The organism is Bifidobacterium pullorum subsp. gallinarum (genome assembly GCF_000741215.1).
GTDB lineage: Bacteria > Actinomycetota > Actinomycetes > Actinomycetales > Bifidobacteriaceae > Bifidobacterium > Bifidobacterium pullorum_B.
The window spans coordinates 227,922-343,264 of the sequence record NZ_JGYX01000005.1 but is presented as its reverse complement, the minus strand read 5'-3'; the positions used below and the strand labels follow the sequence as shown (position 1 = coordinate 343,264).

Below are 115,343 nucleotides of genomic sequence, written 5' to 3'. Positions count from 1 at the left end.
TGGGATACGCTCGTCATCGACATCGACTGGTACGACCCGACCGCCCGCGCCCACGGCTACAACGAGAACGCGCCGCTCATCCTCGACGAATACGGCCGGCAGCTGCCCGACCCGCAGCGGTTCCCGTCATCGGTCAACGGCCGCGGTTTCGGGCCGATCGCCGAACAGGTGCACGCGCTCGGCCTGAAACTCGGCGTGCACATGATGCGCGGCATCCCACGCATCGCCGTCGAGAACAACCTGCCGGTGCTCGGTACCACGTACACGGCCCGCGACATCGCCGACCTCGACCACGTATGCGTCTGGAACCCCGACAACTACGGCCTGAACCAGAACCATCCCGGCGCACAGGCCTGGTACGACGCGCAGATCGACCAGTTCGCCGCCTGGGGACTCGACTTCCTCAAGGTCGACGACATGCAGACCCCGTTCCATGCCGACGAAATCGCCGCCTACCATCGCGCCATCGCCAAAGCCGAAGCCAAATACGGGCGTGAGATCACGCTGTCGTTGTCGCCCGGCGGCTGGGTATCCACCGGCTACGTGGACTTCCTGCGCGGCAACGCCGAGATGTGGCGCATCTCCGACGACCTGTGGGACCGCTGGGAGGACATCTACCAGCAGTTCGCACGCCTGGCCCGCTGGGCGCCGTTCCAGACCACCGGCCACTGGGCCGACGCCGACATGCTCCCGCTCGGCCACATCGGCCTGCGCGCCGAGCGCGGCGACGACCGCGACTGCCGCCTGACCCCCGACGAGCGCCGATCGCTGCTCGCCCTGTGGTGCATGGGCCGCAGCCCGCTCATGGTCGGCGGCGACCTGCCCACCTCCACGTCTCAGACCATCGTCGCGCTCGCCAATCCCGCGCTGCGTGAGGTCACCGCCGGATCCCGCAACAACCACGAGACCGTGCGCGAGCGGATCTTCGCCAGCTGGGACGACGAGAACTCCTACCGCGGCGAACTCATCGTGTGGGCCGCCGACGCCGCTGACTGGGCAGACGGCACGATGTCCGCGCACGACGGCGGCCACTACGCCGCGCTGTTCTGGACCGGCGACGATGCGTACGAGCTCGGCCGGAACATCGAGTTGCAGTCGATTGTGGGACTGGACGAACGCGACGGCCGTTGGACGCTGAGCGACCTGTTCGCCGGCATCGAGGACGGCGCCACGCCCGCCGACGTGCGGATCGAGGGCGAGGGGGCCGACCGCGTGATCCGCGGCACGATTCCGCCCCACGGCGTACTGTGGATCGCCCTCGATCCCAAGTGAATCAGATCATGCCGTTCAGGGCGTGATCGGCGCCGTTGCGGGCGAACAGCGGCAGCACGTCGAGCGGCGCGTCGACCGTGACAGTCCTGCCGCCGGCGTACTCGGCGCCGTCGTGCAGATTCGTCCACGTGGTCGACTCGTCGCCCGGCAGATAGACCTCGCGCGAGCGCGCGCCGAGTTCGGTGACGGGTGCCACGAGTAGGTCCGGGCCGAACAGATACTCGTCGGCCACGTCGGCTGCGGCCTCGTCGTCCGGGAACTCGTAGAACAGGCCGCGGGCGACCGGCTGCCCGTCGGCGTGCGCCTGCGCGAACAGGTCGCGCGTATACGGGCGCATCGCCTCCCGGACGGCGATGTACTTGCACACGATCCGCTCGACGTCCTCGCCGTAGCTCCACGGCTCGTTGTCCGCGCCGGTGTGGATGTGGTCGATCGGGTTGCCCTTGCGATCAAACGTCGGCTTGCCGGGCACCTTGGTGGCGGGCGAACGGTCGCCGTGGTTGCGCATCACCGGCGAGAAGCAGGAGAACTGGCACCAGCGCACGTACAGCTCGCGGAAGTCCGGGTCGTTCGGGTCGCCGCCCGCGAACCCGCCCATGTCGGTGGTGAACCACGGGATGCCGGCCATGCCCATATGCACCTGGCAGGTGATCTGCGCCTTGAGATCGTCGAACGTCGAGTGCACGTCGCCCGACCACACCAGCGAACCGTAGCGCTGCGAGCCGGCCCAGGCGGCGCGCGTCAGGTTCACGATGTCGCCCTCGCGGCCGATCTCCAGCTGCCCGTCGTAGAACGTCTTGTTGTACAGCTGCGGGTACACGTTGCCGACCTTGTTCACCGGGCCGATATGGAACAGGTAGTGGTCGTAGTCGTAGTCGCCGCCCCATTCGGGCTCGGCCTCGTCCAGCCAGAACGCGTCGACGCCCATGTCGGTGTAGTTGCGCTTGGCCAGGCCCCACACGAAGGCGCGCGCCTCCGGATTCGTGGCGTCGAGGAACTGGTTGTCGCGCGGCCACCACATGCCTACATCCTTGCCCGAGGTCACGTGCGCCAGGTAGTTGTGGGCGCGCATCTCGTCGTAGTTCTCGGATTCCAGATCGATCTGCGGCCAGACCGAGACCATGAGCTTGATGCCCATCTCGTGCAGCTCGTCGGTCATGGCCTTCGGGTCGGGCCAGAACTCCTCGTCAAACCGGAAGTCGCCCATCAGCGGCCAGTGGAAGAAGTCGATGACGATCAGGTCGATCGGGATGCCGCGGCGCTTGAACTCGCGCGCGGTCTCGAGCAGTTGCTCCTGGTTCCAGTAGCGCAGCTTGCACTGCCAGAAGCCCAGGCCCCATTCGGGCATGACGGGCGCGTGGCCGGTCGCGTCGGCGTACTGGCGCTCGATCTGCGCCGGGGAGTCGCCGGCGGTGACCCAGTAGTCGATCTGGTCGCAGGCCGCTGCCTGCCACTGCGTGCCGGTCTTGGCGAACGTGGCGCGGCCGACCGCCGGATTGTGCCACAGGAAGCCGTAGCCCTTCGAGGAGACGACGAACGGCACCGACACCTGCGAGTTGCGGTGCGCCAGTTCCAGGGTCGTGTCCTTGAGGTCCATGACGGGCTGCTGGTATTCGCCCATGCCGTACAGGTGTTCATGTGGGTCGGCGTCGAATGTGACGGTGGTGCGGACGCCGCCGCCGGGCAGCGGCTCGTACTTGCGCGACTTGAGCCGCAACGCGCCGCCGTCGTCGGCCTCCTTGAACAGCACGGTGCCGTCGGCGTCGGTGAACGTGAGCTCGCAGCGGCCGTCCCAACGGGGCATGCGCGCGGTCACGGTGATGCCTCCGTTGGTCAGGGAGGCCTGGGAGCCGTCATCGGCGATGACGATGGTCGGTGCGGGGGCGTCGGCGGGCGGCGGCAGCAGCGCCCAGTCGGCGTCGGCGATCGGCTGCATGAAGCGGGCCCGGACGCGGATGCTGTTCGCGCCCCATGGTTCGATGCGGACGGTTTCGCCGTCGCCGACCCAGGTCAGGGCGCCGTCGGCGGCGGTGAATGGCGAGGTGATGGTCATGGAAGCTCCTTCGCTGTGTTGGGTGGAATGCGTCCGCGGGTTTATGCGGTCGGGGCGATGCTGCTCCGCCGGGATGCGCGGGATGCATTCCCTGTTGTCACGTGAATTGTAGCGCTAAAATTTCGGTGCGGCAAGCACGTGTGGCTTGGGCGGCGATATCAAGGGGTGCGCCTGCGAATCACAGGCGTTCACCGCTGCCGCGCGATTCGAGCCGGTACCCGAGGGTGATCGTCCGCGGCGGTGCGGTTCCGTCATCCGTGGGGACGTCCGGCCGCTGTCCGATGCGTTCGATGAGCAGATCCAGGCAGACCTCGGCGGCCTGCCTCGGGTCGATGGCCACGCTCGTCAGACCGGGGGAGAGATATCGGCCGTCCTCCACGCCATCGAACCCGATGACCGCCACATCCTGCGGCACGCGGATCCCGGCGTCGGTCAGCGCCGTGAGCGCGCCGATCGCGATCGGGTCGTTCAGACAGCAGACGCCGTCGAAGTCGCGGCGTTCCTCGAGGATGGCCCGCATGCGGCGGTACCCCGCCTCACGCGTCCAGCCGCAGGGGTAGACGTCGTCGGCGCGGTACGGCAGGCCGTTCGACAGTAGTCCTTCGGCCGCACCCCAGATACGGCGTCGTTCGGAGGTGTCGGCCTCCGCGAACCGTTCCGGCGGCAGATAGCTGCCGCCGAGCATCAGCACCCTGCGGCAGCCATGCTCGATCAGATGCCGCATCGCCGCCGCCATGCCTTCGGCGCAGGGGGTGAACACGCAGTCGCAGCGCCCTTCCAGGCCGAACCCGTCCAGCAGCACCAGCGGGTGGGTGCGGGCGAAGGTCTCCATCTCGGCGGAGGCGGAACTGGGCCAGCAGATGATCGTGCCGTCGCAGATCTGGCTGGTGGCGCTGGACAGCATGCGGCGTTCGAAGTCGTGCGAGAACCGCGTCTGCTGCACGATGACCTGGTATCCGAGCGTCTGGGCCCGGTCGGAGATGGCCGCGGCCAGGGCGGCGGGGAAGATCAGGTCGAAGTCGGCGACGGTCAGACCGATGACGTGGGTGCGTCCCGAACTGAGCTGGCGCGCCGCAAGGTTGGGGTGGTAGCCGAGCTCCTCGGCGGCCGCGATGACCTTGCGAGCCGTTTCCGGGCGCACGATCGTCTTGCCCCGGAGCGCGTTCGACGCCGTCATGCGTGAGACGCCGGCGCGTGCGGCGACATCGTCGAGCGTGACCATGGCATCTCCTTCCAAACGGCTCCGGCTCCATGGTATATCGCGCCGCCCCGCGGTCCGCGGCGGATACGGCATGCCGTACGACAATGATTGAATCGATTAGCGTGTTGTGTCGCCGTGGTCTACACTAGGCCGACGATACAACGTTGTCCCGAACGCCGTCGCCATACCGACGCCGCGTCGCGCCGGCGCCGACCGCAGCCCGACCCGATTCTGCACATCCCCGCAAAGGAGCTCTGATGACCGACACCCTGACCGCAACCGTGGACACCTCCGCCGCCCGCCGAATCAGCACCGACCTGTGGGGCATCTTCTTCGAGGACATCTCATCGTCGGCCGACGGCGGTCTGGCCAGCGAACTCGTCCAGAACGGCGCGTTCGAATACTCTCGCGCCGATCATCCGGATTGGAGTAACTACACGGCGTGGCGCAAGCTGGTGCCATCCGGCTCGTTCGCCACGTTCGGCGTGCGGACCGTGACATCGGTGGCGGAGGAGAACCCCCATCATGCGCGCATCGAGATCCGTTCCGTGGCGGGCGGCCCGGTCGGCCTGGAGAACACCGGGTTCGACGGCATGGTGTTCCGCGCCGGGGAGACCTACCGGTTCTCCATGTGGGCGCGTTCGATGTCCGGCGGCGCGATGCCGGTGCATGTGGCGCTGGCGGGTGACGACGGCGAGTCGGTGGCGGACGCCGAACTGTCCGTGACCGGCGAATCGTGGGCGAAATACGAGACGACGCTGTCCGTTCCCTCCCCGACGACGGCCGCCGATGGGCCGACGGATAGGGGGTCGCGGGGAGTCATCGCGACGCAGGGCACGCTGCGGGTGCTGTTCCGGGATGCCGGCGTGGTGGACGTGGACTTCGTCTCCTGCGAGCCGACGACCACTTACAAGGGGTTGAAGCATTGCCGCCCCGATCTGGTGCAGGCGCTTGACGAGCTGCATCCGCGGTTCATGCGGTTTCCTGGCGGCTGCATCACCCACGGCCTGGGATTGGACAACATGTATCGGTGGGAGCGCACGATCGGCCCAGTCGAACACCGTCCCCACAACTTCAACGTCTGGGGCTATCATCAGAGCTTTCGCATCGGCTTCTACGAGTATTTCCGGCTGTGCGAGACGATCGGCGCGAAGCCGCTGCCGGTGCTGCCCGCCGGCGTGAGCTGCCAGAACACCAGCCAGGGGCCGGTGCCCATCGCCGACGAGGACATGCCCGGCTACATCGACTCCGTCATCGGCCTGATCGACTTCTGCAATGCGGACTCCGAGACCAACGCGTGGGCGGCGAAGCGCGCCGCAATGGGGCATCCGGAGCCGTTCGGGTTGGAATACCTCGGCATCGGCAACGAGGACCGGATCGATCCCGTTTTCGAGGACCGGTTCCGTCGTATTTATGACGCGGTGCGTGCCGCGCATCCCGAGATCACCATCGTCGGCACGGTCGGCCCCGACCCGAGCGGCCGCGATTACGACGAGGGATGGCGCATCGCCCGCGAACTGAGAATCCCGATCGTGGACGAGCACTCCTACCGTTCGCCCAGCTGGTGGTTCCATCACCTCGACCATTACGACCACGCCGACCGGAATGGTTCGAGGATCTACCTGGGCGAATACGGTTCCTGGGACACGCGGCTGATCAACGGTTTGGCCGAGGCCGCGGTCATGGGCCGGATGGAGGCCAACGGCGACGTGGTGGCGATGGCCTCGTACGCGCCGCTGTTCTGTAAGAACGGCCATAACAGCTGGGACCCCGATCTCATCTATTTCGACAACGAGCGTGTGTTCCCTACCTACAACTATTGGGTGCAGCGCATGTTCGCCACCACCACGGCCGACACGGCATGGCCGGTCGTCGTGGACGGCGATGTCCTGTTCCGCCGGGAACTGCCGCGCACGGTGGGCCTGTCCGTCACAGGCGGCGCGAGTGCGGACCTCACGGACATCGTCGTCACCACCGATACCGGGGAACGAGTCGAACTGCCGGACATCGCGTATCGCGGCAACGGGCCGGTCGTGACCGGGTTGGCGCTCGAAGCCGACTCGTACACGGTGGACATGACCGTGACCTACCACGAGGGCATGTGGGGCGTGCAGGTGCACATGGGCGATGTGGACGGTCCGGACCATAACGTTGTCTCGCTCGGACGCAGTTTCGAGCTGCAGCTGGTGCGCGAGGGATGCGGATCCACCCTCGTCGGCACCGAGGTCTCCATGGATATGGTGCGTCCGGGCACCACTTGGCACGTGCAGGTCAAGGTGACCGACCGTGGTGCCGGTATGGAGTTGAGTGTCGATGGCAAGCCGATCGCCTCGGGACAGGAGGAGCTGGACGAACCGCGGCGTACGGTGGCCGTTGCCCGGGATTCAGCGGCCGGCGTGACCTACCTGCGCATCGTCAACGCGATGGCCGAACCTGTGTCGGTAGGCTTGTCGCAGACCCTTGATGCACTGGGCATTCCCGCCGCATCTCGCGCTTCCGCCATGGCAACCGTGTTGACTGCCGACAATCCATATGCGGGTGTTCGCGGTGAGGAGGCGCCGACTCGCCCGGTCGAACGGCCGTGTGATCTGGCATCCGGCATGTACGAGGCGCCGGCGTGGTCGTTCACGGTCATTGCGTTGAAGTGATACCCAACTGAGGTTTGCACTACCTCGACTTTCGGAAACGGAGGCAAGGAAAATCAAGGCCTCCTGATTTGAATCGCGAGGTAGTGCGAACCCCCTCCCGGCTACACTGGGGAACCATGAGCAAGCATCACCGCGACCGCAGCTGGGCACCGGCCCCCGAGCCGCTGCCCGAAGACGCCCGGACCATCGACAACCATACGCATGTCGCCTCCGTCGTCCCCTTCTCCAAGGCGATGAGCCACGAGGCGGAGATGAAGAGGCAGCCGCCGGTTCCCGTCTACAGCGTCAGCGAGCTGCTTGACCAGGCCGCGGCTGTCGGCATCGAAGGCGTCATCGACTCCGGTTGCGAGCTGCCGGATCTGATGACGGCCGTGCAGATGGCCCTGGACCATCCGGGTGTGGTGCACGCGGCTCTGGCCATCCACCCCAACGAGTCGGTGCTGCACGGGCACCGCGGTGTACCCGGGCCGGACGGGTTGGAGCTCAAGTACAAGCCGCATCACGACGTGCCCTTCGACCAGGCGCTCGCCGAGGTGCACCGGCTGGCCGTCGCCTACCCCGAGCAGGTGGTGGCCATCGGCGAGACCGGCATGGACTTCTTCCGCACCGGCGGTTCGGCGCGTGAACTGCAGCGTCAGGCGTTCCGCGACCATATCGCGCTCGCCAAGGAGCTGAACCTGCCGATGCAGATCCACGACCGCGACGCGCACCGCGAGGTCATCGAGACGCTGCTGGCGGACGGCGCCCCGGAATTCACCGTGTTCCACAGTTATTCGGGCGACGCGGAAATGGCCAAGGTGGCTCGCGAGCACGGCTGGTACCTGAGCATGTCCGGCACGGTGAGCTACAAGGGCAACGACGGCATCCGCGAGTCGGCGCGCATTGTGGGCCTCGACCATGTGATGGTGGAGACGGACGCGCCGTACCTGGCACCGATGCCGTACCGCGGCCGGACGAACGCCCCGTACATGATCCCCTACACGCTGGCCGCGCTGGCGGACGTGTTCGATCTGCCGGTGGCCGAGGTCGCACGCGCCACACGCCGCGTGACCCGCACCGTGTACGGGGTGTGAGCGGTTACCGCAACGCGCTGAGGTCTATCTCGAACGGCATACTTGCCGGCTGCTGCTGCGGCTTGATGAACATCGTCATGTACAACGGCAGATATGTCACATTGCCGTCTTGGCTGAGGTTGCCGTTGCATAGCACGAGTGCGCGGTCAAGATTCCACTCGTGCACGGCCATGACGTTGTCCAGCGCCGTATGTTGAGTCCAGTCCCTGCCTGATTTGACTTCGATGGGCAGCACCGCATTCCCGGTTTGCACCACAAAGTCCACCTCTCCCAGGCGTTTGGTGTGGAAATAATGCAGGGCGAATCCGTTCGCCGCCAGTTCCTGCGCCACCACGTTTTCCGCGATCGCCCCCATGTTGATGTCGATCTGACCGTTGAGAATGGCGAACTGCACGTTCTCCATCGACGAGGCGCAGAGCAGGCCCGTATCCGCAAGGAACAGTTTGAACAGGCTGTATTTGCGGTTTGCCTGCAGCGGCACGGTGGGAGCGGTGACGTTGTAGCAGGGCAGGGTCACGCCTGCGTCGGCCAACCAGAGGAAACTGCTGGCGTAGCGGTTTTGGCGTGCGGTCTTGCCAAGGTCCGCGAGGACGAACCGGCGATTGCGGTCGTCGAGCTGTGCGGGCACCGCGTCGAAGATGGCACGTATCTTCGGCATGTCGGTTTTGTCGGCGTATTTCGTGATGTCGATGCGGTAGAGGTCGAGCAGATTGTGCTGCAAATCAACGACCTGGGCTATGTCATGGGTGTCGACGTAGCGTTGCACAATCTCCGGCATGCCTCCGACCACGATATACGACATGAACAGTCGTTGCATGGTGTTGTGTATGGCGTCGCTGACGGGGGTGGCCGTATCGAAATGCTCCCGGAGCATGGTCAGGGTGGACTCGGGTACGCCGTTGGCCAGACAGTATTCGGCAAAGGTCAACGGATACATGCGGAAGGATTCCTCGAAACCCACCGGGTATGAAGGGACCTCCTTCGTTCGCACGCCGAGCAGCGATCCGGTCTCCACGTAATCGAATCGTCCGTCCTCCACGAGGAATTTGATGGCCGTTCGCGCTCGTGGGCATTCTTGTATCTCGTCAAGGAGGACCAGTGTCTCGCCAGGGGGAAGCGTCGTTTTGAGATAGGCGGTGAGATTGGCCGTCACGCTGTCCGCGTCGAGGGCCCCGTCGAAGACGGTGGCGGCTACCGGGTCGGTGAGGAAGTTCAATTCCGCGAGGCGCTTGTAATGTCGGCTTCCGAATTCCCTTACCAGTGTGGTTTTTCCGACCTGGCGTGCGCCGGTGATCATCAGGGCTTTGGTGTGCCGGCCATGTTTTCTGGCCGCGGTATTGCCGGTTCGCCAAGTCTCAAGCTGCTCCCATGCATTGCGGTACAGCATGTCGTCACCTCGCTTGTAACGTTTTTCTGCGTTTGGTGTGTCTCTATTGTAACGTTTTTCCGACAGCGGAGAATGTCTGTTGTAACGCTTTTCGCATACATGGAGGGTGGTTTTGTAACGTTTTTCCGAGGCGAGGCGGATGGGTGTCCGTCTGCCGTCGCGTGGATTCGCGCACGACCAGCTCGTAATCGGCGGTCAGACGCACGGGTGCGTCGTCGGTTTCGACGCCCACGGTGCAGGCGCCGTCGGCGAACGATGGGTTCCCGTCGTCCCGCCGACGGCTTCTTCACATATGGGCGCGGTGTGTTGCCGAAGCTCGGAAGACGTTGCGGGACAACGGTTTTCGGGGTCGTCTTCACAATTCGATTCGCCAATGGTGAAGGAACCGTATAGACTATCCAACAGTGCAGGGAAGCGGCGTCGAAAATCGGCGCCGTTTCTCGTACTAGTGAGAGAAACTCGCGTGCGGGGAAGGTCCCCGGCGATGGAGGATATGTACTATGGCGGAATCACGTCAGCGTGGGTCGTCGCAGAACGGGAAGCAGTCCGGGAAACGTAACGGTGCCTCCCCGGCTAATCGAAATGCCGAGAAACCCGATCAAGCCCTGCTCAGGGCGGATTCATTCACTAACGCGCCGAAGGTCTCGCGCAGCAAGCTGACCAAGGAAGAGCGCGAGGAAATCACCAAGCAGCAGGAGGCCGAACGCAAGGAGGCCGAGAAGCTCGACAAGGTCGCCGCCCGCGGTCCGATCGGTCGCTGGTGGTGCAAACTGCAGTCCAGTCCGGATAAGGTCAGCCTCGGCATGGCCATCGTGGCGCTCGGCGTCGTCTACGGCGACATCGGCACCTCGCCCCTGTACACCGCGCAAACCTTCCTGTCCGGTCAGGGCGGCCTGGCCAACACCGGTCGTGAGGCGGTGCTGGGCATGCTGTCGCTGGTGTTCTGGTCGATCACGCTGATCACCACGGTCAAGTACGTGCTGATCGCCATGCGCATCGACAACAACGGCGAAGGTGGCATCTTTGCCCTGTACTCGTTGATTCGCAAATACGGCGCATGGCTCGTCATACCGGCCATGCTCGGCGGCGCGGCGTTCCTGGCGGACTCGGTGCTGACGCCGGCCGTGTCGATCTCGTCCGCCGTCGAAGGCCTGAAGACGCTGCCGGCGTTGGAGCATCTGTTCACCGAGAATAAGGATTTGACGATGATGATCACCGCGGTGATCATCGTGATCCTGTTCGCCGTGCAGTCGCGCGGCACCGAATCGATCGGCAAGGTCTTCGGTTCGGTGGTGATGGTCTGGTTCGCGTTCCTGGCGATCGTCGGCGTGGTGGCCATCGGCAACGACTGGTCCGTGCTCGCCGCGCTCAACCCGTACTACGGCATCAAGTTCCTGTTCAGCCCGAATAACGCCGCCGGACTGGCACTGATGGGCACCGTGTTCCTTTCGACCACCGGCGCCGAGGCGCTGTACTCGGATATGGGCCACGTGGGCCGCGGCAACATCTACTTCACCTGGCCGTTCATCAAGGTGGCGTTGGTGCTCAACTACTTCGGCCAGGGCGCGTGGATGCTGCGCAACCAGAACAACCCCGAACTGGCCGACGCCGAGGGGATCAACCCGTTCTTCCAGATGATGGATCCGAACGTGCGCTATGTGGCCGTCGTGCTGTCGGTCACCGCCGGCATCATCGCCTCCCAGGCGCTGATTACGGGCGCGTTCACCATGGTCTCCGAGGCCACCGGCCTCAACTGGATGCCGCATCTGCAGGTCCGTTACCCTGCCCGTACCCGCGGCCAGCTGTACATTCCGGTCGTCAACGTGGTGCTGTGCGTGGCCACGCTGGCCGTGTTGCTGCTGTTCCGCGATTCGGAACATATCTCGGCGGCCTACGGCCTGGCGCTGACCATCACGATGATCACCACCACGATCCTGCTGGGCATCTACCTGTGGCACCGCAGCAACAAGTTCGGCGCCGTTGTGTTCACCATCGTGTTCCTGGCGATCCAGGTCCTGTTCTTCGCCGCTTCGATGGCCAAGTTCCTGCATGGCGGCTGGTTCACGCTGCTGCTCACGCTGGCGATTCTCATGGTCATGTACACGTGGAATGAGGGCACCAAGCTGGAGCGCTCGCAGCGTCGGCACATGATGCCGAAGGACTTCCTCCCCGCGCTGGACAAGCTGCACGACGACAGCCGCATCCACCGGTTCGCGGACAACATCGTCTACCTGACCAGCGATCCGGATCTGAAGCGTCTCGATACGGACATCTTCTTCTCGATCTTCGCCGACCACCCCAAGCGCGCCCGCGCATGGTGGGCGGTGGCCGTCGAGACCACCGACGAGCCGTTCACCCGCGAGTATTCGGTCGAGAGCTTCGGTACCGACTACCTGTTCCGTGTGCGCATCCGCCTCGGCTTCAAGGTCTCGCAGTCCATCCCGGCCTACCTGCATCAGATCATGCACGATCTGGAGAAGACCGGCGAACTGCCGAACCAGCAGTCGATCTACCCGAAGCTTGACGCCGATCCGGGCATCGGCACCATCCGCTACGTGGTGATCCACAAGGCGCTGATGCCCGAATCGAAGGTCTCCGGCCGTGGCGCCCTCTCGCTGCAGATCAAGTACGCGATTCGCCGCGTGGCCGGTTCCCCGGTCAAGTGGTTCGGCCTGGCGCCGTACAACCCGCTGGTTGAGGTGCAGCCGCTGTTCGTGTCCACGCGCCGCCCGCCGCGCCTGACCCGCGTGGCCAGCCAGGCGCCCAAGCGCGAGGGCTGAACCGGCAGACCGAACAGCCGGCGCGAGCCGGGCGGCCTAATGGCATGTCAGGGGGCCGCGAACCGTCATCGCACGGTTCGCGGCCCCCTGTCGTATCCCGATGCCATGCCCTGTGGCCTGACGGATGGGACGTTCTGGAGTTCCTTTTGGCGCATGTGGGCGGTGATTCTGCGTGCGATGGGACTAAGACGTGCTGCTGAGTGGTCCGTTTGCTGCATATTCACGGTGATTTTGCGTCAGATGGGACCGTAAAGCGGCTTCTCGGGGTCCTTTTGCGGCAGCTTTATGGTGCCAGTGCGTCATTTGGACCCGTTGATGAGGTCTAAGAGGTCCTTTTGTAGCAGTGGCGCGGTGATGGTGCACCGGAAGGGCCTCAGCCGACTCTGCGACACGTCTTCCGGCAGTCAGTGCAAGGTTGTACTACACTGGTGGCTGTCACGCGGATGTCCCCGGTTGCCCGCGCCTCCGCGGTACATCGTTGTATGGATACGTGTCACGTATGCAGAGCGTATGCAGATATGTAGAAAGGAACCCCATGCCCCAGCAGGACCATCTGACCGCACGTCTCGTCGTCGATGACGATTTTGAGGTCGCCCCGGTCAACAATCGTCTGTTCGGCTCGTTCGTCGAGCACCTTGGCCGTTGCGTGTACACCGGCATCTACGAGCCCGACCACCCGACCGCCGACGAACACGGCTTCCGCAAGGACGTCATCGACCTGGTCAAGGAACTCGGCGCCACCACCATCCGCTACCCGGGCGGCAACTTCGTGTCCGGCTACCGCTGGGAGGACGGCGTCGGCCCCAAGGAGAGCCGCCCGCGCCGTCTGGATCTGGCCTGGCATTCCACCGAAACCAACGAGTTCGGCCTGCACGAGATGGCCGAATGGCTTGAGGCCACCGGTGGCAACGAACTGATGGAGGCCGTGAACCTCGGCACCCGCGGTCTGGAGGAGGCGCTCGACCTGCTGGAGTACGCGAACGTGCCCGGCGGCACCGAGCTCTCCGAACGTCGCCGCGCCAACGGCGCCGACAAGCCGTTCGATATCCGCATGTGGTGCCTGGGCAACGAGATGGACGGCCCGTGGCAGCTCGGCCACAAGTCCGCCGAGGATTACGGCACGCTCGCCGCCTCCGTGGCCGCCGGCATGCGCCAGATCGACCCGAACGTGGAGCTGGTGGTCTGCGGTTCCTCCGCCCACGGCATGCCCACCTTCGGCAAATGGGAGCAGACCGTTCTTGAGAAGACCTACGAGAACGTGAACTTCATCTCCTGCCACGCCTACTACCAGCCGTTCTTCAAGGAGGACGGCACGCGCGACATGGCCAGCTTCCTGGCCTCCGGCGTGGACATGGACGGCTTCATCAAGGACGTCGCCGCCGTCATCGACGCCACGAAGGCCCACCTGAAGAGCACGCACGACGTGTACATCTCCTTCGACGAGTGGAACGTCTGGTATCAGGGCGAGGAGCCGAGCAAGACCCCCGAAGGCATCGGCAACTGGCCCGTGGCCCCGCGCCTGCTCGAAGACATCTATACCGCCGCCGATGCCGTGGTGTTCGGCGACCTGATGATCACCCTGTTGAAGAACGCCGACCGTGTGCATGCCGCCAGTCTGGCGCAGCTGGTCAACGTCATCGCCCCGATCATGACGGAGCCGGGCGGCCCGGCCTGGCGCCAGACCACGTTCCACCCGTTCTCCGTGACCGCGCGCCTGGCCAAGGGCGGCACCGTGCTGGAGCCGAAGCTGTCCGCCGGCACGGTGGATACGCCGCGCTATGGCGAGGTCGACGGCGTGAACGCCGTGGCCGTGCGCTGCGCCGACGGCTCGCTCGCCGTGTTTGCGGTGAACCGTTCGCTCGAGGCGACCGCCGAGTTCGAGATCAGGCTGCAGGACGGCGCGCAGCCGGCATCCGTCGAGGCGCAGACGCTGCACGACGACGATCTGTTCGCCGCGAATACGCTCGACGACCAGAACCGTGTGACCCCGCACGCCAACGGGTCGGCCATGTACGATGCCGAGTCCGGCGTGGTCCGCGTCTCTCTGCCGCCGGTGAGCTGGACCGCCCTGCACGTCAAGTGACGCGATGGGCCGCGCGGTCCGTTCCGGAGAAGGACGGATCGCACGGCCCTGCTCCCCGGGCCGGGCGGAAGGGAACGGGCCGGCTGGGGAAAACGCGTTATGCTGGAATCAGACGGGCGTTCCGCCTGAACCGTGCGGAACATGCCCGATGGTACGACGAGAGGGGTGCTGTGGCGAAACGGGTGACCATCACCGACGTGGCGCGCGAGACGGGCGTCTCCATCAAGACGGTGTCGAATGTGCTGAACAACACCGGCAGTATGCGCCCGGAGACGCGCCAGCGTGTCCAGGATGCCATCGAACGCCTCGGATACCGTGTCAACGTGTCCGCCCGGGCCATGAAAACCGGCGGTACGAAGCTCATCGGACTGGCCATCACCGATTTCTCCCAGCCGTTCATGCCCTATCTCGCCGACAGCATCGTGGCGGCGGCACGTTCCCGCGGGTACGCGGTGATCACTGATACCTACAACAGCGCCGGCGGCTTGGCACAGGCGATTCCGGAGACGAAGAAGCTGGCCGCGGACGGCTGGATCTTCTTCATGGGCTCGCCGATCGTGGACCGCACGATACTGCATCAGCCGTATCCGTTGGTGATTGTGGGCGATTACGATACGCAGGGGCTGGCCAATTGGGTCACGATGCCGAACGTGGAGGCCGTGCGTACCGCGGTGGGGTCGCTGCTGGATTCGGGATGCCGCAGGATCGCGTTGATCGGCGGCACCGCGGAGAACGCGTGCCCGGACGCCGACCGCGAGCCGTTGCCCGAGACCACCAGCACGATGCGTACCCGCGGATATGTGCTGGCCCATGAGGAGCGAGGCCTGCAGGTCGATTGGCGGCTGGTACGTAACGCCACGTGGGTGCAGTCCGGCGGCCGGGACGCCGTGGCTGGACTGCTGGATGATCCGGATGTGCCGCGTCCGGATGCGGTCATGTGCCTGAACGACGCACTCGCCATCGGGGTGATCCATGAGCTGCAGCGGCGTGGTGTGCGCGTGCCGCAGGATATGCAGGTCATCGGGTTCGACAACGTGCCGGATGCCGAGTACTGCATGCCTGGATTGACGACGATCGACCCGCACGTGGACGATTACGCACGCCACGCGGTGGATATGCTGATTGCGCGCATCGAGGGGTCGTCGGAACCGGCGCGCAAATACGTGACCTCGTTCGATTTGGTGCGCCGCGATTCCACGCGATAGAAGATTAGGCGAAGCGCCGAACCGTGAAAGCGCCTGTCGGCGCAAACGCCGCTCGCGGCGGCAACAAATGGAGCCCGGGGCTTAAGCACGGTCCGGCGCGAATCTACATTGTACAGGCTCGCGTCGTATGCCACGCCGGATTATTCGAGCTTGCCGTGGCGCCAGAGCGCGGCGCCGTGATGGAACACCTTGGCGGTGCTCATCAGGTTGGCGGCCGTGTGCATGAGGCGCGCGGCCTTGGTGCGCGCCGCTTTCTCCTCGTCCGATGCGGCGGCGTCGGGGCCGTAACCCGCCACCATCCGGTGCGCCTGGAGCCGCAGCCCGTTGGCCACCACGTCGGTGAACACTGCCGCACGGTCCAACGCCACGGCGAAATCACCCGTGAACGCACCGGCCAGAATCGAATCGGCGGTGGCCGCGATGTCCTCTTCGGTGGGGGCCTGGTTCACGCCCGCAATCACCGAGGCCGAGGTCACGGTCGGCTCGCCCAGCCGCCACAGCTGCGCGATCGCGGTCGTCCGCTTGCGCATCCACGTCCGCAGCAGGTACAGCCGCCACAGCACCCCCGGCAGCGAGTCGGGCTCCGCGTGGCTCCACAGCTCCGCGATGACGTCCACGCCCTCGTGGTCGACCAGCGTCAGCACGCGTGCGACCACTTCCGGGTCCTCGGTGTGATGGACCCGGTCGAGCAGGGCCGCCGCGGAGGTATGGCTGAGCTCGCGAATCGTTTCGGGATCGGCGCCGCCCGCCAGGCCGTCCAGCAGCCCTTGGCTGAGCTGACCGGGGCGCGCCGGCCGCGCGCCGCCCGTGGAGGCGGCGAACCCGGAGCGGCTGGGCAGGATCGAACCGGAACCGTAGTGCAGTGCGCTAGTAGACAATGGGGGCCACCTTCTGGATGTCGATGATGCGGGGACCGTTGGGTGAATCGATGACATACAGTACCACGGCGTTACCGGTGGGCATATACGGGGATTTGGCGATGAGCCGTTTGCCGAGCAGCTTGGTGGCGCACATGCCGCGCAGGTGGTCGAACATGCCCCCGATGACCGGACGATGCATGCAGATGACCGTGTTGCGACGGTTGTTGAGGGTGTCTTGGATCTCCTGCAGGAACCGCCGCCATGTTGCGTCGGGGTCCTCCGCGAAGGCGTCTTCGGTCAGCTCGTCCACGTGGTTCATCGGGCGGTCGGTCTGCCAGGAGAGCACCTGCAGGGTTTCCTGGCAGCGCATCCACGGCGACGTGGCCAGTTGTGTCGGGTTGTAGCAGGCGAGTTCGCGGTTCAGGGCGAAGGCGTAGGCCGCGCCGCGAGGGGTGATCGGGCGGTTCGCGTCGGTGCCTTTCCATACTTTGCGGGCCTCCGCCTTGCCGTGCCGCACGATGATCATCGCGTGCGAGCGAGCGGCGCCTTCCCTGACGCGGTCCACGAAGATCGCCAACAGGTCCTTGTCGGTGGAATGGGTCAGGATGCGCCGCGCCTCGCGTACCGACATCCAGCTGATGCCGTCGATCTCGCCGACGTCGGCGCGGTGCACGGGGCCGAAGGCGTCGATCAGGTGTTCGGCGTCCACGGCCTCGACCGGACGCGCCATCCAGAACATGACGTGCTTGGTGTCGACGGTACGGTCCTTAGACCGCCGGGTTTTCTTGCCCTCTTCGGACAACGGGTATTCGACCTCGCCGAGGTATGGGCCGAGCTCCACGGTGGTGCCGGTTTCCTCGCCGAGTTCGCGGACCGCGGCGTGGCGATGCGACTCGTTGGGATCGAGTTTGCCCTTCGGCCAGCTCCAGTCGTCGTATTTGGGACGGTGGACGATGCAGACCTGGAGGTTGTCGAGGTCATGTTCCGGGGAATCGGATGCGTTCGGCGGCGTTTCGCGCCAACGGTAGAGAATGCCGCCCGCCGCTTCCACGACTCGTCTGACTTTGTTTCCCATTCCTCTCATTGTAGGTCACTCCCGGGTTGCGGCTACGTAGTTTTCTTAAGAAACGACGATGGCCGACCCCGTGGGGCCGGCCATCGTGCGGTATGCGGAATACGGCGTCAGCTGTTGCCGCGCGGACGGCGCTGATGACGCTTGATCAGGTAGTCCTGGCTGTCGACCAGCGGACGGCCCTCCTCGTCGCGGGAGTGGCGGATGTAGGTGCCGTCCGGCTGCATATGCCAGGAGGCGGTGCTGTCCGCCATCTGCAGATCGACGTAGCTGATCAGCTCGTTGATCTGATCCGGGTCGGTGATGCGCACCAGCGCCTCGACGCGGCGGTCCAGGTTGCGGTGCATGAGGTCGGCGGAACCGATCCACACCTCGGGGCCGGAGACCGGACCTTCGCCGATCTGCGGGCCGTCGGAGTTGCAGAAGGCGTAGATGCGGCTGTGCTCCAGGAACCGGCCGAGGATCGAGCGGACGCGGATGTTCTCGCTCAGTCCCGGCACGCCCGGCTTGAGCGCGCAGATGCCGCGTTCCACGATGTCGATCTTGACCCCGGCCTGGCTGGCGCGGTACAGCGCGTCGATGGTCTTCTCGTCCACGATCGCGTTGACCTTGATCTTGATCCACGCCTCCTTGCCGGCGCGTGCGGCGTCCTCCTCGCGGCGGATGCGCTGGATCAGGCCGGTGCGGATGGTGCGCGGCGCCACCAGCAGGCGGTGGAAGCTCGACTTCGGCGCGTAGCCCGACAGCTGGTTGAACAGGCGGGTCAGGTCCTGGCCGACCACCGGGTCGCAGGTCAGCAGGCCCAGATCGGTGTACTGGCGCGCGGTCTTCGGGTTGTAGTTACCGGTGCCCACATGGCAGTACCGCTTGAGACCGTCGGCCTCCTGGCGGACCACCAGCGAGATCTTGCAGTGGGTCTTCAGGCCCACGATGCCGTAGACCACGTGCACGCCGGCACGTTCGAGCTTGCGTGCCCAGGCGATGTTCGCGTCCTCGTCGAATCGCGCCTTGATCTCGACCAGCGCCAGCACCTGCTTGCCGGCGTGGGCGGCGTCGATCAGCGCGTCGATGATCGGGGATTTGCTCGAGGTGCGGTACAGCGTCTGCTTGATGGCCAGCACCTTCGGGTCGGCCGCGGCCTGCGCCAGGAACGCCTGCACGGAGGTCGAGAACGAGTCGTAGGGGTGGTGCAGCAGGATGTCGTGCTGACGGATCGCGGCGAAGATGTCCTGCGCACGGCTGGACTCGACCTCGGCGATCTGGCGGTTCGTGGTCGGCACGAACGGACGGTACTTCAGGTCCGGACGGTCGATGCCACCGAGCTCGAACAGCACGGTCATATCCAGCGGGGCCGGCAGACGGTACACCTCGTCGCTGGTCACGCCGAGCTGGTCGGCGAGCAGCTGGGAGAGGAACGGGCTGGTCGCGTCGGAGATCTCCAGGCGGATCGGCGGTCCGAAGCGGCGGCGCAGCAGCTCCTTCTCCATCGCGTTGAGCAGGTTCTCGGCGTCGTCCTCCTCCACGTCGATGTCCTCGTTACGGGTCACGCGGAAGGAACGGGCCTCCTTGATGATCATGCCCGGGAACAGCGACTCCAGGTGCGCGATGATCAGGTTCTCCATCGTGATGAAGCCGTAGCGCTCCTCGGCGCCCTCCTCGTCGGTGCGGTCGTCGACCGGCACCAGACGGTTGAGGTTGTCCGGAATCTTCACGCGAGCGAAGTGCGACTTGCCGGACGTGGGGTTCTCCACGATGACGGCCAGGTTCAGCGACTTGCCGGAGACGTACGGGAACGGGTGGGCCGGGTCCACGCCCAGCGGGGTCAGGACCGGGAACACCTGCTGACGGTAGTAGCGCGACAGACGCTCCTGTTCGGAGGTGCTCAGCTGGTCCCAGTTGAGCAGCACGATGCGCTCGTCGGCCAGGGCCGGCAGCAACGTATCCACCACGTAGTGGGCGTGCTCGTCCTGCATGACGTGCGCCTGCTCGCTCAGGGAACGGAGCAGCTGGCGTGGGCTCAGTCCGCTGGAGGAGGTTACGGCGATGCCGGTATCGATGCGGCGCTTCAGGCCGGCCACACGGACCATGAAGAATTCGTCCAGGTTGGAGGCGAAGATCGCGGCGAAGCTGGCGCGTTCGATCAGCGGCAAACTTTCGTCCTGGGCGAGCTCCATTACACGCCAGTTGAACTTGAGCCAGCTCAGCTCACGCTCGAAGAAGCGGTCATCGGGCAGCGGGGCCTCGCCGTCGCGAGCCTCGCGCCTGTCGTCCTTATCGGTTTCGGCGATGTGCTCAGCGATTTGGCTGCGCAGGATCGCCTTCGATGATGCGTCGAATATCTGTGCCATAGTCCTCTACTTTAGGATGACAACGATTGCGGCGCACGCGAAAACGCAAGAATTCAACCGCTGTTTACATAAACTGTCTCGTTGGGGGCATGGTTGGGCGATCGGGCCGCAGGACGGCGCTGCGACACGCCGCGCTGCGGCGATGCGAACAGAAATGAACATCGGAACCCGTTCGATAGTCGCAGGACCTCTCATGGAGGGCGTGACGATGTTCGGTTGCAGAACACTTCGGCAAAAAAGAACACATTCGTGGTTTTCGGGTTGCGCCTGGCGCAGCGCCGAGCATAATGGCAAGTACAAGGACAACTGAACAGGTGGAAGCCCACAAAAGTGTATGGTCACAAAGGACTGTTACGTTGAACGGGCATTGGAAAGACTTACCGTTACAACGATGATGTTGTGTTGCGATTCCGCCGTTGTTGGACTTGTCGGAAGACCCGCTTCGGCGGGTCTTTTCGTTATGTGTGCAGGCCGTCGGCCCATGGCCTATAACCCCTGACCGTTAGCCCCATGACCGTTCGAAGGCGTGTTGTCGCACGTTCATGACAACACGGCTTCTGACCGATGCCTAGGATGCCGTGTCGTCATGGTCGTTTGACGACACGGCTTCGAAGACATCGCTTGGATGCCGTGTTGTCGTATGGGACGCCATATGGGGGTGCCGCGGTGGATGACACGCCGGCGGTGTGGATAACCCGGCATCGTTCGACCACATTGGCCCATCGGGCTTGAGTACGAGCCGGGGCAGGGCATTCAATCGTCGTATGCGTATCACACCAGGAACCACATCACCGCCGCGCAGCCGGCGGGACAAGACCACGGACGTCGCCGTGCAGGCGCGGCACCGGACGGTCCCAGCCGTGGCGTTGCCGTCCGCTGGCCGCGGCGGGGGCGTTCGTCCGACGGCGCTGGCCACCGCCACATTGCGCGCCAACCTGGTCGCGGTCACGGCCGTCAGCGGCGGGCTCGGCGCCAGCACGGTGTCGGCCATGATGGCCGCCGAATTGGACCGGCGCGACCGCCGGTGCACCCTGGTCGATGCCGATTTCGACGGCGGCGGCCTCGATGTACTGCTCGGCCTGGAAGGGGAATCCGGGCTTCGCTTCGAAACGGTGGAGGCCCCGCTCGGACGTATCGACGGCGGGGCGCTGGTCCATGAGCTGCCGCAGTGGGGGCGTATCGGTGTGCTGGCATGCAACCCATGGAGCGGCGATGCTCCGGGCTCGTGGGAGGTGGAGGCGGTGTTGCACGCCCTGTGCGAGTCGAGCCAGACGGTGGTGGTGGATGCCGGGCGGGGTCCTCTCGGGCAACGGTTGCCGGGTGTGGCGGCCGGGGTTCAGGTTGTGGCGGTGGAGCTGTCGGTATTGGGATTGGCCAGGGCCAAGGTCTGGCTGGAGCGCGTCCCCGGTACGCTCCGCAAGAGGACGCTGCTGGTTGGAGTCCATCCCCATGGCGCGCGCGGCAAAGGCGTGGTGAGCGGCGTGGAGGCCGAGGACTATCTGGATGCGCCGCTCGAAGCCTGTGTGCGCTATGACAGGCATCTGCACGACGACATGCTCCAGGGGCTGGGGCTGCGCGCGCTCCGAGGCCGCAACCGTCGTGCCATCCGGCGACTGACGGACAGCGTGGAGTCGATGATGGTCCGAGGGGGTGGGGATGGATGACCGATTGATGCTGGGGCCGTTGGAGGATGTGGCGCATGATCCGTATATCACCGATGTGGCGGTGACCTGTGACGGGCGTGTGTGGGTTGATCGCGGCAACGGGATGGACGAGTTTCATCCGCATGCGGCGTTCCGCTCCCCGCAGACCGTGCGCGACTACGCCGTGCAGCTGTGCGCGCAGCTTGGCCGACGGCTGGACGATGCCTGTCCGATCGCCGATGCCTCGACCGCCGGCGGCATACGCGTGCATGCGGTGATCGCGCCGTTGGTGCCACAGGGCGCTGCGATCTCGATCCGTTTCCCCGAATGCGGCGTGCCCAGGTTGGAATCGTTGGCGGTCCGGGGCGCTATGCCGGAGGCGTGGCTGCCGTTGCTCAGAGGGCTGGTATCAAGGCGCGCGACCATCCTGATCACCGGAGGTACGGGCACCGGCAAAACCACATTGATGAAGGCACTGCTCGCCGAGTGCGGCGCGAGCGAACGCATCGTAACGGTGGAGGAGGTGCGTGAGCTCGGCATGCTGGGGCTGGCGAACCATGTGTCGCTGGTCTCGCGCGAGGCCAATGTGGAGGGGGCCGGCGCGGTGGGATTGCCGGAACTGGTGAAGGCCACGTTGCGTATGCGTCCGGACCGTGTGGTGCTGGGCGAATGCCGGGGCGAGGAGATCGCCGATCTGTTGCGTGCGCTGAACTCCGGGCATCACGGCGGTATGACGACCCTGCACGCCGATGGTGTGGCCCGTGTGCCGGCGCGGATGGAAGCCCTGGGACTATTGGCGGGATTGGCTCCCCAGGCGTTGGCGATATTGATGGCCGGTGCCTTCGACGTGGTGCTGCACCTGGAACGGCGCAATGGCCGACGGTATATCGGCCAGATCGGTTGCCTGGTGTATGACCGCGGCAGCCTGTCCGGCGTGCCGATCGCCGCATGGGATGGCCGCCGCGCCGCGTATGCGCCGGAATGGGAGCCGTTCCGGCGTCGATGGATGGCGGCGGGGTCATGACGGGCTGGGCCGTGTGCGCGTCCGTTGCGGTTGCCGCCGCGGTGGCCACCGCATGGCGCCCAAGCGCGGTATGCAGATTGCGGCGGCGGACCTGCGGCGGTGGGGGCAACGCCGGTGCCGGTGTACCGACGGGCGAGGGCATGGGGGAGTTCCTCGCCCAGGTCCGTGGCCGCCTGCGCGGCGGTGGGACGGTGCAGGAGGCATTGGGGAGTCATGGAAGGTATCCGTTCGCCACACGGTCCATTACCGTGGCCAGGATGGTTGCGGTGCTGCGGCGTGCTCGGAATTGTGACGAGACCATGCGGCAGGTGGAGTCGATGGCGTTCGAGTTCACGGCCGCGTGTCGGCTGAGCGAGCGTTCGGGCTGCGAGATGGTGCGTTGCCTCGACGTGGTGGCCGACGACTATCGACGGCTGCGCATGATGGAGGACCTGCGCCGCAACGCCTTCGCCATGCCGTTGGCCACGGTCAGGTTGTTGTCGGCGTTGCCGTTCCTCACGGTGGCGATGGGCATGCTGCTGGGAGGCGACCCGGTGGGGTTCCTGCTCGGTTCGGCTGGCGGGATGGCGTGTCTGGGATTGGGAGGGGTCTGCTATCTGATTGGTCTGGTGTGGTTGCGCGCTTTGTTCGAGGATGAGGGGGATTCATGACGATGGGGTGGTGGATGTGGGGCGCGGCGGTCTCAATGGGTTGCATGACGTGGATGCTGCTGGAGCGACGCCATGGCCGGCTGCCGGACGGCGGATCATCGGAGGGGGTGTGGGAGGACCCCTCCGTGACTGCGGTGATGGGGATGCTGGCCGTGGTGATTCGGCAGGGGTCATCGATCCCTACGGCATTGGACGAGGTGGGGAGGGTGGTTGGCGGGGAGTTCGGCGGCGATCTGTGCGGAGTAGCGGATGGGCTGCGCCGCGGCGTGCCATGGCATGAGGCGTGGGTGGTGCCGTGCGGTCAGGAACGGCGGCATGGGGTGAGCTGCCGGCAGGTCAGGGATGCGTTGGAGGACGCGTGGCTGTACGGTGCTTCGCCGGAGGAGCGATTGACCGCCGCCATCGAACGCGTCGATGGGGCCGCACGGGCCGACATCGAACGGCGCGCGGCGAAGCTGTCCGTCCGTTTGCTGATGCCGACCGGGCTGTGCTTCCTGCCCGCGTTCATCTGTGTCGGGGTGATCCCCTCGGTGGCGTCGTTCCTCTGACCCGCCATTGTGGCGGCTTCCGTGGAACGCGCCACGCGGTTCATCCTGATGATGGCGGATGTCGGAGCCGCCGGTTATTCCCATGGGCCGTGCCTAGTGATTGGCACTACGGCGGCGAATGCGGTTCCTGGGTATGAGCCATCCGTCCACAATATCGGTGGACGACATGCCCGGGGTGTGGATAACCCGGTATCGTTCGACCACATTGCCCGGATGCCATGGCGCCGGAATCCGTTGTGGTCCATAGTGGTGTGCACCCGGTCATCCGATCGGGCGCACTACTACGTAAGGGGACATCATGAGCAAGCAGACGGATGCCATCGGCGCGAGGACCGGCATATCGGTGCCGTTGCGCGAACGCGTGGCGGGATGGCGTGAGCGGGCGGAACGCGGGATCTGCCTGTTGGACGCACGGATGAGAACGTTGACGGCGGAGCCGGAGGAGGGCGCGGCCACCGCCGAATACGCGGTGGTGTTGGTGGCGGCCACCGGATTCGCGGCGCTGCTGGTCGCGATTCTCAAATCCGGAACGGTGAAGAACCTGCTGACGGATATCGTCAAGCAGGCGTTGAACGTGGCATGAGCCAGCGGATGAATCGGCGGCGTGGTGCCTGGCGGATTCGCTTCGGAGTCGCTGGGCAACGTCGGCGCAACCATCGACTGTGGCGGGGCTGGCGTCTGGCGGCGGATGAGGGAGCGGTCACCGCGGAATTCGCGGTGGTGCTCCCCGCCGTCATCTTGGTTGCCGTGGTACTGATCGCGCTCGCCCGTACGGTGACGGTATCGATGAGCTGTCAGGATGCGGCGGCCGTTGCCGTTCGCGAGATCGTCGTCGCCGGTGACGAGTCGGACCCGGTCGGAGCCGCCCAGGCTGTGGCCGGAGCGGACTCGTCGGTGTCGGTGACGTATGGCAGCGAAGCGGTGAGCGTCACGGTGTCCTGCCCGGTCATCCCTGATCCGCTGGGTGTGCTGCCCACTGTGGTGACGGCTGAGGCCACCGGCGTCGCACAGTGACAGCGTTGCCGCTGCCGATCCGGTGGATGATGGAAAGGGGTGTTGATGGTGGACGAATCGAAATACATGGCCGTTGAACGAAAGTGGCGTCGTGGCCGCGGTTGGGGCGATTGCGACGAGGGGTCGGGCACGGTGGCCGGCGTCATGCTGATCCTGGTGGTCGCCCTGCTGATGGGGGCGCTTGCGGCGGGAGGCGCCGTGCTGATCGCCGGGGCGAAGGCGCGTGGCGTGGCCGACACGGCCGCGGTATCCGCGGCGCGGATGCTGTTGGAGGGCGGCGCCGACCCATGCGCGGCGGCGCGGACAATCGCCTCCGCACAGGATACGCAGCTGGAGTCCTGCACCATCGAGGATGAGGATGTGACGGTGACGATCCGATCGCCCACGGGCGTTCCCGTGGCGGCGTGGGTGGAACGGCGATCCCGTGCCGGTCCGCAACGGTGCGACATTCCGTGAAACACTGGCGTGGAACCACCGGTATCGGATAAGGTGACGGTATGGCAGAAACGATCGGAACGGTGGCATGCATCGGCAACCCCATCGCGGATAAGGGTCATGGCGAGGAAGCCTACGAGCGGGCGTTCGACCTGCTGGGCCGGGAGGGCGAACGGTACGGCTTCGCCGTCATGGATCTGACCGGCGGCAGCTTCGAGGAGTCGTTGGCGAACGCGCGGCAGCACGCGGAACTCTATGATGCCTTGGTGGTGGTGGGCGGCGACGGCATGATCGCGCTCGGCGCCAACGCCATCGGAGGCAGCGGCAAGCCGTTGGGCATCGTGGCGGTGGGGTCTGGCAACGACTTCGCCCGTGGACTGGAGCTGCCGGTGAACCGTATCGAGACGGCGGTCGAAGGCATTGTGGGCGCGATCGCATGCGGCACGTCCCTTGATGTGGACATGGGGCATGTGACCGGCATCGGCGAATCCGCGTCCATCGACCGCTACTATGCGGGCATGCTGTCCTGCGGGGTGGACGCCAGCATCAACGATCGGGCGAACCATTCGCATCTGCCGAACGGGTCGTTGCGGTACCTGGCCGCCGTGGCGGTGGAACTGACCCGGCTCAAGGCATACGGATACCATGTCCGTGCCGTGCTGGCCGACGGCCGTGTGGATGAGCGGGACATCGTCTCGCCGCTGCTGACTGTGGCCAACTCGCGGCATATCGGCGGAGGCATCGAGGTCTGCCCGTACGCGAGTTTCGATGACGGGCTGCTGGACCTGGTGTGGCTCGACCACATGCCCAAGCTCGGGGAGCTCGCGCGGATCGTGCCGAACGTCTACAACGGCCGGCTGCTTGCCCACCCGCTGTTCGGATGGCGCCGCGTCCGCGAAGTGGAGATCTCCCACATCGAGGGATACCCGATGCCGCCCATGCTGATGGCGGACGGCGAATACGTGGGTGATCTGCCGGTGAGGGTGACGGCCATGGACCGGGCGCTGCGCGTGCTGGTGCCCCCGGCGGTCGCGGATCAGCAGCTGCGCCGGCTGGATGATCGGTCCTCGGTGGTCATCCGCCGCGACGGCCGTGATTCGCTGACCGGCGAATTCGTCTGCTGACGGCCGCCGTGTTCGGCGGCGAGCCTCCGCATGACAGCGCGTATGGATGAGGGTCTTCGCCGTGGCCCGTTCCCATCGGTGGGGTAATGTGAACACACTACAAGAATCGACAACGGCGGCACGGGGATGTGAAAGGCAGGCGGCCATGGCACTCGCACTGTATCGGCGGTATCGTCCGGACACCTTCGACGGCGTGATCGGCCAGGACCAGGTCACGGTGCCGCTGATGCGCGCCCTCGACCAGGGCAAGCTCACCCACGCCTATCTGTTCTCCGGGCCGCGCGGCTGCGGCAAGACTAGCTCCGCCCGCATCCTGGCGCGTTGCGTGAACTGCGCGCAGGGCCCCACGTCGCATCCGTGCGGCGAATGCGAAAGCTGCAAGGACCTGGCCACCGGCGGCCCGGGGTCGATCGACGTGGTGGAGATCGACGCGGCCAGCCACAACGGTGTGGACGATGCCCGTGAACTGCGCGAACGCGCCGGCTTCGCCCCCGCGCGCGACCGGTACAAGATCTTCATCCTCGACGAGGCGCATATGGTCACGCCGCAGGGCTTCAACGCCTTGCTGAAGATCGTGGAGGAGCCGCCCGAGCATGTGATGTTCATCTTCGCCACCACCGAACCGGAGAAGGTCATCGGCACCATCCGGTCGCGCACCCATCATTATCCGTTCCGGCTGGTGCCGCAGGAGGTCATGGGGCCGTACCTGGAACGCATCTGCGAGCAGGAGGGCATCAGGCCCGAGCCTGGCGTGCTCAAGCTCGCCATGCGTGCGGGCGGCGGTTCCATGCGTGACACGCTGTCGGTGCTCGACCAGCTGATGGTCGGCGCCGTGGACGGTGCGATCCCCTATGATTCGGCCGTGGCGCTGCTGGGGTTCACGCCGGAGGAGCTGATCGGCGAAGCCGTCGACGCGGTGATCGCCAAGGACGGCGAGGCATTGTACGGCGTGGTGCAGAAGGTGGTGATCGGCGGGTTCGATCCACGCCGGTTCGTGGAGGATCTGCTGGCTCGCGTCCGCGATCTGCTGGTGCTCACGTTGGGTGGTGAACGCGCCGAACACGTGCTGGGCGACGACGCCGCCTCGGATATGGATGGTCTGCATCGTCAGGCCGCCGCGCTGAGTCTGCCGGAGCTGACGGCGATGGCCGAGATGATCAACACGACGTTGGGGTCGATGTCCGGCGCCACCTCGCCGCGCATGCGGCTTGAGCTGCTGGCCGCGCGACTGCTGGCCGGCCGTGAGCAGGGATTCGTGCCGGCCGCGTCCGCCGCCCCGCAATCATCCGGTTCCGCGGAGGCCGCCGGTCAGACGGCGTCCCAGCCCGCGCCCCACGTCGGGTTCGTCGGTGCCGCGCGCAATCGGAAGCCTCAGCCGGCGAGTGTCCCGAGCGCATCCACGGCGTCCCCGCAGGAGGGTGCCGCCACGGCGGCGCAGCGTCCCGTCGCGGGCGCGTCGTCCGATGCCGTGGCCGGGCACCAGGGACCGGCCGGCACTTCGCAGCCGGCCGCGCAACCCGCTGCGGAACAACCGCGGCAACCCGACGCGCGCACGCCGGAGCAGAAGTGGGAGGCCGTGCTGGCGGCGCTGCCCGGGGAGATTCGCGAGTACGTGGATCACGGCAAGGTGCCGACCGTCTCCTACGCCGTGGACGCCTCCGGCAAGGGGCGGCTGTCGATGACCTTCGACAGCGCGCTGAGCCAGCACGCGTTCTCGCTGGCTGTGGCCACCGATGCGGAGCACGGCGGCAAGAAGGCCGCCAATGTGGTGTTGGATGAAGTGCGCCGCACCTTCGGCGCGCATACGATGATCGCGCCCACGGGCGTGGCCGCGAACGGCGAACACGTGGTGCCCATCAAGCGTCTGAGCCCCGAACAGGTCAAGCAGGTGAAGACGCAGATCCTCATGGCCAAGGCCGAGGCCGCAGCGGCCAGCACGGCGGCCATGACCGCCGGTCGCGCCGCGGCCGAACCGGGGAGCCACGCGGCTCACGATGGCGAGGAGCCCTCCGAATCCGACGAACCCGGGCACCGAGGAACCCCGTCGCACCCGGTCGCATCGTCGCCCGTCTTCAACGCGGAGTCGCCGGACGATGATGACCCCTGGATGACGCCGATCACGCCCGTACCACCGATGTCGTCCCCGCGTAAGCATGTCGCGGTTCCCGACCTGAGCGATGACGACGATCCCTGGGCGCATCCGCTGCCGGCGCCGCAGGCATCGGAGGCCGTGCTGGACGGGGGCGTATCGCAGACGTCACCGGCCCCACGGCAGGCGTCGCAGCCGGCTGCGGGCCATGAGCGGCATTTCCTTGCGGGCGCGGCCTCGGATGCCACCGCGGACGATCCGTGGTCGGCTGTTCCGGCCGCAGGCGGATTCGATGCGCACGCGGCCGAGACCGCCGGCCCCGGCGAACCATCCGGACCCCAGGTCGATCCGGACGAGGACGAATACTCGCTGAGCGACGAATCGCTGGGCACGGCCGCCGCGCTGAGCGTCGAGGAGCTCTCGAAGATCTTCGAGGTCAAGAAGGTCGAGGAATTCGCCGCGGACGACCCGAAGAACCCGAAGAACGCCCAGCCGTCCAAGCACGGGTCGAACTGAATCGACGCGGTGGTCCCCACGGACGGGAACGGAGAGGAGTGCGACGATGGCACTGGTGTATGACGGCGCGATCCAGCGTCTGATCGACGCGTTCGCCAAACTGCCCGGCATCGGGCCGAAGGGCGCGCAGCGCATCGCCTTCTACCTGCTGTCGGCCTCCGACGAGGAATCGCAGAACCTGATCGACGCGATCGACGAGGTCAAGACCAAGGTGCGGTTCTGCGAGGTGTGCGGCAACGTCTGCGAATCGAGCCCCTGCCCGATCTGCGCGGATCCGCGGCGCGACCGCGGTGTGATCTGCGTGGTCGAGGAGGTCAAGGACGTCATGAGCATCGAGCGCACGCACACGTTCCGCGGCCTGTACCACGTGCTGGGCGGCGCGATCAACCCGATGGCCGGCGTGGGGCCGGAATCGTTGAACATCCCCAAACTGCTGGAACGGCTGAAGGAAGACGGCGGCGTGCACGAGGTCATCCTGGCGCTCAACCCGAATATCGAGGGCGATGCCACCACGCGGTTCCTGTCCGCGCTGCTGCGTCCGTCCGGCATCACCGTCACGCGATTGGCCAGCGGCCTGCCGGTCGGCGGCGATCTGGAATACGCCGACGAGATCACGCTGGGCCGCGCATTGGAGGGTCGCCGGGAGGCGTGAGCCCGCACCGCGGCCGCCGTGTGTTGTCCGATGACCGTCATCCATGGATTGCCGGGCATCCCGGTACTGCCCGGTATACGGGCGCTCGCGGCCCGCATCGTGGTCTTGGTGCGGTCCGCGCCGTCGCGACGTCCATATAATCGTGGCGCTTGCGTAGAATCGTGGGCGGTATTGGAAGAAGAGGATTGGACCAACTGTGGCTCTTATCGTGCAGAAGTACGGCGGCTCCTCGGTGGCCGACACGGATTCGATCAAGCGCGTCGCGCGGCGCATCATCGAAACGAAGAACGCCGGTCATGACGTGGCCGTGGTGGTCTCCGCCATGGGCGACACCACCGACGATCTGATCGACCAGGCGCTCAGCATCGACTCCAACCCGCCGTCGCGCGAGATGGACATGCTGATGACCGCGGGCGAGCGCATCTCGATGAGCCTGCTGGCCATGGCCATCCATGCGGCCGGCTCCCACGCCTATTCGTTCACCGGGTCGCAGGCCGGATTCATGACCGACGCCCAGTTCGGCGCCGCCCACATCAAGGCCGTCAAGCCCGACCGCGTGCAGCGCGCCCTGGACAAGGGCAGCGTGGCGATCGTGGCCGGCTTCCAGGGCGTCAACGAGGGCGGCGACGCCACCACGCTCGGTCGCGGCGGCTCCGACACCTCCGCCGTGGCGCTGGCCGTGGCGTTGGGCGCCGACATCTGCGAGATCTACACCGACGTGGACGGCATCTTCACCGCCGATCCGCGCATCGTGCCGACGGCCCGCCGCATCCCCGTCATCGACTACGACTCGATCACCGAGATGGCGTCCTGCGGGTCCAAGGTGCTGGCCCTGCGCTGCGTGGAATACGCGCAGCGGTTCATGATGCCGCTGCATGTGCGCAGCTCCTTCTCCCACCGGCCCGGCACATTGGTGGTGCCGGACGGCGTGGACCCCCGCACGCTTCCCAACATCGACTGACAACAACCCATCATCGGATAAGGCGGACCAATGAACGAGAATGACAACAAGTCCATGGGCGATCTGTTCCCCGACCTGGGCCCGGAGGCCCCGGTCATCTCCGGCGTGGCGCACGACCGCACCGAGTCGCTGGCCACGCTGCGCGGCGTGCCGAACGAGCCGGGCATGGCGGCCAAGGTGTTCACCCAGCTGGCGGAGGCCGGCGTGAACGTGGACATGATCGTGCAGGCCGGCGCCTCCACCGGCACCGCCGACATCTCCTTCACCGTGCCGGAGACCACGGTGCGCAGCGTGCAGGAGGTGCTGGAGGTCAAGCAGGACGAACTGGGCTATCAGGCGTTCGAGATCAACAACAACGTCGGCAAGGTGGCCGTGGTCGGCGTGGGCATGAAGACACATTCGGGCGTGGCGGCCAAGTTCTTCAACGCGCTGAGCGACCATGGCATCAACGTGCTGATGATCTCTACCTCCGAGATCCGCATCGCCGCCCTGGTGCCGCTGCCGGAGCTCGACGACGCGGTGCGCGCCCTGCACACTGCCTATGGACTGGACGCCGATCAGGTGGAGGCCGTGGTCTACGGCGGCACCGGTCGCTGAACCGGTCGGTTTCCCCGAAACAGAACGGCGGGAGGCAGCCACTGCCTCCCGCCTCAGCATACCGACCTACTTGGCGGAGATATAGCCCAGCGCCTTGAGCATCTCGGCGCTCTCCAACGCGCCGCCCGCAGCGCCGCGCAACGTGTTATGGGCCAGACCCACGAACTTGAAGTCGAACAGCGTATCCTCACGCAGACGGCCGATGGACACGCCCATGCCGCCCTCATAGTCCACGTCAAGGCGGACCTGCGGACGGTCGTCCTCGGTCAGATACTGGATGAACTGCTTGGGCGCATGCGGCAGCCCCAGACGTGACGCCTCGGACGTGTAGTTGACCAGACGGTCGATCAGCTCGTCCTTGGACGGCTTCTTGCCGAAGTTGATGAACACCGTGGCGGTGTGGCCGTTGAGCACGGGTACGCGGATGCACTGCGAGGTGATGCGCAGCGGCCCGTCGAACGGCACGATCTGCCCCCTGGACTCGTCCACATGGCCGAAGACCCGCAGCGGCTCGCGCTCGCTTTTCTCCTCCTCGCCGGAGATGAACGGGATGATGTTGCCCTCCATCTCGGGCCAATCGGCAAAGGTCTTGCCCGCGCCGGAGATGGCCTGATACGTGCTCACCACCACCTCGCGCGGCTCGAACTCGCGCCAGGCCGCCAACGCCGGCGTATACGCCTGGATGGAGCAGTTGGGCTTGACGGCGATGAACCCGCGCGTGGTGCCCAGACGGGCCTTCTGGTACTTGATGACCTCGTAATGCTCCGGATTGATCTCCGGCACCACCATCGGCACATCCGGTGTCCAGCGGTGCGCGGAATTGTTGGAGACCACCGGGGTTTCGGTCTTGGCGTACCGCTCCTCCAGCGCGCGGATCTCGTCCTTCGGCATGTTCACGGCGGAGAATACGAAATCCACGTCGGCGGCCACCGATTCCACATCCTCGGCGTCCCGCACGATCATGTCCTTGACGGCCGCCGGCATCGGCGTCTCCATCTTCCACCGGCCGCCCACGGCCTGCTCGTAGGTCTTGCCTGCGGAATGGGCGGATGCGGCGAGCGTGGTCACCTCGAACCACGGATGATTGTCAAGCAGCGTCGCAAAACGCTGGCCGACCATACCGGTCGCGCCGATGATGCCGACCTTGAGTTTTTCGGACATATCTCACCTCTGGAATCGTGGGGATGACGTGCCCTCATTGTAGGAGACGGCGGGAACTTCGTTTTCGCCCTTTTCCACATGCTGGCCGTGGGAGCGGGCATGTGGAATACTGGAGGCATGTCGAAGGCATCGGAAGAGGCGTCGAGGCAGCTCGACCGTATTGTGGCGTTGGGATATGCGGACGTGGCCGACATGAGCGAGGACGCGTTCCGCGCGCTCGCGCAGCCGCTGATCGCCGCGCTGGAACACAGCGATCTGGGTAGCGACATCCTTCTGATCCCCACACGCGAGCTGGTCTCCCCGGAATCGCTGATCGCCCGGACCAGCATCAACCGCATGGCCGGATTCACCACCATGCCCCCGCGCGACATCGCCAGCTTCCTGCCGCAAGACGGGTTCACCCCACCCGAGGGGCCGTTCTACCTGGTGGTCGAACCACACACCGGCACCTGCTACATCAACCGCGAACCCGACGTGGCGCGCAAACTCATCGACTCCGACGAGCGACTACCGCTCACCCTGGAGGAGGGGCTCGCCATCGCCACCCAACATCCGGAATGGCTGTTGGAGAAGAATGGCTTCAACCTGCTGGGGTCGCGCAGCGCCGACGGCCGCGTGCCCAGCATCTGGATGAGCCAGAACGCCCCGCGTCTGGGCGCGGTCTGGCCCAACTCCCGTCACACCTGGCTGGGCAACGCGTACTGCATGGCCCGCCGAGGCGTGAGCCTCTTCCCGTGATCAGCGTTTGAACAGGCGGGTAATCATCGCAGCGACGCCGACCAACGCGGCGGCGCCAAGCCCCGCCAGCGTGGCCAGCACCGACGGACGGCGCAGCTCGTTGCGCAAGCCGATGGCGTCGGTTATGCAGTGATCCTCAACGAACACACGCAACTCGTTGCGGGAATATCTGCCGATCAGATCGCCCCAGGTCAGCATCCGCGTCTCATAGGCGGCCGGATCGGATTCATGGAACTCGAATAGTCGCACCCCGCGCAGCCGCGACTTCGGGCCATAGCATTCGAATCCGCAGGTCGGCGCATACCCCAGGTCCATGCCGTGCACATGTCCGACGAAGGCGTTCTTGTGGTCGTGCCCGCAGAACAGCGCGAAATAGCCGCCCGCCTGACGCATCGCCTCAACCTGCCCGACGTTCTCGTCCGCGCAGCCGATCGCTTCGCCGAGCCTGGATCCGGGACGGCAGACCGCATCGTTGAGCACGTAGCAGTGGCCGGCGTGCGTGCGTGCACCCTCCACGGCATTCGGGGTCCACGCCGGCACCTCGGTCAGGCAGTCGTAGAACTCCTGCGGGGGAATGTGCTGGAACGCGATCGCCGGCACCGGTTGGCCGTCGCCGTTGCGCGCGCCGAGTTCATGCTGCACGCCGCCCAGCCAGGCGATCGCTTCGGGGGAGGGGGTGCCGTAGCCGTCGGAATCGGCGAGGTCCAGTCCTCGCGAGTTGGCGATATACGCCGGATACTCGGCGTCGTTCTCCTCGGGCTTGCCCGCGTAATCGCCGGAGTTGACCATCATCACCGCCATCGCGATGCGCCCCGAGCCGTTCGCGGATTCGATCGGCAGCGCGAACGTGCCCGGCTCGAATCCCAACGATTCGGCCGGGGACGGTGTGCCCGGCTTGTCCGGGGTTTGGCTTGCCATTCCATCTCGGCTCAGGCCATCCGCCGTGTCCACTGCATCCGCCGTTGGTCGCGCCGAGGGTGCAACCGGGTTCATGCAGCCGGGGAGTTCGCGATACATATCATCCTGTTCATCGGGCAGGATGCCGCATTGGAAGTCGTGGTTGCCGTAGGTCACGGCAAAGGGAACCCCCGCATCCACAACCGGCTGCAGGAACGCCTGGATGGTTCGGCGGACCTTGCCGGCCGATTCGGCCATGAGCTCGTCGATGCTCGGCGGCTCATCGCCGGTGAGCACCGCCGGCGCGGTATGGCCGCGGTCCTCCAGACGGTCGGCCATCCGTTCGGCTAGTTCGGCCGCCTCGGGGTACCTGCGCTTGACGCCGTAGATGCGGGCCTCGATTTCGGTGATGAGCCGCACCCGTGCACCCGGCTTCTCGCCGCGTCGGCGCAGGAACGTGTCGATGTATGCCGGATCGTAGCCGCGGATCTGATCGCCGGTGAGCACCACCAGATCCGGTTTGGTCTCACGGATTGCGGCCTCGATAAGACGGATGGTGTCCCGGTTGACCTCGGGCTTGTCCTGGATGTCGGCCATCTGCAGCACGCGGAACGTGCCGTCCTCGTTGAATCGCAGCGTCATGGTTCCACTGTAGCGGCGTGGCCGCGCGTATGCGTGTGTCGCGGTCCACTGCATAGGATGCGGTCAGGATTCACCATAGAACGATTCCTTGTGGGAGTTGTTGACAATAATCGGCGTGTCCAACTTGTCCGGAATGCCATCGAAATACCATGCTGTGCTCCAGCTGAGCACGTCCTCGTCGATGCGCGACGAATCATATCCTTGCGGGTACACGGTGAACGTCGTGCACGGTGCGATGCCGTAGGGTTCGGAGATGGTGACCAGCGTGCCGTCCTCGATGCGACTGTCACCAATGTTGCCTTCGATGTTCAGTTTGTCGGCATCGCATTGCAGCGTGTAGGTTCCGTCGTCGTTGGCCTTCGCTTTGGAGAACACGCCTTGGAATGTGGACTCGGTGCGGATGCCGTTGGGATGCTCGTCGGAGACATCGCCGAGGTCGGTGTCGCTGTAGTAGCCGGAGAAGGTGCCGTCACGGTTGACCTGCAATGTCGTGGTCCACCCGCCGGATCCGGACGCGAATCCGTAGCTGCCGGCGATGTCGTTGAAGATAGCGCCGCTGGCTGCCGTATTGGCTTTGTTTCCAGACTTGCCGTTGTTGTCCGTGCTGTCGTCGCTTTCGACGTTAAGGTCGGGCAGTGTGTTCCAATCCGGCTCCGACTGCTCCACCAGATAGTAGACGGTGTCGTTGCTGACGGCCGGTTTCATCGGGACCAGCGGGTTGACGCCATGATCATTTCCGGGAACGAACGGATCGCCATGGGGTGCGGTGTCGGTCGATACCGAGGTCTGCTCGTACTGGCTGGGGTCGCGTAACAGGATGAACGGTCGGTCGGTGTCCACCGCATCCTGCTGTCGGGCGACCGCCAGTGCCTCGGCGTCAAAGTAGCCGCTTGCCTCCAACTCGTTGATATCGGAGCCGACGGGGAAATACACGAGGAAATCCTGCATATCGTAGGTCAGTCCAGTGTTTTCGGTCGGGTACCAATCGCCGGCTGGGTCATAGGTTCGCAGAATCCCGTTGTCGCAGTATTCACCGGGACCGTAACTGATCGGCTGCGTACCGCAGCGCATGATGCCCATGCCCGCGTAGACCTCGAACATCCCCCAGTCTTTGAGCAGCAGATGGTTGCGCATCGGCAGATCGTCCGCATCGAACAGATGGTTGGCATCCGGTTCGACCACCATGCCTGAGATATCTTGGCTGAAGTTGTACAGTGTCATCGGCTCGTCGTGCCCGGCGATGCGGATGGCAGTGTCCTCGCCGGCGGAATACTGGGACGAAGTCGCCTCAAGCGTGACGCAGCCCCCTTCTCCGCCATCCGCTGACGCCTTGCAGTACCGGCCGGCGAGCACACTCAGATCGCCAGTGGCGGTCCGGAATCCGTGGTCGTTGACGGTGAGCATGTCGCGGTCGGCTGAGGCATCCACGCCGTAATACAAGGTGACCGCCTGACCAGAATCGAGCGCGCTGCCGGGGCCGGGTGAGCTGCCGGAGATTTTACCGATGTACGTGCGCGATGAGAACCGGGGCTCCAGCGTGACCTGATACCCCTGAGACGTGAGCCGGTCGCTGGCCTGTTGCGCGTCCTCCCCGACGATATCGAAGGGGACGCCGCTGCCTTCCGCGGCCACGCCGACGGTGATACCCTGTGCCATCTGGTCGTCGGGCACGGCCTGACCGTCGGCCGGATCGGTTGCTACAACCTGTCCGGCGGGATACCGGGTGGTATCGGACACCACAACCTGCTTGTACTGCACCGGCACGTGCATCGATTCCAGAGTGTCGATGACGTCGGCGACCTGTTGGCCGACGGTGCCTTCCGGAACCCCGGGGCCGCCCGATACCCGCACGCCCACCGTGGCGCCGGAATGCAGCCGTTGCCCGGCATGGTGATCGGCGTACCCGAGGAACAGTCCGCGCGTCTTGGCTGAGAATTCGCGGATCAGTTCGGGGCGGAACCCTCTGGCGGCGAGCACGCGTTTGACCTGTTCTCCGGTGAGACTGTCCTGATACGCGGAGTCGCCGCCGACGCTGGCTTCCGCGGCGATGGTGGCCGTGTCGGGCAGCGATCTGCCGCCCCACATCTCGGCCCGGTACGTCAGGAATGCGACGCAGAGCGCAATCGCGGTCAGTGCGGCGACGAGGGCGATGATCCATGGCAGCCACCGGCGTCGCGCGGGTGCTGCGGCGGTTGCGACGGGCCGCACCGCCGCAGCGTCTTGCGAAATCGGAGTCGAGGCGGACGTCTGTATCGTATTGTCCTGCGTCGCGGCTGTCCGCGTACCCGATTCCGGCATATCTGTCGCCGCCGTCGGCGGAGTGATCGGCGCGCCGCATTGCGTGCAGAACTGGTCGTCATCATCGTGGCGTGCGCCACACTGCGTACAGAACATGATGTCCCCAATCCCGTGTTCCATGTTCGCGGCCACGCTGCAATCGGAACGACAGGCCGCCGTACCGTCTCCATGATGGCCTCATCTCCACTCTAACGGCAGGTGCTCCCCGCGTTCGTGGTACGAAACGCGTGGGTGCGGCAATGGCGTGAGACGCTAGTATGAGGCATAAGCGTGCATGCACGTGGCTTACCCATGCAACGGTCCGCCATGTCGGCGGCGCTACCAAGCAAAGGAGGAGAGATGGGTCAGGATCAATCATCGGTATTCGATCTTGCGGCGGTGGCCGCCGCATCCAACGGAGGGAACAACGACCCGCTGCTGCCTCCGGCGCGTTTCATCGGCGAACCCCAGAAGCCGAGCAAGATGCCGTACAACAAGTACGTGGCGTATGACAAGCAGGTGCCGTTCGACTATCCGGAGCGCACGTGGCCGGGCAAGCGTCTGCAGCGCGCGCCGCGCTGGTGCTCGGTGGATCTGCGCGACGGCAATCAGGCGCTGGTCAACCCGATGGATTCGGAGCGTAAGCTGCGCTTCTGGAACATGCTGATCTCGATGGGCTTCAAGGAGATCGAGGTGGGCTTCCCCTCGGCCTCCGAAACCGATTACGACTTCATCCGACTGCTCATCGAGCGTGAGCTCATCCCCGACGACGTGACGATCGTGGTGCTCACCCAGGCGCGCGAGCACCTGATCCGCAAGACCTACGAATGCCTGCGCGGCGCCAAGCGCGCGGTGGTGCACTTCTACAACTCGGTGTCCGTGCTGCAGCGCGAGGTGGTGTTCCGCAAGGACAAGGAAGGCATCAAGAAGCTCGCTACCGACGCGGCCGAGCTGTGCAAGGAGCTGGAGGGCGAGGCCGGCGAGACCGAGCTGTACTACGAGTACAGCCCCGAATCGTTCACCGGCACCGAACCGGACTATGCGGTCGAGGTGTGCAACGCGGTGATCGACGTGATCAAGCCGACGCCCGAGCACAAGATGATCATCAACCTGCCGGCCACGGTGGAGATGACCACGCCGAACGTGTTCGCCGATGAGGTCGAGTACGTCTCGAACCATCTGCAGGACCGCGATTCGGTGGTGCTTTCGCTGCACCCGCACAACGATGAGGGCATGGCCGTGGCGGCCGCCGAGCTGGGCATTCTGGCAGGCGCGGACCGCATCGAGGGCTGCCTGCTCGGCAACGGCGAGCGCACCGGCAACGTGGATCTGGTCACGCTGGGTCTGAACATGCTGACCCAGGGCATCGACCCGCAGATCGACTATTCGAACGTGCCGGAGATCCGCAAGACGGTCGAGTACTGCAACCAGATCAAGATCTCCGAGCGTCACCCGTACGCGGGCAGCTTCGTGTTCACCGCGTTCTCCGGTTCGCACCAGGATGCGATCAAGAAGGGCCTGGAGGCCCGTCAGATGGCGGCCGACATGGCCGGCGCCAACCTGGAGAACTTCGTGTGGCTCGTGCCGTACCTGCCGATCGACCCGAAGGACGTCGGCGGCAGCTATGAGGCGATCATCCGCGTGAACTCCCAGTCCGGCAAGGGCGGCATGGCCTACCTGCTCAAGACGAACCACAACCTCGACCTGCCCAAGCGTCTGCAGGTGGAGTTCGACAAGATCGTGCAGAAGTATGCGGACGAGACCAAGAAGGAAGTCAAGGACGCGGACATCTGGCGTCTGTTCAAGGACGAGTACCTGCCGGTCGAGGAGACGGGTGCCACGGCCGCCGGCGCGATCGTGGGCGACAGCCATGACGAGACGCTTGAACAGTGGGGCCGCCTGAAGCTGCTCAAGGTGCAGGTCTCCTCCGGTGAGGATGGCTCCGACACCGTGCTCAAGGCCAGGCTGCTCGACCGCGGCGTGAACGTGGGCGTGGATGAGCCGGTCGAGCGCGAGCTGATGGGCGTGGGCAACGGCCCGATCGCCGCGTTCATCAACGCGATCGCCGCCATCGACATCAACGTGTCGGTGATGGACTACGTGGAGCATACGATGACCGCCAGCACCGACGCCATGGCCGCCTCCTATGTGGAGTGTGAAATCGGTGACGAGGCGGACACCACGGTGATTTGGGGCGTCGGCATCGATTCCTCGATTATCACCAGCTCGCTGAAGGCCATCATCTCCGCCATCAACCGTTCGATGCGCTGAGCGGTTCCGTACGTGCCGCCGTCAACGGCGGCGCGCCAAGACTCCTGAAGGGTCCCGCAGCTCCAATGGCTGCGGGACCCTTCGTTATGTCCCTGTCTGAAAACCGGGGAACGGTAACAGGCGCGATCGTGATGATCCGCCAATGCCGGCTTCGCACATACTTACCACTTACTTACCACATCTGGTAAGTAAGTGGTAAGTCAAGTGGTAAGTTGCCACATGCAACGGGCTATCGCTTGAGTCGGTAGCGTTGTTTGGGGCTTCGCGCGATGTGTGTCGGCTCGATGACGTCGGCCTTGATAAGGCGATTGAGATGATTGACAATGGCCGACCGTGAGAGTCCTGAAAGCTCCACGAGCTCGCGGGTGCTTGCCGAGCTTTGCTCGTGCAGCAATGCGATGATGGCCGTTTCGACATCGTCCGAGGCGATGACTCGGCGTTCGCTTTCGCTGACGCGACGTTTGGCGAACGTCAACGAAAAATACGTCAGCGTATTCAACGGCTCGGGCGGCGGCATGAGGGCTTCCTGCAGCTCCTCTTCGATCACTTGATAGCCTGTTCCGCGGTTCTCTACCACGTATCCGCCCCCGGGGTACGGGGTGGTCTCCAATATGTTGGAGAGAAACTGGTTGCGCGAGGCGGAAATGCCGGCATGCCCCAGAGTCTCTATGGTCACATTGCCGAACAGTCCTCCCGGATTGAGGATTTCCAGACGGTCGAGATACATATTCACCTGCACCTGCGAACCGCGTGCATCGGGGGAGTAGTCGCGGTGCATAAGAGCGTTGGCTATGGCCTCTCTGACCGCTTTATCCGGATAATCGGGCACATCTTTGCGGAATGCTCCGTCGATGATGGCACCGGTGCGCATGTTCTTGACCACTGCATTCGCGGCATCGTCAATCATGAGGGGGATGGGGCCCACCAAGGTCTGTGCGTCGAGGAATCGTCTGCCGTCGGACGTGGTTTCCGCCTTGGTGGTGCCGGGGAACACGGTGAAGGTCACGTTCAGGCGTGGGAAGAATTGTTGGGGGAATATGCCCAGCGACATCAGTCCGCCGAGAGTAGGGCGGAGCATGTCGCCGTCGCGGTGCACAACGTGCATGCTGGTAAGGATGGTTTCATCGTCCCTCGACGCGAACACCCGTGGGTGCAATGCGCGTTGCCGCGCGATGAACGCGGATACCAGATCCCTGTCGAGGTCGTCGAGCGTGGCGCCTGTAACGATTTCGTCGTCATAGGTCGGCTGGGTGTGTTCCTCGATAAGGCGGTCGATTTCATACTGGGTGAGTTTGCGGTCGCCGTCTCCCGTGCGGATGTATGAGCCTTGATACCGCCCGCGTGTGGTCACGTAGCAGGGTTTGTCTTTCTTGGACATGGCCGGTATCTCGGCAACCAGGAGATTGATGCCCTCGAAGGGCAGGATTTCGGTGATGGGCCGAACCGGAGGCGTCATCTTGGCGCAGGCCGCAGCCAGCGATTCCTGCATGGCGGTGGCGTTGAAGTTGCTGACCGGCGTAAAGCCGTTCTTCTCCGACAAGCCCAGAATCAGTGTACCGCCGGTGCCGTTGGAGAATGCGGACAAGGTCTCGACGACGGACTCCGGAAGTTTGGACGACGCTTCCTTGACTTCACACGTTTGGGTGTCGTTGCCGATCTGTCTCATATGTGCGATGAGTTGTTCAAGATCCTCGGTGCCCATGTTGTCTGCTCCGTGTTCGTTGCCTCTTGGTGTTTCAACTTACCACTTAACTTACCACTTACTTACCAGATGTGGTAAGTAAGTGGTAAGTTAAGTGGTAAGCTTGCCGGAATCGTCGGATGCAATGATGCATCGAGAGTCCTCGTATGTTCCGGTTTCTCGACTGTGCGTTGCGAACTCGGGTGCACTGGGGGTGGTGTTGTTGCCTGTCGGCCGAGTTTGTCGTGTGTTTTGCGTTCTGCTTTTGGTTGCGGATCCGCAACCAAAAGCAGAACGCCGCGTTCATCTGCTCGCCATGCCTGAAAACCGGAACGACGACGGGCATAATCGGGAACAAATGCGGGGGATAATGGTGGGCATGGGCAATGTCAGTGTGGTCATCACCAGCTACAACCAGAACGAGATGATTCGCGAGGCCGTCGATTCGGTCCGGCGGCAGAAGCTGCGTCCGGACGCGATCATCGTGGTGGACGACGGGTCGACGGATCCGGCATCCGTACAAGTGCTGGACGAACTGGAACAAGCGGACGACATCACCGTCGTCCGGCAGGGGAACGCCGGACCGTCCGCCGCGCGCAACGTCGGCATCCGAGCGGCGCGGACCGACTGCGTGACCGTGCTGGACGGCGACGACAGGCTGCTGCCGACGTTCCTGGAGACGACGGTCGGTCTGTTGGACGGCGACGCGTCCGCCGTCGCCGCATCCGGCTGGCTGCGGACCTTCGGCGTGCTGGACGCGGTCGTTAAACCGACCGGCGGCACGATCGCCGACTTCCTGCCGCGCAACGCCTGCCCGGCGACGTTCACGTTCCGGCGAACCGTCTGGGAAACATGCGGCGGCTACGACGAGTCGATGCGCTGCGGATTCGAGGACTGGGACTTCTGCCTGTCGTTGCTCGCAGCCGCGGCAACGGCGGCGGACACAACCGCGACCGGGCAGGAGCCTCGCATCGCCATCGCCCCCGAGCCGTTGATTGAATACCGCACCGCGCCGGCAACCCCGAACATCACCAGCATGACCACGCGTCTGGAAACGATGCGCTATCTCATCGACAAGCACCATGCCGCATACGCCGCTCATCTCACGGATGCGCTCCTGGGCATCGAGGCCACGTCGATCGCCCGGCTCAACCTGTGGGAACGTACGGTCCGTGAACATCCCGCGTTGCTGGAGAGCCAGCCGGATTCTCGCGCCTTCATGGCCTCTCCCACATACGGCGACGGCGGCATGGCCGCCGCCGTCCGCTTGCGCTCGTGATAGAACGATGCGGATGCCTTTGACGAGAAGAAGGCATCCGCATCAGGCGTTGAAGGGCGTCGTCACGTCAGACGTGCGCCCCAGATGGTCCGGTTGCCGCCGATCGCGGAGAAGGTCAGCGTCATGCGGCCGTCGGTCTCGCGGGGGAGTTCCGCGAACACGCCGGTGTAGGTCACGCCGTCGAGCGTGATCGCCATGTCCGTGTCGCAGCAGCGCACGCCGGCGGGACCGCAGTCGCCCAGCATCCGCCAGGTGCCGCGCACGGCCGGGCCGTCGGTCGACCGTGGCAGGTTCGCCTCCGGGGTATCGAAGAACGAGACCGCACCGCCGCTGGTCACCCGGCCGTCCGGCTGCAGCGTGATCGTCTCCGGCCGGTTGATGCCGACGAACTCGCCGTCGGCATCGCGCTCGCCGTTGTAGAACGTGTGCGGGTCGTGCCGGACCAGCTCGTAGTCGCCGGACAGCCATGACGGATGCGCGGCCTTCGCCGTCCAAGGGCCGGGCGCGTCGTCCGACGAGCAGGTGTCGGGGCGACCGGTTGGATGCGTCGGCGGCGTGGCCACCTGCCCTTGGTACTCGTACGGCGCGGCGACCAGCCAGCCGTCCTCGGTCGGTAGCAGCTCGCGGATGTGCGTCTCGTAATCCTCGCCCTCGCGTTCGATGAACCGCGTGTGGTAGGTCAGGAACAGCCGTCCGTCGCTACGGCGGTGCAGCACCGAGTTGTGCCCCTGCGAGACCTCGACCGACCCGATCCGGTCGGGGCCGCCGCTCCACAGCACTGACGAGGTCAGCCGCACGCCGGTGTCCTTCGTCAGGTTGTCGGGGATCTCGCCGGCGCAGATCGCCGGGTTGCCGTTCTGGTCCACGTACGGGCCGGTCAGATGCTTCGAGCGGAAGATGCGGATCTGGTAGCCGCCGGTCGTGCCCAGCCAGCCGTAGGAGAGGAACAGGTACCACCAGCCGTTCTTGCGCACGAAGTACGAGCCTTCGCCGGAGTTCCAGTAGCCGCCGGCCACCTTCACGCCGTAGTACGGGTCGCAGGCATCCTTGACATACGGGTACGCGGCGGTGTAGTCGCGCAGGCCGGTGGTCGGGTCCAGCCTGAACATCCAGATGCCGCCGAACCAGGAGCCGACGCTCATCCACATCTCGCCGTGCTCGCACATGATCGGCGCGGCGTCGATGGCGTTGATGCGCGTGTCCTTGAGCGAGAGGTAGCGGTCGGGCAGGTCGCGGGCCGAGTCGTCCCCGAGCACGCGCGGCACGTCGGTGTTCTCCACGTTCGCGCGGTCGAACCCCGAGTAGACGACCGGACCCACGTACGTCCAGTCGCCATCGAGCCGGTCCGCGGTCAGCAGCACGATCACCGACCGGAAGTCGTGGCCGTTGACGGACAGGTACATGCACCATTTGCCCATCACGGGGTTCCAGATCACATCCGGCGCCCAGGTGTTGCCGTTGAGGTCCGGGTTCTCCGGCTGTTTGGGCCACGCCTCCCAGATGCCGCCGAGCACGGATTCGGGGTTGCGGCTCAGGTTGTTCTCGAACCGCTCCCAGTGCACCAGGTCGGTGCTGCGGGCGCAACGGCGGTGGGTGCCGAAGATGTAGTACGTGCCGCGGTCCTCCACAATCGCCGGATCGTGGATGGCCGCGCGGCCGGGGGGCAGGGGGTATTGGGGAATGGTCATGGATGTTCCTTTACTGCTGCGAGCCCCAGATGCACAGGTTGCCGCCCAGGGCGCTGAAGGTCATGACCTCCTTGCCGTCCAGGTCGCGCGGCAGCTTGGCGAAGTCGCCGGTGTAGGTCACGTCGCCGAGCGTGATCGTCATCTGGTTGGAGCCCTCGGACGCCTCCCAGGTGCCGGTCTGGTCGCCGGAGACGGTGCCGTCTTCGTTGAGCGTGATGTCCACCGGCTTGTTGACGCCGCGGTAGTCGGTGCTGTCCTTGTCGGTGACCTTCTTCGGGCCCTTGAAGTAGGTGCTCTTCTCGTGGGTCACCAGCTCGTAGTCGCCGGCCAGGTCGGCGACGTCGTAGCCGGCGGTGTCGGCCTTGGTGCCGGTGTATTCGTACGGCGCGGCCACCAGCCAGCCGTCGGCGGTGGGCATGAGCTCGCGCACGCGCACCTCATGGACCTCGCCGCGGTCGGAGAAGCGGGTGTGGTACACGATGTACGCGGTGCCGTCGTCGTCCACCAGCACCGAGTTGTGGCCCTGGGAGACCTCGATGTCGGCGTTGTCGTTGCCGCTCCACTGGATCGAGCTCATCAGGCGGATGCCGGTGTCTCCCTGCCAGTTGTTGCCTTCGGCGCGGGTGGCGATGGCCGTGTTGCCGGCCTGGTCCACGTAGGGGCCGGTGATTGAGTCGGAGCGGAAGACGCGGACCTGGTAGCCGCCGGTCTGCTGGAGGTGGCCGTAGGACAGGAACAGGTACCAGTGGCCGTTGGCGTGGGCCAGATACGCGCCTTCGCCGGAGTTGCCGAAGCCGCCGGCCACCTTGATGCCGTAGTAGGCGTCGGACTGGTTCTCGACGGTCTCGTAGGTGGCGGTGTAGTCGCGCAGGCCGGTGGTCGGGTCGAGCTTGAACATCCAGACGCCGCCGAACCAGGAGCCGTACACCATCCACATCGTGCCGTCCTCGTCGGTTTTGACGGTCGGGTCGATGGCGTTGATGCCGGTGTCGCTCTGCGACTGGTAGCGAGTCAGGTCCGCGTCCTCGCCCAGCACCTGCTCCACGTCGGTGCGGTTCACGTTGACCTTGGTGAATCCGGAGTAGACGACCGGGCCCACGTAGGTCCAGTCGCCCTCGATGTCGTCGGCGGTCAGCAGCACGATCACGGAGCGGTAGTTGTCGCCGTTGACGGACAGGTACATGCACCACTTGCCCATCGTCTCGTTCCAGAACACGTCCGGCGCCCACATGTTGCCCTCCACGTCCGGGTTCGTGGACTGCTTGGACCACTCCTCCCAGATGTCGCCGAGGATCGTCTCGTAATCCGTGCTCAGGTTGTTCTCGAAGGTCTTCCAGTTGACCAGGTCGGTGCTCTTGGCCCAGGCGCGGTGGGATCCGAAGATGTAGTAGGTGTCGCCGTCCTTGACGATGGAGGGGTCGTGCGAGGAGACGCGTTGGATCTGCGAGGTCTGGGCGTCGCCGTCAGGCTGTTCGGAGGACGACGGGGCGCCGGTGCAGCCGGCGAATGCCGCGACCGCCAGTGCCGCGGCGGCCAGCGCCGCCGTCAGCCGGCGAAGCGTGGTGGATGCTGTCATGGATGTGTTCTCCCTTCCGGGGCGCTGCCGTGCGCCTTGTTCCGCATCGCTGCGTGTCGGATGTACAACGATGTAATACACTATACTGTACAACGATGTAAAACATGCCGCAACCGAAAGGTCCCCACCATGTCCTGCTCCTATTCCCTGCTGTGCTACACGCGCAAACCCACCAAGCGCGAGGAGGCGAACAACGCCGACATCGCCCTGAGCATGCACCTTGCCCTGCGTTCCCGCATCGACAGCGCCTGGACCCCGCTGAACGAGAACTACGGCATCCTGTTCGCCGCCGGCGTGCCCACCGCCTCCGTGCCGTCCGCCGCTCGCCGCGCCTGCACCGCCGCGCGCCGCTTCAAGGCCGACCGGTTCGACGCCCCCCGCCCCGCCAGCGCCGCCGTCGACGTCGACGCGGTCATGCCGGACGTCGACATCGTCCTCAAAAGCCTGAAGGACCCCTACCTGTTCCGCCTCAAGGACGGCCGCTTCGCCGTCGCCGCCACCCGCACCGCCCGCGGCGGCGACCCCGACGGGTCCGAGGCCTCCGCGTTCCTGCTCGTGGTCAGCCGCGACCTGACCTCCTACGACCAGCTCGGCCTGGTCCGTCTGGACACCGTCGCCGGCGTGAACCGGCCGGGCGTGGAATACGACGCGCAGTCCGGGCAGTACGTCATCCGCTGGCGCGACGACGAGGGGCACGCGCTGTATGCGGTCGTCGACGACATCGAATCCGCCGTGGCCCGCACCGTGCCCGTGGCCGGCGCGGACCGCGATGCGGCGACGGTGCGGCACGACGCTGCGTGCTACGGCATCGACGACGTGGTGCCGGGCAACGTCATCACCATCAGCGACGTGGAGGCCGCCCGGCTGATCGAACGCTTCGGCCGCGTCTACAACACCGGGTCCTCGGCGCCCACCTGCAGCCTGATGGCGTCGCTGCGCGGCCCCGAGGCGCGCGAGGCCGTCCGCTGGTTCGCCGACACCCGCGCCGACCTGACCTACTCGGACGGCTCCAAGGCCACCCGCGCCGTCGACTGGGACACGGACGCGCTCGCCCGCTTGGCCGACGACGCCGCGGAAGGCCGCCTGAAGCCGGGCGAGAGCCGCACGATCCGCGGCCGCATCCGCCAGACCACCTACCCGGTGCCGTTCGCCGTCGAGCGCGCCGACCCGTCGGTGTTCGCCTGGAACTTCAACGGCAAGCCGATGTTCCTGTTCATCGCCACCGAGGACGCCGACGGCAACTGCATCGACCCGCGCGAGGGCCGCACCCACATGCCGCTGCGCGTGGCCGACACCATCGAGGGCCTCTCCGACGCCGCCGGCGGACGCGAGCGCGAGATCGACCTGCTCGTCCGCGGCGACCTGAACTCCGAGGGCCGCGCGATGACCGGATGCTTCTGGGCGCCCGAGCTGCACGTCATCGACGGACGGCTGTCCATCCTGTTCATGCCCTGCTTCGACGGCGAGCCCACGCACGCGGACGGCACCCCGAACGACCGCGCCGGCAAGCCCGACATGTGGACCGGACGCTGCCACATCATGCAGCTGAAGAAGGACGAGGCCGGCCTGGACCTCGATCCGCGCGAGCCCGCCAACTGGACGGTTCCCGAGCCGATCCTCGGGCCGGAGGGCGACATCCTCAACCCCGTCCAGCTCATCTCCCTGGACATGACCGTCATCGGCGACTCCGGCAACTGGTACTACGCCTGGCAGCAGGTCGGCAGCGTGTGGATCGCCCGCTTCGACCCGTCGAACCCGGCGCGGCTGACCAGCCGGCCCCGGCAGATCGTGGTCCCCGAATTCGCCTGGGACAACCTCATCGCCGAAGGGCCGAACGCGGTGATCCGCAACGGCCGCATCTTCCTGATCTACTCGGGATCGTCGGTCGGCATCGACTACACCACCGGTCTGGTGACCGCGCCCGCCGGCCGGAACGCGGACCTGACCGATCCGGCATCCTGGACCAAGCTCGACTACCCGCTGCAGAAGTCGGGGCTGTACAACGGCCAGTGGCAGCTCGGCACCGGTCATGGCATGTGGTCGCGCGACGAGGACGGCAACATGATCTACGTCTTCCACAACGCCGAGTACGTCAACGGCCGCTATGGCGGGCGCGACGCCCAGGTGCGGCGCGTGCACTGGTCCGCGGAGGGCATGCCGCTGCTGGACGTGGAGACCTGCGAGGAACTCGACCCGGCGTATGCCGAGGTCGTGATGGAGATCGCCGTGGCGTGACCCACGGGATCGGGATCGCAGCCATCGGCCCGGCGTCCGCGCAACGGCGGCGCCGGGCCGATTGTACTATCGTTGTAGATGAATGAGCGTACGGAACGGAGGGAACCGATGGCGCGCAAGGAGAGCGATCATGCCGTGACGATGCGTGACGTGGCCGAGGACGCGGGGGTGTCCGTCAAAACCGTGTCGAACGTGGTGAACAACTACCAGTTCGTGTCCGCGCGCACGCGGGACAAGGTGATGGCCTCGATCGACAAGCTCGGATACACGCTGAACGTGACGGCGCGCAACCTGCGCACCGGGCATACGGGCATCATCGGCCTGGCCGTGCCGGATCTGGTGATGCCGTACTTCGCGCAGCTGTCGTCGCTGGTCATCGAGGAGGCCAAGAAACTGGGCATGCGCGTGATCGTGGAACCCACGCTGTACTCGCGCGAGGGTGAGCTTGAGGCGTTGCACGGCGCGCAGCAGGCCATGCTCGACGGGCTGATCTTCAGCCCGCTGGAGCTCGGGCAGGATGACGTGGCCGAGCTGGATGTGGACTATCCGCTGGTGCTGATCGGCGAACGGATCTTCACCGACACGGTGGATCATGTGGCCACCGAGAACGTCGAGGGCGCCAAGCGCGCCACCAAGTACCTGCTGCAGACCGGGTGCCGACGGCTGGCCGTGGTCGGCACGCATCCGGGGGAGCAGGTCGGCTCGGCGGCGCTGCGCCTGCAGGGCTACCGTGAGGCGCTGGAGGAGATGGGCGTCCCCTACGACGAGCGGTTGGTGGTGCCCTCGAAGATGTGGCACCGTGATGACGGCCTGCACGCCATGAATATGCTGCTCGACTCCGGCGTGGTGCCGGATGGCGTGGTGGCGTTGAACGACATGCTCGCATCCGGCGTCATGCACTCGATCCAGCTGCACGGGTTCCGGGTTCCCGACGACATCTCGGTGATCGGTTTCGACAATTCCGACGATTCGCAATACCTGACCCCGTCGCTGACCACCATCGCCCCCGGTCTGGAGGCCGTGGCGCGGCTGTCCGTGAGAGTGTTGCGCGACCGGATCGACGGCGTCTCGCCGTTCGGTGCCCCCGAAGGCACCTCGGTGTTCCGCAAGGTATCCTCCACGCTGGTTGTGCGCAACTCCACACGCCCGATCCCCGACGGCGGCCTGCGGCTGTAGTCGGACGGGCGGTGGCTGCGCCTGTGGGGCGTATCCAACCGTGAAAGCGGGCGGCCCATGGGCGTGTTGTCGCAGCCGTGCGACGACACGGACGCGAGGCAAGTGGCTGGAGGGCGTGTTGTCATAGCCGTGCGACGACACGGACGCGAAGCGGATGACTGGGGGCGTGCCGTCGCATGACGGCGGCGTATCTGCAACAAAGGCTCCGGCAATCGTCCCGCGACACTCTGACCGATTTGTTCCAACGATGTAAATCGACTATATTCAACGTTGTAAACAACGAAACCGATGGATTGATGAGGTTGAAACAATGGCTGTTTACAACAATCCGATCGTGCTTCAGCGTGCGGACCCATGGGTGCTCAAGGTCGACGGCGAATACTACTTCACCGCGTCGGACCCGGAGTACAACGTCATCGCGATCCGCCACGCCTCCGCGATCAACGACCTGCAGAAGGCCCCCGAGACCATCGTGTGGCGCAAGCATGAGTCCGGCCCCCAGAGCAAGTACATCTGGGCCCCGGAGCTCCACCGCGTGAATGGCGCGTGGTACATCTACTATGCCGCCGCCGAGCGCGAGTTCGAACCCAACGGCATGCCGACGCACCGCATGTACGTGATCGAGAACACCGACGCCGATCCGACCACCGACAACTGGGTGGAGAAGGGCCAGGTCGTCACCCAGTTCGACACGTTCTCGCTCGATGCCACCACCGAGGTCATCGACGGCGTGCAGTACCTGGTCTGGGCGCAGAAGGATCCCGATATCCCGGGCAACTCCAACCTGTACATCGCCCGGATGGAGAACCCGTGGACGCTCGGCGGCGAGCCGGTCATGCTGACCAAGCCCGAGTACGACTGGGAATGCATCGATTTCCTGGTCAACGAGGGGCCGGCGTTCCTGTTCCACGACGACAAGATCTACATCACCTACTCGGCCTCCGGCACCGGCGTTCCCTATGCCGTGGGCCTGTTGACCGCCGACCGCGGCGCCGATCTGCTCGATCCGAACAGCTGGTCCAAGAGCCCGGTGCCGGTGTTCAAGACCTGCGCCGAGAACGGCCAGTACGGCCCCGGCCACAACTCGTTCACCAAGAGCGAGGACGGCACCGAGGACCTGATGGTCTATCACTGCCGCAACTACACCGAGATCAAGGGCGACCCGCTGTTCGATCCGAACCGTCACGCCCGCGTCGGCGTGGTGCGGTGGACCGAGGACGGTCCCGACTTCGGTGTGCCCGCCCCCGACGACGTGTGGACGCCGACCTCGACCGAGGTGCTGCCTGCGGACGGTGGTCCGCTGGCCGGCACGCCCGTCTCCCGCGACTGATGTCGCCGCCGTCGGTTTCGTCGGCGGCGATCGCAGATGCCCGCGGAGCCGTGGGCTGACTCTCTTTTCGCAAGGTGCCGTTTCGTCCGGGGTCGATTGGTGTCCCCGCGATTCCCGACGGGGCGGCATCCGAGTTGGCGGTTGCCGGTGGTCGTCCGACGCGGTCCATTGCAGTGACGGTGGCGTCGAGATGCGCCGCACCGGACCGGAGATCCGGTCGGTGTCGATTGCCGCAGTGCGATGGCGCCGGGGTGTTCCCCGTGAGCGACGCCAACCCTGCGTCCGCCTTGGTATTACACGGCGTGTCGCATAACTTGTACAACGATGGAAATCGCTGTACAATGCATATTACAACGTTGCAAAAAGCGTTGAGGCTACAGCAGCAGACAACGGTGTTGTAAGGCGCAAAACCGTCCGTTCGGTGGACCGCAAGCCGGTGGGATGGTGATATGGCCTGGCAGCTTCGAGCAGCGTCGATACAGTTCTGGTATCAATCCAGGAGATAAGGAGAAATCCATGAACATGAAGAAAAGCCTCGTCGCCGGCGTGGCGCTGACGATGGTCGCCTCGCTCGGCCTGGCCGGTTGCGGCTCCAACGGCGGTGTCGAGAAGACCGAAGACGGCAAGATCAAGATCACGATGTGGCACGGCTTCTCCGAGGCCGACGGCAAGACCCTCGAAGGCATCGTCGACGACTTCAACAACTCGCAGGACGAGTACTTCATCGATGCCCAGCTGCAGCCGTGGTCGACCATCGGCGAGACCATGGTCACCAAGGTCACCTCGGGCGATGGCCCGGACTTCGTGACCACCGGAGCCGACAACGGCCAGGGCTGGTCGCTGGACGGCACCTTCCAGTGCGTCACCGACTTCTATGACGATCCGGAGAACGAGACCGAGAACTACATCCCGAACGTCGTCGACCAGATCACCTTCGACATCGACGGCTCCGAGGAGAAGTGCGCCGTTCCGATGGGCTACGCGCCGACCGCCGTGTGGTACAACACCGACATGTGGGCCGAGGCCGGCCTGACCGAAGCCGACATCCCGACCACCTGGGACCAGCTGCTTGAGGTCGCCAAGAAGCTGACCAAGTCCGACGGCACGCAGTACGGCATCGCCCTGCCCGATCTGGGCTGGGGCTCCTTCCTCAAGGGCAACGGCAGCGGCGTGTACACCGTGGACGGCGAGGTCTCCATCAACACCCCGGAGAACAAGGCCTTCCTGGAGAAGATGCGTGACTTCTACAAGGGTGGCTACACCATCCCCGGCATGGACGAGACCGCCGCTCGCGAGTCCTTCGAGTCCGGACAGTCCGCGATGGTGATCGTCGGCCCGTGGGAGGACCAGGCCGCCACCGACAAGGGCATCGCCCACGACCTGTTCCCGGTTCCGGCCGGCGATGGCACCTACGTCTACCCGGACGGCACCTCCGGCTCCAACACCGGCTCCACCGGCCTGTACTGGTGGGTCACCTCGCAGGTCGGCGATTCCGAGAAGCTGCCCGGCATCTACGAGTTCTTCAAGTTCTACAACAACCATGACAACCAGGTGACCTGGTCGCTCGGCTCCGCCTACCCGCCGAACAACACCACCGTCACCGAGGAGGAGCTCTCCGAGCGTCCGCTGATCGCGAAGATCGCCCAGTACACCGACCAGTCCTTCATCGCCGTGGCCGGCCTGAAGGGCGGCTTCGGCGACATCATCGCCACGATCGACACCCTGACCTCCAACACCACTCGTACCGACGACGACATCCAGACGATGCTCGACGAGGCCGAGACCAAGATCCAGGGCTACCTCGACGAGTACGCCGAGTAATCGCCCCCGGATACCCCAACATCGCGGTCCGGCCCATCCGGATCGCTCCTGACACGCAACGGCCGCCGACGGCGCTCCGCCAGCCGCGGCCGTTGCCGTGCCTTATCCCGTTCCATCCAGACAAAGTCGTTTACTGGAGGAGTGCATGACCACCGCATCTTCTAAGGCGAACAAGCACACCGCAGTGGCGCATCAGAACAAGAAGGCCATCGCGCGCCGCAACCTGCGCGTCGGCCTGACGTTCACCGCCCCGGCCCTCATCGTGCTCGCCATCTTCGTCTTCTATCCGGCGATCAAGACGTTCATCACGTCGCTGACCACCGACCGCATCAACCGTTCCGGCAAGTTCGTCGGCTTCCAGAACTACATCGACCTGTTCCAGAGCGACGATTTCTGGACCGATGTCATCAACACGCTCGTCTACGCGGTGCTGTACGCGCCGATCGTCGTCATCGTCGCGCTGGCGTTTGCGCTGCTGCTCAACCGCAAGGACCTGAAGTTCGTCGGGTTCTTCCGCACCTGCATGTTCCTGCCGTTCGTCATCTCCCTGACCGTGGCCGCCATCGCCTGGCAGTTCATCCTCTCCCCGTCCCTCGGCCTGGTGCCCTACTGGCTGGACCAGCTGTTCGGCATCGAGGGCCTGAACCTGCTCGGCACCCGCGAGACCGCCATGGCCACCATCGTGTTCATCACGGTGTGGAAGAACTTCGGCTACTTCATGGTCATCTTCCTGGCCGGCCTGCAGGGCATCTCCGCCGAGCTGTACGAAGCCGCCAGCCTCGACGGCGCCAGCGCCTGGCAGAAGTTCCGCTACATCACCCTGCCGGCCCTGCGCCCGACCTTCAACTACGTCGTCATCTTCGGCCTCATCGGTTCGTTCCAGGTCTTCGACCAGGTCTTCATCCTGACCTCCGGCGGCCCGGCCCGCGCCACCGAGACCATCGTGTACCGCATCTACACCGAGGCGTTCGGCAACGGCAAGCTCGGCTACGCGTCCGCGCTGTCGTACGTGCTGCTGATCATGACGCTGATCGTCGGCCTGATCCAGCTGTACACCAACGCCAAGCATGAGAGGGAGGAGATCGCATGAGCTCCGCAACCATTTCCGCTGCGCAGGAGGCCGAGAACAAGCGCATCAACGCCGAGAACGAGCGTCTGCGCCGCAAGGCCACGACCCGCCGCCGCGTCGGTCTGGGCTTCAGCTATCTCGCGCTGATCCTGGTCACCATCCTGATGCTGTTCCCGCTGATCATCGTCGTGCTGGTCTCGTTCACGCCGAACGAGATCACCCAGACCTGGCCGCCGAAGCTGATCCCGAGCGCCTTCACCCTCGACAACTACATCGATCTGTTCGGCCGTCTGCCGATCGGCCGCGAGCTGCTCAACACCATCGTGTTCGCAGGCGCCGTGACCATCATCTCGGTGTTCTTCGACTCGCTGGCCGCCTACGGCCTGTCCCGCGTGGACTTCAAAGGCCGCGGCGTGCTGCTCGGCGTGCTGATCGCCACGATGATGATCCCGGGCATGGCCCTGCTCATCCCCGTCTACAAGCTGCTGGCGGACATGGGCCTGGTCAACAGCTACCTGGGCATCATCATCCCGCGTATGGCCGATGTCGGCGGCATCTTCCTGCTGCGCCAGTTCTTCATCTCGATCCCGAAGGACCTGGATAACGCGGCCCGCATCGACGGCGCCGGCGAGTTCCGCATCTTCGCCCAGATCGTCCTGCCGAACTCGATCCCCGCGATCCTGACGGTCGGCATGTTCAACTTCATGGGCAACTGGAACGACCTGCTCTGGCCGTTGATCATGACCTCCCGTCCGGAGACCCGCACCATCACCGCCGGTCTGGCGATGCTGACGGGCCACGGTTCCTCGGTCACCCCGTACGGCGTCGTGATGGCGGGCGCGCTGATCTCCGCCCTGCCGCTGCTCATCGTGTTCTTCTTCGTCCAGAAGAGGTTCGTCGAGGGCATCGCGATGACCGGTATGAAGTAATCCTCTTCCCTTCCTTTCCTCCTTCCGATACCGTTGGGCCGGTGTCGTCAGCAATGACGGCACCGGCCCAACGGTTTACAGGGTGAGGCAATTCACTGTTTGGACCTTCGCAACACCGTGAATTGGGGCGGTCGCTACGGCAACGAATCGGGCGCGCTGGATTCGCGCTCCACCAGCCTGGACGGCACCACCACTTCGGCGTATCCATTGGGCCCCGCCTCTTCGGGCACCCGTCCCTCGATGCGGTCGCAGAGCAGTTCCAGCGACATCCGTGCCACTTCCCGCAGGTTCGGATCCACGGAACTCAGCGAGGGGGAGAGATACTGCGAATCGGTCGAATCGTCGTAGCCGATGACCTTCACGTCCTGGGGCACGCAGATGCCGCGGCGCGACAGTTCCTGCATCGCGCCCATCGCCAGCAGGTCGTTCATGCAGACGATGCCGTCGGGGCGGATGCCGCCGTCCAGCATCCGGGCCACCGCGTCGGCGCCGTCCGGCTGGTACCAGATGACCGCCGGGATCTCAAGCGCCGGATCGTTGGGCAGCCCCGCGGCGGCCAGCGCCTGCCGGTACCCCTTGAGACGGTACGGCGACGAGCCGTAGTCCTGCTCCCACTCGTGCACGCCGATGATGGCGATGCGCCGGCATCCGAGTTCGATGAGTCGTGCGGTGGCGTTGCGGAAGCCGGTGGTGTTCTCGGTCAGGACGCGGTCGTAGGTGTCGAGCCGCAGGTGCTCGCCGATGATGACGAGTGGGTAGTCGACGTGGATGTCGGCGGCGTCGCTGGTGTTCAGGTGCAGCGGGCTGAAGATCAGACCGTCGGTCAGGGTGCTGAACGAGCCGTGGAGCACGTCGAGCTCGGTCTGGCGGTCCACGCCGGAGGGGTTGAAGATGACGTGCTTGCCCCGGGCCCGCGCCTCCTCCATGACATACGCGGAGAGTTCGGCGAAGTAGGGCATCCGCGGGTCGGGGATGGACAGGCCGATGATGTTGCTGTGCCCCTGACGCAGGTTCTTGGCCGTCATGTTGAGCGAGTAGCCGAGTTCGTCGATGGCGGCGAGGACCTTGGCCCGCGTGGAGTCGCGGACGAACGGGTAGTCGTTGACCACATTCGACACGGTTTTGACCGAGACGCCGGCGCGGCGTGCCACGTCGTGCATGGTGACGTGTCGTTGCTGTGTCATGGACGTCTCCTCGTCGTGACGGTGATGCGTGGTGTGCGATACCGCTACAGTATACGGTGCGCGACTGTGATTATGCTGTAGCTTCGCGTTTTTTCAACGTTTATATCGTTGCAGTGATTCTCGCTGCAACGATGGAGAGACGCGTGTCGCATCGTTGAACATCACGAGTGCGTCGTATAATAGTACAACGTTATATCTATCATCGTCCCACCTCACAGACGGGAGAGCGCCTATGGAAGCACAACCAACCGACCCCTACGGCTACCTGCTCGTTCACTTCCTCGAAGACCCCGACGGCTACGCCGAACGCATCTACATGGATCTGTCGGACGGCGACAATCCGCATCGTTGGATCCCCCTGAACGGCGGCGAACCGCTCCTGACCTCCACCATCGGCACCACCGGCGTGCGCGACCCGCACATCACCCGCAACCCGGAGACCGGCGTGTGGACCATCGTCGCCACCGACCTGCGCGTCTTCGGCGGCGCCGAAGGCCTCAGCGGACGCGAGATGTCGTCTTGGCACCACTGGTCGCGGCACGGCAGCACCGATCTCATGGTCTGGCAGTCGGACGACCTGATCCACTGGACCGGCCCGCATACGCTCGACGTGGCCCGCCGCCCCGACGGTTCGCGGCTGGAACTCGGCATGGCCTGGGCCTGCGAGAGCCTGTGGGTGCCGGACTACTATCCCGAGGGGCATGACGGCGGCCGCGGCGCCTTCGTCATCTACTGGTCGAGCACCGTCTTCCCCGACGACGACCGCGACCACACCACCGCCGACGTGCGCCCGCAGGTGCTGTGGGGCGTGACCCGCGACTTCACGCAGGACACCTACGAGTACGGCGGCGTGTTCATCGACACCGGCGGCGACTCGATCGACACGACGATGATCCAGCGTCCGTTGCCCGACGGCGGACAGCGGACCTACCGCATCACCAAGGACAACGCGTTCGGCAACGGCATCTGGATGGATTCGACCGACGCCCCGCGCTGGTGGGAGCCGGAGACGCCGTGGACGACCGTGCAGACCCGCATCGGCGCGGAGTACGCGGTCGGCGGCGACCCGGGCGGCGTCGAGGGGCCGGCCGCGTTCGCTTCGCACAGTGCCGACGAATGGTACCTGTTCGTCGACGTGATCCCGGAGATCGGATACCGGCCGCTGGTCACGGACGATCTGGACGCCGGTTGGCGACCGTTGCAGGCGGAGGACTACTACCTCTCGCCGCACACCAAGCATGGCGGCGTGATCGGCCTGACCCGCGCCGACTACGAGCGGGTCAGGGAAGCGTTGCTCTGATACCGGACTCTGACACAATGAGGCGGGGCCATCCCGGAGAAGGATGGCCCCGCCTCATCATAGGTCGGTATGGACGCGGGAATTGTGCTGGCACAGCCTCTGATATGCAGGTGCCATATCAGCGTCGGTTACGGTACATGGCGACAACCGGCAGCGGCTACTATGATTGCTCGGAATCGTCGTCCGTCTCGCCACCTTCGACTTCGGACCCGTCTCCGGACTCCTCTCCGGCGCCTTCGTTGCCGCTTGTGTTGCCGCTGCCTCCGCAGGATACATCGTTCGGATTGTTCTGGCAGTATTCCAGACGTTCCTGTTCGGCCTGCTCCTGCTGGCGCCGTGCTTCCTCCTCGGCTTGACGCTGGGCCTCCTCTTCGGCCTGGCGCTGGGCCTCCTCTTTGGCCTTCCGCTGCGCCTCCTGCATCTGCTGCAGGGTCTGGGATCCCAGACCCCACGAGCCGTCGGAGCCGCCAACCTTGCCGTGGTCCACCGCGTTCGGGAAGGTCTCGTTGTCGGTGCCGGCCAGCGCCTGCGTCATGTACTGCGTGAACAGATGCACCGGGTAGTCGCTGCCGCCGCTCCATCCGCCGAATGCGGGGACCTCCTGCGGGTTGCCGTTCGCATCCGGGTACCACATGGCGAATACGCTGACCACGGACGGGGTGAACCCGACAGCGCTGGCCGCGTAGGAGTCGTTGGCGGTACCGGTCTTCATGGCCAGGTTATGCCCGACGGCCAGGGCCTCGGTGGCGGTGCCGTTCTGCACGGTGCCGGTCATCGCCTTGGTGACCAGCGCGGTGTCGTTCGCGTCGAACACCTGCGTGGTGTCGGTCGGCGCCTTGTAGATGTCCTCGCCGTCGGTGTTCTTGACGGAGGACACGATGTGGATGTTCGGACGGTTGCCCTGGTTGGCGATGGTGGCGTACATGCGCGCCACATCCTTGGTGGTGAGCGCGTTGTTGCCCAGAACCGTGAAGGGGTTGGTGCCGTCCAGCGCGTCGCTTTCGGCGCCCGCCTCCTTGGCTATCTCGGCGATGCGCTGGGTGCCGAGCTTGGCCTGCACGTCCATATAGACGGTGTTCAGCGACTGCGCCGTGGCCGTGTACAGGTTCACGTTGCCGTAGCTCATGTTGCCGAAGTTGCCGACCGGGTCGGTGATGCCGTCGAACTTGCGCGGCGAGTTGCCGTTGAACACGGTGTCCAGGTTCACGCCCTCCTGGATGGCCCCCAGCAACGCCATCGGCTTCATGGTGGATCCGATCTCATACACCGACTGGGTGGCCTGGTTGAGCTGCTTGGACAGGTAGTCCTCGCCCGCGTACACGGAGATGATCGACCCGTCCTTGGCGTTGACGGAGATGGCGCCGAATTCCATGCCGTCGGGAATCACGCCCTGCATCCCGTTCTGCGCGGGGCTGACAACCGAGTACATGAGATCCTGTTTGGATTTGTCGATGGTGGTGACGATGGCGTAGCCGCCGGTGTCCAGCTGCTCGGCGCTGAACGTGCCGCTGCCGGTCAGTTCGTCGCGTACCATCTGCAACAGGTAGCCGTTCGCTCCCTGATAGGAGTTCTGCTGCGTGTACTCGATGGTCTGCGGGAACTGGGCCTCCTGCTGTTCCTGGGCGGTGATGTAGCCGTCCTCCTGCATGATGCGCAGCACGCGCGTGAACCGGGCCTGCGCCTGTTCGGGGTCGACGGCCGGGTCCCAGGACGACGGGGAGGGGATGATGCCGGCGAGCATGGCCGCCTCGGCTACGGTCAGGTCCTTGGCTTCCTTGCCGAAGTAGGCCTTGGCCGCGGCCTGGATGCCATAGGTGCCGCGTCCCAGATAGATGGTGTTCATGTAGTTGCACAGGACCTGGTCCTTGTCCTGCGCCTGCGCGATCTTGAGAGCCAGGATGGCCTCGCGCGCCTTGCCGAGGTATGAGGTGGTCTCGCCGAGATAATAGCGCTCGGCGTACTGCTGGGTGATGGTCGAACCGCCCTGCCTGGATCCGGTGGTCAGGTTGTTCCAGAACGCGCGGGCGATGCCGACGAGGTCGATGCCGCGGTTGGTGTAGAACGACCGGTCCTCGGAGGCCACGACGGCCTGCCCCACATAGTCGGGCAGGACCGAGCAGTCGATGATCTCACGGTTCTGCTCCGAGAACGTGCCGATGGGGGTGGTGCCGTCGGCGTAGTACACCGTGGTGTTCTCCGCCACGGCGATCGATTCCGGCTGGGGGATCTCGGTGGTGGCGTACAGATACGCGAACGCGCCGATGCCGAGCGCCAGCAGGGCGCCGGTGATGCCGAGCACCCATTTGAGGATGAGGTGCTTGCTTTTGCCTTTCGGCTTCGGGCCCTTCGAGCCGTGCGAACGGTGGATGCCGCCGCCGAAATGGCGTGCGGCCGGCGTGCGTTTGGCGGTACGAGTCTGTGAAACCATGAAGTCCAAGGTAGTAGCCGCCCCTGAGAATCCGTAGCGCTTGAGGCGAAAAGCGGCTTGCGGACGCGGTTTTTCCGCCGAACCCTCACAAATGGGCGGATGGCTGCGGACTGACCAAAATCTCTGCATGCTGTCTGGGAAAATGGTGGGAATCCGGAATGCTGCGTCATGTCGGTGCAGTGGCTGGGTAGGCTAGGACGGTGATATTGGCAATCACACTATCAAGTGGACAGAGAGGTTTTGATGAGCATTCGTGTGGCTATCGCCGGCGTGGGCAACTGCGCCTCATCGCTGGTGCAGGGCATCGAATACTACAAGGACACGGCCGACGATGAGAAGATCCCCGGTCTGATGCACAACAACTTCGGCGGATACCGTGTGCGCGACATCGAGTTCGTGACCGCGTTCGACGTCGATGCGCTCAAGGTGGGCAAGGACTTGTCCGAGGCCATCTTCGCGTCCCAGAACAACACGATCAAGTTCTCCGACGTGCCGGATCTGGGTGTGGAGGTGCTCCGCGGACCGACCTATGACGGTTTGGGCGAGTACTACCGTCAGATGATCGACGAGTCGGATGCCGAACCGGTCGACGTGGCGGCGGTGCTGCGCGAGAAGCGGGTCGACGTGCTCGTTTCGTACCTGCCGGTCGGCTCCGAGCAGGCCGATAAGGCTTACGCCCAAGCCGCCATGGATGCGGGCTGCGCGTTCGTCAACTGCCTGCCGGTGTTCATCGCCTCCGACCCGGAGTGGGCGCAGAAGTTCCGCGACGCGGGCGTGCCGATCGTCGGCGACGACATCAAGAGCCAGGTCGGCGCCACGATCACCCACCGCGTGATGGCCCGTCTGTTCGAGGACCGCGGCGTGCGCCTGGACCGCACCTACCAGCTCAATGTGGGCGGCAACATGGACTTCATGAACATGCTGCAGCGCTCGCGGCTGGAGTCCAAGAAGATCTCGAAGACCCGCGCCGTCACCTCCGTGGTGCCGCATGAGATGGATGACTACAACGTGCATATCGGCCCGTCGGACTATGTGGCGTGGCTGGACGACCGCAAGTTCGCCTTCGTGCGTCTGGAGGGCACCACCTTCGGCGATGTGCCGCTGAACCTGGAATACAAGCTGGAGGTGTGGGATTCCCCGAACTCCGCGGGCATCGTCATCGACGCCGTGCGCGCCGCCAAGATCGCGCTCGACCGCGGCCTGGCCGGCCCGGTGCTGGCTCCCAGCTCGTACTTCATGAAGTCCCCGGCCGTGCAGCATGAGGATAACGAGGCGCGCGAGCTGGTCGAGCGGTTCATCTCCGGCGAGGTGGAGGCCGACGAGGCCCAGCTGGACGCCGACGTGGCCGCCGCCAAGGCCGCAGGCAAGGACGTCTGGCGCGCCTGAGCCGATAAGGTAACACACGCCCCCGCAGGGATGACCTCTGCGGGGGCGTTTCGTCATGCAGCCATGACGACACACCCTTGAATCGGCGTCTCTGAGGGTGTGTCGTCATACGGATGTGACAACACACCCTCAGACGTAGCCCCTGCAGCGCGTGTCGTCATTCTCAACTGACGACACGCGCTCGTGGCAGCTATGAAATGGGCGTGTTGTCATACCGATATGACAACACGCCCATTACGGATGGCACAGGTGGAATACCCGTACCAGATGTCGGGTACTACTTGGCGAGCATGGGGTGAATCTGCTCCTCGTACGCGGTCAGTGCGGTGTCGATGACCTGGTGCATGTCGTAGTACTTGTAGGTGCCCAAACGGCCTCCGAACACCGTGTTCGGCACGGTCCTCTCGAGCTCCACGTACTTGGCGTACAGATCCTTGTCTGCCTCCGTGTTAATCGGGTAGTACGGCTCGTCGCCGCGCTCTGCGAACCGGCTGTACTCCTCCCAGACCACGGTGCGCTCGTGGTTCTGCGAATCGTGGCGTTCCGGGTTGAAGTTCTTAAACTCGATCGCGCGCGTGTACGGCACATCCGCGTCGGAGAAGTTCATCACCGGGCAGCCGAAATGGTCGTCCTCGTCGTAGCGGACCTCTTTGAAGTCCACCGTGCGCCACTTCAGGTCGCCCAATTCGTAGTCGAAGTAGCGGTCGACCGGACCCGTGTACACCACTGGCACGCCGGCCGCGTTCAGCGCGGCCTTGTTGTACGGCTGGGATGCGTCGAAGAAATCCACGCCCAACTCCATGGTGATGCGCGGATCGTCGATCATCCGCTCGAACCAGGCCGTGTACCCATCCTTCGGCAGGCCCTCCCAGGTGTCCTTGAAATACCGGTTGTCGTAGTTGAATCGTACCGGCAGACGATTGATGATCGACGCGGGCAGCTCGCTGGGGTCGGTCTGCCACTGCTTGGCCGTGTAGTTTTTGATGAACGCCTCATACAACGGGCGTCCAATCAACGAGATGCCCTTGTCGTTCAGGTTCTGCGGATCCTTGCCTGCCAGTTCGCCCGCCTGCTCCTCGATCAGCGCCTTGGCTTCAGCCGGCGTGTAGTGTGCACGGAAGAACTGGTTGATCGTGCCCAGATTCGTCGGCAGCGGATATACCTCGCCGTCATGTGTGGCGTACACGCGATGCACGTAGTCCGTGAATTCGGTGAAACGGTTGACATACTCCCACACGCGCTGATTCGACGTATGGAACAGATGCGCACCGTACTTGTGGATTTCGGCACCGGTCTCTTCGTCGAAGTACGAGTACGCGTTGCCGCCGATATGATCGCGCACGTCGATGATATGCACGCGCGCGCCAGCCTTCTCCACTGCCTGCTGCGCCACCGTCAGACCGAACAGGCCTGCGCCGACCACTACCAAATCCGGATACGTCACATCCTCAGCCATCATTACTCCTTGTCGTCGGGCTGTTATCGGTCGGCCGCGGAACGGCACGGACCTCGTGTACGTTTTCCTCCATGCTACCCACCGCCTTGGCCCAACCGCGGGTGGCACGGTTGGCTGCGCATGGAACGGACAAGCGGAAACGGCCACGGCATCGCGCGGTCGGCGTGCGGAAGGCACGCGGAACGCAGAGTCCTCGTCCCGGCATGGTGTACACTGGTGCAAGCCTCCATGTGGCGTTATGTCACCCAACTCCCCCAGGGCAGGAATGCAGCAAGGGTAAGTGGCCTCTGACGGGTGCGTGGAGGTTTTTCCGTATCCGACCGCGGTTTGTGCGGATTCCGACGCAAGGAACGGTAGATATCTACCCTGTCGGGAGTCATCTCGTAGAGTCGTGGGTATGACAGACGAACAGCAGATGCATTCAGAATCGCCGCAGGCCGAGCAGGCCGCGCCGGCGTTGGATTTTGCGCCGATGAGCACGCCGGAGTCCCCGGTGGTGGTCGATCCCGCGGCGCCGGTGAATATGCTGGCGTCCAATACCGGCGAGCATGGTCCGTCCGCGGTGCCGCTGCCGGGATCCTCGGCCGAGTTGGATGATGTGACGGTGGAACAGGGGCTGGCACGGCTCGACCCGTTGACGGTGCGGCCGCGCATCTCCAGCCGCGTGCTGTGCGTGGTGTTCGCGTTGATGATGGCGGCCATGGCGGCGGGCGTCTGGTGGCTGGGGGTGTGCACCGAGGATGGGCAGGCCTATGACGATATGGTGTGGAGCCATCTGGTGGAGCGGCTGCCGGATTGGCTCAACCCGGTGGTCGGTGTGTTCACCGTCTCCCTGGTGGTCCAAGTCATCAGCGCTGTGTTGGCTGTGGGGGCCGTGATTGTGGCGATCGTGCGGAAACGTTGGTGGTTGCTGGGGCAATCGGCGGTGTTCGCCGTGCTGTGTTTGGCGTCCTCGCTGCTGAAGGAGCATCTGCCGCGTCCGTTCATCATCCATGTGGAGGCGCCGGAGGCGAATTCCGCGCCATCGGGGCATACGATACTCGCCGCGGCGGCGGGCATCGCCCTGCTGTGCGTGGTGCCGCGGGCCTGGCGCGCGCTGACGGGCGTGATCGGCGCCGTGTTCGCGCTGCTGGTCGGAGCCTCGGTGGTGGTCGGGAAGTGGCACCGCCCGACGGATGTGGTGATGGCGTTGTGCATTGCGGGGGCGATGGCGATGCTGACGCTGGCGTTCACCCGGACCTCCGGCATGGATGAACCCGGTAAACGCGCCTCGTCGCCGGCGGTGCAGATCGTCGGCACGGTGATGATCACCGGCGGCGTGCTGCTGTTGGCCTATACCGCGTATGTCATCTGGCAGATCGTGCCGGGGCTGGAACTGAGCGCCGAATGGTGCATCGAGGGGGCCTGCGTGTCCGCGATGACCGGGGTGTCCGGCATGGCGTTGCTGGTGTTCGGCATGACGTTGGCCATGCGGCAGATCACGGCTTCGCCGTTGACCAGACTCGGCCTGGTCGGGGCTCCACCGGCGCCGCCCCGCCGGTGACGCCGTGCCGACGGCGGCCGTTCGCCACACTGGGATTTGCCGATAGTTGTCGGGACATGAGTAAGATGACGTGCAAACGCAAGTCGTAAGGAGAAGACATGGGTAACGGCACCAAGCTCGTCATAGTGGAGTCTCCCACCAAGGCCAGGAAAATCGGGGGATACCTGGGCAACGACTATACCGTGATGGCATCGGTGGGCCATATCCGCGATCTTGCGCAGCCCAGCCAGGTGCCCGCCTCCGCCAAGGCGAAATTCGGCAAGTTCGGCGTCGATGTGGAGGATGGATTCAAGCCGTACTACATTGTGGGCAGCGAGAAGAAGAGGACGGTCGCCGAACTCAAGGCCGCCCTGAAGGACGCCGACGAGCTCTATCTCGCCACTGATGAGGACCGTGAAGGTGAGGCCATCGCCTGGCATCTGGTGGAGACCCTCAAGCCCAAGGTTCCCGTCAAGCGCATGGTGTTCCACGAGATCACGCCCGAGGCCATCAAGGCGTCGTTGAACAAGACCAGGGATGTGGACGCCCATATGGTCGACGCACAGGAGACCCGCCGCGTGCTCGACCGTCTTTACGGCTATGAGCTTTCCCCGGTGCTGTGGCGCAAGGTCGGGCCGGGCCTGTCCGCAGGGCGCGTGCAGTCCGTGGCCACCCGCCTGATCGTGGAGCGTGAGCGCGAACGCATGGCGTTCGTCCGTGCGCCGTACTGGGATGTGAGCGCCACGCTCGCCGCTCCCGATGCCGAAGGCCAGGAGGTGCGCTTCGCCTCGCGCATGGTGTCGTTGGACGGCAGGCGTCTGGCCGGTTCCAAGGACTTCGATACCACCGGCCAGCTGACGCCGGACGGGTTCGCCGGCAACGTGCGCCAGCTGGATGAGGCCCAGGCCACGGCCGTGGCCACAGCGCTTGAACAGGCCGCGTTCACCGTCATGTCGATGGAGACCAAGCCCTACCGCCGTCGTCCGCAGCCGCCGTTCACCACCTCCACGCTGCAGCAGGCGGCCGGCAACCGGCTGGGCATGAGCTCGCGCCAGACCATGCGCGCGGCGCAGGGACTGTACGAGAACGGCTATATCACCTACATGCGTACCGATTCGGTCACGCTCTCGCAGGAGGCCATCGAAGCGGCGCGCAATGCCGTGGAGTTCCATTTCGGCAAGGCCTTCCTGTCCGATGGGCCCAAGCAGTACACCACGCGGACCGCGGGCGCCCAGGAGGCACACGAGTGCATCCGTCCGGCGGGCGCACGGTTCCGTGATCCGCAGGAGCTCGCCACCAAGGTGCCTGCCGACCAGTTGAAGCTGTACACGCTGATCTGGCAGCGCACACTGGCCTCCCAGATGGCCGACGCCACCGGTTCGACCGCCACCGTCCGGCTGTCGGCGCCCGCCGGAACCTACGGCGAGGCCGTGTTCCAGGCCTCCGGCACGGTCATCGAATTCCCGGGCTTCATGAAGGCCACCGGGGAGGGCCGTCGCGCGTCCGCGGAACCCAAGACCGAACAGGCCGCGCAGCCGGCTGGCGGCGCGGAACCCTCCGCAAGCGCGGCTGCCGCGTCGCAGGCAACCGGCCGTACCGCCAAGCAGGCCGAGTCCGACGAGAACGCGTCGCTGCCCCCGATGCGCACCGGCGACGTGCTGCACGCGGTCGCCGTGCAGGCGGACGGACACGAGACCCAGCCCCCGGCACGCTACACCGAGGCGTCGCTGGTACGGACCCTGGAGGCCAAGGAGATCGGCCGCCCGTCCACATACGCCAGCATCATCTCCACGATCATCGACCGTGGATACGTGTATGAGCGCGGTCGCGCGCTGATCCCCTCGTGGCTGGCGTTCGCGGTCACCAAGCTGTTGGAGACCAAGTTCCCCAAGTACGTGGACTACCAGTTCACGGCCGATATGGAGAACGGACTGGACCAGATCGCGCACGGGCAGGAATCCGGTCGCGACTGGTTGACCCGGTTCTACTTCGGATCCGGCGATGGCGCGGCCGCGAACGCGGACGAGGCGCATGCCGGCCTGCAGCAGCAGGTCGCACAGCTGGGCGAGATCGACGCCCGGGCCATCAACACCATCGAGATCGGCGACGGGCTGCACGTGCGCGTCGGCCGGTACGGCCCGTATCTCGAGGACATGAACCATCTCGACGATCAGGGCAACCCGAAGCGCGCATCACTGCCGGATACGCTCGCCCCCGATGAGCTGACCGTCGAGGTCGGCCATGAGCTGATCGAGAAGAACGCGGGCGGCCCCCGTGCACTGGGCGTGGACCCGGCGACCGGCGGCACCGTGGAGGTGCGCAACGGCCGCTTCGGCCCCTACGTGGCGTTGGTGCCGCCCGAACCGGCCGCGCCCGCCGCCGAGGAGTCCTCCGAAGCGAAGCCCGCCAAGCGCGGCACCCGCAGCAAGGCCGCCGCGGCCCCCAAGCCCAAGATGGCGTCATTGTTCAAGACCATGACCCCGGAGACCCTGACCCTTGAGGACGCGCTGAAACTGCTGAGCCTGCCTCGTGAGGTCGGCACCGTGGAGGAGACGAACGCCGAAACCGGCGAGGTCTCGCAGGCCGTCATCGCGGCGAACAACGGCCGGTACGGCCCGTACCTGACTAAAACCGGCGCGGACGGCAAGTCGGAGACGCGCTCGCTGGGCAGCGAGGACGAGATCTTCACCGTCGACCTGGAGAAGGCCAAGGAGCTGTTCGCCCAGCCGAAGTACGGCCGCGGCCGCGGCCGGGGCGCCGCCAAGCCGCCGCTGCGCGAGTTGGGGCCGGATCCGGAGACAGGCAAGGCCGTGACCATCAAGGACGGCTTCTACGGCGCATACATCACCGACGGCGAGACGAACCGCACGCTGCCCAAGCAGTACACCCCGGAATCGATCGATCCGGCCGAGGCCTTCCGCCTGCTCGCCGAGAAGCGAGCGGCCGGCCCGACCAAGCGCCGGACCCGCCGCACGGCGTCGTCCAAGTCGTCCACGGCCAAGAAGACCACGACCCGCAAGACGACAACAAAGAAGAAGTCCACGGCCGCCAAGACCAAGGCCGAGTAGCTCGCGTCGGACTGACGGGGGCGTTGCGCGAACCGTGGTGTGTCGTCTTGGTGGAACCGTATGAAAGGGAAGTCGATGGCAGGGCTGTTCATCTCGTTCGAAGGGGTCGACGGCGTGGGCAAGACCACGCAGGTCGGCCGGCTGCGCGACTACGCCCTGTCGCTGGGCTATGACGTCGTCGTGACCCGCGAACCCGGCGGCACGCCGCTGGGCCGGGCCCTGCGCCAGCTGTTGCTGCATGGCGTGTCCTCCGGCGCGGATGACGATGCCGCGGCAGCGCCGCAGCCCGCGTCCGCCGCCGACATCGCGCCTCGGGCCGAAGCCCTGATCTTCGCGGCCGACCGCGCCCAGCATGTGGCGGAGAAGATCCGGCCGGCGCTGGAACGCGGGGCCGTGGTCATCACCGACCGGTACCTCGACTCGTCGCTGGCCTACCAGGCGGGCGGACGTGAGCTGACGCCCGCGGAGATCCGGAACCTCAGCCTGTGGGCCACCGACAACCTGCTGCCCGAGCGCACCTATCTGCTGGATATGGACCCCTCGCAGTCGCATGAGCGGCTGACCCACAGCGCCGATCGCATGGAGGCCGCCGGCGACGACTTCCAGAAGCGCACGCGGCGGGCGTTCCTGGACCTGGCCCAAGCCGAGCCGGAGCGGTTCCTGGTCGTCGATGCCGCGCGTTCCGTGGAAGAGGTGTGGCGGACGATCCGTGCCGATGTCGATGCCGTGCTGGCGCGTCGGACCGTATCCTCGTCCGACACGGACCGTACGCCGGGGGACGCCTGCACGGGGGCTGCGGGAGGTGCGCGATGAGCGTGTGGGATGCCATCGTCGGACAGAGGCAGGTCGTTGAGCAGCTGAAAGCCGTTGCCGCCGGCGACCCGGCGTCCATCGCCCAATCGTGGCTGATCTGCGGACCTCCCGGATCCGGACGCTCCAACGTGGCGCGTGCGTTCGCCGCCGCATTGGAAAGCCCCGACCACGGGCTCGATGATGTCCCGACGCGCACGACCGAGCAGATTCTGGCCGGCACCCATCCCGATGTGACCGTGCTGGCCACGAACAAGGTCACGATCGGTATCGACGAGGTGCGCGGCCTGATCGCCAAATCCGAGCAGATGCCCAGCACGGCGCCGTGGCGGGTCATCATCATCGAGGATGTGGACCGCATGCTGGAACGGTCCACGAACGTGCTGCTCAAGGAGATCGAGGAGCCCAGCGAGCATACGATCTGGCTGCTGTGCGCGCCCAGCGCCCAGGACGTGCTGCCGACGATCCGCTCGCGCACCCGCATCGTGAACCTGGCCGTGCCGTCCACGCCGGCGGTGGCCGAGTTCCTGCAGCGCCATGACGGCGTGGACCAGCACCTGGCCGCGCGCGCGGCACGTCTGGCGGAGGGCCATATCGGGGTGGCGCGCCTGTACGCCACGAACGAGCGGGTTATGACCGACCGCGACGAGCTGGTCGTGGGCGTGTTGAATCTCAACCGCGCCTCGGATGCCGTGCTGTTGGCCGGCCGGCTGATCGAGAACGCGCAGGAGCAGGCGCAGGAGGACGTGAACAGGCAGGCCGTGGCGGCGGAGGCCGATTTCCGGCGTGTCAACGGGCTGGGGGAGAAGGACCGCATCCCGCCCGCGCTCCGCGGCGCGTACAACGCCATCGCCAAGAAGGACGAACTCAAGCGCCGCGCAACCCGTCGTAGCCGCGATGTGCTGGACCGGGCCCTCAACTCGGTCGCCAGCATCTACCGTGACGTGGCCGTCCTGCAGAACAACGCGGAGGATGCGGTCGGGCTGATCAACCTGGAGAACCGGGCGTCCATCACCGAACTGTCGGTGAGACTGAGCCGCGCGGACGCCGTGCGGCGCCTGGAGGACATCGCCACGGCGCGGCGCAGACTGAACGGCAACGGCAACCCGACGCTGGTGTTCGAGGCCCTGTTCTGTGCGTTGATGCCGTAAGGCGGTTCGCACTACCTCGGGGTTCGGATGCGGGAGGGGCCATATTCCTGACATCCGATATTGAAAACCGAGGTAGTGCGAACCTATACTTGGGCACATGAGAATCACAGCCGATTTCACCGTCATTCCGGACGTGTTCGCCAAGGCGGCGGACCCCGAGTACAAGACCGCCGGCACGCCGGTCGTGTCGTTTCCCTTCTACATCGAGGACTTCGACAAGTCCCGCATCAGGTACCTGCATTGGGAGTTCCTCGACCCCGACTCAATCCCCGTGTGCGGCTTCGAATGGATCCATTGGTCGGTGGCGAACCTGCCGGTGGATGCGCTGATGTTCGACTTCAATGATTCGCGTGCGCTGCAGATCCCGCCGGACTTCTCCCGCCAGATGCCCGCGATGATTCCCGAGGCCGTGCAGGGGCGCACCTCCGCCGCCTCGCGGTTCGTCGGCGAGACCGATCCGGCGGTCACGATGCGCTACAACGGTCCGAACCCGCCGGACAAGGACCACGAGTACTACCTGCACGTATGGGGCACGGCCAAGCCGCTGCCGGGCCTGAACCAGGGCTTCTGGCTCAACGAGCTGCAGCACGCCATCCGCGATTGCGGCGAAACTCCGGACCAGGGCGGCATCTTCCTGACCGGCAGGGCCTGAGACCCTGGCCGGGGCGAATCCATGTTGCCAGCCGGACGTCGTGCGCGTGCCGCTGTGCCGTTGGTCTAGAATCGTGTCGGTTCTGTCTGCAAGGCCGCACGGCGGCCAACCTCCCCATGGCGGGGACGGCGCACAATGAAAGGAATGAAGGTACATGGCCTGCACCACGATTCTGGTCGGCAAGGATGCCAGCTACGACGGCTCCACGATCATCGCCCGCAACGAGGATTCGGCGAACGGCGAGTTCTGCCCGAAGCGATTCATCGTCGTCAAGCCCGAGGAGCAGCCGCGGCGGTACCGCAGCGTGCTGAGCCACGTGGAGATCGACCTGCCGGATGATCCGATGCGATACACCGCCGTGCCGAACGCGGACCTCAAGGAGGGCATCTGGGGCGAGGCCGGCGTCAACGAAGCAAATGTGGCGATGAGCGCCACCGAGACCCTGACCACCAACGAACGCGTGCTCGGCGCCGACCCGTTCGTCGAGCTCGTGCCGGCCAAGGGGCGCAAGGGCGAGGACGGCTACGTACCCGAGGTCCCCGGCGGCATCGGCGAGGAGGATTTCCTGACGCTGGTCCTGCCGTATGTCAAGACCGCGCGTGAAGGCGTGCTGCGCCTGGGCGCGCTGCTGGAGGAGTACGGCACCTATGAGATGAACGGCGTCGCGTTCTCCGACGTCGACGAGATCTGGTGGCTGGAGACCGTCGGCGGCCACCATTGGATCGCCAAGCGCGTGCCTGACGAGGCGTACGTCACGATGCCGAATCAGCTGGGCATCGACGAGTTCGATCTGGAGGACGCCCTGGGCGACCAGGAGAACCACATGTGCTCCGCCGACATGGCCGAGTGGATCGCCGAGAACCATCTGGACCTGTCCGTGGAGGCGACCACCCCGTTCAACCCGCGCGACGCGTTCGGCTCCCACTCCGACGCCGACCACGTCTACAACACGCCGCGCGCCTGGATCATGCAGCGCTTCCTCAACCCGTACGACGAGGTGTGGGACGGTCCGGACGCCGACCACAAGCCGATGAGCGACGACATCCCGTGGGCCCGCCAGCCGGAACGCAAGATCACCATCGAGGACGTCAAGTACGTGCTCAGCTCGCACTACCAGGGCACCCCGTACGATCCGTACGGCAAGCTGGGCGACGAGCACACCCGCCACATGTTCCGCCCGATCGGCATCAACCGTCAGAGCCAGCTGGCCGTCATGCAGATCCGCCCGTACCGTCCGCAGGCCAGCCGCGCCCTGCAGTGGATCGCCTACGGTTCCAACCCGTTCAACACCCTCATGCCGTTCTACGCGAACAGCAATGCCACCCCGAAGTATCTGGAGGACACCACCACCCGCGTGACCACCGAGAACTTCTACTGGGAGAACCGCATCATCGCCGCGCTGTGCGACGCCGCGTTCGCCGACACCTCCAACGCCGTGGACCGCTACCAGGAGAAGACCGGCGGCTGGGGACACCGCCATGTGGCGCAGACCGACGCCGCGATCGCGGATCTGCTCGCGTTCGAGCCGTTCGAGGCCGAGGCGGATGACGACGATCTGGACGACGTGCAGCCGATGGAGCCGGACGACATCATCGCCGCCGTGCGTAACGACGAGGTCCGCGCCGCGCTGACCGACGCCAACCAGAAGCTGGCCGACTTCCTCAAGGAGGAAACGGACAAGCTGCTCGACTCCGTGCTCTACACCACGAGCATGAAGATGAAGAACGGCTTCCACATGTCCGACTTCTGATCGGTCCGGCTGCTGCGAAGTCCCGGAGTCTGCCGTAGATCCCCGACGCTTCCCGTGCGGCGGGGGCCAAGTCGCGGACTGTGAACCATCGTGGCCGTGACACATTGACGCCTCCCCGAGCTGGGGAGGCGTCGGCGTATCCGGTGGGCGGGCACCCTCGGGGGCGGTGTTCCCTCCGGGCGGTAGTCTGGTGGCATACCCGTATATCCGCATGAAAGGACGGCAATGACCGGTATCGAAGAGTTCACCAGCCAATACGGCCTGGTCAGGAAGATCGACGCATTCGGCTATCTGGATTACCTCAAGTCCAACCCGGATGCACCGCGCAAGCACGGCAAGGTTGTGCTGGTCACTGCGGATACCCCGCTCAAGGCCTCCCGTGGCGAGGGCAAGACCACCACCACCATCGCGCTGATCGATGCGCTGAACGCGCGCGGCATCGATGCGGCCGCCGTGCTGCGCCAGCCGAGCATGGGCATCACCGCCGCCGGTTCCAAGGGTGGCGCGTCCGGTGGCGGCAAGGCGTCGCTGACCCATCCGGAACTCATTGACTGGGGTCTGACCGGCGAGATGGCCGCCATCGCCGCCGCGCAGAACCTGCTGGTCTCCTTTGCGGAGAAGGCCGTGGACGAGGGCCGCATCGACACGATCCTCGTGCCGCGCGTCTCCGAGGTGCCCTCGCGCTCGCTGCGTCAGATCACCGTGGACAGCGGCAAGAACAACGTGGCCGAGCGTGTGGTGCTCACCCCGACCTGCGAGATGATGCAGATCGTGGTCGTCTCCCGTTCGATGGAGGAGATCGGCGAGCGTGTGGCCGCCATGATCGCGGGCACCAAGGACGGCAAGCCGGTGGCCTTCGGCGAGTTCATCGACCTGTGGCGCATCACCAACATGCTGGCCGACGCCGTCAAGCCGGCCCTGACCGAGACGCTCAACGGTTCGCCGGTGTATGTGCACGGCGGACCGTTCGCCAACGTGTCGCTCGGCATCCCGACGCTGGTCTCGGTTCAGATGGCGTGCGCGCTGCACGACGTGGTGATCGTCGAGGCCGGTTACGGCGCCGACGCGGGCGCGCAGAAGTGGCTGGACATCGCCTGCCGCGAATACGGCGCCCAGTGGCCGTCCGCGGCCGTGGTTGTGACCCGTGCCTCCACCTGGCGAGACGATCCGGCGCTGTCCTGGCGCTACCCGTTCCATGTGCAGCGTCTGGAGAACTACGACATCCCGACCTTCCCGCTGATCAACCTGTGGGAGGGCGAGGACGACCAGATCGAGGGCCTGAAGGCGGTGGCCGTGGAGCAGCGGTTCCGCGAGCCGATTCTGGGCAACCTGTTCCGCGACGGCGGCGAGGCGCTGGCCCCGCAGCTTGACGGCTTCATCGAGGCGCTGACGAATGCGCCGATGGCGCCGCAGTTCCACAGCCGCAAGGGCATGGACCTGGTGGAGAATGTCAAGTGGATCGCCAAGAGCGCGTATGGTGTGCCGGAGGATCGCATCCTGCTCAAGGACGGCTTCATTGACTCGCTGACCGCCGCGCGCGAGCTGTGCCGCGAGGCGGGCGTCAGCTTGGATGATCTGGCGGTGGTGGCGGTCAAGTCGCCGGCCACGATGACCGACGACGACACCAAGCCGGAGGAGGAGCGCACGGTGACGCTCAAGAAGGTCGAGGTGCATGCGGGTGCCGGCGTGGTGCACGTGAACCTGACCACGTCGTTGACCACCCCGATGCCGAAGATCGTCTGATCTGGGTTGGGTGACTATGCAACGGCCTCCCTCCCCTGACGGGGCGGGAGGCCGTAATCTTATTTTACGAAGACCGAGACTGTGAATCGGCGGGTCCTAGAAGTTGCCGCCGTTCCAGCCCCAATCCGTGGTGGCCGTATAGCGGATGTAGGTGCGGTCCTGCGGAATGCCCAGCTCCTGCTCCAGCGCGGCCATGATCTGCCGGGTCAGCTTCTCCCAGGCGGAGCCCGGCACGGAGGAGCCGAAGACATTGACCTCCACATAGGCGGCGGGCTTGGAGTCGTCGCCGGCGAAGTAGATCGGCATGTTGTCCTCGAACGGGCACATCAGCCAGCCCTCGGACTTGCCGGGCACCGCGGTGATGGCCTTGCCATAGGCGGACTTCAGCGCCTCGCGCTGCTCGGGCGTGGTGGGAACGGACACATGGGTATGGATGACAGGCATGGGAACCTCCTTCTATCGGCTGCAATGATGCTTACCCGCCAGTGTAGTCCCGCATGCTGCATACGCGTTGACTTGTCGTTTTGTCCGAACCGGGGGATTCTTTCGATGGTAGCGTTCCCATAGAGCCCAGAACGTAAGAATCCCCCGAATCGGACAAAAGGCGTGCGGGCGTAAGGAGCGCGTGCGGGCGCCACCCGGTCACTGCCGCCTAGTTAAATGGGCGGATGTGAGAAAGCTTATTGAACAGTTGATGAAGTTCGGTGTGGTGGGCGTGATTGCCGCCGTCATCGACTTCGGTGTCCTGAATCTGCTGGTCGGCGTCTTCCATATGCACAACGTGATCGCCGGCACCATCTCGTTCCTGGTTTCGCTGGTCTTCAACTATCTGGCCAGCATGAAGTTCGTGTTCAAGCACCGTGAGGATATGGCCCGCTGGATGGAGATCCTCATCTTCGTCGGTGCATCCCTCATCGGCCTGCTCATCAACGCAGCCATCATCTGGCTGTCCACCTACGGCATGAACCGCGATGCGTTCATCAGCCAGCACGCCGAGTACCTGCTGCGCACCAATGTCGGCAAGATCGTGGCCACGGTGGTGGTGGCGGTCTGGAACTTCGTGATCCGAAAGTGGCTGCTGGATGATACGCACACCAACGCCATGAACCGGTTGAAGCGCGCGGACAACCGCCTGACGGCCGAGCAGCTGGAGGAGAAGTGGGAGAACAGCTTCTCCCACAAGCTGGGCGTGTGGTCGCTCGAACACACCCCCAAGGGCTGGCCGAAGTAGCCTCGGTCCCTTAGCCTGTTCCGCCCCGCAACGGCGCTCAGGCCGCCAGCTCGGTCAGATCCGGGGTCTCGGTGCTTTCCTTGATCTGCTTGAAGCCCACGAACGCAATGGCCAGCGACGCCAGCGCCAGCACGGTCACCACCATGAATCCGCCATGTGCGCCGAACCGGTCGATGAACTGCCCGGCGATGGCGGAGCCGGCCGAGGAACCGATCGAATTCATCGCGCCCATCCAGGCCATGCCCTCGGTGAACCGGGTCGGCGGCACCAGATGCAGCATGAGCTGGTTGCCGTTGACCCAGGTCGGCGCCTGGCATACGCCGATCAGCAGGTAGATGAGCATGATCACCCACAGATGCTTGGCGAACAGGAACGATCCGATGCCGATGTTCACCACGGCCAGGCAGAAGTAGAAGCGCTTCCACAGCGGGATGCGCCAGTTCTTCGCGCCGTAGACGAGCGCGCCGATCAGCGAACTGAACGAGAAGCAGGCGAATACGAATCCGGTGTACTGCTTCATGTTCTGCTCGGTGGCGAACGCGATGATCGAGATGGATGTGGCCGACTGGAACGCGCCGATCGAGAACCAGGTGACGCACACGGCGACCAGGCCGGCGCTGATGATCGACCCCTTGGCGGCCTTCTGCTCGTCCTCGTCCTTGCCGCGCAGCGCCGCCGCCTGCTCCGCCACATGCGCGCGGTACTCGGCGCGGGTCATGCCGGCCTCACGCGCCAGCTGCGTCTGCGACTTCGGTTCGGTCGTCAGCTCGGTCAGGAACATGAGCGCGCCGACCAGCACGCACACGCCGGTGAACGTGAAGGAGAGCACGCCGGAGATCACCGCCAGCGTGGAGGCCAGCGGGTTGCCGATCACCCACATGCATTCGTCGAACACGCCGCACAGGCTCAACGCCCGGTTGGTCTTCTCCGGCTGCCCCTTGAGCAGGTGGGTCCAGCGGCTGCGGTTCATCGCGCCCCACGGCGGGATCGCGGCCATGAACGGCACGATGCAGAACAGTACCCATTCCGGTGCGTGCGAGGTGATTGCCGTCACCAGCGAGAACGCGGCCACCATCCACACGCATATCGTGGGGATCGAGACCTGCCGTTGGCCGAACTTATCGACGAGTTTGCCGAGCATCGGGCTGGCGATGGCCAGCGAGATGGCCTGCACGGCGGTCAGCGCGCCCGCCAGCGAATAGTTGCCGTAGTAATGCTGCACGGAGATCGTGATCGTCATGCCGACCATCGGGAACGGCATGCAGGCGATGACCGCGCCGATGGCGTATCGTGCGGTGTGGGGTATGCGCAGAAGCTCGGCGTACCCGCCGAACACGCGACTGCCGACATCCTTGATGCCGGCGATGACAGGATTGGCCATAATCGTCTCTCTTCGAATGACTGATGTGCGCCCGGAATGAAACACCGTCAGTCTAACGTTGTCCTACAACCGACACGCTGTAGATTTGACGGTGAAGCCGGAAGTTTTCCGAACGTTCGGCCACATCGTCCCGAAGGAGTTTCAGATGCAGGCGACCACCATCCATTTCGTCCGCCACGGCGAGGTCCACAACCCCGACCACATCCTCTACGAGCGGCTCCCCGGCTTCCACCTGTCCGACCGCGGCCGGCGTATGGCCGAGGCCACCGCCCGCTACCTCGCCGCCAACCCCCAGACGAACACCGCGGCCGCCATCTACTCGTCGCCCCTGGACCGTACGCGCGAAACCGCACAGGCCATCCTCACGGCGCTCAACGAAATCCGCACGGCCCGCAACGAGGAACCGCTCGAACTGGTCACCGACCAGCGCATCATCGAGGCCGGCAACAACTTCCGCGGCACCCGCATCGGCCATGGCGAAGGCGCGCTGTGGCGCAACGGCAACTGGAGACTCGTCACCAACCTGTGGAAACCCAGCTGGGGCGAGAGCTACCGGCAGATCGCGGCCCGCGTCGGCGCGTTCGCCCAGGAGAAGGTCAGGGAGCACGCCGGACAGCAGATCATCGTCGTCAGCCACGAGTCGCCGATCTGGTCCTACCGGCACCTGCTGGAAACCGGCCATCCCGAGCACAACATGCTGCTGCGGCACACGGCGCTCGCCTCCGTCACGTCGATCACCTACGACTCCCAGACCGGGAATGTGATGAGCATCACCTATGTCGACCCTGCGGCGGGCGTCAAGTGACGGCACAATGGAACATAGGTCGCCGGCGCGACGGACGACGGATTACAGTGGAAGGCAACGGCTGCTGCCCCAAGGCAAAGGAGCGAACATGACGGCGGAATTCCAGTTGGATGAGACGGTGGTCGATCGGATCGCGGCGCTGCCCGCCGTGCGTGAGGCGGCGCGGGCTGCGGCAGGGCTGATTGCGCTGTGGCCGCTGACCGACGCCATGCAGATGGACAACGACGCCAAGTACGCGGAGAACCTGCAGGTGCGCATCACCCGCACGATGGCCGCGATGATGACCGGCGAGGACGTGACCGTGCCCGACGCCGAATACGTGTACGAGGGTGCCGACTGGATCCCCGGCCGTCCGCAGACGATTGTGGACGCGCTGCTCGCCGCGAATGACGCCTACGACCTGATGGCCGACTACAGCGAGACCGGCGACGTGACGTTGGTCGCGGACGTCGCCGCTACCCTGGGCGATGCCGGTGCGGCCGACAACGCCGACGTGCGTGCCGTGTTGGAGGCCGTGGAGACGTCGATCGCCCCGAAGACCACCGACGAGGGGCATGTACCGCCGAGCGGCGACGAGGATGAGATCGCGCGCAGGTTCGCGATCGTGATCGTGGCCTGCGACGCGTTGTTCCGGATTCTGGCCGGGCGGGGGGCCGCCGACGCCGCGCGTGCCCTGCCGGTGATTCTGTACGCCAACGAACTGGGGGAGCGGCTGGCGATTCCGCGCGTCTGCATGGACGTGGAGGCGTTCCGCGGTCTGCTGGACGCGGTGGCGGGTGCGGACGATGCCGGTGCCGCGGCTGTGGCGTTGGCGCAGATCGTCGCACCGCTGGCCGCCGCCGAATGGGCCAGGCACCGCGAGGACGTGCTGTGGGATCCGGAGGAGGCCAAGAAACGCGCCAAGGAGGAGGACGAGCGCAAGAGCAAGGAGGCGCTCGCCGCCAAGTTCGCGCACGTCAAGGACGACCCGACCAAGGAGACGGTCGAGCTGTGAGATGAGGCATGTGCCGCGCTGCAACGATTAGCACATGCCTCAGTCGCCATACCAGCGTCATACCTGCTGATCCCGGACGGGTGTCAGCGCGATTTATCGAAACGGGCGCCGGCCGGGTTGCTGGGCCAGGCCATGCAGACGGCGTAGGCGATGCCGGCGACGGCGGTGATGACCGACCCCAGCAGGATGAAATCGAATCCCTGCCGCACCACATCCGGCACGAGGAACAGTACGAGCAACACCGCCATCGCACCCATGACGGATAGGGCCGAACCGAGGACGGTCAACCCCGCAAACGGGATCAGCCACGCACCGTTCAAGTTGATGTCATGCAACCGGCGCACACTGACCGCCAGCGAGGGAATCAGCAGCGCAAGGGACAACACGCCCTGTATGGCGTCGAACACGCCGACATCGGACATCACATCGAGCGCACCCAACGCGGTTTCGGCGATGCCGGTCATCAGCATGGGCCACCAGAACTCGCTGCGGGAGGCACGGCCGGAGAAGACGGCGTAGTTGCGGAAGAACCGCTCGATGGCCTGCAGCGGCGGGCAGCCGGGATACGGACGGTCAAGGGGATATGCGGAGGCGGTCGGCCGTCCGGAAACCGGGGCGATGGGGGTGTTGCCCCGGTCCGGCGTATCGGTGCCGTGCGAACCACCGTCGGCGGTGTATTGGCCGCTCCATGAGGGTGGGCCGGCGGCGGATGGGTCGTCGAACGGCACCTGATACTGGCTGCACATGATCGCCTCTGCGGGTATGAGCCGCCGGGAGTTGGCCGGCGGCTGTCGGTTGTTGGTTATTGGTTCTGCGGTGTGAAGGGGTTGCCGCCCGTGGCGTACGGGTCATTGCCCGGCTGGGAGCCGGCGTTATAGCCGGAGGTGCTGGGGGCGGGGGCCTGCGGGGTCGACGAACCGGAACGAGGGGCATCAAAGCGCGCACCTTCCGGCTTCGGCGCGCCGCACATGAGCACCAGTCCGGAGATCAGGAAGATCAGGCTGCAGATCGTGACGAGCGCGGACGGGGCCGCGAGCCCGTTCATCTGGCTGATGAGCTGTTGCGTGGCCACGTCCTCATCGAGTCCTGCGGCGACGCCCAGTATGGTGTCGGTGATGCGGTCGGTGGCGGGCATGATGGCCGTGTAGTTGACGATTTCGCTGATCACGTACGGAATGCCGGGCAGCAGCACCCACCAACCGGACTTGTTGGTGTCGTGCACACGGCGGACGGCCAGTGCCACATACGGCACGATGGTGGCCAGCGTCCATACCACGCTCAGGATGGTGGGCACGGCCGTGGAGATGAAAGCGAACATGCCGCCGATGATGCTCAGGGCGATGTTGCACAGCACGAAGAACAGGATGACCCACCAGAACTCGCGGCGCGAGGCACGCCCGGAGAACACGGCGTACTTCGTGAAGAAGCGTTTGACCGCGTTGCCGAAGGTGCAACGGTAGTCGGGCTGATCCAGCGGCACCATGCCGATCGACTGGTCGCCGGGCATGTATCCGGGCACGCCCTGAGGCAGCGGAGCGCCGTACTGCGGCGCTTGGCCGTACGGGTTGGCGTACTGGTCCTGGTACTGGTTGGCGGTGCCGGTATAGGGTGCACCCTGCGGCTGGGTGTATGGGGCGCCAGTCGGAGTCGGTCCGGCATACTGGGCACCGGCGTAGGAGTTGCCGGGCTGCTGGCCGGCGGCGGTGTTGGCCGGGCCGGTGTATTGGCCGTACTGGCCATACTCCGGGGTCGGCAGAGCAGGTTGAGGCGGTGTGGCCGGCTGAGCCGGTGCGTAGCTGCCGTATTCAGGCATCGGCGGGTACGCCGGGGTGGGTTGGGCTGCCGGCTGGGCGGGTTGCTCCGGCTGCGGATTCGACTGGTTGTTCTCGGGAACGGACCCGAACTGGTTGGGATCGGTCATGATCTCCCTTTCATTGACTGGCGTCTTCACCACCATTGTCTCAGATTCCAGAGTGTTTGAGGTGTCGATGTTCATTCAGTAGGGGATTTTTGCGTTCGGTTGGGAACCGTTGCAGGATTCGGTCGCCGGAATGCTGGTGTTACAGGTGCCTGAGATGTGCGATATCCGGAGAAGTTTCCAACCGAACGAGAAAATCCCCAACTGAGTGGGATGGAGATAGTCGTCCGCCTCCGCGCCTGTTTCACTGTCCGTCTGAACCCAACGTTACCGTGTCATCCCCGCCCAGCAGCAGGCGTTCGGCCAGCGACACCAGCCCTAGCAGAATCGCGGTTTCGGCCACCACCACCACGGCGGCGGCGAAGATCAACGGCGTCCGGAACGAGTTGAATGCGGCCTGCAGCCAGATGCCCAGGCCATCGACGGCGCCGAGGTATTCGGCGGTGACGGCCGTGCCGAACACGTAGGCGGCGGAGATGCGGATGCCTCCGAAGATCTGGCGCGCGGCCACGCGCAGCTTGACGTGCCAGAGCGTCCAGGAGCGGGTGGCCCCGCAGGTCAGTGCCACGTCCTCGTAGAACCGCGGCACGGCGTCGAGTCCGCGCGTGGTTTGCACAGCGATCGGGAACACCCCCAGCACCGCCACCAGCACGATCTTGCCAAACGGCTCGAATCCGAACCAGATGACGAACAGCGGCGCAATCGTGATGAGCGGAATCGTCTGGGCAGCCACCAGCAGCGGACTGACCGCGCGGTCCAGCGTCTTCGACAGATGCAGACCGATGCCGATGATCACGCCCGCCGCCACGGCGATCAGGAATCCGGCCACCGCCTCCACCGTGGTTATGGCGGCGGCCGCCATCAGATCGGGCCAGGTGCGGACCATCGAGGCGACGATTTGGCTGGGGGCGGCCAGCGTGCGCTCGGGAACCCCTCCGACGCGCACGCACAGCTCCCAGACCACCAGCAGTCCGCCCACAGTCAGGACGGGCGGCAGCGCCTTGCGCCACCACGGTTCGGTGCGATGCTCGTTCATGATATGTCTCCCGATGCGCATTTACCCCAGATACTCATTGGTGGCCAGGTCGGCGGCTTGCGGGGCGGCCGGCAACGGCGAGCCGTCGGCGTCGGCGTAGGTGCCGTTCTCGTAGAGGAAGTCGATGTACGCCTGCGCGGCCTCCAGATTCACGGTGCCTGGCACGGCGGTCGGGTCATCGGTGGTCCAATAGTTGCCGTCCACGATCTCCTGCATCGAGGCGTGCGTGAGTTCCGGGTCGAGCTGCGCCTCGCCGGCCTGGTCGACCAGTATGTCCGCCGCCTCGTCCGGGTTGGCCAGCGCGTAGTTGTAGCCGCGGCGCACCGCCGCCAGGAATCGGCGCAACGTGTCGCCGTGGGAGGCATCCTTCAGCCACGCGGCGTTCACGGCGAATCCGAGCTGGTCCGGGTTGCCCGGCACCCCCCAATCGGAGGCCACGAAGCAGTGCAGCGCCGGCCCGTGCAGCTCGCTTTCCACGTTCTCCCATGTGGCGTAGAAGCCGCCGAAATCGCCGCGTTCGTTGGTCAACGCCTGGAACGTGTTGGTGCCTGCGGTTGCGGTCTCGAAATCGCCGGTGCCGCCGGCGGTGCGGATCATCTGCCGCAGCACGGCGGTCTGTTCGGCGGATCCGAAGCTGACGAAGGTCTTGCCGTCGAAGTCCTTCGGCGTGGAGATGTCGGTGCGCGAGGCGAGCGCGCACCAGCGGGCCACCGGTTGCTGTGTCAGGTCGAACACCATCTTCAGGTTTGCGCTCTGCGCGTTGAAGGCGGCGACATTGCTCAACGTGGTGAACCCGACGTCGGCCACGCCGTTCTCCACCGAGGTCTCCGCGCCGGCCTGCGCGGTCGGCAGGATGGTCACGTCTACGCCCTCGTTATCGAAGTAGCCGAGCTTCTGCGCCACATACAGGCCGATATGGTTCGTGTTCGGCGTCCAGTCCAGCATGAACGAGATCGACGAATCGTCGTCGGAATTGCCGGACGTTCCCGCGTTGTTGCTTGCGCAGCCGGCCGCTCCGAGGAGCAGACCGATGCCCAGTATCAGGGCGGTTGCGTTGCGTGCCATTGTCGTCAGCCGCGCCGTCAGGTTCTTTGCCGTACAGCGTGCCGCCGCGGACGGCCGCAGTGCTGCTCGACGGAACGTCTGCGATGTGTTCGGAATCCTCAGCCTCATGTCTTCACCTTGCCTTTCGCGCGGTTACGCGATACATACGGTTCGAGGCGATGGAGGCGGGAAGGTGAGGAGCCCGCGCGTCGCATCGAACCGGCATCCGCCGCGGCTCTGCTGTTGGACGTGGGGCCCGGCATATGCCGAATCCGTTACGTCGGACGCAGACCGCCATTATGGATGCGTGAGTGGTCGATGTGTGGCACGGCTGCTGCCACCAACCGCGCGAACATGTCCAGTATAGCCGTCCCGCATACTTTTCCACAGGGCAGCCTGTTCGACTGTTGAATAGTCGACTGAAACGTCCACTCCGGCGTCACCTTTTCCACGGCAACAACGTAGGGCTGGCGAGGAGGGGGCGCGTCCCGGTTGCGCGGCACAATAGGGGCTATGACTGAAGCTGAAAACATGGAAAAGACCGACGGCAAGCCCGAGCTGCCCGCGAACGTGCGCGTGCGCTTCTGCCCCTCACCGACCGGCACCCCGCATGTGGGCATGGTCCGCACCGCCCTGTTCAACTGGGCCGAGGCCCGCCACACCGGTGGCACCTTCGTGTTCCGCATCGAGGACACCGACGCCGCCCGCGATTCCGAGGAGAGCTACAACCAGATCCTCGACGCGCTGCGTTGGCTCGGCCTGGATTGGGACGAGGGCGTGGAGGTCGGCGGCCCGCACGGCCCGTACCGCCAGTCCGAGCGTTCCGCCATCTACAGGGAGGTGGCCGACCGCCTGCTTGAGGCCGGGTACGCGTATGAGTCATATTCGACGCCGGATGAGATCAAGGAGCGCAACATCGCCGCCGGTCGTCCGGCCGAGTTCGGCTATGACGGGTTCGACCGCAACCTGACCGAGGATCAGAAAGCCGCGTTCCGCGCGGAGGGTCGCCAGCCCGCGCTGCGCATCCGCATGCCCGACGAGGACATCGTCTTCGACGATCTGATCCGCGGCCGCATCGAGTTCAAGGCCGGTTCGGTGCCGGATTACGTGATCGTGCGCCCGAACGGCGACCCGCTGTACACGCTGACCAATCCGGTTGACGACGCGATGATGGACGTGAACGTGGTGTTGCGCGGCGAGGACCTGCTGAGCTCCACCCCGCGCCAGATCGTGCTCTACCGGTACCTGATGGAGCTGGGCGTGGCCAAGGAGATGCCGGTGTTCGGCCATATGCCGTACGTCATGGGCGAGGGCAAGAAGAAGCTCTCCAAGCGCGACCCGGAGTCGAACCTGTTCCTGCACCGCGAGAACGGCTTCATCCCCGAGGGCCTGCTCAACTACTTGGCGCTGCTCGGCTGGTCGATCGCCCCGGACCGTGACGTGTTCTCGATGCAGGAGATGATCGAGAAGTTCGACGTGCGCGACGTGAAGGCCAATCCCGCCCACTTCGACCTGGACAAGGCGATTTCGATCAACGCCGAGCACATCCGCATGCTCGATGCCGACGATTTCCTGCGCCGTTCCGTGCCGTACCTGCACCGCGACGGCGTGGTGTCCGCCGACTCGTGGGATGCGCTGACCGACCGTGAGCGCGAGGTGCTGACGGCCGCCGCGCCGCTAGTCCAGCCGCGCGTGCGTCTGCTGGGTGAGGTGTCCGGCATGGCGGGTTCGCTGCTGTCGACCGAGGGCTACATCGAGCCGGACGCGGACGCCCGCAAGCAGCTGAAGGATTCCGCCGGCGATGTGCTGGACAAGGCGATCGCAGCGCTGCGTGGCGTGGATGAGGCCGATTGGAAGGCCGAGCCGCTGCATGCGCTGCTGGACAAGGCGCTGGTGGAGGAGGGCGGCTATAAGCCGCGTCTGGCGTACGGCCCGGTGCGTGTGGCGATGTCGGGCCGCCGCGTGTCCCCGCCGCTGTTCGAGTCGATGGAGATCGTCGGCAAGGATGTGTCGCTCGCCCGCCTGGAGGGTTTGCGCGCACATCTGTGACCGGATTGGGGCCCACCGCCGTGGGGCGGTGGGCCCGTATATCCGGCATGGAGCCATCGGAATCGTTGAAAAATAAGGCGACACGCCGTGGCTTGCGCTGGCGAGGAAACCTCTGTATATTAATCATCTGTTGCCGCTCAGCGAGCAACGAAAACTGAACAAGCCCCCATCGTCTAGCGGCCTAGGACTACGCCCTCTCACGGCGCCAACACCGGTTCAAATCCGGTTGGGGGTACGAAGACGACGCAGCTGGTAGCTGTATCGCCTCCCATTGGGGTGTGGTGTAATTGGCAACACAGCTGATTCTGGTTCAGCCATTCTTGGTTCGAGTCCAGGCACCCCAGCCAAGGACCCTCGCAACAGCGAGGGTTTTTTGTTTTCACAATCGTCACCTGTGGTTTACCCTGTAACCATGAACGAACAGCAGCACGGTGAGAAAGCCACGCAGTCCTCGCGTCCGCGCATCCGCCCGGCCGACACCACCGACGAACGCCCGGTGTCCGTGTCCGCGCGGCTGGGACGCCTGCAATTCCATGCATCCGGCAAGTTCCGCGTGCTGCAGTTCGCCGATATCCAGGACGGCCCCAAGGTCTCCTCGGACACGATCCGGTTGATCGAGGCCTCCCTGGACACCACGCGCCCCGACATCGCGATCTTCACCGGCAACCAGATCGCCGGGTACGACACGGCCTATGCCGACACCTTCCGCAAGCGCAGGTGGTCGAACGGGTGGGCCGCCGTCCAGCAGTCCACCGACCGGCGTGCGGCGGAGCGCCATGCCGCCGACCTGGAGCGCACGCGTGAGAAGGTCCGCGGCATGATCGCCCAGTTCACGGCGCCGCTGACGGAACGCGGCATCCCCTGGGCGGTGACCTACGGCAACCACGATTTCCAGTGCGGTCTGGATAACGCCGAGCTCGACGCCATCTACCGCGAATTCCCCGGGTGTCTGAATCCGGAGTCCACCGCGGCCAGCATGGATCATCCGCGCACGATGCCCGGTTCCGGCCTGCTGGACCAGATGGTGTACCCCTGCGAGCCGGGTACGTTCGCGTTGCCGGTGTCCGACGTGGACCACACCCATACGGTGCTGGGGCTGGTGCTGCTGGACTCGGGCGATTACGCGCGGTCCGGCGGGTATGGGGCCCCGTCCGGCAAGGGGTTCGAATTCCTGCGCCGGGTGCCGGAGCTGCTGGGGGAGCAGTCGATGCTGTTCCAGCATCTGGCACTGCCGCAATACTACGATCTGCTGCGCGAGGTGCCGGCGAACGCGGCGAATGCGATCCAGGGGTATCGCGCGTTCGACGGCCACAGCTACGTGCTGGATGAGACGAAAACCGAGCCCGGCAGCTATCTGGGTGAGGGCATCAGCTGTTCCGACCACGATTACGGCGAATTCGCACTGCTGAAGGAGACGCGCGGGTATTTCGCCGTGACGGTCGGTCACGACCATCGCAACGGGTTCGTGGGCACGCATAACGGCGTCATGCTGGTGGCCACGCCCACCTGCGGGTTCGGCTCATATGGCCCGGTACCGGAGAAGCGCGCCGCGCGCCTGTTCGAATTCGACATCCGCCATCCGCACGAGCCCAGAACCCAGCTCCTGGAATTCGGCAGTCTGGTCGGCAAGCCGAATTCCAAGAAGGCGTACGCCTACGGCATGACCAGCGTCAAGCCGGACAGCGAGGGCATGGATCTGCTGCACAAGCCCGGCCTGTGGTCCTGGCTGACCGGCGTCTTCCGCCGCCGGCGCTGACCGCAGGAACGGGCCCGGCTTCAGCGGCTGGCGCTGGCCTTGACCAACGCGTCGGTCAGGTACTTGCCGGCGGCCATGACCAGCGGCGCATACCGGCGGCCGGGCGCGGCGCCCATGCGGCTGTTCGGGCCGGAGATGGAGATGGCGGCGATGACCTGTCCGGAGGCGTTGCGAATCGGCGCGGACACCGAGCACACGCCCTCGTCTCGTTCGTTGATCGACTCCGCCCAGCCGCGCTTGCGCACGGCGGCGAGCTTGGCCGCGGTGAACTTGGCGTGGCGCAGCCCCTGGTGCAGCCGCTCCGAATCCTCCCAGGCGAGCAGGATCTGCGCGGCGGAACCGGCCTCCATCGAGAGCATGGCGCCCACCGGAATCGAATCCCTCAGGCCGGAGGCGCGTTCCACGGCCGCAATGCAGACGCGCTGATCGCCCTGACGGCGGTAGATCTGCGCCGACTCGCCGGTGCGGTCCAGCAGGGTCTGCAGCATCGGACCGGCGGCGGTGAGCAGGCGATCCTCGCCGGCGGCCGCGGCCAGCTCAGCGAACCGCGAGCCGAGCGTGAACCGCCCGTGCTGGTCGCGCAGGACGAAACGATGCCGCTCCAACGCAATCGCCAGACGGTGTGCGGTCGGCCGCGCCAAACCGGTTGCGGAGACCAGCTGCGCCAGCGTGGCCGGGCCGGATTCCAGCGCATCCAGGATCTTGACGGTTTTATCGAGCACGCCGACGCCGGAGTGGATCTCGTTATCCTGGACAACATTGAGCGCGGACTCGGCGGTCTGATCCGCAATCTGGTCAGTGGTGTTGGAAGCAGTCATACAGTGGATTATGCCATCTCATATTTCGAAACGCAAAAGTTCGCGCCCCCGTTCAGGCTCCATACTCGTACAGGAGAGGCCATGTGGATACCGCATGGCTGAAGTTTTTTACGGTGAGAAACCCAAAACGGTTGGCACCAAAGGAGACTTGGAATATGGGAAGTACGTTGGCCGAAAAGGTCTGGGCCGATCATTTGGTACGTAAGGGTGACGATGGCGCGCCCGATCTGCTGTACATCGATCTGATGCTGATGCACGAAGTCACCAGCCCGCAGGCGTTCGAGGGACTGCGTCTGGCCGGACGCAAGCCGCGTCACGTCGATCAGCTGATCGCCACCGAGGACCACAACACGCCCACCGTGGACATCGACCGTCCGAACCCGGACGAGACGAGCGCCACGCAGCTGAGCACGCTGGAACGCAACTGCAAGGAGTTCGGCGTGCGCCTGCACCCGCTGGGCGACGCCGACCAGGGCATCGTGCACGCATTCGCCCCGATCCTGGGTCTGACCCAGCCGGGCATGACCATCGTGTGCGGCGACTCGCACACCTCCACGCACGGCGCGTTCGGCGCGCTCGCGTTCGGCATCGGCACCTCCGAGGTCGAACACGTCATGGCCACGCAGACCCTGAGCCTCAAGCCGTTCAAGACCATGGCCGTGAACGTGGAGGGCGAGCTGCCCGAGGGCGTGACCGCCAAGGACATCATCCTGGCCATCATCGCCAAGATCGGCACCGGCGGCGGCCAGGGCCACGTGATCGAATACCGCGGCGAGGCCATCCGCAAGCTGTCGATGGACGCGCGCATGACGATCTGCAACATGTCGATCGAGGCGGGCGCCCGCGCCGGCATGATCGCCCCCGACGAGGTGACCTTCGAGTACTTGAAGGGCCGTCCGCATGCGCCGGAGGGCGAGCTGTGGGACAAGGCAGTCGAGTACTGGAAGACGTTGAAGACCGACGACGACGCCGTGTTCGACAAGGAGGTGACGCTGAACGCCGCCGATCTGCAGCCGTTCGTGACCTGGGGTACGAATCCGGGGCAGGGCGCGCCGATCACCGCCACGGTGCCGGTGCTGGAGCAGATCGCTGACGAGACCGCGCGCAATGCGGCCGCCTCCGCGCTGGCTTATATGGGACTGGAGCCGGGCACGCCGATCAAGGACATCCCGGTGGACACGGTGTTCATCGGCTCCTGCACGAACGGCCGCATCGAGGATCTGCGCGAGGCCGCCGCGATCATGAAGGGCCATCACAAGGCCGAGTCGATTCATCGCGTGCTGGTGGTACCGGCTTCCTCCCGCGTGCGTCTGCAGGCGGAGCAGGAGGGACTGGACCGGATCTTCAAGGACTTCGGCGCCGAATGGCGCAACGCCGGCTGCTCGATGTGCCTGGGCATGAACCCGGACAAGCTGGTGCCGGGCGAACGCTGCATCTCCACCTCGAACCGCAACTTCGAAGGCCGGCAGGGCAAGGGCGGCCGCACGCATCTGGCGTCGCCCGCCGTGGCCGCCGCCACCGCCATCCGCGGCACCATCTCCTGCCCCGCCGATCTGTAGAGTCTGTAAAGGAAAACACTGATGGAAAAACTGACTGTGGTAACCGGCGTGGGCGTTCCGCTGCGCCGTTCGAACGTGGACACCGACCAGATCATCCCCGCCGTGTTCCTCAAGCGCGTGACCAAGACCGGGTTCGACGACGCCCTGTTCTATGCCTGGCGCCGCGACCCGGAGTTCGTGCTGAACAGGCCCGAATACGCTGGCAAGGGTCGCATCCTGGTGGCCGGACCGGACTTCGGCATCGGCTCCTCCCGCGAGCACGCGGTATGGGCCCTGCATGACTACGGCTTCCGCGTGGTCATCTCCCCGCGTTTTGCGGACATCTTCTACGGCAACACCGCCAAGAATGGCGTGCTGGCCGCCATCATGCCGCAGGAGTCGGTGGAGCTGCTGTGGAAGCTGCTCGAGGAGGAGCCCGGCCGCGAGATGACCGTGGATCTGGGCGAGCGTACCGTGACCTGCGGCGACGTGACGCTGCCATTCGAGGTCAACGACTACACCCGTTGGCGTCTGATGAACGGCTACGACGACATCGACCTGACGCTGCAGCACGAGGATGAGATCGCCGCATATGAGGCGATGCGCGCGGAGCGGTTCCCGTTCAAACCCAAGACGATTCCGGCCAGGCATCTGCCGGAGGAGCCGGTCGAATCCGCGCGTGACGTGGAGTATCCGGACTGGCAGGGGCCGCTGTGCGCGCGGTCGTGAGCGCGTGACGCGTTCGGCGGGCGTCCGCCGAGAGTAACAGAGAGGGTCGCTTCGGCGGTCCTCTTTGCGTATACGGTGACGGTGGGGATGGCAAGCCGGTTCGCGGACGTCACCGTAGGTTACGTCGAGTAACAGCCGACCGGTTCCACCGTGTCTACCGGCCATAACTGAGGCGGGCCCTCATCGCAACCGATGAGGACCCGCTTCGGTGTTTGCCGCCCTAGGGCCCTCAAATCAGATGGACTCGGCATGTATCGCCTGCCAGGAAACCTGTGCGGATTTTATTTGCTTGGTATTTGCTCCGTAACCGTCATTTTTGAGTTTGATTCCCGAAAATCGTTGGAATTCCGCCAAAATTTTATTTGACTGGTATTTGCTTCGTATGTGCGCGGTGGGCTATTATTGGAACCGCTAATGGAACGGAGCATGCCATGCCTGAGGACTATGAAGAGCTGATTGCTCGATTGATTGCGAACTCGTCGGAATCGCAGACCGTTGAGTTCAAGGAATCCAATGATGACGCCTTCATGATCGGCAAAGACATCTCCGCCCTGGCCAACTCCGCCGTGATTGAGGGGCAGGACTACGCGTATATGGTGTGGGGTGTCCGTGACGACACCCATGAGGTTGTGGGGACCACCTTCAATCCGCTGACGGCCAAGCACAGCCGCCAGGAATTGGAGTTGTGGCTTCGGCTGAAGCTTTCCAAGAACGCCGAATTCCGGTTCATCCGAACCATGGTCCAAGGCAAGCCGATGGTGGTGTTGCGCATTTGGCCGGCCGCCGGATATCCGGTGTCGTTCGACGGTACGGAATACATCCGATCCGGCACGTCCACACAGCCGGTGGCCAAGAACTCCCAACGTGAGCAGCGCTTGTGGGAGATCACGAAGTCCGAATCGTTCGAAGATCAGATAGCGTTGCAATGGTTGCACGAGGACGAGGCGTTATCGCTGCTGGACTGGGACAGATACTTCAAGCAAACCGATACCCCTGTTCCGGCAAGCCGGGCGGCGATACTGCATTTTCTGGAGACCGATCGGATCGTCAAACAGCTTGATAGCGGTCAATATGCAGTCACAAACCTTGGTGCGCTGCTGTTCGCAACGGATATGCAGCGTTTCCCTACAGTCGCACGCAAGGCGTTGCGGATCATCCGATACGACGGAAGCCGGCGTTCCGCGCCGAGCCGCAGCAAGATATGGTCGGCAGGGTATGCCGATATGGACGCCATCATCGACTATGTGGAGGCCCTGCTGCCCGAGCGTGAGGAGATCGGACGTGCCTTGCGAGTCACCCTCAAGGGGTATCCGACACTTGCGGTACGAGAATTGGTCGCCAACATGCTGATCCACCAGGATCTGACGATTCGCGGCGCGGGACCGTTGATCGAGATCTTCGACGGGCGAATCGAATTCTCGAATCCCGGCAATTCGCTGATTCGTGTGGAACGACTGGTGAACGACCCGCCCGCCACCAGGAATCCGAGGTTGGCCTCGCTGGCCAGGCGGCTGCATATGTGCGAGGAAGCCGGATCCGGATGGGACAAGATCATTGATGCCTGTGAGGAATCGCAATTGCCGTCGCCGGAGATTCAGCAGTCGGAAGGCGACGCTCCAAGTATGAGCGTGAGGCTGTTACAGTACAAGGCGTTCGCCGACATGAGCGGAGAGGAACGCCGGCAGGCATGCTACTGGCATGCCTGCATACAGTACGCGAACTCGCAATCGCTGACGAACGCATCATTGCGCGAACGGTTCGGCATGGCGGATTCCGGGGCCTCACAGATTTCACGGCTGATCAGGGAATGCGTGGATAACGGGTTGATCCGGCCGGTGGATGCCGACGCCGCGCGGAAGAAAATGCGGTACGTGCCTGCCTGGGCATAGTGAACTGTTTTATTTGCCTGGTATTTGCCTCGTAACCGCATTTTTGGAGGTCAATCTCGCAAAAACGTTGGTATTCCGCCAAAAATTTATTTGCCCGGTATTTGCTTCGTTCATGTCCGACGCGGCGTTGGCGCACGTTGCGGAATCGCGTATCGCCCCGACGGTTGTCCAATAACGTGCGAATGCTGCGCGTTGGGCGTAACGGGTGCCCCCGTATGCCGACGAGGGATTCCGGACGGACTAGCCTGAGTGAAACTCAGCGATTCGAACCATCGGAAAGAACCCCATGCACGTCATCCCCTCCCGGCATCAAGCCGGTCGCATCCGCTATCTGGCTGCCGTCATCATCGCCATCGCGGTGACCTTGGCGGCATCGCCCCTCACGGCGAGCGCAGCCGACGATCCACTCGCCCCCTACACCGTGGATGGCGTCACACCGCGCGGCACCACCATCAACCTCTTCGACTACTGGCTCACCGACCGTGGCGCAGCCGACAACATCGACCCCGACAACATCGCCGACCTCGGCATCAACGCGGGCCACGTCCTCGACTTCAACAAAAACGCCAGCCGTTCCGCCGCCCCCTACGAGGCCAACCTCGACAACGTCAACAAATGGACGGCCAGCGCCCATCCGCGCACCGCCATCGTGGCCTCCACGCTCGGTGCAGACGGCTACCCGACACTCTCCACAACCCTCGGCGGCGAATCGCTCGCCTACCTGTTCTCCAACACCGGCGGCCCTAGCAAACAGGCGTTCCCCGGCGTCACCGGCCTGCTCCAGGTCGACGACCAAGGCTATTACTCCTACAACAGTCAGACGAACTTCGCCCAATTCAACGAGTCGACCAACGCGTTCACCCTGTACAACGCAGGCGGCGTGAACACGGGCGGCGCCTCGCCCAACGGCCAGTTCTTCCCGTTCAACACGGGCGCGCAGGTATTCAACGTGTCCGGCGGCGCGCTGCAACGCAACGGCGTGACCTCCGTCAGTCCCGTCATCAACCACTACTTCGGCATGAGCATGGCCACCCGGTTCATCCAACAGTACGGCGGTCACGTCGACGAATCACAAACCACGCCCGTCACCTACAACTTCTCCGGCGACGACGATGTATGGGTGTATATCGACGACGTGCTCGTCGGCGACCTTGGCGGCATCCACAACGCCTCATCGCTCGAAATCGACTTCGCCACCGGCGCGGTGACCGTGTACTGGGACCGGAACAACAACAACGCGTACGACGCGGGCGTCGACACCCCATACCAGCAGACCACGCTGGCCGACGCGTTCGCCGCCGCCGGCTCGGGCACGGCGCAGTTCGCCGGACCCACCTTCGCCGACGACACCTACCACACACTCGACTTCTATTATCTGGAACGCGGCAACACCGACTCGAACATGAGCCTGAAATACAACCTCGTCTCCATTCCGGAAAGCGGCATTCGCAAGGTCGACCAGAACGGCGCGGCGCTCGGCGGCGCGCAATTCCAGCTGTTTCCGGCCGACGCCCAATACCAGCCGATCGGTGACGCGGTGTACGAGGGGACCACCGACCCCAACGGCGAACTCGTGTTCACCAATGAGCGCGGCTTCCCGATCACCCTCGAACAGCTCGACGCGCAATACGACTACATGGTGCTGCGGGAGGTGGGCGCGCCCGCCGGATACCGGCACCCCGGAGACATGCACCTGCGATTCGAGAACGGCGTGCTCCTATCCACCAACGAGTGGGACACGGGTGCATGGTCGCAGGCCAAACTCACCGCCACCGCCACCGATCCGATCCGCATCGACAACGGCGACGGCACCATCAGCGTCGTCGACCCGTCCGGTGGCAGCATGTTCGCCGTCATCATGAAACGGCGCAGCATGAGCGCACCCGTCGACGACCCGGCCAACTGGGCGCCTGTTTCGGGGGACGCACTCGCCGGCTGGCAGGTCGGCGCAGACAACAGTCTGGCCTCGATCGTGCAGGCCGTGCGCGCCACCCCATACCCGTTCGCGCTCGGCACTAACGGCGCCTATCAGGTGGAGGTCGACAACCTGCCTGGCGACGTGAACCAGTACTACGGCATGCTTGCGAACAACGGCGAGGACACGTCGGGTGCGCAGTACACGGTGCAGTACTACTACGTAGCCGGCAGTGGTGGGGCAGACGGAGCGTCCGCTCGCACGATTCATCGCATCCTCACCGAACCGGACGCGGGGTATGCGGGGTTCAGCTACGCGTACTCGGTGCGGCTGTATATCGCCAACATTCGCAACGGGTTCCTGGTGGCGAAAACCGACACCGCTGGCAATCCGCTGGCCGGTGCTACGTTCGCGCTCTACCGTCGCGCGGACATGGTGGACGTTACGGACTCTGATACATCTGATACAACCGGGGCGGCATGGACCGTGCGCGGGCCCGATGGCAATGGGGCCGTGACCCTGGGCGTGGCGCCTGGCGTCTCGCCGGTGGACGAGGCGACGACCGGCGACGACGGTGGGGTGGCGTTTCCGACCGCCGGCCATACGCTCGACCCGGGCGACTACGTACTTGTGGAGACCGCCGCGCCGGACGGGTACGTAGCGAACGCGCGGGCGGTGCCGGTCGTCGTGAACGATCAGGGCGTGTTCGCCGACGCGGGCGTGGCCGACGACGGGGTGCGCGTGGACCTCGGCGTCGGATACCTGGTGCGCAGCATGGTGCAGTTCGCGGCGGATGACGACATCGACGCAACGTTGCACGACGTGACCGCCGCGCTGCAGACCTCGGCGACGGCTCCGGGGGAGTCCGCCGCTTGGCGGCCGACCGGCGAGACCACGCACCTGCGCTACGCGGGCGACGGCAATCTGCAGTACGTTCCGGACGGGACGGGATACCCGCAGACGTTGGGAGCGGATGCGGGATGGTCGCGTCTGACGGTGATGCAGTGCATGGAACACAATACAGTCAACAGCCCCAAACAGGATCTGGGTGGACAGGACCTGAGCAACCTGTTCACTGGATCCGTAATCGTGCACGTCGCCGACCGCCGCGTCGACGAGGAGGAACCAGACCAGCCCGACGACCCGATCGGTCCTTCGGAACCTTCGGAACCGTCGGAACCTTCTGGTCCTTCTGATCCGTCAGATCCCTCCGGCCCTTCGGATTCATCGGACCCCTCTGACCCGTCTGGCCCTTCGCGCCCCTCCGGCCCTTCGGATCCTTCGGAGCCGGACGGTGGGGACGCGGATTCCGCGGAGCCGCCTGAGGCAATAGCGGACTCCGGCGCCAGCGTCGTAACGCCGATTGCGGTTGTCGCGGTGGCCGCCGCCATGGGCGTGATCCTGTTCGTGGTGGTCCGCCGTCGTCGGAAGGAAGCCTGACGGGCGTCGGGGCGCGGCCTCTACTGGTCCGCGGGCCCATCCTCCCCGCGGCGGCGGAAGATGCGCTTCCACGAGTCGCGCACCTCGTCGCCCGACATCGACAGGTACAGCCCGATGGCCATGGCGGCGATGTCGTCGTCGTACAGGGTCTGCGCCACGTTCATCTCCCGCAGTTCCGGCCAACGGCGCAGAATCGCCAGGATCCCGCCGACGGCGAAGTCGATGTACAGGTCGCTGCGCAGCGTCATATCGCTTTCGTCCAGCTTCAGCGCGGTGAACAGGGTCATGCGCGTGAAATCGCGTAGCGAGTCCATCAGTTCGGGGGAGCTGTGCGGGCCGGCCAGAAGCGCCATGTGGTTGAGCCGTGTGCGGTGTTCGGAGGAGTTGATGGCGGCGCTGATGCGCTTGTGCCAGTGTTCGCGCACGGCGTCGTCGTCCATGGAGGGTATGCCGTGGTCGTCGGTGGTCTCGTCGACCAGTTGGGCGATGGATGTGTTCTCCACCTCATGCAGGATCGCGTCGTCGGCCAACTCGCTGAGACTGCCGTAATGGTAGTAGAACGAGTTGCGGTTCACCTGCGCCTCGTGCACGATGTCCGTGACGGTGATCTTGCGGTATTCGCGGTCCTCCAGCAGCGCCCAGAACGCGTTGCGCATCCGTTCCTTGGCTGGCAGCAGTTCCGAATCGTGACGTGGGCGCGGCATGTGCATCATCTCCTTGGCCCAATTAATTAGACATACCGTCTATATGATACCCGCCCCGTGGCGCGAATCGGCTGCCGGCGAACCCGCCGCCCCGGATGGAACGCCGCCCCGTGCGGTAGGATGGGGCGCAACCCCGCTGACAAGGAGGTTGCCATGGCGGTACCGCAACGAGTGCTGGACATCATGCGTTCCGGGGATGTCTATCTGTGCGACGACGAGGAGATGCTCGACGCCCAACGCGCCCAACTGGAACTGCTTTACGACTTCAACGCCACCCGCCCGGGCGAGGCCGGTCGCCGCGCCACCCTCCTGCAGCGGCTGCTCGGTTCCCTCGGCGAGGGCTCGTATGTCGAACCGCCGCTGCATGCGAACTGGGGATGCAACACGTTCATCGGCGCGCGGTTCTACGCGAACTTCAACCTGACGCTGGTCGATGACGGGGTTGTGACCATCGGCGACGACGTGATGATCGGCCCGAACGTGACGATTGTGACCACCGGACACCCGATCCGTCCCGACCTGCGCAAGGCGCCGACCGTCACCCAGTACTCGCTGCCGGTCACCATCGGCGGAGGCGTGTGGATCGGCGCGAACGTGACGATTCTGCCCGGCGTCACCATCGGCGAGAACAGCGTGATCGGCGCGGGGTCGGTTGTCACCAAGGATATTCCGGCGAACGTCGTGGCGTACGGGAACCCGTGCCATGTGGCGCGTGAGATCGGCGAGCACGACGACGTGTATTACTGGCGCGACCGTGTGATCAACGCGCCGTTCGAGAAGCCGGAGGCGTAGGTTTCCGCGGGCGGGCCTGCACCCCCGTCAGGAGGAGGGGCGTGCGGACTGCCAGGGGAGCGGGAAGGAGGCCTTGAGCAGGATGCCGGCTGCCTCCAGGATGTGCTGGCGCTCCTCGTCAGTCAGCCCCGCGAACGCGCCCAGCATCGCCGGGATCGTCTTCGGGCCCGCCTCCATCAGGCCGATCAGACCGTGCTCGTCGCTGGCGGCGAGCACCTTGAACATCGCGTCCACCACGCGCTCGCACTGGTCGGGCGTCATGCCGGCCAGCATCCGGTCCAACGAGCGTTTGAACTCGCGGGACGTGGCCGAAACCTCCGGCACGGTCACGAACCGGTCGCGATCCACCTGCCAGGAGAACGCCAGATGCTGCATCGGGCCGTACTCATTCGACTTGACCACCACGCAATGCTCCGGTGAATCCAGGATCATGCCCACGATCGACGAATCCGGAATGATCTTGACGATTCTGTCAGCCACGGCGCGGTACCGGTCGCCCGCCACCACGTCGGCCGGGAATCCGGGGCCGTCCAACGAATAGACGCGGCGGATGCGCGGCAGCACGTCGTCACCGGCCTGCAGCGCCGCATACACGGCCAGGTTCCCGCCCTTGGAATGGCCGAGCAGCACCAGATCGCCCTGCCAGAGCCGCGCCACGCGCGTCACGTAGTCGGCCGCAAGCTGCTGGGCGGGCACCGGATACTGGAAGGCCATGTTGAAGTCCTCCTTCCAGCCGACGAACGAGGTGTCCGTGCCGCGGAACGACACCACCAGCGTGCCGTCGGGCAGCAGCAACGTCATCGCCGCGAACTGGGTCTGGTGTTCGCGGCTGAACCGCTCGTCGACCGCGCCCACGTGAATCGACGAGAAACGGGGGTTGCGGGCCATTGCGGCGAACAGGGCCTCGGTGAGCTTCGGGTCGGCCAATCCGGTGTAGCCGGCGTTGTAGTCGAAATCCTGCGGGTGCAGGTCGGCGGCTGCGTCGGCCAGCGTGGCGGCGGGGAAATCGGGCTGGCGCAGCGCACGCAGCGAGTTCAGCGGGTGGCGCAATGCGGTCTTCGGGTCGGACATCAGGGTTCGCCATCGGGCGGTGGTCGTGCCGTAACGGCGCTCCCAATCGGCCAGCGTGGGCACCACGTCCGGCATCGTCTGATAGGCGAGCGAGGCCAGCACTAGCGCATCTACATCGTTGAACGGGCGCTCGTCGAACGACCCCGTGCGCGTGCGCGCGTAGTCGATGATGTTGCCAGTGGCTCTTGAGGTCTGGCTTGCCATGGCGGCCTCCTTCCTGCCCACCATCTTAGCCGGGACGTCCGTAAGTCCTTCGCCGGACCTTCACGGACTCTGACGCATTGTGACTCTGAACCATCCTCCTGAATGGCGGAATCCCAAGGACGAGGGACAGGAGATGGGAGTGAATGTGTCAGAGTCCGGAATCCCGACGCTCGCGGCAGGTCTGGCCCAGGCGCCGGGAGAGCGTGATCGGATCAAGCAGCGTATCGAGCTGGTCCGCCGGCAGGTCGGTGCGCTCGCCGGCCACCTCGCGCACCGTGCGGCCCGTCGCCACGGCCTCCTTGGCGATCGCGGACGCGCGCTCGTAGCCGATCGCGTCGTTCAGCGCCGCCGAGATGGACGGCGAGCCCTCCGCGTACCGGCGTCCGGTCTCCAGGTTCACCTCGATACCCTCCACGCAGTTCTCGCGGAAGATGCGCATCGCGTTGTCCATCAGCTCCATGCCGGTCAGGATCTCGTGCGTCATCACCGGGTCGAACGCGTTGAGCTGCAGCTGGCCCTCGGCCGCCGCCCAGTTCACGGTCACGTCCATGCCGAAGATCACGAAGCAGCACTGGTCCACGCATTCGGGAATCACCGGGTTCACCTTGGCAGGCATGATGCTCGAACCGGCCTGCCGCGGCGGCACGCGCAGATCGCCGAAGCCGGAGCGCGGGCCCGAGTTGAGCAGACGCAGGTCGTCGGCGGCCTTCTTCAGGTGGATCGCCAGGTTCTTCAGCGCGGCCGACGCGGCGATGTACGCGCTCATGTCGGTTACGGCGGCCAGCGGATCGGGCGCGGCGGTCACCGGCAGGCCGGTGATGCGGGCCAGATGGTCGATCGCGGCCTCGCGGAACCGCAGGTCGGCGCAGATGCCGGTGCCGATGGCTGTGGCCCCCAGGTTGAGCACGGCGAGCTGCGGGACCAGGGCCTCGAGCGCGGCCACGTCCATCTTGAGGAACGTGGCGAAGGTGTGGAACTCCTGGCCGAAGGTCATCGGCACCGCATCCTGCAACTGGGTGCGGCCGATGGTGACGTCGTGGATGTGCTTGTCGGCCAGGTCGTGGAAGGCCCGGGCCAGTTTGCGGCATTGTTCGGTTAGCGGGCCGAGCGCATCGATGATTGCCAGTTTGCAGGCCGCCGGATACGTATCATTCGTGGACTGTGAGTGGTTGACGTGGTCATTGGGGTGGATGAACGCGTAGTCGCCGCGCGGCCGGCCGGCCAGTTCGAGCGCGCGGTTGGCGATGACTTCGTTGACGTTCATGTTGGTTGAGGTGCCGGCGCCACCCTGCAGGACATCGACTGGGAATTGGTCGGCGAGTTTGCCTGATTCCACCTCCAGGCAGGCGGCTTTGATGAATCGCGCACGGTCGTGGTCGAGCAGACCGAGCTCGTCGTTGGCTTCGGCGCAGGCGCGCTTGACGGTGGCATAGGCGCGGATCAGGCTCGGGTGCTGGGAGTCGGTGATGCCGGACACCGGGAAGTTGCCGATGGCGCGTTGCGTGTTGATGCCCCAGTAGGCGTCGGCCGGTACGGGCAGTTCGCCCAGCGAATCGTGTTCGATGCGGTAGGCGTGGGCGAGCGTGGTCTTGGAATCTTCGGTCATGACGATCTCCTGCTGGTTGGTTTGGAACAATCATGGCGCGGAAATCGGAGAAACGCCATAGCGGTGGGGGATTATGCTCAGGGCTGGTGCGCACTGCCGCAGGCTAAATCATTCAACTTCGCGGAAAAAGCCTAGTGAGATCATCAAACCTGCAGTAGTGCGCACCACTGTTCGTTATCTCGCCGTCGGATCCTTCTGCACAAGCAGCAGCACGAGCGCCGCCACCAGCAGCACCGCGATCGACAGCACGCCGGCCGACGCGTTGCCCGTCACGGCCGTGGTCGTGGCCACCAGGAACGTGCCCAGCACCGAGGCGGTCTTGCCGAAGATGTCGTAGAAGCCGTAGTACTCGTTGGCGTGGTCCTTCGGAATGATCTTGCCGTAGTACGAGCGCGAGAGCGCCTGGATGCCGCCCTGGAACATGCCCACCAGAATCGCCAGGATCCAGAACTCCACGGCTGTTTTCAGGAAGAATGCGGCGAACATCACAATACCCAGATAGGCGATCACCGCGATCACGATCATCCGCTTGGCGCCGAACCGTCCGGCCAGACGTCCGTACAGGATCGCGCATGGGAACGCCACGAACTGCGTGACCAGCAGCGCGATGACCAGCTGCGTGGAGTCGATGCCCAACTGCGTGCCGTACGAGGTGGACATCGAGATGACGGTGTTCACCGCGTCGATGTAGAAGAAGAAGGCGATCATGAACAGCAGCAGCGACCTGTCGCGCGCGATCCTGCGGAACGTGCCGGCCAGCTCCCGGAACGTGCCGCGAACCGCCTCGGCCGTATGATCGGCGGTCGTGCGGTAGTGGACCTGCCGGTAGCTGCGCAGCAGCGGCACGGTGAACGCCACCCACCATAGGGCGGTGATGAGGAACGAGATGCGGGTGCAGGCGGCCGTGTCCAGGCCCAGCAGCGCCGGTCCGCCGAAAATCACCGCGATGCATACGATGAACGGGATCGTGGATCCCACGTAGCCCCATGCGTAGCCGTGCGAGGACACCTTGTCCATCCGTTCGTTCGACGTGGTGTCGATCAGCATCGAATCGTAGAACGTCAGCGACCCGTTCAGTCCGATGGTGGCCAGCACGTACACGATCAGGAACGCCAGCCACCCCAGCGGCAGCGACATGCCCAGGCACATCACCACGCCGGTCAGGAAGAAACCGAGGAAGAACTTGATCTTCATGCCCTGCACGTCGGCGATCGACCCCAGGATCGGCATCAGCAGCGCGATCACCAGCGAGGCCACGGTCTGCGCGTACCCCCACGTGGACACGATGTTGTCCTGTCCCGCGGCCTCCAGCAGCGAGTTCGCGTAGATCGGCACCACCGCGGTGGACAGCAGCACGAACGCGGAATTGCCGACGTCGTACACAATCCACTGCTTCTCGCGCGGCGTGAGTCTGCCCGCCGGCTGCACCGGAAACTCCCCGGTCGAAAGCGCTTCGGGGGCATCCTGCCCTTTGAGGGCGCCGGCCAGGTTACCGGTGTTCTGAGTGTGTTGTTCCATAACGCTCCTTTGTCACTGTTCATCCTAAATGGTGTGTCGCCGCCATGCATGCTCAAACATGAACGTCGGATGAATTTCCGCGCCGTCGCCGGCCGGGCGGGCCGGAACCGGACGGGTTGGGCGGACGCCCGCCAAGTGGGCCGGAACCGGCTAGGATGGAACAGCATACGAGGACAAGGAGGTCGTAATGGACCAGGATCCCGCCGTCATCAAACTGCCGTTATTCTCCAAGACGAGCAAGCTGGCCGCCATCCCCGGCCAGTCCGAAGGCGTGACCTATGGCGTGGTGTGGGACGCCTGCCGCGATCCCGAGCACGGCTTCGGCTATGTGGCCGAGCTGCTGCCCGGCCGCCGCGCACGGTTGCTCGCGTGGCTGGCCGCTGACGGCAAGGTCTATTCGTGCGATCGACCGCTGACCGGTCTTGCCGGCCTGCGCCCGTCGCTGGAACTCGCCCAATGGCAGGACCGGAAGGGGCAGGGTGCCATCCGCGTCCCGGACCCGAACGGCGGCGGTCAACCGGTGATCGTGGGCGAATACCAGACGACATGGGACAAGCGATACGGTTTCGTCAACCCAACGCGTGATCCGGGGCGATTCTTCCTCACCCGCAACTGGGAACTGCGGTACTTCCTGGCGGTCAGCTGGCTCACCTTCGTCCATATCCCGCAGACGCAGGGCGTTGCGGCCGGCTCGGGCGGTGGGCGCATCGGGGAGGTTATCCTCAACCTGCTGGACGGTCCGCTGCCCGATGCGCTCGACGCGTTGATCTGGCGTGGCACCACCCAACAGGGGCAGGCGAGCGGGTTCGAGCGTTTCGCCGCCCGCCAACTGGTGGAGGCGGGGGCGGCCGACGTGCGTGCCATCGCCGCGGAACACAACGTGACGTTGGTCCGCCTGGGCTCTACATCGCTGTTCTGGCTGCGGTTCGACGACGACGTGTCCCCGGAGCAGCGGGCAACGTTGCTCGCTGTTGAGGCGGCGCTGAACCGCCTGTGGTTCGTGGAGTGGGCGGCGGGCGCGGCCGATGGCGGCACCGGCATGCTCCACGCGTTCGACGAGCGGTTCTGCGCGCAGGCCGCCCAAGGGGCGCTGCGCGAGATTTCGCGCAATGCGGGGGCGGTGGCGCAGCGCGAGCGCGCCGACAACCCGTACCGCACCATTCGGGGCGCGGAGGGCGCTCGCGGCGGCATCTGGGACGTATCCACACGATTCGTTGACACCTGCGAACGGTTGAAGCTGCCGTTCCGCCTGGAATACCGGTTCGACACGGATCTTGACGCCGGGGTGATGGCGGTGCGGTTCACCGTGCCCTCGGCAGACGCCTTCCCCGCTTCCCGCATGGGGGAGCGAGGCTGGTACGACGCCCGTGCCGGACGTCCGGCCTGCGCCGCGACCTATGCCATACGATTGGCCGGTCTGATGACGCAGGTCGCGTTCGCCTCCAGCGTGCGAGTGATGGCGGTGGACGTGACCGCGCATGAGGACGGGCTTGCGGGCCGTTCGCTGCTGTCATTGGGGTTTGACCGCACGCCGTTCCTGATGGAGGCGTTGCCGCCGCTCAAGGACGGCAGGCTTGATAATCCGATCTTCGACGATGATCCGCTGGCCGTGTTGAATGTGTTGAAGCCCGTCCGTCATGCGGTGCGGTTTGCAGGCGACCGCGGGTTGTGCGAGATTACGCCGCTGCCGGTGCACGCCTCATTGGTCGCGAAACGCCAGGAGGTGTGGCGCGATTGGCGGCCGTTGCCCGAACCGCTGCGCGGGTTGCTCCGCGCCGACACGGTGGCGGAGCTGGATGTCATGCACGATGACGCGGTCGTCGGCGACGACGAGGTGCGGGCGATCCTGGAGGAGAACGAGGAATCGCCGCTGATCGCCTCGGTGCAGCTGGAGGCGGTGCTGAGCCGAATCGGCGAGATCGGTTTGGACGAACAGGGGCGGCTGCCGTTGTACTGCGCGTATCCGATGGCCCGGCTCATCGTGTCGCTGGACTCGGGGATGGGCGCAGGGTCGGTCCTGCCGGACGCGGAACCGTTACGGTCGGCGGATACCCGGTATTGGAAGGCGCCTGATGCGGCGTACGGGGCGCACCTGTGGCTTTCGAGGTTCGCGCGGCAGGAGGGTGACGCAGACCGTGGATTGGCCGAGGCGTTGCAATGCCTGTCGCTTGCGCCGACCACCGCCAGGGCGTATATCGAGGTGGCGGTGTGCCATGCCGAACAGGAGCAATACGCACAGGCCGCGGAGACGTTGACCCAGGGGCTTCGGGTGGCGTTGCTGCCGGGGGACTTCCTGTACATGTACTATCGGCTGGCGTACGCGCTGTGGCGCATCGGTCGGACGAACGAGGCGGTGGCCTGCTATACGATGGTGCTGCGCGAGCCGAACACCGCATTGGCGGAGACCGCACGCGGCGAGTTGGCGGAGCTGCGGCAGCAGATCGACGACACGCGGCCGCCGATGGCACTGGCCGAGGCGGAACAGGTGCTGTACGCCGCCAACATTCCGGTTTCGCCGACCGAAACCGCGTTGGATGCGATGGCCGCTGTCGCGGTCGGGCTGACGGATGCCGGCGTGCCGATGGCCGCGCATGATGCGGTGTGGCTGATGAGCCGCCACATGCGCAATAGCGACGTGTACGACTCCATGGCTGCGAGCCTCCGTGACGGCGTGGCCGATCGGAGCTGACCGGCCACGCCGGTGCCGTTGTTCGCGGAATCCTTGAAATTCTGCGGATGCAACCTCAGGTTGCGAGGACTTTGGTTGCGTTTTGCCGGTGCAACCGAAAGCTGGTGGCACGCAACCGAGGTCCTCGGGCAGGATGGAGACAACAGACGGCTTGATTCAATAGGAGGTACCCACGATGAGCTTTCGGGATAATCTGCAGTATCTGCGGGCGCAGCGCAACTTCACACAGGAGCGGCTTGCCATGCTGCTTGGCGTCTCGCGCCAAGCCATCTCCAAGTGGGAATCCGGCAAGGCGTACCCGGAGATGGACAAGTTGCTGATGATCTGCGACCTGTTCGGGTGCACGCTTGACGATTTGGTGCTCGGCGATGTTCGCGCTCCTCGATCCGTGCCTGATGCAACGCCGGAACCGGCCGATGGCACGGGCGCGGCGGGTCTTCCCGAAGCAGAGCGTGAGATCTGCAATGGAGGCTTGGCATCGGAAGCGACGTCGAGCGATACGGCCGCGAAACAGTCCGTGGCATACGGCCTTTCGCCGAACGTCTCCGCAGGGCGGCAGGCCGTATCGGTGGCGCTGCCGGAGGACCTGACCGGTTACGACGCCCATATGAACTCGTTCGCCTGGAAGGTTGCGGCGGGGATTGCCGCCATCATTGCCGGTGTGGCCGTGGGTGTGCTGTTCGACAGCGAGGGCACGGTTTCCGGCCTGTTGGCCAGAAGCGAGTTCCTCACTTTCGTCTGCACCATCATCGGGGTGATCATCGGTCTGGCATTCCTGATTCCGGCGGGCATGACGCATTCGGAGTTCGTGCGCAGGCACCCGTTCATTGAGGACTTCTACACCGATGATGACAGGTCCCGCCGCGCCAAGGAATTGGCCGTCGGCGTGGTGGGCGGCATCGGGCTGATTCTTCTCGGCGTGGCCGTCACCGTCTACGGCGAGGAGACCTTGGGCATCGAGGAGGGCTGGCCGGTAAGCGTGATGCTCTTGTGCGTGGCCGCGGGTGTGTTCTGTTTCATCTACTTCGGCATCCGCTACGGCATGATGAACATCGACTCCTATAACCACGAGGCCGAATCCGAGCGCAGGGAACGTGAACGCGAGGCGCAGGGCGGCGATTTCTACGACAAGCTGACCGGACTGGTGTGCGGCATCATCATGCTGATCGCCACGGTTGTCGGACTCTGGATGCTGTTCACCGGCGGGCCGATCGACGGTGGCGGCCATGAACGGTGGTTGTCCGGCAACGGCCTGTTCTGGCTGGCCTGGCCGATCGGTGGCATCCTGTGCGGCGTGGCCACCTGCATCATCCAGATATTCCGGTCATTCCACGACCGCGACCGCTGACGGCCCGTCCGTGGAACCGTATGCGCCAGCCAGGCCGGCTCCGATCAATGTTCCGAGGTGGCGCCATGTTCGACAAGAGCCAGCACTTCGTCACGCGCAGGCGGAACCGGGATGCCGTTCTCGCTGTGCTCGATCGACAGCGACGCCGCCGCATTGGCGACCCGAGTCGCCTCCACCAGCGACTTGCCGACCGCAAGCATCGCGCACAGTGCGCCGGTGTGCACGGTGCCGGCCGACCGCTTGTGCACGGCCTTGGTCGGGAACCCGTCCACATGCGTCACCTCGCCGCCGGGCAGGCGCACCCAGGCGCCGCGGGCACCCGCGCGAATGATCAGCGGGGCGCGCAACGTGGTGCCCAGATTGTCGCACAACGCCTTCATCTCATTGTCGAACGTGCCTCCCACAGTTACCGGCACTTCGTCGAGCGGCGCACCCAGCCGGTCGGCCAGCTTGACCGCGGCCTGGCGGTTGCAGGTCCAGATCGGGCGCGCCAGCACCAGATCCTCAAGCAGCCTGTCGTTGACCCGTTCCAGCGAACTGGTCGGGCTGAGCACGATCTGGTACGGGCGGGCATCCGGGTCGCTGCCGGCTTGGCGGATGAACGCGTCAACGCCTGCTGCCGTCGCATCCATTAGTGAGTTGCTGCTGATGGACACCACGTCGCCCGGCTGCAGGTCGATGCCGTCGAACGTGTCCGCACCGCCCTGCGCCTCGGCGCCATAGGTGGCGATGAACGTTTTGCCGCCGTTGGTATCGTTGAGCACCAGTCGGAAACCGGTGTCGGCGTCCAGACGGTCGGGGCCGATATGCGCAATGTCATGCTCGTAGAAGGCGTGACGAATCATTGAGGCCCACGGGCCCGCGCCGATGATGCCCGCGTGGGCGGTCGGCGTTCCCATCAGCCGCGAGGCGAGCAGCGCGCGGTATGAGCCGTCGATGGTGGGGATGGTGCTGCGTGAAGCCGCGAATCCACCTGATTTGGGAAGCGAGTCGACGTCCATCATGATGTCCACCCACACCTCGCCGAGCGAGATGACGCGTGTGGGTCGGGTGGCCGAGGAATCATCTGCGACAGTTTCCTCGGACGGCGCCGGTGCGGATGGTGCGGGGGCCGGTGCGTCGCCTACGTCGGTCGCCGCGAGTGTTGCCGGCGGCGTTACGGGTGTAGGTGCCGCGGTGCCGGAGCTGTCCTCCGCTTCGGTGGTATCGATGATTTCCTGATCGGTGCTGCCGGAGATTTTCGCGGTCAGCCGCCGCCATGCCGTGCGAATGTCGAACATCGTTGCCTCCTTACCCCGGGTGCCCCTTTGCCCTGCAATGACAAAGTTGTATCGCAGTTGCATGAATATTGCCTGAAAACGGTCCCTTTCCCTGATATTAGCGTGTCGGGGCGGGATCGCACTCATCCTCCGGGTTGATTCGCGAACGGCTGAGCGGCCGGGGAAAACGGGCAGGACGGCGTCGTAACGCATGTTTTACGGATTTTCGTCGGGATTCGGCGCCGACCGCGAGCGAATCGAGGTGCTTGGGGTTGGTGGGATGCCGCCGCGATGGGAGGCCCGAAACGTGAGACGGCTGCGGTGCGCGAGGGTATGATACACGCTGCGTTTGCGGTTTGTCGGATATAGGGGATATATTTGTGAAGTTGTGTTCTGGCAGACGTGCCAGAGCAAAGACTTGCAAGCAAGTAATAAGGGAGTCCATTATGGCAGCTCGTTGCGCAGTGTGCGGCAAGGGACCGCAGACCGGTTACACCGTGTCGCATTCGCATATCCGCAATAAGCGCACCTTCCGTCCGAACCTGCAGCCGGTTCGCACCACGGTCGACGGCGAGAACGTCCGCGTCCGCGTGTGCGCCAAGTGCCTGAAGGCCGGTAAGGTCGCTCGCGTCGCCGCGTGAATCACGCGCTAACGCTTCAGAAGCCCCGGAGTCGCCCAGAGCGCTCCGGGGCTTCGTCGTAGCTGTCGGCGCGAACGGGGAGAATAGGTGGCTATGAGCGTTACAGTGGGCACCCCGGTCTCGTCGGTGATGACGAATAAGCGACGTGTGGGGGCGCTCAAGTCGCTCGGCGTGCTGACCGTGGGCGATGCGCTGACCTACTATCCGTTCCGTGTCACTGACCCGGTTCCGCTGCGTTCGATCCGCGAGGCCAGGATCGGCGAGCCGATGGCGTTCGCCGCCGAGGTGCGCGCCGTGCGTGTGTCGTCTTCGGGGGCGCGCGGCAACGGCCGACTGGAGGTTGTGGTCGACGATTCGGCGTTCGCCGCCTCGCGCCGCCAGCCCGGCGCGATGGCACGTCTGGTGTTCTTCTCCCATAAGAAGCAATACCTCGACTGGATGAGCGGGCGTCTGCGCCAAGGGACGTGCGTGGTTGTTGCGGGCGCGCCGGGTGTGTTCAACGACCAATTGCAATTCACTCATCCCGAGGTGCTGACGGTGGGGGTGCATCCTACTTCGAGGTACAGATTTGTACGTGAGGAAAATCAACCCCTTGATGTGCGTAACGCGAGTTTGGGCGCACCGACTTCCCCGAGACCCGACGTGGAATCGCCCGAGGAGGGCCTGGCCCGTGTCTGCCGACCCCGACCGGTCTACCACGCCAGCTCCCGCATCTCCAGCGACCACATCCATGACTCGATCCTCGACATGCTGCGGCTCCTGGCCGAATCGGGGGATTCCGCCGCGTCGGAGGAAAAGGAGGAAGAGGACTCGCGCGCCCGCTTGCTGTCCGGATTGGCCCGCGCCATCCCCGACATCCTGCCCGAACGCATCCGCGCGGACAAGGACCTCATGCATCGTGCCGAAGCGTTCCTGAACATCCACGACCCGGTCTCCACCAAGGAGTTCCACCGCGCCATCGCCACCCTGCGCTACGAGGAGGCATTCGTCTGCCAGACCGCGCTGCTGCAGGCCCGCGCCCATGCCGGCCATGCCTCCGCCGAGCCCTGCCCCGACACCGCACTGCGGGACGCCATGATCGACTCCCTCCCGTTCGATTTGACCGGCGGCCAGCGTGAGGTCATCGACTCGATCGCCGCCGACATGTCCCGCGACCATCCGATGCAGCGTCTCCTGCAAGGCGAGGTCGGCTCCGGCAAAACGGTGGTGGCGCTCGCCGCCATGCTGCAGGCGGTCGGGTCCGGGCGCCAGGCCGTGCTCGTGGCTCCTACCCAGGTGCTTGCCGAACAGCATCACCGGACGATCGCCGCAATGGTCGATCGGATGGCGGAACAGGCCGCTATGGATTCCGACGGCCATCCGCTATCCGCCCCGCCGGTGATCCTCCTGACCGGCGGCATGAAGCTTGCCGCCCGCCGCCGGGCGCTCGCCACTGCAGCCAGCGGCGAACCGTGCATCGTGGTGGCCACGCACGCCGCGTTCTCCAAGACCTTCCAGGCTCCGAATCTGGCGCTCGCCGTGATCGACGAGCAGCATCGCTTCGGTGTGGAGCAGCGTGAGAGCCTGCGCGGCAAGGCGTTGTCCGGCAAGGCGCCGCATCTGCTGGTCATGACCGCCACCCCGATTCCTCGCACCGCCGCCATGACCTGGTTCGGCGACCTGGACATCTCATGGCTGACCGAGCTGCCCGGCGGCCGCAAGCCGATTCGCACCTTCGTGATTCCGGAGGCGGACGGTCATCTGATGGGGTCGATGTTCGCGCATATCCGTCAACGCATCGACGCGGGGGAGCGTGCGTATGTGGTCTGCTCCCGCATCGACGACGCGGATGAGACCGGCGAAGGCGACGTGCTGGACGAGACGATGGCGGAGCCCATGCGGCCTGTAGTCGGTGACGCGGCGCGGTCCGATGCTGGGACGGTCGCCCCGCCTCGCCCGCTGCACACGGTGGTCCAGATCGCGGAGCGACTGACGAAACTGCCGCAGTTCCAGGGCGTGCGGTTCGCCACATTGACCGGTCGCGACGATGACGCGACCAAGCAGCAGGTGATGGCTGGATTCGCGAGCGGGGAGACGCCGATTCTGGTGTCGACGACCGTGATCGAGGTGGGCGTGGACGTGCCGCAGGCCAGCTGCATCGTGGTCTTCGATGCGGATCGGTTCGGACTGTCGCAGTTACATCAGCTGCGCGGCCGTGTGGGGCGCGGCGGCACGCCGAGCTGGTCGTTCCTGGTTTCGCAGGCGGAGCCGGGGAGCCTGGGGGAGCAGCGTCTGGCGGTGATCCGCGATACGACCGACGGCTCGACGATTGCCGAGGAGGATCTGCGATTGCGTGGTGCGGGCGATGTGCTGGGCGATGCGCAGTCGGGCGGCAAGTCGAGCCTGAAGCTGCTGCGTGTGGTCAAGGATGCGGATCTGATTGTGGATGCGCGGGAGCGTGCCGAGGCGCTGTTGGCTGAGGACCCGGAGTTGGACGGCGAGGTGGAGTTGGCCGGTGCCGTGCTGGATTTCACCCGCGGCAACGAGACATATCTCACTAGCAGCTGAGTGCGATTCGGAAATGAATGCAAGAAAGTCCCGGGACTTTCTTGCACGGTATACCAAAAAGTCCCGGGACTTTCTTGCACTGATGCAATTTTCTCCCGGGACTTTTTTGCATTACGGTATACTGGAAGTGGTGAAAAGGAGGTGCCTCATGCTGCAGCGCAAGATTATGAATCAGCTGATTGCTTGGAAATCCAGGGAACAGCGAAAGTGTCTGCTGCTGCAAGGGGCGCGTCAGGTAGGTAAGACGTATATCGTTGAGGAATTCGGCAAACAATACTATGAGCATGTCATTACTCTGAACTTTGAGAAAAACAGTTCGTATCGAGATATCTTCGAGGGCGATTATGACGTGGACCGCATCGTGGCGCGCATCATGCTCGCGGTTCCCGGCAGCCGTTTCGTCCCCGGCAAAACCCTGTTGTTTCTTGATGAGATTCAGAGCTGTCCGAACGCCAGAACCGCGTTGAAGTTCCTGTCCATCGATGGTCGGTATGACGTCATCGCTTCCGGATCGTTGTTGGGCATCGGGTATGGCGAGGTGTCGTCGTTCCCCGTCGGCTACATTGAGCGAGTGACCATGTACTCCTTGGACTTCGAGGAGTTCCTGTGGGCGCTGGGCATCGACCCGGCGGTGATTGAATACGTCAGGGGATTCTACGAGTCGCGTACCAAGGTCGACGAATCGGTGCACGCGCAGATGATGGATTATCTGCGGCAGTATATAGTGGTCGGCGGCATGCCCGCTGTGGTGCGGAACTATGTAGAGCACCGGGATTTCCTGCAGGTGCTGGACGAGCAACGTGACATTCTTGCCGATTATGAGGATGATATCGCCAAATACGCCAAGGATTCCGACAAAGCGAAGGCCCGTGCCTGCTTCCTGTCTATTCCGAAACAACTGGTCCGCGATTCCAAGCGGTTCAGCTATGCCGTGGTGGAGAAGGGGAGTGGTGCCCGTAAGTATGGCGGCAGTCTGCAGTGGCTGTACGATGCTGGCATCGTGAATTTCTGCTATTGCTTGGAGCGGCCGGAATTGCCGTTGGAAGGCAATGCGGATAATCGCAAGTTCAAAGTGTATATGCGCGATACCGGTCTGTTGGTGGCCATGCTGGAAGATGGGTCTCAGAAAAGCATTCTGGACGGCGATCTGGGTATATATAAAGGTGCTATCTACGAGAACATTGTGGGTGACATGTTCGCAAAGAACGGCCGACGCCTGTACTACTTCGAGAAGGATTCGAAGTTGGAGATGGATTTCTTCATCCGGTATCAGGACGTTGCTACGGCGGTGGAGGTGAAGTCGTCCACGAACCGGCAGGCCAAGTCGATGCGATCGATGATCGAGAACTATGGGGTCAAGCGCGGGATAAAACTGTCGCCGGGTAACGTGGGCAAAGCCGGCGAACAGGTGGACGTGCTGCCGTTGTACATGGCCATGTTCCTGTGACGCGACACGGCCCCGGGAATTACTGTCGCAGGGGGTGTGGGGATCTAGCCTGCTCCGGCCAGAATCCGCATCACGCGCGTGCGATCAGTGTGAGCCTTTCCGCAATCGCGTGGGTAGTTGCAATCATCCCAGCCACGCGGCGGACGTCAGCGGCCTGCTGTTGGTGCGCTACGAGGCGCGACTGCGGTCGTTGGAGCGGCAGGTGGCCGATCTGAAGGATGAGGTGCGTCGCCTGCGGGGGTGAACGGACACAATGCGCGATGATGACTAGGGGGAGGGCCGGCAACCCTCCCCCTAGTCGTTTTCATTGCAGCGCAAGCATTCCAGCGTTGGTACGGGGGTATATGACCACCTACGCCCGCTACACTGATGAGTTACCCCGTATCCGGAATACACGGGTGTGAATCGACGCGCGAGGAGAAGGATCATGGACGTACGAGCGCTACCTGAGCCTAGGTATCATCGGCGTCTCCCCGAGGCGTCCCACAACCACTGGCGTCGTTCCTGTCACAGTTGACACGGGCAACAGACACGGCTCGAATGTCGCATAATCTCCGCGGCAGGCTGAAACGCTCGACCAGGCCATACAAGAGGCGTGTAATGGACCCCAACCCCATCCCCACGGGTGGGTCCTCTCGAAACAGAACAAGTGAATGCGCAGACCGAACCACCGGCATCCGGCCACGGTCTGAGGCGGCAACGGCCGTCTGATTCGACATAACACCACATACCAACAACCGACAGTCGCACCGTACGGCGCAGTCGTAACCACCCACAGGGTCACGGCATCGCACGCGCGGCAACGGCTCTGCAATACCAACAGACCGTCCGCGGTCAGGGAGCAAAACGCATGAAGCAAGGAAAATTCACAGCGAAGGAACGGGCATACCTGATGTCATTGCCCGCAGTCGAATCGGTGACCTCCGAACGTATCTTCTACGCCGAGCGGTTCAAAACGGAATGCATGCGGCGCTACCACGAGGGCGAATCGCCTACGAAGATCTTCAACGACGCGGGACTGTACTCCTCTCTGATCGGCTACAAGCGCATCGAGCGGTGCATCGCGCGGTGGCGCGCCGACGAGCGGTCCGGCCGTTTGAACGGCGAATACGAGACGAGTGACATGATGGTGAGCAATCTGCCCGGCGAGGCGGTAACGCCACGGTTCCTCGGCAACGGCGCGAACGGCGCGAGGAATGCGCGCTGGCCGGTCGACGCGCGTGCCCCACGACCGGTGCAGGACGTCAGCGGCCTGCTGCTGATGCGGTACGAGAGCCGATTGCGTACGTTGGAGAAGCGCATCGCCCTGATGGCCGAGCGCATCGACCGCATGGAACGTTCCGTGGCGCGGTCCATGTCCGAGGCGCTGATCGAGGCGGACGACGATTCCGCGGCCTGTACCGACGCTCGCATATGGATAATGGAAGATATGCGAGTGATTGCGGGACGATTCAAGGGACTGGAACTCAAGGCGGCGAAGAACGGCACGCGGCCGACCACCGACCGGACCAAGGAGGCGATCTTCTCACGCCTGGAATCCTGGGCCGTGCTGGAGGACGCGCGTGTGCTCGACCTGTTTGCGGGGACGGGTGCGCTCGGCATCGAGGCGCTGTCTCGGGGGGCGAGGGAGCTGGTGTCGGTGGAATCCGCGGCGCCGGCCGCCTCGCTGATCTCCGGCGCGTTCGCGGAGCTGAGGCATAACCGCGCTTGGGAGCGCGGCATGAGCGTGCGATTGGTGCGCAAGCGTGCCGAACAGTATGTGATCGGCACGATGCGCGTGCCGCAGGACGGTGCCGCGACCCATCCGGAGTTCTCCGGCAAGCTGCCCGGCGGAACGGGGACCGGTATGGAAGGTGTCGTCCCCAATACCACAATCCACGATGGCGCGGATGGGGCCGCCGTCGCATCCGGTGAGGTCTCTTCCGTCGTGGCCGCGGGAGGCGCGGCGAGATCACAGGCGTTCGACGTGATCTTCATCGATCCCCCGTATGCGTTCACCACCGAGGCCTGCAACCGGTTGTTGGCGGACCTGGTGGTTTCGGGTCTGGCGGTGCCGCATACGGTGATCGTGCTGGAACGCTCGACTCGCAGCGATGACCCGACCCCGCCCGAAGGCTGGCAGGTCACCGACCGCCGCGATTACGGTGAGACCGCGGTCCACTACATCGAAGCCGCCGTGTAATCGCTGATCAGTCCAGACGGCGCGGATGGTCGCCGGACACCTCCCAGCCCAGCGCCATCAGCGTCTTCCGGTCGGCCTTGTCGAATGCACGGCAGTCGAGCCGCTCGATGAGGTCCGGACGGATCTCATCGGTGCGGCTGAGGGCCTCGTCGCGGCGGAACCGGTCCACCTTGCCGTGGTCGCCGGACAACAGGATATCCGGCACGGCCATGCCGCGCCAAGTGGCGGGCTTCGTGTATTGACGGTGCTCAAGCAGTGCGTTGCCGCCCGTGTAGGATTCCTCCACAATGGAGTCCGGATTGCCCATGAACCCAGGCAGCAGGCGGGTGATGGCCTCCAGCATCACGGACACGGCCACCTCGCCGCCGTTGAGCACGTAGTCGCCGATCGAGTATTCGCGCACGTCCACGCCCAGATTGCGGTAGTACGCGGGGATGCGGGCATCGTATCCCTCATACCGGCCGCATCCGAACACCAGACGGCCGGCATGGCTCAGCTCCGTGGCGTCGCGCTGGGTGAACAGGGGAGCGGAGGGATTCGGGAAGATGAGCACCGTGCTGCCCTGGGCTTCCGCTGTTGTGTCCGAATCGGGGGATTCTTGCGTTTTGCCGTCATATGCATCGTTGCAATTGAAAGAATCCCCCGATTCGGACAACATGGGGGCGACCTCTACCGGTGCTAGCCCAAGCAGGTCATCCAGGCATTCGGCCCAGACCTCGGGCTTCATCACCATGCCGGCGCCGCCGCCGACCGGGGTGTCATCCACGGAATGATGCACGTCGTGCGTCCAGTCGCGCAGGTTGTGCGCATGCACCTCAACGAGCCCCTTGGCCTGCGCCTTGCCGAACAGGCTCAGATTCAGCACCTCGAAATACTCCGGGAACACGGAAACGATGTCGATCTTCATATCCTTCAGCCTAACGAATAGGGTCGGCACCGCCTCTTTTCCAGCTGCACCGTATACGGAACGGCAACTTTACGTCACCGGTTTCCCATAACGCGGTAAAGCAGCGTTGCCGGGTGTACGGCAAGGCGGCAAGGTAACAAGGCGGCAAGGCAATCCTGCCACCTTGTTACCTTGCCGCCTGTCATCAGACAAGTTGACCGGCGTCAAGGTTTTGTTTGACGCCAATGGACTCCGTTGCTGATCAGCCCAATCCGGGAATCAGTCCGCCGGGCGGATCCAGGGTCAGATAGCCCTCATCAAGGTCGATGTCGGGTACCAGCTGCTCAACGAACGGCACCAGCGCGGTCTTCTCGATGCGGTCCGATTCCGCCTGTTGGTCTTCTGTGCCCTTAGAAGGCAAAGAGGAAGGTTCGGAAGCTGCACCGTCCGCGGCAGGCGCACCGTCCGAGGCCAGCGACGCCAGATAGGCGTCGGACAGTCGGATCTTGAGCAGCGACTGCGCGCCGTCGATCACGTCCACAACCTTGCCGACCACCAGACCAGCCGGTGCGCCCAGCCCGTTGTCCTCGGCCATACGGGCCTCAAGCCCGACCAGGTCGCGCGGATACCAAGCGTCCTCCTCAAGCATGAGCTCGGGGTCGTCGGCTTCGCCGTACAATTCGATCCCGTTCAACGCCTCGGAGGCGTCACGGTCGTCGACGTCCTCGAATTTGATGATCCAACGGTCCTTGAACGTGCGGGACCGTTCCACCACGTACTCCTGCGAGCCGTCGCGGGTGTAGAGCACGGATCCGGGGGCGAACCGGTAGTCCGGATCGTCCGTATACAGGCGCACGGTGACCTCACCCTTGAGCCCCTGCGCACGACCGATACGACAGACCCGCAGCAGGTCGAGCTGCTGCGGGTCGTCAGAGTGTTGTTGACGCTCCACGCTACGGAACTCTCTTACCGACGCACGTCCATGATATCGACACGCACCTTGTGGTCGGACAGGGCCTGCACCACGGTGCGGATCGCGTTCGCCGTACGCCCGTTGCGGCCGATCACCCGGCCGATGTCCTCGGGGTTCACGCGCACGCGCAGCAGTTCGCCGCGCGAGTTCTCATGCGACTTGACGGACACATCATCCGGAAAATCGACGATGTTCTTGATGAGATGTTCAACAGCCTGGGCGAGCATGATCACTCAGCTTCCTCTGCGGGGGCTTCCTCAGCCGGAGCCTCTTCCTCAGCGGTCTCGGCGGCCTGGGCCTCAGCCTCGGCAGCAGCCTTGGCGGCGGCCTCGGACTTGGCGGCCTTCAGCTTCTGGGCCTGAGCCTCAACGGCCTCGACACGAGCCTGCGCGTCCGGGCCGGCTTCGGCGGTCTTCAGCGTGCCTTCGGCACCGTCGATGCCCTTGAACTTCTGCCAGTCGCCGGTGATTTTGAGCAGGTTCAGCACCGGCTCGGTCGGCTGCGCGCCGACACCCAGCCAATACTGAGCGCGCTCGGAATCGATCTGGATCAGCGAGGGCTGCTTGTTCGGATCGTAGACGCCGATCTCCTCGATGGCCTTGCCGTCACGCTTGTTGCGGGAATCGGTGATGACCACGCGGTAGAAGGCGTAGAACTTCTTGCCCATGCGCTTCAGACGAATCTTGGTTGCCAAAATGGCTCTCCTTGTATCACTAGGGGTGCAGGTTTTCGGTTTCGGTGTGGGGCACGGAATCCGAGAACCCACGTGTTCCTCATGCAACGCGGGAGTAGAGGGCGCCGCGCCCATGAATAACCCGACGATTATAACCCCATCCCCGCGACACGCCGTGTCGTGGGCGGTGCCGCGGCGATCGCGAAGCGCGACTGTCCGGCCGCATCGTGGTGTGGCGGCGGATGCCGGACGTCCGGCGCCGGCGTCTTCGCCGTCACCGAATGCGCAATGCGGCCACCGTGGCCAGGTGATCGCTGCCGTGGATGGTAAGGGTTTCGACCCGTTCGGCGTCGATCCCGCCGCTGATCAGCACGTGGTCCAGTTCGATGCGCGGCCAGGCGAGCCATGAGGGGAACGACACCATCGGCTTGCGCAGGGCGCTCATGCTGGCGTCGCGGAATCCGGCGGCCAGCAGCTTGCGGAAGCTCGGGTGGTCGATGCCGCAGTTGAGGTCGCCGAGCACCACAGTGGCGCGTTGTAGTGCCAGCCGGCCCAGTCCGACGATGCCCTGCGACCACGCGCGGCACCCGCGCATCGGCGATTTGGTATGCGCCGAGGCGAAGGCGATGGCGGCATCGGGGGCGTCGGCGGGTCGGCCGTTCCGTGTGGGCGATGCGACGATCACCGGCACGTCCGCGGCTGGGATCTGGGCGGACGACGACGCGGCGGCGACCGGGGCGAACCGCGTCCACAGACCGTTGAACCCGCCGTTGTCGGTCGGACGGTCCTCGCCGAGCTGGCGATGGGGGAATACGTCGCGGATCCCCGCGGCGTCGAGGGCACCGACCAGATCCGCCGTGAGTTCCTGGAGGGCGAGGACGTCGACGTCATGCGCGCGCACCGCATCCATGATGGCATCCGCGTCCGCACGGCCGAATCGGCAGTTGAGCGTCATGACGGTGATGGGGGCATCCGGCTGTTCGTCGTATCCGCGAGCAGTTGTGTCGGACGTATCGGGATGCGTTTCACGATATGTTTCACGCTTGGTTTCACGGGATGTTTCACGCAGGGAGAGCCGGTGGAGCGGCACGCGCAGAGCGACAATCATCGCTAGCACCACCGCGGCAACCGCCAGCGGCCAGCAACCCAGCACGGCCGCAACAATGGCGAGCAGCAGCGCGGGGAGCCACAGGAACGGAATCAGCGCGATCAGATACGGCAGCGGCAGACGCCCTTCGGCACCGGCCGGCAGGAATCGCAACGCCCACCACAGCACGAGCAGCGCCAATGCCGTCCCCAGTGCGATCGTCATGCCATCCTCCTTGCCGCGGTTGTCCGTCGTATCTCCGGGAGCTTACCAGAAAGCCGGCAGGTCCGCCCCACGCGGAACCGCGAACAGCCGCGACCGCGACGGTCATCGGCGGTTCCGGACCATGCCTTGTCCCACTCGGCTCGCCATCGGGCACATCCCGCCTTCGCACGGGACCGGATGCTCCGGAACGAGAATGGTCCCGCAACCCCAAGGGCGCGGGACCATCCACAGGCGCATCAATCAGCGGCCGAAGAGACCGCCCAGACCGCCACCGAGATTCGGCGGCACATCGGGCATGCCATTCTCGCCGAGCATATCCTGCAGGCCGGCCGGCAACGCCGGATTCTGCGGCTTCTTGGCGAACGCCGAACCGCCCGAGCTGCCGGACGAGCCGCCCTTGCCGGACAGGCGGTCGCGCAACGCCTTCTCCTCGGCCTCACGCTTCATCGGGTTGCCGGACTTGGAACCCTTCTTCTTGCCCTTCTTGCCCTTC

The 115,343-nt window shown here is 65.0% G+C and carries 86 protein-coding genes, 2 tRNA genes, 1 other RNA gene and 3 pseudogenes (2 of these 92 cut by a window edge); 58 read left to right on the top strand and 34 right to left on the bottom strand.

Going from position 1 to position 115,343, the window contains the following annotated elements:
* Positions 1-1,272 carry the 3' portion of an alpha-amylase family protein gene (locus BIGA_RS07170; protein WP_033507053.1) on the top strand. Its footprint begins 99 nt before the window's first position, so only the last 1,272 of its 1,371 coding nucleotides appear in the window; the start codon falls outside the window, past its left edge; it ends in the stop codon at positions 1,270-1,272.
* A gap of 1 nt (position 1,273) precedes the next feature.
* On the opposite strand, the gene BIGA_RS07165 is transcribed toward BIGA_RS07170, so the two are convergent.
* Positions 1,274-3,325: a glycoside hydrolase family 31 protein gene (locus tag BIGA_RS07165; protein WP_033507054.1), complete on the bottom strand. Its 2,052-nt coding sequence runs from the start codon at positions 3,323-3,325 to the stop codon at positions 1,274-1,276.
* Positions 3,326-3,503: 178 nt separating this feature from the next.
* Positions 3,504-4,547, bottom strand: a complete 1,044-nt coding sequence (locus BIGA_RS07160) for a LacI family DNA-binding transcriptional regulator (protein ID WP_033507056.1) — start codon at positions 4,545-4,547, stop codon at positions 3,504-3,506.
* 236 nt (positions 4,548-4,783) lie between these two features.
* On the opposite strand from BIGA_RS07160, the gene BIGA_RS07155 reads away from it, so the two are divergent.
* A complete protein-coding gene (locus BIGA_RS07155) occupies positions 4,784-7,174 on the top strand; it encodes an alpha-L-arabinofuranosidase C-terminal domain-containing protein (RefSeq protein WP_033507058.1) in 2,391 nt (796 codons plus the stop codon).
* A 116-nt stretch (positions 7,175-7,290) separates the two neighbouring features.
* Positions 7,291-8,247, top strand: a complete 957-nt coding sequence (locus BIGA_RS07150) for a TatD family hydrolase (RefSeq protein ID WP_033507059.1) — start codon at positions 7,291-7,293, stop codon at positions 8,245-8,247.
* 4 nt (positions 8,248-8,251) lie between these two features.
* Here BIGA_RS07150 and BIGA_RS07145 read toward each other — a convergent pair whose 3' ends face one another.
* On the bottom strand, positions 8,252-9,634 hold the full coding sequence (locus tag BIGA_RS07145) for an ATP-binding protein (protein ID WP_033507061.1): 1,383 nt from the start codon (positions 9,632-9,634) through the stop codon (positions 8,252-8,254).
* Between the two features lie 500 nt (positions 9,635-10,134).
* Here BIGA_RS07145 and BIGA_RS07140 point away from each other — a divergent pair, with 500 nt between their 5' ends.
* From BIGA_RS07140 to BIGA_RS07130, 3 genes are all read left to right on the top strand, one after another.
* Entirely contained in the window at positions 10,135-12,414 is a 2,280-nt protein-coding gene (locus BIGA_RS07140; protein ID WP_081929554.1) for a KUP/HAK/KT family potassium transporter, read from the top strand.
* Between the two features lie 535 nt (positions 12,415-12,949).
* Positions 12,950-14,497 (top strand): arabinosylfuranosidase ArfA, encoded by a 1,548-nt coding sequence (gene arfA / locus BIGA_RS07135; RefSeq protein ID WP_033507062.1) that lies wholly within the window; start codon positions 12,950-12,952, stop codon positions 14,495-14,497.
* 170 nt (positions 14,498-14,667) lie between these two features.
* Positions 14,668-15,702 (top strand): LacI family DNA-binding transcriptional regulator, encoded by a 1,035-nt coding sequence (locus tag BIGA_RS07130; RefSeq protein ID WP_033507064.1) that lies wholly within the window; start codon positions 14,668-14,670, stop codon positions 15,700-15,702.
* A 140-nt stretch (positions 15,703-15,842) separates the two neighbouring features.
* Here the strand turns inward: BIGA_RS07130 and BIGA_RS07125 are convergent, their stop codons facing one another.
* From BIGA_RS07125 to BIGA_RS07115, 3 genes are all read right to left on the bottom strand, one after another.
* Positions 15,843-16,565 (bottom strand): hypothetical protein, encoded by a 723-nt coding sequence (locus BIGA_RS07125; RefSeq protein WP_033507125.1) that lies wholly within the window; start codon positions 16,563-16,565, stop codon positions 15,843-15,845.
* A gap of 4 nt (positions 16,566-16,569) precedes the next feature.
* Complete coding sequence (locus tag BIGA_RS07120; protein WP_033507066.1) at positions 16,570-17,637, bottom strand: NUDIX hydrolase; 1,068 nt, start codon at positions 17,635-17,637, stop codon at positions 16,570-16,572.
* A gap of 107 nt (positions 17,638-17,744) precedes the next feature.
* Complete coding sequence (locus BIGA_RS07115; RefSeq protein WP_033507068.1) at positions 17,745-19,982, bottom strand: RNA degradosome polyphosphate kinase; 2,238 nt, start codon at positions 19,980-19,982, stop codon at positions 17,745-17,747.
* A 16-nt stretch (positions 19,983-19,998) separates the two neighbouring features.
* On the opposite strand from BIGA_RS07115, the gene BIGA_RS09935 reads away from it, so the two are divergent.
* From BIGA_RS09935 to BIGA_RS07055, 13 genes are all read left to right on the top strand, one after another.
* Positions 19,999-20,292, top strand: coding sequence for a hypothetical protein (locus tag BIGA_RS09935; protein ID WP_152596008.1), 294 nt, complete (start codon positions 19,999-20,001; stop codon positions 20,290-20,292).
* Positions 20,293-20,746: 454 nt separating this feature from the next.
* Positions 20,747-21,646 carry a P-loop NTPase gene (locus BIGA_RS07110; protein ID WP_152596009.1) on the top strand — a complete coding sequence of 300 codons (900 nt, stop codon included), beginning with the start codon at positions 20,747-20,749 and terminating at the stop codon, positions 21,644-21,646.
* Positions 21,639-22,649, top strand: a complete 1,011-nt coding sequence (locus tag BIGA_RS07105; protein ID WP_051917155.1) for a CpaF family protein — start codon at positions 21,639-21,641, stop codon at positions 22,647-22,649. The genes BIGA_RS07110 and BIGA_RS07105 overlap by 8 nt, the downstream gene beginning before the upstream one ends.
* The gene (locus BIGA_RS07100) at positions 22,646-23,299 is read left to right on the top strand and encodes a type II secretion system F family protein (protein WP_161786263.1); all 654 of its coding nucleotides are present in this window, start codon (positions 22,646-22,648) and stop codon (positions 23,297-23,299) included. The genes BIGA_RS07105 and BIGA_RS07100 overlap by 4 nt, the downstream gene beginning before the upstream one ends.
* Before the next feature lie 35 nt (positions 23,300-23,334).
* Positions 23,335-23,847 carry a type II secretion system F family protein gene (locus tag BIGA_RS07095; RefSeq protein ID WP_237744077.1) on the top strand — a complete coding sequence of 171 codons (513 nt, stop codon included), beginning with the start codon at positions 23,335-23,337 and terminating at the stop codon, positions 23,845-23,847.
* Between the two features lie 298 nt (positions 23,848-24,145).
* Entirely contained in the window at positions 24,146-24,430 is a 285-nt protein-coding gene (locus BIGA_RS07090) for a DUF4244 domain-containing protein (protein WP_033507072.1), read from the top strand.
* Complete coding sequence (locus tag BIGA_RS07085) at positions 24,427-24,861, top strand: TadE/TadG family type IV pilus assembly protein (protein WP_237744076.1); 435 nt, start codon at positions 24,427-24,429, stop codon at positions 24,859-24,861. Before BIGA_RS07090 ends, BIGA_RS07085 begins: the two co-directional genes overlap by 4 nt.
* Positions 24,862-24,906: 45 nt before the next feature.
* Positions 24,907-25,317: an Rv3654c family TadE-like protein gene (locus BIGA_RS07080; RefSeq protein ID WP_051917154.1), complete on the top strand. Its 411-nt coding sequence runs from the start codon at positions 24,907-24,909 to the stop codon at positions 25,315-25,317.
* Between the two features lie 41 nt (positions 25,318-25,358).
* Entirely contained in the window at positions 25,359-26,420 is a 1,062-nt protein-coding gene (locus tag BIGA_RS07075) for a diacylglycerol/lipid kinase family protein (protein WP_033507074.1), read from the top strand.
* Between the two features lie 145 nt (positions 26,421-26,565).
* Positions 26,566-29,025 (top strand): DNA polymerase III subunit gamma/tau, encoded by a 2,460-nt coding sequence (gene dnaX / locus BIGA_RS07070; RefSeq protein WP_033507076.1) that lies wholly within the window; start codon positions 26,566-26,568, stop codon positions 29,023-29,025.
* 46 nt (positions 29,026-29,071) lie between these two features.
* Positions 29,072-29,677, top strand: coding sequence for a recombination mediator RecR (gene recR / locus BIGA_RS07065; RefSeq protein WP_033507077.1), 606 nt, complete (start codon positions 29,072-29,074; stop codon positions 29,675-29,677).
* A 196-nt stretch (positions 29,678-29,873) separates the two neighbouring features.
* The gene (locus tag BIGA_RS07060; protein WP_033507079.1) at positions 29,874-30,638 is read left to right on the top strand and encodes an aspartate kinase; all 765 of its coding nucleotides are present in this window, start codon (positions 29,874-29,876) and stop codon (positions 30,636-30,638) included.
* 30 nt (positions 30,639-30,668) lie between these two features.
* Entirely contained in the window at positions 30,669-31,235 is a 567-nt protein-coding gene (locus tag BIGA_RS07055) for an ACT domain-containing protein (protein WP_033507081.1), read from the top strand.
* Between the two features lie 66 nt (positions 31,236-31,301).
* Here the strand turns inward: BIGA_RS07055 and asd are convergent, their stop codons facing one another.
* Complete coding sequence (asd, locus tag BIGA_RS07050; RefSeq protein ID WP_033507083.1) at positions 31,302-32,396, bottom strand: aspartate-semialdehyde dehydrogenase; 1,095 nt, start codon at positions 32,394-32,396, stop codon at positions 31,302-31,304.
* A 117-nt stretch (positions 32,397-32,513) separates the two neighbouring features.
* Between asd and BIGA_RS07045 the strand changes: the two genes are divergently transcribed.
* Positions 32,514-33,134, top strand: coding sequence for a DUF5701 family protein (locus tag BIGA_RS07045; protein WP_033507085.1), 621 nt, complete (start codon positions 32,514-32,516; stop codon positions 33,132-33,134).
* On the opposite strand, the gene BIGA_RS07040 is transcribed toward BIGA_RS07045, so the two are convergent.
* The 3 genes and pseudogenes from BIGA_RS07040 to BIGA_RS10165 all read right to left on the bottom strand — a co-directional run.
* Complete coding sequence (locus BIGA_RS07040; RefSeq protein WP_033507087.1) at positions 33,135-34,673, bottom strand: metallophosphoesterase family protein; 1,539 nt, start codon at positions 34,671-34,673, stop codon at positions 33,135-33,137. It abuts the gene before it with no gap.
* Positions 34,674-34,736: 63 nt separating this feature from the next.
* On the bottom strand, positions 34,737-36,881 hold the full coding sequence (locus tag BIGA_RS07035; RefSeq protein ID WP_237744075.1) for a PASTA domain-containing protein: 2,145 nt from the start codon (positions 36,879-36,881) through the stop codon (positions 34,737-34,739).
* 120 nt (positions 36,882-37,001) lie between these two features.
* Positions 37,002-37,067 (bottom strand): annotated as a pseudogene (locus BIGA_RS10165) (zinc-ribbon domain-containing protein); the annotation flags it as partial.
* Positions 37,068-37,310: 243 nt separating this feature from the next.
* Between BIGA_RS10165 and leuA the strand changes: the two are divergent.
* Entirely contained in the window at positions 37,311-39,221 is a 1,911-nt protein-coding gene (leuA, locus tag BIGA_RS07030) for a 2-isopropylmalate synthase (protein ID WP_033507091.1), read from the top strand.
* A gap of 229 nt (positions 39,222-39,450) precedes the next feature.
* Here leuA and BIGA_RS07025 read toward each other — a convergent pair whose 3' ends face one another.
* The gene (locus BIGA_RS07025) at positions 39,451-40,923 is read right to left on the bottom strand and encodes an ATP-binding protein (protein ID WP_033507953.1); all 1,473 of its coding nucleotides are present in this window, start codon (positions 40,921-40,923) and stop codon (positions 39,451-39,453) included.
* A gap of 358 nt (positions 40,924-41,281) precedes the next feature.
* Here BIGA_RS07025 and BIGA_RS07020 point away from each other — a divergent pair, with 358 nt between their 5' ends.
* Entirely contained in the window at positions 41,282-42,181 is a 900-nt protein-coding gene (locus BIGA_RS07020) for a glycosyltransferase family 2 protein (RefSeq protein WP_033507954.1), read from the top strand.
* 62 nt (positions 42,182-42,243) lie between these two features.
* Here BIGA_RS07020 and BIGA_RS07015 read toward each other — a convergent pair whose 3' ends face one another.
* Together BIGA_RS07015 and BIGA_RS07010 are read right to left on the bottom strand one after the other, a co-directional pair.
* A complete protein-coding gene (locus BIGA_RS07015) occupies positions 42,244-43,869 on the bottom strand; it encodes a glycoside hydrolase family 43 protein (RefSeq protein WP_051917153.1) in 1,626 nt (541 codons plus the stop codon).
* Positions 43,870-43,879: 10 nt separating this feature from the next.
* Positions 43,880-45,445, bottom strand: a complete 1,566-nt coding sequence (locus BIGA_RS07010) for a glycoside hydrolase family 43 protein (RefSeq protein WP_033507889.1) — start codon at positions 45,443-45,445, stop codon at positions 43,880-43,882.
* Positions 45,446-45,574: 129 nt separating this feature from the next.
* Between BIGA_RS07010 and BIGA_RS07005 the strand changes: the two genes are divergently transcribed.
* From BIGA_RS07005 to BIGA_RS06980, 6 genes are all read left to right on the top strand, one after another.
* Entirely contained in the window at positions 45,575-47,680 is a 2,106-nt protein-coding gene (locus BIGA_RS07005; RefSeq protein WP_033507890.1) for a family 43 glycosylhydrolase, read from the top strand.
* A 108-nt stretch (positions 47,681-47,788) separates the two neighbouring features.
* Positions 47,789-48,856, top strand: coding sequence for a LacI family DNA-binding transcriptional regulator (locus BIGA_RS07000; protein ID WP_033507892.1), 1,068 nt, complete (start codon positions 47,789-47,791; stop codon positions 48,854-48,856).
* A gap of 310 nt (positions 48,857-49,166) precedes the next feature.
* The gene (locus BIGA_RS06995) at positions 49,167-50,186 is read left to right on the top strand and encodes a glycoside hydrolase family 43 protein (RefSeq protein ID WP_033507894.1); all 1,020 of its coding nucleotides are present in this window, start codon (positions 49,167-49,169) and stop codon (positions 50,184-50,186) included.
* 516 nt (positions 50,187-50,702) lie between these two features.
* On the top strand, positions 50,703-52,007 hold the full coding sequence (locus tag BIGA_RS06990; RefSeq protein WP_033507895.1) for an ABC transporter substrate-binding protein: 1,305 nt from the start codon (positions 50,703-50,705) through the stop codon (positions 52,005-52,007).
* Positions 52,008-52,152: 145 nt separating this feature from the next.
* Entirely contained in the window at positions 52,153-53,097 is a 945-nt protein-coding gene (locus BIGA_RS06985) for a carbohydrate ABC transporter permease (protein ID WP_033507896.1), read from the top strand.
* Positions 53,094-54,005: a carbohydrate ABC transporter permease gene (locus BIGA_RS06980; RefSeq protein WP_033507897.1), complete on the top strand. Its 912-nt coding sequence runs from the start codon at positions 53,094-53,096 to the stop codon at positions 54,003-54,005. Before BIGA_RS06985 ends, BIGA_RS06980 begins: the two co-directional genes overlap by 4 nt.
* A 134-nt stretch (positions 54,006-54,139) precedes the next feature.
* Here BIGA_RS06980 and BIGA_RS06975 read toward each other — a convergent pair whose 3' ends face one another.
* Entirely contained in the window at positions 54,140-55,189 is a 1,050-nt protein-coding gene (locus BIGA_RS06975) for a LacI family DNA-binding transcriptional regulator (protein WP_033507898.1), read from the bottom strand.
* A gap of 232 nt (positions 55,190-55,421) precedes the next feature.
* Between BIGA_RS06975 and BIGA_RS06970 the strand changes: the two genes are divergently transcribed.
* Positions 55,422-56,489 (top strand): glycoside hydrolase family 43 protein, encoded by a 1,068-nt coding sequence (locus BIGA_RS06970; RefSeq protein WP_033507899.1) that lies wholly within the window; start codon positions 55,422-55,424, stop codon positions 56,487-56,489.
* Positions 56,490-56,649: 160 nt separating this feature from the next.
* Here the strand turns inward: BIGA_RS06970 and BIGA_RS06965 are convergent, their stop codons facing one another.
* Complete coding sequence (locus BIGA_RS06965; protein ID WP_081929551.1) at positions 56,650-58,917, bottom strand: transglycosylase domain-containing protein; 2,268 nt, start codon at positions 58,915-58,917, stop codon at positions 56,650-56,652.
* Positions 58,918-59,160: 243 nt separating this feature from the next.
* On the opposite strand from BIGA_RS06965, the gene BIGA_RS06960 reads away from it, so the two are divergent.
* Entirely contained in the window at positions 59,161-60,303 is a 1,143-nt protein-coding gene (locus BIGA_RS06960) for an inositol-3-phosphate synthase (RefSeq protein WP_033505465.1), read from the top strand.
* A 277-nt stretch (positions 60,304-60,580) separates the two neighbouring features.
* Here the strand turns inward: BIGA_RS06960 and glf are convergent, their stop codons facing one another.
* Positions 60,581-61,759 (bottom strand): UDP-galactopyranose mutase, encoded by a 1,179-nt coding sequence (gene glf, locus BIGA_RS06955; protein WP_033505548.1) that lies wholly within the window; start codon positions 61,757-61,759, stop codon positions 60,581-60,583.
* Positions 61,760-61,976: 217 nt separating this feature from the next.
* Here glf and ffs point away from each other — a divergent pair.
* The 8 genes from ffs (at position 61,977) to BIGA_RS06920 (ending at position 72,455) form a co-directional block, all read left to right on the top strand.
* Positions 61,977-62,073, top strand: an RNA gene (gene ffs / locus BIGA_RS09340) — signal recognition particle sRNA small type.
* Positions 62,074-62,231: 158 nt separating this feature from the next.
* Positions 62,232-63,302, top strand: a complete 1,071-nt coding sequence (locus BIGA_RS06950) for a phosphatase PAP2 family protein (RefSeq protein ID WP_033505546.1) — start codon at positions 62,232-62,234, stop codon at positions 63,300-63,302.
* 98 nt (positions 63,303-63,400) lie between these two features.
* Entirely contained in the window at positions 63,401-66,349 is a 2,949-nt protein-coding gene (gene topA / locus BIGA_RS06945; RefSeq protein WP_033505463.1) for a type I DNA topoisomerase, read from the top strand.
* A 75-nt stretch (positions 66,350-66,424) separates the two neighbouring features.
* A complete protein-coding gene (gene tmk / locus BIGA_RS06940; RefSeq protein ID WP_033505461.1) occupies positions 66,425-67,162 on the top strand; it encodes a dTMP kinase in 738 nt (245 codons plus the stop codon).
* The gene (locus BIGA_RS06935) at positions 67,159-68,310 is read left to right on the top strand and encodes a DNA polymerase III subunit delta' (RefSeq protein WP_033505459.1); all 1,152 of its coding nucleotides are present in this window, start codon (positions 67,159-67,161) and stop codon (positions 68,308-68,310) included. The genes tmk and BIGA_RS06935 overlap by 4 nt, the downstream gene beginning before the upstream one ends.
* A gap of 97 nt (positions 68,311-68,407) precedes the next feature.
* Positions 68,408-68,962, top strand: a complete 555-nt coding sequence (locus tag BIGA_RS06930; RefSeq protein WP_033505457.1) for a YbhB/YbcL family Raf kinase inhibitor-like protein — start codon at positions 68,408-68,410, stop codon at positions 68,960-68,962.
* Between the two features lie 154 nt (positions 68,963-69,116).
* On the top strand, positions 69,117-70,712 hold the full coding sequence (locus BIGA_RS06925; protein WP_033505455.1) for a C69 family dipeptidase: 1,596 nt from the start codon (positions 69,117-69,119) through the stop codon (positions 70,710-70,712).
* 225 nt (positions 70,713-70,937) lie between these two features.
* The gene (locus BIGA_RS06920; RefSeq protein WP_033505454.1) at positions 70,938-72,455 is read left to right on the top strand and encodes a formate--tetrahydrofolate ligase; all 1,518 of its coding nucleotides are present in this window, start codon (positions 70,938-70,940) and stop codon (positions 72,453-72,455) included.
* A gap of 96 nt (positions 72,456-72,551) precedes the next feature.
* Here BIGA_RS06920 and BIGA_RS06915 read toward each other — a convergent pair whose 3' ends face one another.
* The gene (locus tag BIGA_RS06915) at positions 72,552-72,899 is read right to left on the bottom strand and encodes a tautomerase family protein (protein ID WP_033505452.1); all 348 of its coding nucleotides are present in this window, start codon (positions 72,897-72,899) and stop codon (positions 72,552-72,554) included.
* A 250-nt stretch (positions 72,900-73,149) separates the two neighbouring features.
* On the opposite strand from BIGA_RS06915, the gene BIGA_RS06910 reads away from it, so the two are divergent.
* Positions 73,150-73,686 (top strand): GtrA family protein, encoded by a 537-nt coding sequence (locus BIGA_RS06910; protein WP_033505450.1) that lies wholly within the window; start codon positions 73,150-73,152, stop codon positions 73,684-73,686.
* Between the two features lie 37 nt (positions 73,687-73,723).
* On the opposite strand, the gene BIGA_RS06905 is transcribed toward BIGA_RS06910, so the two are convergent.
* A complete protein-coding gene (locus BIGA_RS06905) occupies positions 73,724-75,067 on the bottom strand; it encodes an MFS transporter (protein WP_033505448.1) in 1,344 nt (447 codons plus the stop codon).
* Positions 75,068-75,212: 145 nt separating this feature from the next.
* On the opposite strand from BIGA_RS06905, the gene BIGA_RS06900 reads away from it, so the two are divergent.
* On the top strand, positions 75,213-75,872 hold the full coding sequence (locus BIGA_RS06900) for a histidine phosphatase family protein (protein WP_033505447.1): 660 nt from the start codon (positions 75,213-75,215) through the stop codon (positions 75,870-75,872).
* 88 nt (positions 75,873-75,960) lie between these two features.
* Entirely contained in the window at positions 75,961-76,866 is a 906-nt protein-coding gene (locus tag BIGA_RS06895) for a hypothetical protein (protein ID WP_033505445.1), read from the top strand.
* A gap of 83 nt (positions 76,867-76,949) precedes the next feature.
* On the opposite strand, the gene BIGA_RS06890 is transcribed toward BIGA_RS06895, so the two are convergent.
* The 4 genes from BIGA_RS06890 to BIGA_RS06875 form a co-directional block, all read right to left on the bottom strand.
* The gene (locus BIGA_RS06890) at positions 76,950-77,612 is read right to left on the bottom strand and encodes a DUF805 domain-containing protein (RefSeq protein ID WP_051917152.1); all 663 of its coding nucleotides are present in this window, start codon (positions 77,610-77,612) and stop codon (positions 76,950-76,952) included.
* 56 nt (positions 77,613-77,668) lie between these two features.
* Positions 77,669-78,787, bottom strand: coding sequence for a DUF805 domain-containing protein (locus tag BIGA_RS06885; protein WP_161786251.1), 1,119 nt, complete (start codon positions 78,785-78,787; stop codon positions 77,669-77,671).
* A 241-nt stretch (positions 78,788-79,028) separates the two neighbouring features.
* A complete protein-coding gene (locus tag BIGA_RS06880; RefSeq protein ID WP_033505543.1) occupies positions 79,029-79,820 on the bottom strand; it encodes an ABC transporter permease in 792 nt (263 codons plus the stop codon).
* A 21-nt stretch (positions 79,821-79,841) separates the two neighbouring features.
* The gene (locus BIGA_RS06875; protein ID WP_033505441.1) at positions 79,842-80,885 is read right to left on the bottom strand and encodes an ABC transporter substrate-binding protein; all 1,044 of its coding nucleotides are present in this window, start codon (positions 80,883-80,885) and stop codon (positions 79,842-79,844) included.
* Positions 80,886-81,377: 492 nt separating this feature from the next.
* Here BIGA_RS06875 and gltX point away from each other — a divergent pair, with 492 nt between their 5' ends.
* From gltX to BIGA_RS06855, 4 genes are all read left to right on the top strand, one after another.
* Positions 81,378-82,913 carry a glutamate--tRNA ligase gene (gltX, locus tag BIGA_RS06870; RefSeq protein WP_033505440.1) on the top strand — a complete coding sequence of 512 codons (1,536 nt, stop codon included), beginning with the start codon at positions 81,378-81,380 and terminating at the stop codon, positions 82,911-82,913.
* A 162-nt stretch (positions 82,914-83,075) separates the two neighbouring features.
* Positions 83,076-83,148, top strand: a tRNA-Glu gene (locus BIGA_RS06865).
* Positions 83,149-83,185: 37 nt separating this feature from the next.
* Positions 83,186-83,260 (top strand) — tRNA-Gln (locus BIGA_RS06860).
* Between the two features lie 65 nt (positions 83,261-83,325).
* Complete coding sequence (locus tag BIGA_RS06855) at positions 83,326-84,669, top strand: metallophosphoesterase family protein (protein WP_033505438.1); 1,344 nt, start codon at positions 83,326-83,328, stop codon at positions 84,667-84,669.
* A 20-nt stretch (positions 84,670-84,689) separates the two neighbouring features.
* Here the strand turns inward: BIGA_RS06855 and BIGA_RS06850 are convergent, their stop codons facing one another.
* Positions 84,690-85,487, bottom strand: a complete 798-nt coding sequence (locus tag BIGA_RS06850) for an IclR family transcriptional regulator (RefSeq protein ID WP_033505436.1) — start codon at positions 85,485-85,487, stop codon at positions 84,690-84,692.
* Positions 85,488-85,642: 155 nt separating this feature from the next.
* Here BIGA_RS06850 and leuC point away from each other — a divergent pair, with 155 nt between their 5' ends.
* From leuC to BIGA_RS09695, 4 genes are all read left to right on the top strand, one after another.
* Positions 85,643-87,046 (top strand): 3-isopropylmalate dehydratase large subunit, encoded by a 1,404-nt coding sequence (leuC, locus tag BIGA_RS06845; RefSeq protein ID WP_033505434.1) that lies wholly within the window; start codon positions 85,643-85,645, stop codon positions 87,044-87,046.
* A gap of 21 nt (positions 87,047-87,067) precedes the next feature.
* On the top strand, positions 87,068-87,754 hold the full coding sequence (leuD, locus tag BIGA_RS06840) for a 3-isopropylmalate dehydratase small subunit (protein WP_033505432.1): 687 nt from the start codon (positions 87,068-87,070) through the stop codon (positions 87,752-87,754).
* Between the two features lie 431 nt (positions 87,755-88,185).
* On the top strand, positions 88,186-89,643 hold the full coding sequence (locus tag BIGA_RS06835; RefSeq protein WP_033505430.1) for an ATP-binding protein: 1,458 nt from the start codon (positions 88,186-88,188) through the stop codon (positions 89,641-89,643).
* A gap of 286 nt (positions 89,644-89,929) precedes the next feature.
* On the top strand, positions 89,930-92,998 hold the full coding sequence (locus BIGA_RS09695; RefSeq protein WP_051917151.1) for a SpaA isopeptide-forming pilin-related protein: 3,069 nt from the start codon (positions 89,930-89,932) through the stop codon (positions 92,996-92,998).
* A 20-nt stretch (positions 92,999-93,018) separates the two neighbouring features.
* Here the strand turns inward: BIGA_RS09695 and BIGA_RS06825 are convergent, their stop codons facing one another.
* A complete protein-coding gene (locus BIGA_RS06825) occupies positions 93,019-93,702 on the bottom strand; it encodes a TetR/AcrR family transcriptional regulator (protein WP_033505428.1) in 684 nt (227 codons plus the stop codon).
* A gap of 153 nt (positions 93,703-93,855) precedes the next feature.
* Here BIGA_RS06825 and BIGA_RS06820 point away from each other — a divergent pair, with 153 nt between their 5' ends.
* Positions 93,856-94,494, top strand: a complete 639-nt coding sequence (locus tag BIGA_RS06820) for a sugar O-acetyltransferase (RefSeq protein ID WP_033505426.1) — start codon at positions 93,856-93,858, stop codon at positions 94,492-94,494.
* A 27-nt stretch (positions 94,495-94,521) separates the two neighbouring features.
* On the opposite strand, the gene BIGA_RS06815 is transcribed toward BIGA_RS06820, so the two are convergent.
* The 3 genes from BIGA_RS06815 to BIGA_RS06805 form a co-directional block, all read right to left on the bottom strand.
* Positions 94,522-95,769 (bottom strand): DUF2974 domain-containing protein, encoded by a 1,248-nt coding sequence (locus BIGA_RS06815; RefSeq protein WP_033505424.1) that lies wholly within the window; start codon positions 95,767-95,769, stop codon positions 94,522-94,524.
* Positions 95,770-95,917: 148 nt separating this feature from the next.
* Complete coding sequence (locus tag BIGA_RS06810; RefSeq protein ID WP_033505422.1) at positions 95,918-97,375, bottom strand: aspartate ammonia-lyase; 1,458 nt, start codon at positions 97,373-97,375, stop codon at positions 95,918-95,920.
* A gap of 174 nt (positions 97,376-97,549) precedes the next feature.
* Positions 97,550-98,893: an MFS transporter gene (locus tag BIGA_RS06805; RefSeq protein ID WP_033505420.1), complete on the bottom strand. Its 1,344-nt coding sequence runs from the start codon at positions 98,891-98,893 to the stop codon at positions 97,550-97,552.
* Positions 98,894-99,080: 187 nt separating this feature from the next.
* Between BIGA_RS06805 and BIGA_RS06800 the strand changes: the two genes are divergently transcribed.
* Both BIGA_RS06800 and BIGA_RS06795 read left to right on the top strand, forming a co-directional pair.
* Complete coding sequence (locus tag BIGA_RS06800; RefSeq protein WP_051917149.1) at positions 99,081-101,582, top strand: tetratricopeptide repeat protein; 2,502 nt, start codon at positions 99,081-99,083, stop codon at positions 101,580-101,582.
* A gap of 175 nt (positions 101,583-101,757) precedes the next feature.
* On the top strand, positions 101,758-102,930 hold the full coding sequence (locus BIGA_RS06795) for a helix-turn-helix transcriptional regulator (protein WP_033505418.1): 1,173 nt from the start codon (positions 101,758-101,760) through the stop codon (positions 102,928-102,930).
* A gap of 44 nt (positions 102,931-102,974) precedes the next feature.
* Here BIGA_RS06795 and BIGA_RS06790 read toward each other — a convergent pair whose 3' ends face one another.
* Entirely contained in the window at positions 102,975-104,210 is a 1,236-nt protein-coding gene (locus BIGA_RS06790) for a PfkB family carbohydrate kinase (protein WP_237744073.1), read from the bottom strand.
* A 425-nt stretch (positions 104,211-104,635) separates the two neighbouring features.
* Here BIGA_RS06790 and rpmB point away from each other — a divergent pair, with 425 nt between their 5' ends.
* The 6 genes and pseudogenes from rpmB to BIGA_RS09925 form a co-directional block, all read left to right on the top strand.
* Positions 104,636-104,830 carry a 50S ribosomal protein L28 gene (gene rpmB, locus BIGA_RS06785; RefSeq protein WP_033505414.1) on the top strand — a complete coding sequence of 65 codons (195 nt, stop codon included), beginning with the start codon at positions 104,636-104,638 and terminating at the stop codon, positions 104,828-104,830.
* 93 nt (positions 104,831-104,923) lie between these two features.
* Positions 104,924-107,377 carry an ATP-dependent DNA helicase RecG gene (locus BIGA_RS06780; RefSeq protein ID WP_033505412.1) on the top strand — a complete coding sequence of 818 codons (2,454 nt, stop codon included), beginning with the start codon at positions 104,924-104,926 and terminating at the stop codon, positions 107,375-107,377.
* A gap of 148 nt (positions 107,378-107,525) precedes the next feature.
* On the top strand, positions 107,526-108,824 hold the full coding sequence (locus BIGA_RS06775; protein WP_033505410.1) for an ATP-binding protein: 1,299 nt from the start codon (positions 107,526-107,528) through the stop codon (positions 108,822-108,824).
* A 109-nt stretch (positions 108,825-108,933) separates the two neighbouring features.
* On the top strand, positions 108,934-109,068 hold the full coding sequence (locus BIGA_RS10030) for a hypothetical protein (protein ID WP_272944576.1): 135 nt from the start codon (positions 108,934-108,936) through the stop codon (positions 109,066-109,068).
* A 1,185-nt stretch (positions 109,069-110,253) separates the two neighbouring features.
* A pseudogene (locus tag BIGA_RS09930) lies at positions 110,254-110,640 on the top strand (RsmD family RNA methyltransferase); the annotation flags it as partial.
* A gap of 138 nt (positions 110,641-110,778) precedes the next feature.
* Positions 110,779-111,006 (top strand): annotated as a pseudogene (locus tag BIGA_RS09925) (RsmD family RNA methyltransferase); the annotation flags it as partial.
* 7 nt (positions 111,007-111,013) lie between these two features.
* On the opposite strand, the gene trmD reads toward BIGA_RS09925, so the two are convergent.
* From trmD to ffh, 6 genes are all read right to left on the bottom strand, one after another.
* Positions 111,014-111,913 carry a tRNA (guanosine(37)-N1)-methyltransferase TrmD gene (gene trmD / locus BIGA_RS06760; RefSeq protein WP_033505406.1) on the bottom strand — a complete coding sequence of 300 codons (900 nt, stop codon included), beginning with the start codon at positions 111,911-111,913 and terminating at the stop codon, positions 111,014-111,016.
* Positions 111,914-112,154: 241 nt separating this feature from the next.
* Complete coding sequence (locus BIGA_RS10195) at positions 112,155-112,748, bottom strand: ribosome maturation factor RimM (RefSeq protein WP_455578778.1); 594 nt, start codon at positions 112,746-112,748, stop codon at positions 112,155-112,157.
* 110 nt (positions 112,749-112,858) lie between these two features.
* Positions 112,859-113,092: an RNA-binding protein gene (locus tag BIGA_RS06750; RefSeq protein ID WP_033505535.1), complete on the bottom strand. Its 234-nt coding sequence runs from the start codon at positions 113,090-113,092 to the stop codon at positions 112,859-112,861.
* Positions 113,093-113,094: 2 nt separating this feature from the next.
* Entirely contained in the window at positions 113,095-113,559 is a 465-nt protein-coding gene (gene rpsP, locus BIGA_RS06745; protein WP_033505400.1) for a 30S ribosomal protein S16, read from the bottom strand.
* A 253-nt stretch (positions 113,560-113,812) separates the two neighbouring features.
* Entirely contained in the window at positions 113,813-114,850 is a 1,038-nt protein-coding gene (locus BIGA_RS06740; RefSeq protein WP_033505398.1) for an endonuclease/exonuclease/phosphatase family protein, read from the bottom strand.
* Between the two features lie 240 nt (positions 114,851-115,090).
* Positions 115,091-115,343, bottom strand: the final stretch of a protein-coding gene (gene ffh, locus BIGA_RS06735; protein ID WP_033505397.1) for a signal recognition particle protein. The gene runs 1,397 nt beyond the window's last position; only the last 253 of its 1,650 coding nucleotides appear in the window; the start codon falls outside the window, past its right edge; its stop codon occupies positions 115,091-115,093.

Coding starts and splice junctions, on each gene's coding strand:
- BIGA_RS07165 (WP_033507054.1), bottom strand. CDS start 3,325: ATGACCATCACCTCGCCATTCACCGCCGCCGACGGCGCCCTGACCTGG.
- BIGA_RS07160 (WP_033507056.1), bottom strand. CDS start 4,547: ATGGTCACGCTCGACGATGTCGCCGCACGCGCCGGCGTCTCACGCATG.
- BIGA_RS07155 (WP_033507058.1), top strand. CDS start 4,784: ATGACCGACACCCTGACCGCAACCGTGGACACCTCCGCCGCCCGCCGA.
- BIGA_RS07150 (WP_033507059.1), top strand. CDS start 7,291: ATGAGCAAGCATCACCGCGACCGCAGCTGGGCACCGGCCCCCGAGCCG.
- BIGA_RS07145 (WP_033507061.1), bottom strand. CDS start 9,634: ATGCTGTACCGCAATGCATGGGAGCAGCTTGAGACTTGGCGAACCGGC.
- BIGA_RS07140 (WP_081929554.1), top strand. CDS start 10,135: ATGGCGGAATCACGTCAGCGTGGGTCGTCGCAGAACGGGAAGCAGTCC.
- arfA (WP_033507062.1), top strand. CDS start 12,950: ATGCCCCAGCAGGACCATCTGACCGCACGTCTCGTCGTCGATGACGAT.
- BIGA_RS07120 (WP_033507066.1), bottom strand. CDS start 17,637: ATGGGAAACAAAGTCAGACGAGTCGTGGAAGCGGCGGGCGGCATTCTC.
- BIGA_RS07115 (WP_033507068.1), bottom strand. CDS start 19,982: ATGGCACAGATATTCGACGCATCATCGAAGGCGATCCTGCGCAGCCAA.
- BIGA_RS09935 (WP_152596008.1), top strand. CDS start 19,999: ATGACAACGATTGCGGCGCACGCGAAAACGCAAGAATTCAACCGCTGT.
- BIGA_RS07110 (WP_152596009.1), top strand. CDS start 20,747: ATGCGTATCACACCAGGAACCACATCACCGCCGCGCAGCCGGCGGGAC.
- BIGA_RS07105 (WP_051917155.1), top strand. CDS start 21,639: ATGGATGACCGATTGATGCTGGGGCCGTTGGAGGATGTGGCGCATGAT.
- BIGA_RS07100 (WP_161786263.1), top strand. CDS start 22,646: ATGACGGGCTGGGCCGTGTGCGCGTCCGTTGCGGTTGCCGCCGCGGTG.
- BIGA_RS07095 (WP_237744077.1), top strand. CDS start 23,335: ATGGGTTGCATGACGTGGATGCTGCTGGAGCGACGCCATGGCCGGCTG.
- BIGA_RS07090 (WP_033507072.1), top strand. CDS start 24,146: ATGAGCAAGCAGACGGATGCCATCGGCGCGAGGACCGGCATATCGGTG.
- BIGA_RS07085 (WP_237744076.1), top strand. CDS start 24,427: ATGAGCCAGCGGATGAATCGGCGGCGTGGTGCCTGGCGGATTCGCTTC.
- BIGA_RS07080 (WP_051917154.1), top strand. CDS start 24,907: ATGGTGGACGAATCGAAATACATGGCCGTTGAACGAAAGTGGCGTCGT.
- BIGA_RS07075 (WP_033507074.1), top strand. CDS start 25,359: ATGGCAGAAACGATCGGAACGGTGGCATGCATCGGCAACCCCATCGCG.
- dnaX (WP_033507076.1), top strand. CDS start 26,566: ATGGCACTCGCACTGTATCGGCGGTATCGTCCGGACACCTTCGACGGC.
- recR (WP_033507077.1), top strand. CDS start 29,072: ATGGCACTGGTGTATGACGGCGCGATCCAGCGTCTGATCGACGCGTTC.
- BIGA_RS07055 (WP_033507081.1), top strand. CDS start 30,669: ATGAACGAGAATGACAACAAGTCCATGGGCGATCTGTTCCCCGACCTG.
- asd (WP_033507083.1), bottom strand. CDS start 32,396: ATGTCCGAAAAACTCAAGGTCGGCATCATCGGCGCGACCGGTATGGTC.
- BIGA_RS07045 (WP_033507085.1), top strand. CDS start 32,514: ATGTCGAAGGCATCGGAAGAGGCGTCGAGGCAGCTCGACCGTATTGTG.
- BIGA_RS07040 (WP_033507087.1), bottom strand. CDS start 34,673: ATGACGCTGCGATTCAACGAGGACGGCACGTTCCGCGTGCTGCAGATG.
- leuA (WP_033507091.1), top strand. CDS start 37,311: ATGGGTCAGGATCAATCATCGGTATTCGATCTTGCGGCGGTGGCCGCC.
- BIGA_RS07025 (WP_033507953.1), bottom strand. CDS start 40,923: ATGGGCACCGAGGATCTTGAACAACTCATCGCACATATGAGACAGATC.
- BIGA_RS07020 (WP_033507954.1), top strand. CDS start 41,282: ATGGGCAATGTCAGTGTGGTCATCACCAGCTACAACCAGAACGAGATG.
- BIGA_RS07015 (WP_051917153.1), bottom strand. CDS start 43,869: ATGACCATTCCCCAATACCCCCTGCCCCCCGGCCGCGCGGCCATCCAC.
- BIGA_RS07010 (WP_033507889.1), bottom strand. CDS start 45,445: ATGACAGCATCCACCACGCTTCGCCGGCTGACGGCGGCGCTGGCCGCC.
- BIGA_RS07005 (WP_033507890.1), top strand. CDS start 45,575: ATGTCCTGCTCCTATTCCCTGCTGTGCTACACGCGCAAACCCACCAAG.
- BIGA_RS07000 (WP_033507892.1), top strand. CDS start 47,789: ATGGCGCGCAAGGAGAGCGATCATGCCGTGACGATGCGTGACGTGGCC.
- BIGA_RS06995 (WP_033507894.1), top strand. CDS start 49,167: ATGGCTGTTTACAACAATCCGATCGTGCTTCAGCGTGCGGACCCATGG.
- BIGA_RS06990 (WP_033507895.1), top strand. CDS start 50,703: ATGAACATGAAGAAAAGCCTCGTCGCCGGCGTGGCGCTGACGATGGTC.
- BIGA_RS06985 (WP_033507896.1), top strand. CDS start 52,153: ATGACCACCGCATCTTCTAAGGCGAACAAGCACACCGCAGTGGCGCAT.
- BIGA_RS06980 (WP_033507897.1), top strand. CDS start 53,094: ATGAGCTCCGCAACCATTTCCGCTGCGCAGGAGGCCGAGAACAAGCGC.
- BIGA_RS06975 (WP_033507898.1), bottom strand. CDS start 55,189: ATGACACAGCAACGACACGTCACCATGCACGACGTGGCACGCCGCGCC.
- BIGA_RS06970 (WP_033507899.1), top strand. CDS start 55,422: ATGGAAGCACAACCAACCGACCCCTACGGCTACCTGCTCGTTCACTTC.
- BIGA_RS06965 (WP_081929551.1), bottom strand. CDS start 58,917: ATGGTTTCACAGACTCGTACCGCCAAACGCACGCCGGCCGCACGCCAT.
- BIGA_RS06960 (WP_033505465.1), top strand. CDS start 59,161: ATGAGCATTCGTGTGGCTATCGCCGGCGTGGGCAACTGCGCCTCATCG.
- glf (WP_033505548.1), bottom strand. CDS start 61,759: ATGGCTGAGGATGTGACGTATCCGGATTTGGTAGTGGTCGGCGCAGGC.
- BIGA_RS06950 (WP_033505546.1), top strand. CDS start 62,232: ATGAGCACGCCGGAGTCCCCGGTGGTGGTCGATCCCGCGGCGCCGGTG.
- topA (WP_033505463.1), top strand. CDS start 63,401: ATGGGTAACGGCACCAAGCTCGTCATAGTGGAGTCTCCCACCAAGGCC.
- tmk (WP_033505461.1), top strand. CDS start 66,425: ATGGCAGGGCTGTTCATCTCGTTCGAAGGGGTCGACGGCGTGGGCAAG.
- BIGA_RS06935 (WP_033505459.1), top strand. CDS start 67,159: ATGAGCGTGTGGGATGCCATCGTCGGACAGAGGCAGGTCGTTGAGCAG.
- BIGA_RS06930 (WP_033505457.1), top strand. CDS start 68,408: ATGAGAATCACAGCCGATTTCACCGTCATTCCGGACGTGTTCGCCAAG.
- BIGA_RS06925 (WP_033505455.1), top strand. CDS start 69,117: ATGGCCTGCACCACGATTCTGGTCGGCAAGGATGCCAGCTACGACGGC.
- BIGA_RS06920 (WP_033505454.1), top strand. CDS start 70,938: ATGACCGGTATCGAAGAGTTCACCAGCCAATACGGCCTGGTCAGGAAG.
- BIGA_RS06915 (WP_033505452.1), bottom strand. CDS start 72,899: ATGCCTGTCATCCATACCCATGTGTCCGTTCCCACCACGCCCGAGCAG.
- BIGA_RS06910 (WP_033505450.1), top strand. CDS start 73,150: ATGAAGTTCGGTGTGGTGGGCGTGATTGCCGCCGTCATCGACTTCGGT.
- BIGA_RS06905 (WP_033505448.1), bottom strand. CDS start 75,067: ATGGCCAATCCTGTCATCGCCGGCATCAAGGATGTCGGCAGTCGCGTG.
- BIGA_RS06900 (WP_033505447.1), top strand. CDS start 75,213: ATGCAGGCGACCACCATCCATTTCGTCCGCCACGGCGAGGTCCACAAC.
- BIGA_RS06895 (WP_033505445.1), top strand. CDS start 75,961: ATGACGGCGGAATTCCAGTTGGATGAGACGGTGGTCGATCGGATCGCG.
- BIGA_RS06890 (WP_051917152.1), bottom strand. CDS start 77,612: ATGTGCAGCCAGTATCAGGTGCCGTTCGACGACCCATCCGCCGCCGGC.
- BIGA_RS06885 (WP_161786251.1), bottom strand. CDS start 78,787: ATGACCGATCCCAACCAGTTCGGGTCCGTTCCCGAGAACAACCAGTCG.
- BIGA_RS06880 (WP_033505543.1), bottom strand. CDS start 79,820: ATGAACGAGCATCGCACCGAACCGTGGTGGCGCAAGGCGCTGCCGCCC.
- BIGA_RS06875 (WP_033505441.1), bottom strand. CDS start 80,885: ATGGCACGCAACGCAACCGCCCTGATACTGGGCATCGGTCTGCTCCTC.
- gltX (WP_033505440.1), top strand. CDS start 81,378: ATGACTGAAGCTGAAAACATGGAAAAGACCGACGGCAAGCCCGAGCTG.
- BIGA_RS06855 (WP_033505438.1), top strand. CDS start 83,326: ATGAACGAACAGCAGCACGGTGAGAAAGCCACGCAGTCCTCGCGTCCG.
- BIGA_RS06850 (WP_033505436.1), bottom strand. CDS start 85,487: ATGACTGCTTCCAACACCACTGACCAGATTGCGGATCAGACCGCCGAG.
- leuC (WP_033505434.1), top strand. CDS start 85,643: ATGGGAAGTACGTTGGCCGAAAAGGTCTGGGCCGATCATTTGGTACGT.
- leuD (WP_033505432.1), top strand. CDS start 87,068: ATGGAAAAACTGACTGTGGTAACCGGCGTGGGCGTTCCGCTGCGCCGT.
- BIGA_RS06835 (WP_033505430.1), top strand. CDS start 88,186: ATGCCTGAGGACTATGAAGAGCTGATTGCTCGATTGATTGCGAACTCG.
- BIGA_RS09695 (WP_051917151.1), top strand. CDS start 89,930: ATGCACGTCATCCCCTCCCGGCATCAAGCCGGTCGCATCCGCTATCTG.
- BIGA_RS06825 (WP_033505428.1), bottom strand. CDS start 93,702: ATGCCGCGCCCACGTCACGATTCGGAACTGCTGCCAGCCAAGGAACGG.
- BIGA_RS06820 (WP_033505426.1), top strand. CDS start 93,856: ATGGCGGTACCGCAACGAGTGCTGGACATCATGCGTTCCGGGGATGTC.
- BIGA_RS06815 (WP_033505424.1), bottom strand. CDS start 95,769: ATGGCAAGCCAGACCTCAAGAGCCACTGGCAACATCATCGACTACGCG.
- BIGA_RS06810 (WP_033505422.1), bottom strand. CDS start 97,375: ATGACCGAAGATTCCAAGACCACGCTCGCCCACGCCTACCGCATCGAA.
- BIGA_RS06805 (WP_033505420.1), bottom strand. CDS start 98,893: ATGGAACAACACACTCAGAACACCGGTAACCTGGCCGGCGCCCTCAAA.
- BIGA_RS06800 (WP_051917149.1), top strand. CDS start 99,081: ATGGACCAGGATCCCGCCGTCATCAAACTGCCGTTATTCTCCAAGACG.
- BIGA_RS06795 (WP_033505418.1), top strand. CDS start 101,758: ATGAGCTTTCGGGATAATCTGCAGTATCTGCGGGCGCAGCGCAACTTC.
- BIGA_RS06790 (WP_237744073.1), bottom strand. CDS start 104,210: ATGTTCGACATTCGCACGGCATGGCGGCGGCTGACCGCGAAAATCTCC.
- rpmB (WP_033505414.1), top strand. CDS start 104,636: ATGGCAGCTCGTTGCGCAGTGTGCGGCAAGGGACCGCAGACCGGTTAC.
- BIGA_RS06780 (WP_033505412.1), top strand. CDS start 104,924: ATGAGCGTTACAGTGGGCACCCCGGTCTCGTCGGTGATGACGAATAAG.
- BIGA_RS06775 (WP_033505410.1), top strand. CDS start 107,526: ATGCTGCAGCGCAAGATTATGAATCAGCTGATTGCTTGGAAATCCAGG.
- trmD (WP_033505406.1), bottom strand. CDS start 111,913: ATGAAGATCGACATCGTTTCCGTGTTCCCGGAGTATTTCGAGGTGCTG.
- BIGA_RS06750 (WP_033505535.1), bottom strand. CDS start 113,092: ATGCTCGCCCAGGCTGTTGAACATCTCATCAAGAACATCGTCGATTTT.
- BIGA_RS06740 (WP_033505398.1), bottom strand. CDS start 114,850: ATGACGATCGCACTGGGGACGGCATTGGCGCTGCTCGTGCTGTGGTGG.